Source organism: Acinetobacter sp. 3657, from assembly GCF_031456775.1.
In the GTDB taxonomy this organism is placed as follows: Bacteria; Pseudomonadota; Gammaproteobacteria; order Pseudomonadales; family Moraxellaceae; genus Acinetobacter.
The window spans coordinates 1-115,343 of record NZ_JAVDVH010000006.1; the positions used below are offsets into that span (position 1 = coordinate 1).

Annotated in this window: 106 protein-coding genes, 3 tRNA genes, 1 pseudogene and 1 riboswitch (1 of these 111 running past the window's edge); of the genes and pseudogenes, 64 read left to right on the forward strand and 46 right to left on the reverse strand. The window is 41.3% G+C overall.

The genetic code is table 11. The annotated features are described in order from the left end of the window. Positions 1–2,063, reverse strand: a 2,063-nt coding sequence (gene fadB / locus J2Y37_RS08430; RefSeq protein ID WP_349032534.1) for a fatty acid oxidation complex subunit alpha FadB, incomplete at its 3' end; no start/stop codon positions are given. Between the two features lie 394 nt (positions 2,064–2,457). Between fadB and lpxO the strand changes: the two genes are divergently transcribed. From lpxO to pgsA, 5 genes are all read left to right on the forward strand, one after another. Next, the gene (gene lpxO / locus J2Y37_RS08435; RefSeq protein ID WP_004668333.1) at positions 2,458–3,372 is read left to right on the forward strand and encodes a lipid A hydroxylase LpxO; all 915 of its coding nucleotides are present in this window, start codon (positions 2,458–2,460) and stop codon (positions 3,370–3,372) included. Between the two features lie 184 nt (positions 3,373–3,556). Continuing rightward, positions 3,557–4,420: a hypothetical protein gene (locus J2Y37_RS08440; RefSeq protein ID WP_349032535.1), complete on the forward strand. Its 864-nt coding sequence runs from the start codon at positions 3,557–3,559 to the stop codon at positions 4,418–4,420. Between the two features lie 97 nt (positions 4,421–4,517). Next, the gene (gene uvrC, locus J2Y37_RS08445) at positions 4,518–6,317 is read left to right on the forward strand and encodes an excinuclease ABC subunit UvrC (RefSeq protein ID WP_349032536.1); all 1,800 of its coding nucleotides are present in this window, start codon (positions 4,518–4,520) and stop codon (positions 6,315–6,317) included. 177 nt (positions 6,318–6,494) lie between these two features. Beyond that, entirely contained in the window at positions 6,495–7,292 is a 798-nt protein-coding gene (locus tag J2Y37_RS08450; RefSeq protein ID WP_004668338.1) for a thioesterase family protein, read from the forward strand. 105 nt (positions 7,293–7,397) lie between these two features. Further along, the gene (gene pgsA / locus J2Y37_RS08455) at positions 7,398–7,982 is read left to right on the forward strand and encodes a CDP-diacylglycerol--glycerol-3-phosphate 3-phosphatidyltransferase (RefSeq protein ID WP_004668339.1); all 585 of its coding nucleotides are present in this window, start codon (positions 7,398–7,400) and stop codon (positions 7,980–7,982) included. Between the two features lie 234 nt (positions 7,983–8,216). Here pgsA and J2Y37_RS08460 read toward each other — a convergent pair whose 3' ends face one another. Next, on the reverse strand, positions 8,217–8,984 hold the full coding sequence (locus tag J2Y37_RS08460) for an IclR family transcriptional regulator C-terminal domain-containing protein (protein ID WP_349032537.1): 768 nt from the start codon (positions 8,982–8,984) through the stop codon (positions 8,217–8,219). 429 nt (positions 8,985–9,413) lie between these two features. Here J2Y37_RS08460 and J2Y37_RS08465 point away from each other — a divergent pair, with 429 nt between their 5' ends. The 3 genes from J2Y37_RS08465 to J2Y37_RS08475 all read left to right on the forward strand — a co-directional run bounded on the left by J2Y37_RS08465 (position 9,414) and on the right by J2Y37_RS08475 (position 12,774). Continuing rightward, the gene (locus tag J2Y37_RS08465) at positions 9,414–11,507 is read left to right on the forward strand and encodes an FUSC family protein (RefSeq protein WP_349032538.1); all 2,094 of its coding nucleotides are present in this window, start codon (positions 9,414–9,416) and stop codon (positions 11,505–11,507) included. After that, positions 11,500–11,706, forward strand: a complete 207-nt coding sequence (locus J2Y37_RS08470) for a DUF1656 domain-containing protein (protein WP_004668345.1) — start codon at positions 11,500–11,502, stop codon at positions 11,704–11,706. Before J2Y37_RS08465 ends, J2Y37_RS08470 begins: the two co-directional genes overlap by 8 nt. Before the next feature lie 66 nt (positions 11,707–11,772). Further along, positions 11,773–12,774: an HlyD family secretion protein gene (locus J2Y37_RS08475; protein ID WP_005194760.1), complete on the forward strand. Its 1,002-nt coding sequence runs from the start codon at positions 11,773–11,775 to the stop codon at positions 12,772–12,774. Between the two features lie 287 nt (positions 12,775–13,061). On the opposite strand, the gene ruvX is transcribed toward J2Y37_RS08475, so the two are convergent. The 3 genes from ruvX to recN form a co-directional block, all read right to left on the reverse strand. Further along, positions 13,062–13,505 carry a Holliday junction resolvase RuvX gene (gene ruvX / locus J2Y37_RS08480; protein WP_349032539.1) on the reverse strand — a complete coding sequence of 148 codons (444 nt, stop codon included), beginning with the start codon at positions 13,503–13,505 and terminating at the stop codon, positions 13,062–13,064. After that, a complete protein-coding gene (locus J2Y37_RS08485; protein WP_004668352.1) occupies positions 13,498–14,052 on the reverse strand; it encodes a YqgE/AlgH family protein in 555 nt (184 codons plus the stop codon). Before J2Y37_RS08485 ends, ruvX begins: the two co-directional genes overlap by 8 nt. Positions 14,053–14,167: 115 nt before the next feature. Then, positions 14,168–15,829: a DNA repair protein RecN gene (recN, locus tag J2Y37_RS08490; protein ID WP_004668354.1), complete on the reverse strand. Its 1,662-nt coding sequence runs from the start codon at positions 15,827–15,829 to the stop codon at positions 14,168–14,170. 245 nt (positions 15,830–16,074) lie between these two features. Here recN and J2Y37_RS08495 point away from each other — a divergent pair, with 245 nt between their 5' ends. The 3 genes from J2Y37_RS08495 to J2Y37_RS08505 all read left to right on the forward strand — a co-directional run bounded on the left by J2Y37_RS08495 (position 16,075) and on the right by J2Y37_RS08505 (position 18,390). Further along, entirely contained in the window at positions 16,075–16,401 is a 327-nt protein-coding gene (locus J2Y37_RS08495) for a pyrimidine/purine nucleoside phosphorylase (RefSeq protein WP_004668356.1), read from the forward strand. A 293-nt stretch (positions 16,402–16,694) separates the two neighbouring features. Continuing rightward, positions 16,695–17,441 (forward strand): 23S rRNA (guanosine(2251)-2'-O)-methyltransferase RlmB, encoded by a 747-nt coding sequence (gene rlmB / locus J2Y37_RS08500; RefSeq protein WP_005194769.1) that lies wholly within the window; start codon positions 16,695–16,697, stop codon positions 17,439–17,441. A 37-nt stretch (positions 17,442–17,478) separates the two neighbouring features. Then, the gene (locus tag J2Y37_RS08505; protein WP_349032540.1) at positions 17,479–18,390 is read left to right on the forward strand and encodes a DMT family transporter; all 912 of its coding nucleotides are present in this window, start codon (positions 17,479–17,481) and stop codon (positions 18,388–18,390) included. Here the strand turns inward: J2Y37_RS08505 and coaE are convergent. Genes coaE through pilB form a run of 4 tightly spaced genes read right to left on the reverse strand, consistent with a single transcriptional unit; the run spans position 18,387 to position 22,814 of the window. Further along, positions 18,387–18,992: a dephospho-CoA kinase gene (gene coaE / locus J2Y37_RS08510; protein ID WP_349032541.1), complete on the reverse strand. Its 606-nt coding sequence runs from the start codon at positions 18,990–18,992 to the stop codon at positions 18,387–18,389. The two genes, J2Y37_RS08505 and coaE, sit on opposite strands and share 4 nt — an antisense overlap. Before the next feature lies 1 nt (position 18,993). After that, positions 18,994–19,854 carry an A24 family peptidase gene (locus J2Y37_RS08515; RefSeq protein ID WP_349032542.1) on the reverse strand — a complete coding sequence of 287 codons (861 nt, stop codon included), beginning with the start codon at positions 19,852–19,854 and terminating at the stop codon, positions 18,994–18,996. After that, positions 19,854–21,083: a type II secretion system F family protein gene (locus tag J2Y37_RS08520; RefSeq protein WP_349032629.1), complete on the reverse strand. Its 1,230-nt coding sequence runs from the start codon at positions 21,081–21,083 to the stop codon at positions 19,854–19,856. Before J2Y37_RS08520 ends, J2Y37_RS08515 begins: the two co-directional genes overlap by 1 nt. Before the next feature lie 21 nt (positions 21,084–21,104). After that, complete coding sequence (gene pilB / locus J2Y37_RS08525; RefSeq protein ID WP_349032543.1) at positions 21,105–22,814, reverse strand: type IV-A pilus assembly ATPase PilB; 1,710 nt, start codon at positions 22,812–22,814, stop codon at positions 21,105–21,107. Between the two features lie 429 nt (positions 22,815–23,243). Here pilB and tpiA point away from each other — a divergent pair, with 429 nt between their 5' ends. The 16 genes from tpiA (at position 23,244) to J2Y37_RS08605 (ending at position 34,364) form a co-directional block, all read left to right on the forward strand. After that, the gene (gene tpiA, locus J2Y37_RS08530; RefSeq protein ID WP_004668369.1) at positions 23,244–24,035 is read left to right on the forward strand and encodes a triose-phosphate isomerase; all 792 of its coding nucleotides are present in this window, start codon (positions 23,244–23,246) and stop codon (positions 24,033–24,035) included. Positions 24,036–24,047: 12 nt separating this feature from the next. Next, entirely contained in the window at positions 24,048–24,377 is a 330-nt protein-coding gene (secG, locus tag J2Y37_RS08535; RefSeq protein WP_349032544.1) for a preprotein translocase subunit SecG, read from the forward strand. 57 nt (positions 24,378–24,434) lie between these two features. Beyond that, positions 24,435–24,519: transfer RNA gene (locus tag J2Y37_RS08540), tRNA-Leu, on the forward strand. 43 nt (positions 24,520–24,562) lie between these two features. Continuing rightward, a tRNA-Met gene (locus tag J2Y37_RS08545) sits at positions 24,563–24,639 on the forward strand. An 87-nt stretch (positions 24,640–24,726) separates the two neighbouring features. Beyond that, a tRNA-Met gene (locus tag J2Y37_RS08550) sits at positions 24,727–24,803 on the forward strand. Between the two features lie 207 nt (positions 24,804–25,010). Further along, positions 25,011–25,535, forward strand: a complete 525-nt coding sequence (gene rimP / locus J2Y37_RS08555; protein WP_241323882.1) for a ribosome maturation factor RimP — start codon at positions 25,011–25,013, stop codon at positions 25,533–25,535. A 37-nt stretch (positions 25,536–25,572) separates the two neighbouring features. After that, positions 25,573–27,057, forward strand: coding sequence for a transcription termination factor NusA (gene nusA, locus J2Y37_RS08560; RefSeq protein WP_004668373.1), 1,485 nt, complete (start codon positions 25,573–25,575; stop codon positions 27,055–27,057). A gap of 10 nt (positions 27,058–27,067) precedes the next feature. After that, the gene (gene infB, locus J2Y37_RS08565; RefSeq protein ID WP_004668374.1) at positions 27,068–29,785 is read left to right on the forward strand and encodes a translation initiation factor IF-2; all 2,718 of its coding nucleotides are present in this window, start codon (positions 27,068–27,070) and stop codon (positions 29,783–29,785) included. Further along, on the forward strand, positions 29,785–30,183 hold the full coding sequence (locus J2Y37_RS08570) for a ribosome-binding factor A (RefSeq protein ID WP_004668375.1): 399 nt from the start codon (positions 29,785–29,787) through the stop codon (positions 30,181–30,183). The genes infB and J2Y37_RS08570 overlap by 1 nt, the downstream gene beginning before the upstream one ends. A gap of 219 nt (positions 30,184–30,402) precedes the next feature. Continuing rightward, positions 30,403–31,176 (forward strand): hypothetical protein, encoded by a 774-nt coding sequence (locus tag J2Y37_RS08575; RefSeq protein WP_349032545.1) that lies wholly within the window; start codon positions 30,403–30,405, stop codon positions 31,174–31,176. 134 nt (positions 31,177–31,310) lie between these two features. Beyond that, positions 31,311–31,772, forward strand: coding sequence for a hypothetical protein (locus J2Y37_RS08580; RefSeq protein ID WP_349032546.1), 462 nt, complete (start codon positions 31,311–31,313; stop codon positions 31,770–31,772). Positions 31,773–31,822: 50 nt separating this feature from the next. Next, the gene (locus J2Y37_RS08585; RefSeq protein WP_349032547.1) at positions 31,823–32,245 is read left to right on the forward strand and encodes a hypothetical protein; all 423 of its coding nucleotides are present in this window, start codon (positions 31,823–31,825) and stop codon (positions 32,243–32,245) included. A 50-nt stretch (positions 32,246–32,295) separates the two neighbouring features. Further along, positions 32,296–32,529 carry a hypothetical protein gene (locus tag J2Y37_RS08590; RefSeq protein WP_349032548.1) on the forward strand — a complete coding sequence of 78 codons (234 nt, stop codon included), beginning with the start codon at positions 32,296–32,298 and terminating at the stop codon, positions 32,527–32,529. Between the two features lie 136 nt (positions 32,530–32,665). Further along, positions 32,666–33,073: a hypothetical protein gene (locus J2Y37_RS08595; RefSeq protein WP_349032549.1), complete on the forward strand. Its 408-nt coding sequence runs from the start codon at positions 32,666–32,668 to the stop codon at positions 33,071–33,073. Then, positions 33,054–33,377, forward strand: a complete 324-nt coding sequence (locus J2Y37_RS08600; protein ID WP_349032550.1) for a hypothetical protein — start codon at positions 33,054–33,056, stop codon at positions 33,375–33,377. Before J2Y37_RS08595 ends, J2Y37_RS08600 begins: the two co-directional genes overlap by 20 nt. Positions 33,378–33,431: 54 nt before the next feature. Further along, positions 33,432–34,364 (forward strand): IS5 family transposase, encoded by a 933-nt coding sequence (locus J2Y37_RS08605; protein WP_349032551.1) that lies wholly within the window; start codon positions 33,432–33,434, stop codon positions 34,362–34,364. Between the two features lie 322 nt (positions 34,365–34,686). On the opposite strand, the gene J2Y37_RS08610 is transcribed toward J2Y37_RS08605, so the two are convergent. From J2Y37_RS08610 to J2Y37_RS08690, 17 genes are all read right to left on the reverse strand, one after another. Beyond that, entirely contained in the window at positions 34,687–35,064 is a 378-nt protein-coding gene (locus J2Y37_RS08610; protein ID WP_005194792.1) for a Na+/H+ antiporter subunit G, read from the reverse strand. An 11-nt stretch (positions 35,065–35,075) separates the two neighbouring features. After that, complete coding sequence (locus J2Y37_RS08615; protein ID WP_004668377.1) at positions 35,076–35,351, reverse strand: monovalent cation/H+ antiporter subunit F; 276 nt, start codon at positions 35,349–35,351, stop codon at positions 35,076–35,078. Then, a complete protein-coding gene (locus J2Y37_RS08620) occupies positions 35,348–35,878 on the reverse strand; it encodes a Na+/H+ antiporter subunit E (RefSeq protein ID WP_004668379.1) in 531 nt (176 codons plus the stop codon). Before J2Y37_RS08620 ends, J2Y37_RS08615 begins: the two co-directional genes overlap by 4 nt. Then, positions 35,878–37,689 carry a monovalent cation/H+ antiporter subunit D gene (locus J2Y37_RS08625; RefSeq protein WP_349032552.1) on the reverse strand — a complete coding sequence of 604 codons (1,812 nt, stop codon included), beginning with the start codon at positions 37,687–37,689 and terminating at the stop codon, positions 35,878–35,880. Before J2Y37_RS08625 ends, J2Y37_RS08620 begins: the two co-directional genes overlap by 1 nt. Then, positions 37,689–38,057 (reverse strand): Na+/H+ antiporter subunit C, encoded by a 369-nt coding sequence (locus tag J2Y37_RS08630; RefSeq protein WP_004668383.1) that lies wholly within the window; start codon positions 38,055–38,057, stop codon positions 37,689–37,691. Before J2Y37_RS08630 ends, J2Y37_RS08625 begins: the two co-directional genes overlap by 1 nt. 1 nt (position 38,058) lies before the next feature. Continuing rightward, positions 38,059–40,890 carry a monovalent cation/H+ antiporter subunit A gene (locus J2Y37_RS08635; RefSeq protein WP_349032553.1) on the reverse strand — a complete coding sequence of 944 codons (2,832 nt, stop codon included), beginning with the start codon at positions 40,888–40,890 and terminating at the stop codon, positions 38,059–38,061. A 256-nt stretch (positions 40,891–41,146) separates the two neighbouring features. After that, the gene (locus J2Y37_RS08640) at positions 41,147–42,529 is read right to left on the reverse strand and encodes an AAA family ATPase (RefSeq protein WP_349032554.1); all 1,383 of its coding nucleotides are present in this window, start codon (positions 42,527–42,529) and stop codon (positions 41,147–41,149) included. Positions 42,530–42,553: 24 nt separating this feature from the next. Then, positions 42,554–44,062, reverse strand: coding sequence for a UvrD-helicase domain-containing protein (locus tag J2Y37_RS08645; RefSeq protein ID WP_349032555.1), 1,509 nt, complete (start codon positions 44,060–44,062; stop codon positions 42,554–42,556). A 9-nt stretch (positions 44,063–44,071) separates the two neighbouring features. Next, the gene (gene hisIE, locus J2Y37_RS08650; protein ID WP_349032556.1) at positions 44,072–44,839 is read right to left on the reverse strand and encodes a bifunctional phosphoribosyl-AMP cyclohydrolase/phosphoribosyl-ATP diphosphatase HisIE; all 768 of its coding nucleotides are present in this window, start codon (positions 44,837–44,839) and stop codon (positions 44,072–44,074) included. A 199-nt stretch (positions 44,840–45,038) separates the two neighbouring features. Further along, positions 45,039–46,355, reverse strand: coding sequence for an NAD(P)/FAD-dependent oxidoreductase (locus J2Y37_RS08655; protein WP_349032557.1), 1,317 nt, complete (start codon positions 46,353–46,355; stop codon positions 45,039–45,041). 240 nt (positions 46,356–46,595) lie between these two features. Then, positions 46,596–47,393, reverse strand: a complete 798-nt coding sequence (locus J2Y37_RS08660; protein WP_349032558.1) for an ABC transporter ATP-binding protein — start codon at positions 47,391–47,393, stop codon at positions 46,596–46,598. Positions 47,394–47,407: 14 nt separating this feature from the next. Next, complete coding sequence (locus tag J2Y37_RS08665; protein WP_004668396.1) at positions 47,408–48,316, reverse strand: ABC transporter permease; 909 nt, start codon at positions 48,314–48,316, stop codon at positions 47,408–47,410. A gap of 88 nt (positions 48,317–48,404) precedes the next feature. Further along, a complete protein-coding gene (locus J2Y37_RS08670) occupies positions 48,405–49,784 on the reverse strand; it encodes a CmpA/NrtA family ABC transporter substrate-binding protein (RefSeq protein ID WP_349032559.1) in 1,380 nt (459 codons plus the stop codon). 302 nt (positions 49,785–50,086) lie between these two features. Next, positions 50,087–51,706 (reverse strand): AarF/UbiB family protein, encoded by a 1,620-nt coding sequence (locus tag J2Y37_RS08675; RefSeq protein ID WP_349032560.1) that lies wholly within the window; start codon positions 51,704–51,706, stop codon positions 50,087–50,089. Between the two features lie 12 nt (positions 51,707–51,718). Next, entirely contained in the window at positions 51,719–52,399 is a 681-nt protein-coding gene (locus J2Y37_RS08680) for a hypothetical protein (RefSeq protein ID WP_349032561.1), read from the reverse strand. A gap of 24 nt (positions 52,400–52,423) precedes the next feature. Beyond that, positions 52,424–53,365: a bifunctional demethylmenaquinone methyltransferase/2-methoxy-6-polyprenyl-1,4-benzoquinol methylase UbiE gene (gene ubiE / locus J2Y37_RS08685; protein ID WP_004668404.1), complete on the reverse strand. Its 942-nt coding sequence runs from the start codon at positions 53,363–53,365 to the stop codon at positions 52,424–52,426. Between the two features lie 191 nt (positions 53,366–53,556). Then, positions 53,557–54,264 carry a hypothetical protein gene (locus tag J2Y37_RS08690; RefSeq protein ID WP_212749520.1) on the reverse strand — a complete coding sequence of 236 codons (708 nt, stop codon included), beginning with the start codon at positions 54,262–54,264 and terminating at the stop codon, positions 53,557–53,559. Positions 54,265–54,470: 206 nt separating this feature from the next. On the opposite strand from J2Y37_RS08690, the gene J2Y37_RS08695 reads away from it, so the two are divergent. Continuing rightward, positions 54,471–55,889, forward strand: a complete 1,419-nt coding sequence (locus tag J2Y37_RS08695) for a polyphosphate:AMP phosphotransferase (RefSeq protein ID WP_349032562.1) — start codon at positions 54,471–54,473, stop codon at positions 55,887–55,889. Positions 55,890–55,927: 38 nt separating this feature from the next. Here the strand turns inward: J2Y37_RS08695 and J2Y37_RS08700 are convergent, their stop codons facing one another. Both J2Y37_RS08700 and J2Y37_RS08705 read right to left on the reverse strand, forming a co-directional pair. Then, positions 55,928–57,241, reverse strand: coding sequence for an MFS transporter (locus J2Y37_RS08700; RefSeq protein ID WP_349032563.1), 1,314 nt, complete (start codon positions 57,239–57,241; stop codon positions 55,928–55,930). Between the two features lie 262 nt (positions 57,242–57,503). Then, the gene (locus J2Y37_RS08705) at positions 57,504–58,004 is read right to left on the reverse strand and encodes a hypothetical protein (protein WP_241323337.1); all 501 of its coding nucleotides are present in this window, start codon (positions 58,002–58,004) and stop codon (positions 57,504–57,506) included. Between the two features lie 489 nt (positions 58,005–58,493). On the opposite strand from J2Y37_RS08705, the gene J2Y37_RS08710 reads away from it, so the two are divergent. The 3 genes from J2Y37_RS08710 (at position 58,494) to recD (ending at position 67,724) form a co-directional block, all read left to right on the forward strand. Next, entirely contained in the window at positions 58,494–62,156 is a 3,663-nt protein-coding gene (locus J2Y37_RS08710) for an exodeoxyribonuclease V subunit gamma (RefSeq protein WP_349032564.1), read from the forward strand. A 3-nt stretch (positions 62,157–62,159) separates the two neighbouring features. Next, a complete protein-coding gene (locus J2Y37_RS08715; RefSeq protein WP_349032565.1) occupies positions 62,160–65,873 on the forward strand; it encodes a UvrD-helicase domain-containing protein in 3,714 nt (1,237 codons plus the stop codon). 99 nt (positions 65,874–65,972) lie between these two features. After that, entirely contained in the window at positions 65,973–67,724 is a 1,752-nt protein-coding gene (gene recD / locus J2Y37_RS08720) for an exodeoxyribonuclease V subunit alpha (protein WP_349032566.1), read from the forward strand. Between the two features lie 705 nt (positions 67,725–68,429). Here recD and J2Y37_RS08725 read toward each other — a convergent pair. Continuing rightward, positions 68,430–69,728, reverse strand: coding sequence for a serine hydrolase domain-containing protein (locus J2Y37_RS08725; protein WP_349032567.1), 1,299 nt, complete (start codon positions 69,726–69,728; stop codon positions 68,430–68,432). 237 nt (positions 69,729–69,965) lie between these two features. On the opposite strand from J2Y37_RS08725, the gene rpsO reads away from it, so the two are divergent. Then, positions 69,966–70,235, forward strand: a complete 270-nt coding sequence (rpsO, locus tag J2Y37_RS08730) for a 30S ribosomal protein S15 (protein WP_004668422.1) — start codon at positions 69,966–69,968, stop codon at positions 70,233–70,235. A 253-nt stretch (positions 70,236–70,488) separates the two neighbouring features. Continuing rightward, positions 70,489–72,582 (forward strand): polyribonucleotide nucleotidyltransferase, encoded by a 2,094-nt coding sequence (gene pnp, locus J2Y37_RS08735; protein ID WP_349032568.1) that lies wholly within the window; start codon positions 70,489–70,491, stop codon positions 72,580–72,582. Between the two features lie 44 nt (positions 72,583–72,626). Here the strand turns inward: pnp and J2Y37_RS08740 are convergent, their stop codons facing one another. Together J2Y37_RS08740 and J2Y37_RS08745 are read right to left on the reverse strand one after the other, a co-directional pair. After that, positions 72,627–72,953 carry a chaperone modulator CbpM gene (locus tag J2Y37_RS08740; RefSeq protein WP_349032569.1) on the reverse strand — a complete coding sequence of 109 codons (327 nt, stop codon included), beginning with the start codon at positions 72,951–72,953 and terminating at the stop codon, positions 72,627–72,629. Positions 72,954–72,964: 11 nt separating this feature from the next. Then, a complete protein-coding gene (locus J2Y37_RS08745) occupies positions 72,965–73,915 on the reverse strand; it encodes a DnaJ C-terminal domain-containing protein (protein WP_349032570.1) in 951 nt (316 codons plus the stop codon). A 266-nt stretch (positions 73,916–74,181) separates the two neighbouring features. Between J2Y37_RS08745 and J2Y37_RS08750 the strand changes: the two genes are divergently transcribed. From J2Y37_RS08750 to J2Y37_RS08760, 3 genes are all read left to right on the forward strand, one after another. After that, entirely contained in the window at positions 74,182–74,394 is a 213-nt protein-coding gene (locus J2Y37_RS08750) for a hypothetical protein (RefSeq protein WP_349032571.1), read from the forward strand. Positions 74,395–74,446: 52 nt separating this feature from the next. Next, positions 74,447–74,704, forward strand: coding sequence for an SRPBCC domain-containing protein (locus tag J2Y37_RS08755; RefSeq protein WP_349032572.1), 258 nt, complete (start codon positions 74,447–74,449; stop codon positions 74,702–74,704). Between the two features lie 197 nt (positions 74,705–74,901). Continuing rightward, positions 74,902–75,762: a hypothetical protein gene (locus J2Y37_RS08760; RefSeq protein ID WP_349032573.1), complete on the forward strand. Its 861-nt coding sequence runs from the start codon at positions 74,902–74,904 to the stop codon at positions 75,760–75,762. Between the two features lie 124 nt (positions 75,763–75,886). Here J2Y37_RS08760 and J2Y37_RS08765 read toward each other — a convergent pair whose 3' ends face one another. The 3 genes from J2Y37_RS08765 to J2Y37_RS08775 all read right to left on the reverse strand — a co-directional run bounded on the left by J2Y37_RS08765 (position 75,887) and on the right by J2Y37_RS08775 (position 81,226). Beyond that, the gene (locus J2Y37_RS08765) at positions 75,887–76,759 is read right to left on the reverse strand and encodes an Hsp33 family molecular chaperone HslO (protein ID WP_349032574.1); all 873 of its coding nucleotides are present in this window, start codon (positions 76,757–76,759) and stop codon (positions 75,887–75,889) included. 120 nt (positions 76,760–76,879) lie between these two features. Beyond that, positions 76,880–78,697, reverse strand: a complete 1,818-nt coding sequence (locus J2Y37_RS08770) for a cation:proton antiporter (protein WP_349032575.1) — start codon at positions 78,695–78,697, stop codon at positions 76,880–76,882. Positions 78,698–78,985: 288 nt separating this feature from the next. Further along, positions 78,986–81,226, reverse strand: a complete 2,241-nt coding sequence (locus J2Y37_RS08775; protein WP_349032576.1) for a primosomal protein N' — start codon at positions 81,224–81,226, stop codon at positions 78,986–78,988. Positions 81,227–81,425: 199 nt separating this feature from the next. Here J2Y37_RS08775 and gspF point away from each other — a divergent pair, with 199 nt between their 5' ends. The 3 genes and pseudogenes from gspF to J2Y37_RS08790 all read left to right on the forward strand — a co-directional run bounded on the left by gspF (position 81,426) and on the right by J2Y37_RS08790 (position 83,846). Next, positions 81,426–82,631 (forward strand): type II secretion system inner membrane protein GspF, encoded by a 1,206-nt coding sequence (gspF, locus tag J2Y37_RS08780; protein WP_241323328.1) that lies wholly within the window; start codon positions 81,426–81,428, stop codon positions 82,629–82,631. Between the two features lie 188 nt (positions 82,632–82,819). Then, positions 82,820–83,236: pseudogene (gene gspG / locus J2Y37_RS08785) on the forward strand (type II secretion system major pseudopilin GspG); the annotation flags it as partial. Between the two features lie 265 nt (positions 83,237–83,501). Beyond that, positions 83,502–83,846 (forward strand): hypothetical protein, encoded by a 345-nt coding sequence (locus J2Y37_RS08790; RefSeq protein WP_349032577.1) that lies wholly within the window; start codon positions 83,502–83,504, stop codon positions 83,844–83,846. Positions 83,847–83,898: 52 nt separating this feature from the next. On the opposite strand, the gene lnt is transcribed toward J2Y37_RS08790, so the two are convergent. After that, complete coding sequence (gene lnt, locus J2Y37_RS08795) at positions 83,899–85,458, reverse strand: apolipoprotein N-acyltransferase (RefSeq protein WP_349032578.1); 1,560 nt, start codon at positions 85,456–85,458, stop codon at positions 83,899–83,901. Continuing rightward, positions 85,455–86,294, reverse strand: a complete 840-nt coding sequence (locus J2Y37_RS08800; protein WP_004668435.1) for a CBS domain-containing protein — start codon at positions 86,292–86,294, stop codon at positions 85,455–85,457. The genes lnt and J2Y37_RS08800 overlap by 4 nt, the downstream gene beginning before the upstream one ends. Before the next feature lie 175 nt (positions 86,295–86,469). Here J2Y37_RS08800 and tusA point away from each other — a divergent pair, with 175 nt between their 5' ends. Then, positions 86,470–86,727 carry a sulfurtransferase TusA gene (gene tusA / locus J2Y37_RS08805; protein ID WP_004668436.1) on the forward strand — a complete coding sequence of 86 codons (258 nt, stop codon included), beginning with the start codon at positions 86,470–86,472 and terminating at the stop codon, positions 86,725–86,727. A gap of 54 nt (positions 86,728–86,781) precedes the next feature. Here tusA and J2Y37_RS08810 read toward each other — a convergent pair whose 3' ends face one another. Continuing rightward, positions 86,782–87,396: a DoxX family protein gene (locus tag J2Y37_RS08810; protein ID WP_349032579.1), complete on the reverse strand. Its 615-nt coding sequence runs from the start codon at positions 87,394–87,396 to the stop codon at positions 86,782–86,784. A 164-nt stretch (positions 87,397–87,560) separates the two neighbouring features. On the opposite strand from J2Y37_RS08810, the gene J2Y37_RS08815 reads away from it, so the two are divergent. The 5 genes from J2Y37_RS08815 (at position 87,561) to J2Y37_RS08835 (ending at position 90,366) form a co-directional block, all read left to right on the forward strand. Further along, on the forward strand, positions 87,561–87,869 hold the full coding sequence (locus tag J2Y37_RS08815) for a hypothetical protein (RefSeq protein ID WP_349032580.1): 309 nt from the start codon (positions 87,561–87,563) through the stop codon (positions 87,867–87,869). Between the two features lie 79 nt (positions 87,870–87,948). Further along, a complete protein-coding gene (locus tag J2Y37_RS08820) occupies positions 87,949–88,791 on the forward strand; it encodes a DUF692 domain-containing protein (protein WP_349032581.1) in 843 nt (280 codons plus the stop codon). A gap of 21 nt (positions 88,792–88,812) precedes the next feature. After that, positions 88,813–89,562, forward strand: coding sequence for a putative DNA-binding domain-containing protein (locus J2Y37_RS08825; protein WP_349032582.1), 750 nt, complete (start codon positions 88,813–88,815; stop codon positions 89,560–89,562). 1 nt (position 89,563) lies between these two features. Continuing rightward, positions 89,564–90,181, forward strand: a complete 618-nt coding sequence (locus J2Y37_RS08830; protein ID WP_121929788.1) for an RNA polymerase factor sigma-70 — start codon at positions 89,564–89,566, stop codon at positions 90,179–90,181. After that, on the forward strand, positions 90,175–90,366 hold the full coding sequence (locus tag J2Y37_RS08835) for a zf-HC2 domain-containing protein (protein ID WP_349032583.1): 192 nt from the start codon (positions 90,175–90,177) through the stop codon (positions 90,364–90,366). The genes J2Y37_RS08830 and J2Y37_RS08835 overlap by 7 nt, the downstream gene beginning before the upstream one ends. 39 nt (positions 90,367–90,405) lie before the next feature. Here J2Y37_RS08835 and J2Y37_RS08840 read toward each other — a convergent pair whose 3' ends face one another. Further along, entirely contained in the window at positions 90,406–92,118 is a 1,713-nt protein-coding gene (locus J2Y37_RS08840) for an electron transfer flavoprotein-ubiquinone oxidoreductase (protein WP_004668450.1), read from the reverse strand. A gap of 188 nt (positions 92,119–92,306) precedes the next feature. Between J2Y37_RS08840 and J2Y37_RS08845 the strand changes: the two genes are divergently transcribed. The 5 genes from J2Y37_RS08845 to J2Y37_RS08865 all read left to right on the forward strand — a co-directional run bounded on the left by J2Y37_RS08845 (position 92,307) and on the right by J2Y37_RS08865 (position 96,734). Beyond that, positions 92,307–92,918: a DUF1285 domain-containing protein gene (locus tag J2Y37_RS08845; protein WP_349032584.1), complete on the forward strand. Its 612-nt coding sequence runs from the start codon at positions 92,307–92,309 to the stop codon at positions 92,916–92,918. A 44-nt stretch (positions 92,919–92,962) separates the two neighbouring features. Next, positions 92,963–93,841, forward strand: coding sequence for a glutamate racemase (gene murI, locus J2Y37_RS08850; protein WP_004668454.1), 879 nt, complete (start codon positions 92,963–92,965; stop codon positions 93,839–93,841). 103 nt (positions 93,842–93,944) lie between these two features. Continuing rightward, entirely contained in the window at positions 93,945–94,973 is a 1,029-nt protein-coding gene (locus J2Y37_RS08855) for a DUF4062 domain-containing protein (protein WP_241323320.1), read from the forward strand. Between the two features lie 70 nt (positions 94,974–95,043). Next, positions 95,044–96,060, forward strand: a complete 1,017-nt coding sequence (gene hemH / locus J2Y37_RS08860) for a ferrochelatase (RefSeq protein WP_241323319.1) — start codon at positions 95,044–95,046, stop codon at positions 96,058–96,060. 29 nt (positions 96,061–96,089) lie between these two features. Further along, entirely contained in the window at positions 96,090–96,734 is a 645-nt protein-coding gene (locus tag J2Y37_RS08865; RefSeq protein WP_005194861.1) for an MBL fold metallo-hydrolase, read from the forward strand. A gap of 66 nt (positions 96,735–96,800) precedes the next feature. Here the strand turns inward: J2Y37_RS08865 and J2Y37_RS08870 are convergent, their stop codons facing one another. After that, a complete protein-coding gene (locus tag J2Y37_RS08870; protein ID WP_349032585.1) occupies positions 96,801–98,537 on the reverse strand; it encodes a hypothetical protein in 1,737 nt (578 codons plus the stop codon). A gap of 449 nt (positions 98,538–98,986) precedes the next feature. On the opposite strand from J2Y37_RS08870, the gene pqqA reads away from it, so the two are divergent. From pqqA to J2Y37_RS08900, 6 genes are all read left to right on the forward strand, one after another. Next, positions 98,987–99,061: a pyrroloquinoline quinone precursor peptide PqqA gene (gene pqqA / locus J2Y37_RS08875; protein ID WP_001982218.1), complete on the forward strand. Its 75-nt coding sequence runs from the start codon at positions 98,987–98,989 to the stop codon at positions 99,059–99,061. Positions 99,062–99,136: 75 nt separating this feature from the next. Beyond that, a complete protein-coding gene (pqqB, locus tag J2Y37_RS08880) occupies positions 99,137–100,048 on the forward strand; it encodes a pyrroloquinoline quinone biosynthesis protein PqqB (RefSeq protein ID WP_349032586.1) in 912 nt (303 codons plus the stop codon). 9 nt (positions 100,049–100,057) lie between these two features. Next, complete coding sequence (gene pqqC, locus J2Y37_RS08885; RefSeq protein ID WP_005194867.1) at positions 100,058–100,819, forward strand: pyrroloquinoline-quinone synthase PqqC; 762 nt, start codon at positions 100,058–100,060, stop codon at positions 100,817–100,819. Then, positions 100,812–101,096 (forward strand): pyrroloquinoline quinone biosynthesis peptide chaperone PqqD, encoded by a 285-nt coding sequence (pqqD, locus tag J2Y37_RS08890; protein WP_349032587.1) that lies wholly within the window; start codon positions 100,812–100,814, stop codon positions 101,094–101,096. The genes pqqC and pqqD overlap by 8 nt, the downstream gene beginning before the upstream one ends. Continuing rightward, a complete protein-coding gene (gene pqqE / locus J2Y37_RS08895; protein ID WP_349032588.1) occupies positions 101,093–102,253 on the forward strand; it encodes a pyrroloquinoline quinone biosynthesis protein PqqE in 1,161 nt (386 codons plus the stop codon). The genes pqqD and pqqE overlap by 4 nt, the downstream gene beginning before the upstream one ends. Beyond that, positions 102,253–103,317 carry a dipeptidase gene (locus J2Y37_RS08900; protein ID WP_349032589.1) on the forward strand — a complete coding sequence of 355 codons (1,065 nt, stop codon included), beginning with the start codon at positions 102,253–102,255 and terminating at the stop codon, positions 103,315–103,317. The genes pqqE and J2Y37_RS08900 overlap by 1 nt, the downstream gene beginning before the upstream one ends. 15 nt (positions 103,318–103,332) lie before the next feature. On the opposite strand, the gene J2Y37_RS08905 is transcribed toward J2Y37_RS08900, so the two are convergent. Beyond that, positions 103,333–103,530 carry a DNA gyrase inhibitor YacG gene (locus J2Y37_RS08905; protein ID WP_004668468.1) on the reverse strand — a complete coding sequence of 66 codons (198 nt, stop codon included), beginning with the start codon at positions 103,528–103,530 and terminating at the stop codon, positions 103,333–103,335. Positions 103,531–103,621: 91 nt separating this feature from the next. Here J2Y37_RS08905 and J2Y37_RS08910 point away from each other — a divergent pair, with 91 nt between their 5' ends. The 5 genes from J2Y37_RS08910 (at position 103,622) to J2Y37_RS08930 (ending at position 108,000) form a co-directional block, all read left to right on the forward strand. Beyond that, the gene (locus J2Y37_RS08910) at positions 103,622–104,266 is read left to right on the forward strand and encodes an SAM-dependent methyltransferase (protein ID WP_349032590.1); all 645 of its coding nucleotides are present in this window, start codon (positions 103,622–103,624) and stop codon (positions 104,264–104,266) included. Beyond that, entirely contained in the window at positions 104,259–105,455 is a 1,197-nt protein-coding gene (locus J2Y37_RS08915; RefSeq protein WP_349032591.1) for a TIGR03862 family flavoprotein, read from the forward strand. The genes J2Y37_RS08910 and J2Y37_RS08915 overlap by 8 nt, the downstream gene beginning before the upstream one ends. 125 nt (positions 105,456–105,580) lie before the next feature. Beyond that, positions 105,581–106,843 carry a C4-dicarboxylate transporter DctA gene (dctA, locus tag J2Y37_RS08920; protein WP_241323311.1) on the forward strand — a complete coding sequence of 421 codons (1,263 nt, stop codon included), beginning with the start codon at positions 105,581–105,583 and terminating at the stop codon, positions 106,841–106,843. Positions 106,844–106,971: 128 nt separating this feature from the next. Beyond that, on the forward strand, positions 106,972–107,382 hold the full coding sequence (locus tag J2Y37_RS08925; RefSeq protein WP_349032592.1) for a GFA family protein: 411 nt from the start codon (positions 106,972–106,974) through the stop codon (positions 107,380–107,382). A gap of 15 nt (positions 107,383–107,397) precedes the next feature. Next, complete coding sequence (locus tag J2Y37_RS08930; RefSeq protein WP_349032593.1) at positions 107,398–108,000, forward strand: flavin reductase family protein; 603 nt, start codon at positions 107,398–107,400, stop codon at positions 107,998–108,000. 37 nt (positions 108,001–108,037) lie between these two features. On the opposite strand, the gene J2Y37_RS08935 is transcribed toward J2Y37_RS08930, so the two are convergent. Beyond that, positions 108,038–109,285, reverse strand: coding sequence for a crosslink repair DNA glycosylase YcaQ family protein (locus tag J2Y37_RS08935; protein ID WP_349032594.1), 1,248 nt, complete (start codon positions 109,283–109,285; stop codon positions 108,038–108,040). A 236-nt stretch (positions 109,286–109,521) separates the two neighbouring features. Here J2Y37_RS08935 and J2Y37_RS08940 point away from each other — a divergent pair, with 236 nt between their 5' ends. After that, a complete protein-coding gene (locus J2Y37_RS08940; protein ID WP_005194891.1) occupies positions 109,522–110,187 on the forward strand; it encodes a hypothetical protein in 666 nt (221 codons plus the stop codon). A 49-nt stretch (positions 110,188–110,236) separates the two neighbouring features. Here J2Y37_RS08940 and J2Y37_RS08945 read toward each other — a convergent pair whose 3' ends face one another. Next, entirely contained in the window at positions 110,237–110,569 is a 333-nt protein-coding gene (locus J2Y37_RS08945; protein WP_005194893.1) for a HopJ type III effector protein, read from the reverse strand. A 134-nt stretch (positions 110,570–110,703) separates the two neighbouring features. Next, positions 110,704–110,770: riboswitch (Fluoride riboswitch) on the forward strand. A 128-nt stretch (positions 110,771–110,898) separates the two neighbouring features. Here J2Y37_RS08945 and crcB point away from each other — a divergent pair. Together crcB and J2Y37_RS08955 are read left to right on the forward strand one after the other, a co-directional pair. Continuing rightward, positions 110,899–111,282: a fluoride efflux transporter CrcB gene (gene crcB, locus J2Y37_RS08950; protein WP_349032595.1), complete on the forward strand. Its 384-nt coding sequence runs from the start codon at positions 110,899–110,901 to the stop codon at positions 111,280–111,282. A gap of 15 nt (positions 111,283–111,297) precedes the next feature. Next, positions 111,298–111,627 carry a DUF190 domain-containing protein gene (locus J2Y37_RS08955; RefSeq protein WP_349032596.1) on the forward strand — a complete coding sequence of 110 codons (330 nt, stop codon included), beginning with the start codon at positions 111,298–111,300 and terminating at the stop codon, positions 111,625–111,627. 112 nt (positions 111,628–111,739) lie between these two features. Here J2Y37_RS08955 and J2Y37_RS08960 read toward each other — a convergent pair whose 3' ends face one another. From J2Y37_RS08960 to J2Y37_RS08975, 4 genes are all read right to left on the reverse strand, one after another. After that, positions 111,740–111,994: a type B 50S ribosomal protein L31 gene (locus J2Y37_RS08960; RefSeq protein ID WP_004668481.1), complete on the reverse strand. Its 255-nt coding sequence runs from the start codon at positions 111,992–111,994 to the stop codon at positions 111,740–111,742. Positions 111,995–112,132: 138 nt separating this feature from the next. Next, positions 112,133–113,425, reverse strand: a complete 1,293-nt coding sequence (locus tag J2Y37_RS08965; protein WP_349032597.1) for an AarF/ABC1/UbiB kinase family protein — start codon at positions 113,423–113,425, stop codon at positions 112,133–112,135. Positions 113,426–113,527: 102 nt separating this feature from the next. Beyond that, a complete protein-coding gene (locus J2Y37_RS08970; protein WP_349032598.1) occupies positions 113,528–114,889 on the reverse strand; it encodes an MATE family efflux transporter in 1,362 nt (453 codons plus the stop codon). A 287-nt stretch (positions 114,890–115,176) separates the two neighbouring features. Further along, positions 115,177–115,343 carry the 3' end of a DMT family transporter gene (locus tag J2Y37_RS08975; RefSeq protein WP_349032599.1) on the reverse strand. Its footprint extends 295 nt past the window's final position, so the window shows 167 of its 462 coding nt (coding positions 296–462); its start codon lies off the right edge, out of view; the stop codon is at positions 115,177–115,179.

The following is a 115,343-nucleotide window of genomic DNA, read 5'->3' on the forward strand; positions in this document are numbered from 1 at the left end:
AGCGCAAGGTATTCAGCAACACCTGTTTGGTCGATGTAACGACATGGACCACCACGGAATGGAGGGAAACCTACACCCATAATCATTGCCATATCTGCTTCAGCAGCCGTTGCAACGATGTTGTCTTCTAAGCAACGAACAGTTTCGTTACAGAAAGCAAGCATCATGCGGTCAATGATTTCTTGGTTGTCAAACTCGCGTTTTTCACCCGTAACGAAAGGTGCAATGATTTCGTAAGCTGTTGGATCAACAGTTTTCGCTTTCTTGCCTTTCTTGTCTAACACGTATTTGTAGAAACCAACGTCATTCTTTTGACCAAGACGTTTTGCTTCGTACATCGCTTCGATAGAACCTTTGTAGTCAGGCTTCATACGGTCAGGGAAACCTTCAGCCATGACTTCAGCGCCATGAACACCTGTATCGATACCAACAACGTCGATCAAGTATGCAGGACCCATAGGCCAGCCGAACTTCGCCATTACATTGTCTACTTGTTGGAAATCCGCACCGTCTTTAACAAGAAGGTCGAATGCACCAAAGTAAGGGAACAATACACGGTTTACTAAGAAGCCTGGGCAGTCGTTCACAACGATTGGTGTTTTACCCATTTTCTGAGCAAGAACAACTGTGGTTGCAATCGCTTCGTCAGAAGTCTTTTCACCACGAATAACTTCGACCAGTGGCATCATATGTACTGGGTTGAAGAAGTGCATACCAACGAAGTTTTCAGGACGTTGTAATGCTTTTGCTAAACGTGTAATTGAAATTGTAGAAGTGTTTGATGCAATGATCGTGTTTTCACGAACATTTTTCTCAGTTTCTACCAATACCATTTCTTTTACTTTTGGATTTTCAGTCACCGCTTCGATCACGATATCCACTTCTTTAAACTCATCGTAGCTTAAAGTCGGGCGGATGCGAGCAAGTGTTTCACCCATTTGCGCAGCTTTCATTTTCTTGCGTTCAACTTGCTTGGTCAGTAAGCCATTCGCTTCTTTCATACCAAGTGCAAGTTGTGGGTTACCAATGTCTTTCATGATGATTGGTGTGCCTTTGCTCGCCGCTTGGTAAGCAATACCACCACCCATGATACCAGCACCTAGAACAGCTGCTTGGTTTACTGGGTGAGCACCTTTCTCATATTTTTTCGCAGTTTTCTTCACAACTTGATCGTTGATGAATAAACCGATCAATGCACCTGCTTGTGGTGTGATCGCAGCTTTTGCGAAACCTTGTGCTTCTGCTTTTAATGCATCATCACGTGTTAAGGTTGCACCTGCTTGTAATGAATCAAGCAATAATTTTGGAGCAGGGTATTGCGCAGGGTTTGCTTTCGCAAGTACCGCACCTTTCGCTGTATTGAACGCCATCATTTGTTCAAGTGGGTTCAATTTAATCGCGTCTAATTTTTCTTGACGTTTTATTTTCCAGTCCAAACGACCCGCAATGGCTTGTTTAACCAAGTCAACGGCAGCTTCTTGTAGTTTGTCAGCAGCAACAACCGCATCTACAGCACCATCTTTAAGTGCAGCAGCAGGTTTCTTCGGATTCGCCATTGCCATCCATTCAACGGCATTGTCGATACCGATTAAACGGCTTAAACGTACGCTACCACCAAAACCAGGATAGATACCCAATTTGATTTCTGGTAAGCCGACTTGTGCTTGTTCCGACATGACACGGTAGTCACAGACTAAGCACATTTCAAAACCACCACCTAACGCCATGCCATTAATAGCAACAACTTTAGGGATGTCTAAATCTTCAAAGCTGTTGAAGATTTCGTGTACAGGCATAAGCCAATCAACAATTGCTTGTTCACCTGCGGCGAAGTTGTCGCCAAATTCAGTGATATCTGCACCAACGATAAATGTTGATTTTCCAGAAGTTACAACTAAGCCTTTAATATCGTTATTGGCTTTAACCGCAGCAATCGCTGCTTGGAAGTCTTCAATGGTTGCACGGTTAAATTTATTAACCGACTCACCTTGTAAGTCAAAGCGGAATTCTGCAATTCCGTCCGCAAGCATTTGGACGGTAATGGCATTGCCAGCGTGGATCATGCCTGATCTCCCTTGTTGTGGAGGATTCTGAGTTGATGTCATAAAGCATGTATGCGGTTAGGCACACAAAAAAGCTTCGCTAATCTTACGATAACTATATCTAAAAAGGACATAACAAGTTGTATCAAGGCGTGACGCAGTGGTCATCAATTTGTTGTAACTTTCTAGTGAGACTTTTAAGTCACGAAGAAAAATAAATTTTTAATGATGTTTTTAACTATTTCTCTTTGATTGCTAAAGATAACTCCAAAGCCTTATTTGTCCGCTTTAAACAAAGTAAATTGGTATTCAGTCATATAAATTTGCTAGAATAGCAAGCTTATTTTGAGTGCGATTTTGATATTTGGTTCTCAAACTGGCATTTGGTTTTCAGCTAAAAAGATAGAGTAATCTAATGATTAAGTGGATCATATTAGCGATCTTTATCATTTCGGCGTTCTATGTTCATCGCCGTGGTAAAGTTAGACACTCGTTTTATCGTCAATTTTTTGACCATTCAACGCTATTCGCACCCGTTAACTATTTAATGTACATGTTTTCCAGCGTGCCGAATCAACCCTATATCGACACACAGCATTTCAAGGACTTAAAAGTTCTGGATGAAAACTGGGAAATGATCCGTGATGAAGCGCAAGCGCTTTATGACAAAGGTGGTATTAAAGCATCAAGTACTTATGATGACTTGGGTTTTAATTCATTCTTTAAAACGGGTTGGAAGCGTTTCTATTTGAAATGGTATGACTCTGCACATCCATCAGCATCAGAATTTTGTCCAAAAACAACGGCTTTATTAAAAACACTCCCAAGTATCAAAGCTGCAATGTTTACAGAGCTTGCACCTGATAGCCGTTTGGTTCGCCATCGTGATCCTTATGCAGGTTCATTGCGTTACCATTTAGGTCTGATTACACCGAACGATGATCGTTGTTTCATTGATGTCGATGGTGAGCGTTATTCTTGGCGTGATGGTGAGAGTGTGGTGTTTGATGAAACCTATATTCACTATGCTGAAAATAAAACCGATCAAAACCGTATTATCTTTTTTGCTGACGTAGAGCGCCCATTAAAAACGCGTTTCATGGAAAAGTTTAATCATTGGTTTGGCAAAAGTGTGATGACTGCGGCAAGTTCACCCAATGAAGTGGGCGATCAAACTGGCGGCCTAAATAAAGCATTTGGTTATGTCTATCAAGTCCGTATTAAAGCCAAGGCGTTGAAGAAATCAAATCGTCAGCTTTATTACTTTTTGAAATGGTTCATTATGCTTGGCTTGTTCTTCGTAATTTTTGTTCGACCTTATGTATTTTAAGGTGAGCGATAACCTTTGATTCACTAGCTGTGCTGAACACATAGATTTATATTCTGCCCTGAAGTCTTAACGGATTTTCAGGGTTTTTTTATCCCCACCAGAGCATCACCAGAATCAGTGTCTAGTTGTATCAAATGGTATAAAAGTAGATAATCAATGCGCTTTTGAATGATGAGAATACATAATGAAAAAACAATTATTGATATGTATGAGTGTATTAAGTTTGGTCGCTTGCACAGACGAAAATGATGATATTTACGGTGGCTTAGATTCTAACAATAAAGGCTTTTATAGCTACGATATTGAGGCATCTAATACTTCAAACGGATTAATCAAAAAAGTATATCAAGTCGATAAGGATAAAATTCTTTCTTTAACATATTCGGAAACGCCAAAATTACGGACAGAAGCGTTACGTAACTTTTTAACTAAAGATGAGATATCGACCATACTTCCGCCACAAACTACAGCAGGTGCATATCTGATCGGAACAAAAGCAATTTTTAATGATTCGGTTTTAGAATACGAACCTTATAATTTTGGTCAAAAAGCATCTTTCAAACTCACTTATCAATTACAAAAAATTGATTTGTCGGGGTTAAACGTTTCAGATTATATTGGTTATTTGTTCACTCAAGCTAGAGATACACCCCTAATGAGTGATGCAACCTTGCAAATTATTCAAGCATTACTATTTTCCACTCAAGATAAGTTCCCTTCAGGCGCAACATGTTGGAACAAACAAGTTCAACTCAGTACCCAAAATTATATTGAGTTATATCCAACACAAAGCCTTTCCCATGTTAGTACAAACAGTAATATTCTAAATCAAGGAATTTGGCAAAATGCCGCATGGACGGCTTTCCAACCGAGTACTGAGTTTAAGTTAGCGGATACTCGAATTCGCCATCAATCGCGAGAATATTGGGGCTTTTTTCACAATGAAAGAGAGGTAAATACTGCGCAGCCGAACAATGTATTGGCGTGTGACTTCTTTAATGAATCGGCATTTAAGCAGGTTGATCGATTTTTGGGTCGAGTATTCTAATCATTACCTGAGCAGCACATGGATTTCACCGAGTTAGGCTTGAAATTCGTGTGCATAGACTACATCATCAAAGTAATTCTGCTCATGAAAATCTACTGTGAACTCAAACGCACGTGAACACATTGAAACCATCCTGACTCACATGACCCAATTGCCTGGTGTTTACAAAATGCTCAGCAAAGAGGGTGAGTTACTGTATGTGGGTAAGGCAAAAAATTTAAAAAATCGTGTATCCAGCTATTTTGTTAAAACTATTGAGCATCCTAAAACACAAGCCCTTGTTGCGCGTATTTATGACATTGAAACGCTGATTGTTCGTTCAGAAACAGAAGCTTTATTACTCGAACAAAATCTCATAAAACTGCACCGTCCGCCGTATAATATTATGCTGCGGGATGATAAATCTTATGTTTATATCTTTGTCTCAGCGGATAAGCCCTATCCGCGTATTGCCAGTGGACGTGGCAAAGGCAAACATCAAATTGGTAAGTTTTTTGGACCTTATCCGAGTGCCTATAGTGCTCGAGATACTTTGCTCACCTTACAAAAATTATTTAATGTACGGCAGTGTGAAAATAGCTATTTTGCCCAAAGAAAACGTCCGTGTTTGCAGTATCAAATCAAACGTTGTACTGCACCTTGTGTGGGATTGATTAGCCCTGAAGCTTATAAAGAAGATGTTGATAACTCGATTCGCTTTCTACAAGGCGACACCAAAGAGCTGAATCAAGAGTTGATTGGAAAAATGGAGCAAGCGGCTGAAGCACTTGAGTTTGAAAAGGCAGTGTTCTATCGGGATCGTTTGGGTTTATTGCGTGAGGTTCAGGCACAACAGGCAGTCTTTAAAGTTAAAGGTGAAGCCGACATTTTAGCGATTGCCTATCAAGCGGGCGTAACTTGTGTGCAGATCATGTATGTTCGTAACGGAAGAATGCTTGGAGGAAAAAGTTATTTTCCAGATATGTTGGGAGGTGATTTGGGGCAAATGCTCAGTGATTTTATTGCGAACTTTTATTTTCAGGTAGCAGATGAAGTACCGACTGAGTTGATTGTAAATATTGAGGTGCCAGATCGCCCCCAACTCGAAGAAGCATTACAACAGACCTTTAACAAGAAAGTCCACATCAAGCATAAAGTACGTGAAACACGGGCGGAGTGGCTAGAGTTGGCACAAATGAATGTGCAGCATGCCATTAAAGGTAAGCTCAGTAATTATCTAGAATTGAACGAACGTTTTCATCAGCTTGAGCAAGTGGTGGGGCGTCCGATTGACCGAATTGAATGTTTTGATATTAGCCATACGATGGGTGAAGCACCGATTGCATCCTGTGTGGTCTTTGATCAAGGCGGCGCGAGAAAGCGGGACTATCGTCAGTTTGCGATTCAAGATATTACGGGTGGTGATGACTATGCCGCTATGCGACAAGCATTAATCCGTCGTTATAAGAAAAATATATTGCCTGATTTACTCCTCATCGATGGTGGTAAAGGTCAATTGCATATGGCAATGGAGGTGATGCAAGAGTTAGCACTAGATGCTTTTATGATTGGGGTGTCTAAAGGTGAGGGGCGTAAAGCGGGTTTGGAAACGCTACATTTTACCGATGGCACTAAGCTGCAATTGGCAGAAGATCATAAAGCTTTGCATTTGATTCAACAGGTCCGTGATGAAGCCCATCGTTTTGCGATTACCAAGCATCGAGCGAAGCGTGATAAACGTCGCAGTAGTTCTGTATTGGAGGCGATTCCTGGGCTAGGTCCTAAACGCCGTCGTGATTTACTGACGCATTTTGGTGGGATACAAGGTGTACTGAGGGCATCTGAAAAAGAGCTTATGCTGGTTCAAGGTTTAGGTGAGGTGATGGCACGCACCATTTATAAAATCTTGCATGAGTAGATGATGCTGCACGATCGTGGGATAGGTCGCGTTGAACCGAGTGATCGATTGATCGTGTTATGGTGTCAGCATACTGAATTGACATAATTGTTCTGTAATTCTAGCCAGATCGATCATTCACATTTACGCTAAAAAGTAGAAAGATAACATTTATTCAGAGCGATCAAGGAAATCAATATGTCACTACTCCCGATTTATCAACAGATCGAACAACAAGAATGGATTGATATTCCATCGGGATGGCTACAAGGTCGCACAGTATTTGGTGGTTTAGTTGCAGGCTTAATGATCCAAAAAGCGCTGAGTGTGGTGAATGATGCAGCAAAACAACTCTTAAGTTGTAATGTCACTTTCGTTGGCCCTGTACAACAAGGGCGAGCAAAGCTGAGTGCTGAGATTTTAAGACAAGGAAAATCAGTCACTAGCTTAGAAATACGTTTATGGCAAGATGACGCAGTACAGAGTATTTTAGTTGCAAGTTTTGGTTCACAGCGTGAGTCTCGGATCCACGTGAGTAATTTGCCTCAAGTTCCTGATTATCCGATGGCTGAACAATTGGAAAAAACCTTCTATCTCGAAGGTTTGATGCCAGAATGCTTACAACAATTTGAATTGTGTTGGGCAGAGGGGAGCTACCCAATGGCGGGAAGTAAGGTCCCTGATTTTGGTGGTTGGAGTCGTTTTTCACCTGCTTTACATCCCAATCGTGACATGCAGCTTGCAGATTTGTTTGCTTTAATGGATGTTTGGCCGCCAGGTGTGTTGCCGATGTTTAAGACCCCAGCGCCTGCGAGTTCTTTGACATGGCAGATTACTTATTTAAGTCCAATTGCACATCAAATTCAGGATTGGTTTAAATATAAGGTCGTCACTGAGTTTGCCCATCAAGGGTATTCAACGGAATATGCTTATGTTTGGGATCAACAAAATCAGCTCATTGCCGTGTTAAGACAGACGGTTGCCGTTTTTGCCTAATCGACATTCAACTATATTTCGTATAAAGTTGCTTACAGATGGATACATTCTCGGTACATCCTTTGTGCAATATGCAAATTTGACGCGAACAACATGGCGGTGTTTATGAGTACAGGGCAAATCCTGAACATTCCCAATATCTTAACCTTGGCGCGTATTGCTTTAATACCAGTGTTTTTGGTGATCGCTTATTGGCCACCAGCCATTGGAGCTGAACATCATGGTGGAATGCTTCGCCATATGGTGCTGACAGCAATCTTTGTCGTTGCTGCGCTTACGGATTGGTTCGATGGCTATTTGGCACGGACATTAGATCAGAGTTCAGCTTTCGGACGTTTCCTTGATCCTGTTGCTGATAAACTAATGGTTGCAGCGGCGCTCATTGTCTTAGTGCAATGGCAACCGACCATTTCTATGGCATTTGCTGCCATCGTGATTATTTCTCGTGAAATTACGGTATCTGCTTTGCGTGAGTGGATGGCTGAACTCGGTGCGCGTACCAATGTTGCGGTTTCAACGGTAGGGAAGTATAAGACTGCTTTTCAAATGATTGCGATTAGTGTGTTTCTGTTGAATTGGAAACCACTCGAAATGTGGGCCTATGCTTTGCTTTATGCAGCTGTGATTTTGACATTATGGTCTATGTTTATCTATCTCAAAGCAGCGTGGCCATACTTGAAACAACCTTAAAATAGATATTTGATCGATCCATTCAAAATTTCTAAGCCTTCCAGATGGAGGGCTTTTTATTGACTATATAAAAATAAAGGTAAGAAAAAAGCCCATAGCAAGGATGAGCTTAGTTCTCTGAGGAAACATGCTCTTTTAGGAGAGTATGCTGAAGAACATAATCATAATATGAGAATCCATCTATTTTAGCAACGGCTAAAAATGTAAATATTTTTTATATTCTCAAGTTTGGCTTTATGGATTTTCTGAGAGTGTTGCAAATTTAAGTTCAATTTGTGCGGCATTGTTTTGCAGAATTTCTGTCAATTTTTGAATGTTTAAGAAGTCAAAACGGTTTTTTGATGCCACCAAAGTGAGCGCGATCGGCGCTTCTTTGTTCGAAAATCGAATTGGTACTGACAGACCACAAACAGATGGGTCGATCTCACCTTGTGATAAATAAAAGCCTTGTTTCTTGATTTTTCGCATGTGTTGAGAGAATTCATCTAAGTTTTGTGCGAAACCAACCTGAGCCAGTTCATGACTGAATTGTTGATAGTAGGCTTGAATGCGTTGTTTGCTCAAATGTGCAATCACGATTTTTGGTGATGCACCAATATAAACAGGGCGAGGACAACCACGACCAAATGAGAGTAGCTCTGACTCTTTAAATGTTTCGTGATGTAGGTCGATACAATAATCATGGTTTAGATAAGTGAGCAAACAGCACAGTTCAGTTTTTTCAACGATATCTCGCATAAAAGGAATACTTGTTTGCACCAATGGATCGGTGCTGTGCGAAATATAGTCCAGAACAGCGATTTTAGATCCTAAAGTATAGTCACCTGACGTGCCACTAATGCGTTTCAGCATATCGGTCGCGACTAATTCTTTAAGATAGCGATAGGCAGTAGGTTTGGATAGAGCAAGCTCATCACAAATGATATCGACATTGATAATCGGGCGTGAAACTGAGAATAGATCCAGTACAGTGAGAATCTTACCAAAACTCGAAATTGCCATGATGGGGCATCTACTCCTTAAAAATAACGTGAAAATCAAACTTTTATTGTTTTATAACAGAAAAGTCTGAGTTCGTGTATGGACTTTTAAATCTGATCGAGATGGTTGAATAAACCAATGGTCATGATGAGAAAGAAGATCACTTCTATCGGTATTATTCTAAATTAAAATTAAATATTATCAAATGGTGATAATTTGTATTGACTAATTGGTCGTGTTTTGAAAAAATGGATCACATAATGTCTTATTTGGATATTTTTTGGGTTATAACTCTAAATTTTCCGAATATTGCACATCACTTCCTATCATCAGCTTTACGCTTATCGAACTGATTTGGATCTGTCCAAATCAGTTGAATTCGTCATCACATATATTGGTGTTGTTGAAGGAATATGGGCGAAAAGTCTGGCTCAGAATTGAGACACGTTCATGCTATTTAAACAGTTGTTGGCTTTTAGACCGAGCCGACTGGACATTATTTTTGCCTGCAAAACCTTTGTGGCAGGCATGCTGGCACTGTTTATTTCATTTGAACTCGATTTAATTAATCCAATGTGGTCGATTGGTACGGTATTGATTATTGCCAATCCTTACTCAGGGATGGTGTCGTCAAAATGTGTGTATCGTTTAGTTGGGACGGTAGTTGGGGCAATGATTGCCTTATTGTTAACCCCTCATTTTATTAATACGCCATGGTTATTTACCATTATTTTGTCTTTATGGGTGGGCTTTGCTTTATACGTTTCATTGCTTGATCGTACACCACGTAGTTATGTCTTTATGTTGGCTGGCTATTCAACCGCCATGATTGTGTATAACGCGATTACCTATATTGATGTCTACAATATTTTTGATATTGCATTGGCGCGCGTGTTAGAAATTTCAATCGGTGTGATTGCAACAGCGGTCGTCTCTGCAACGGTTTTACCCGTTCATGTTGGTGCAATGATCAAGCAGCGTGTCAATAAAACCTTAAGTGATCTGGAAAGTACCTTTAGGAATCTAATGAGTGTGCAGACAAGTTCAGACGATGATACGCAAATTCTGTCTGTGATCACGCGTGATGCTTCCGACATTCATGCTTTGGCAGTTCATTTGGCCTATGAAAAAGGTGAGTTGAATGGGATGACCAAGCCTTTGCAGGAAATGTTGCATCAGGTGTCGTTAGTGGTCGCCAATCTGGTGGCACTGTCTCAACGCGTGAAACAGCTTGAAAAAATGCAAATGAGCAATCTAGCACCGCACTTGGATCTGATTCTTCAGCATAGCTTGGCATTTTTAAAACAAGATCGCGTGTTAAAAGCGAGTGATTTACAGGGCTTACCGAGCAGTTTTGAACAGGATTTTGCTGAACTTATGGTTCTGGCAACGTCCGAACAGCAAATTGTCTTGGCGGCATTGAAAATGGATGTGCGTCATTTTATTGCCAATATTTTGGCGGTAAAGCTTATTTGGCAGCAGATCCAGCAAGGCAACAAAGATATTCCTGTCGAAATTACCGCGATTACCACCAAGTACCCAAGTTTACATCGTGATCATGGCATCGCTGTTCGTGGTGGCATTAGTGCGGTATTGATTACTTTTATTGTGACTGGCGCATGGATTCTTTCGGGTTGGAAAGCTGGATTTATGATGGCGCAAATGGGTGCGGTGACGGCGTGTATTTTGACTGCTTTGGATAATCCTGTGCCTGTGTTACGGATTTTTATTTGGGGCAGTATTTTTTCTGCGGGTTTGGTCTTTTTATACGCCTTTGGTATTTTTCCGCATGTCACACATTTTTGGCAACTGGCTTTGGTCCTGTTTCCAATGTTCCTTGTGGCTGTAACCATGATGGCCAATCAAATGCTGATGCCGATTGGTATGGTACTTGGGATCAACACCATGATGGGTTTGAATCTGCATAACCAATATACGATGGATGCGGTTTCTTATTTGGATAGCTCTTTTGCAATGATCTTGGGCGTATTGGTGTCGCTAATTGTGATTGATTTGGTTCGTGCCGTTTCACCTGATACCAGTGCCACACGTATTTTGGCTTTGCATTATCAAGCCATGCGTCAAGCCTTAAGCCTGTCTTATGGTAGTGATTTTAAAATCCATTTACGCAGTATGTTGGATCGCGTGGGTATTTTGAATACCAAGTTGGTGCAAAATCCTGAGATTAAAACAGCGATTCAAAATGCATTGATTGAGAGCAGCTCGATTGTTGATTTGGTGCGGCTACAAGAAATTAGTCAAAAACTACCGCAGCTACCCGCGCTGCAAACTGAGGTCGCAGTATTACAGCAGCAATTAGCTCAGTATTTCCAAGCCCAAGAGAAACAAAGTGCATCGCATCATTTCTCAACATCTATTGTGCAGCAAATCAATCTACTGCATCGCATTGCTCAGCAGATTGAAGATGCTCAATTACAGCAACGGCTGTTGATTTCTCTGAATAATATTTGTGAAAGCATTGGTCATATTCCAACCGATGAAATGGATGTGGCAATGTCAGGCGTAGGTGTGTCACATGGGTGAAATTAATCTTTATGGGATTTATATCCCCATTCTTTTGGTGCAAGCCATCATCGCTTATGTCTTGTTTAAGCTGATTAGTCCATGGGTCGACCGATTGGTCATCAAGGGTTGGATTGCACTGCCGAGTATTTTTAATCTGTGTTTTTACTTGGCATTGTTGCTACTGGTCCATGGGCTATTCGTGTGGCTGTGGGTCTAAGGTTTTTTAATAAACACTCAATTCGAAATTTAATGATTTAAAGAATCAGTGGTAAAGGTAATGAACATGAAGGCATTTGAGGTGCGAAAAGTCATACGTCCTGTGGTATTACTCGTTGCGATCGTGATCGCTGTTTATGCGGTCGTGCATTTATGGAATTACTACAATGCCGCACCGTGGACGAGAGATGGCCGTGTACGGGGTGATGTGATTCAGGTCGCATCAGATGTCAACGGTCTGGTTACAGAGGTTCTGGTACAGGATAACCAGACTGTTAAAAAAGGGCAGGTGCTTTTCAAAATAGATGTCGCACGTCAGGCTTTAGATGTGGAACAAGCAAAATCTGATTTGGCTAAGGCCAAGGCGGGTTTGGCACAAGCTCATGCAAACTTGGCAGGTGCGAAAGCCAGTTTGATCAAAACTGAAGCCAATATGAAGCTGACTGAAAAGAATGCAGCGCGTTATGCCAGCCTCATGGATGGTGCGATTTCAAGGCAAGAGCAGGATCAAGTATTTGCAACTCGTGATCAAGCTGTCGCAGAGCGTGAGCAACTGGTTGCAAGTATTGAGCAGTCCAATGCAGCGATTCAACAGCAACAAGCACTGATAGAAGTCGCACAAAGCAGTTTGCATTTAGCTCAATTAAATTTACATCGTTCAGAAGTGGTTGCACCTGCTGATGGAACTTTATCAAATTTTGATTTGCGTGTCGGAAGCTATGTCAATGTGGGGCAAGCCGTTGCCGCTTTACTTGATCGCCATCAGCTTTATGTGGTGGGTTATTTTGAAGAAACAAAACTCAATCGTATTCATGTTGGTGATCAGGCAACGGTGCAACTCATGGGTGATCGTCAACAGATTAAAGGGCATGTTCAAGGGGTAGCAACGGGAATTGAAGATCGTGAACGCTCAGGCAGTTCTAATTTACTCGCTAACGTGAATCCGACCTTTAGTTGGGTGCGTTTAGCACAACGTGTACCTGTCAAGATCGTGTTAGATGAGCAACCGCAGAATCCACTGGCATTTGTTTCTGGACGCACGGCAACGGTTCGAATTATTGAGAAATAGTGATATGCGGCGTCTTGCTGAGTTCTCATCCAATTTTAGGTTAAACCTGCGGTTCGCCCTACTTTGGTTTCGCCCAAAGTAGGCAAAGGCATTGTCATCCACAAAACCTGTTCTATTTCTTCATTTATATGCTTTTTCGCAGAAACAAAATCTTGTTTATGCCACGCAGGTTGTGGATGACGCTTCCGTGTATCTTATTTTATTCAAGAGTTGTTATCTTGAAGTTGTTTTCTATCGCGGAATAATACTAATGCTGCTCTGTGATAGAAAGTTGAGGGATAGTTTTTTTAAGGTGTAATCCCTGCAGGATCGCGATACCAACTTTGAATCAGCAACGCAGCGGCAAAACTATCTGAGGATAAGCGCCTGGCGCGACCACGTTCTTGATAAAACTCAAGTTCCTCACGTGCTTCTCGGGTAGTCAAACGTTCATCGACCATCCATGTTTCAATGTTGGTTTGATGGCGTAAGCGTCGTGCAAATTTGCGGGCACGTGCAGAAAGTTCTGACTCACTATCATCCATATTCAGTGGCAAACCCACTAAAAATAAATTCGGTTGCCATTCTTTGACCAGTTTCAGTAATTGATTCCAGTCTGGAATGCCATCTTTCATGATGAATAAGGGCAGAGGATTGGCACTTTCAATACGTGATTGACCAATCGCAATCCCCATTTTTTGGGTGCCAAAATCAAATGCCATAATTGATTGTGAAGTTTGGATATCAGGCATGACCAATCTCTGAAGCAAACCATGTACGATCTACCCCAATTTTTTTGTAGGCCGCATCCCAACGATCGTCATAAGGTAAGTTGAAAATCAAATCCATATCTGAGTCACAAATTAGCCAATCGCCTCGAGCCATTTCTTCCTCAAGTTGATTTTTGCTCCAACTCGCATAACCCAATGCGATTTGATAACGACCAACACCTTCATTGTGTGCAATCGCGTCTAAGATATCTTTACTGGTGGTGATACAAACATTTTCACCCACTGCGATGGATGAATGCCAAGTGGGTTGACCAGTATGTAAAACAAAGCCAGCCTCGGGACGCAAAGGTCCACCTTGCAAAACTGCATGTGGCTGTACATTGTCGGCATCGATCTCTAAATCATTGAGTAATTCTTTGATTTGTAGATCAGAAGGGCGATTGATCACAATGCCTTGAGCGCCGTCTTCATCATGGCGAGCAACATATATGACTGTATTTGCAAAGAAGTCATCTGCCATGTCTGGTGGAGCAATTAGACAACGATGAGTTAAATATTGTTTCGTCACCTAGGCGGTTCTCCATCAAAATATTCTGCTAATTTATCTATATAGGTTCTTTTTATCAACATACAAGAGTTGATCGGATTTCGCCAATCATTTTCTGATATTTTGTCAATAGACGCTAGCTCGGTTGAAATTTCAACTGACGTAGTTGTTTCGCGTGTTGTAAGGTGGTTTCGCTAATTTCGACCCCTCCAGACATGCGGGCAAGTTCCAAAATTCGTTGCGCTTCGTCAAGTTCAATGATGGTGCTACTGGCAGGATCAGTTTGTTGCTTTTTCACCAAGAGATGCTGGTCAGATTGTGCCGCAACTTGCGCTTGATGAGTAATACAAAGCAATTGTACGTGTTGCGCCAAATCAGCGAGGAGGCGACCAACCACTTCAGCAGTTCCGCCACTAATCCCGACATCAATTTCATCAAATACCAGCACTTCAGCTTCAGTTTTTTCGGCATTCATGACTTGCATGACCAGCGCAATACGTGAAAGTTCACCACCTGATGCCACACGTGCTAGGGGTTGTGCTGGGATACCTTTATTGGCAGTGAATAGCAGTTGAATAGAACTTAAACCTTCTGCATTTGGTGGCATCAATGGTTCAAACTTAAATTCAAAATAGGCTTCAGGTAAAGCAAGTGGTTTGACTTGTTCGATCAGTTGTTGTGCCAATGGAATGGCTGCAGCACGACGAATTTCATCTAAATGTTGTGCTTTTTGCATAAATTCTTGATATGAAATCTCAACTTGTTCCGCTAAGGTTTCAGGATCTTCAAGATGATGGAGCTGTTCTAGCTCTTGTTGCCAAGCTTCGTATTCCTGCTTTAGTTGTTCAGGTTGGCTACGATGCTTACGAGCAAGGCGATGAAAAATTTCTAAAGTTGCATTGAGCTGTTCCATCCGCTCAGGATCAAAACTTTGTCGGTCAATAAATTGACGCAAACTCGCAGTTGCATCATCTATTTCACTTTGTGCATTCAACAATGAATTATAAATACTGGAGAGTTGTTCACTACGTCCTGCGTGAGATTCCAAACGACGGATGATAGAGGCAACTTCTTGGGTAATATTTTGTTCTGCTTCATCTAGCACATTCAAGCTAAAACCACAGTCTTGCATGATGTGTTCATGATGGCTCAGACGATCAAATTCTTGTTCTGTTTCACGATAATCGGTCTGAATGATATCTTCGAGTTCTTCAAGTTGGGATTCAAGCGTTTGTATTCTTTGAATACGTGTTGCTTGTGCATCTAAAGCGGCTTGATGTTGATGAATGTTTTTTTGCCAAGTCGCATAAGCCTCACGTACAGCCTGTGCTGGCGTTGCAAAGTTGCTATAGCGGTCTAACCAATGTTTGGGATAGGGTGGTTCAAGTAATTGTTGTTGGCTATGCTGGCTATAGAGTTGTACGAGCAAACGCCCAATTTCTTTAAGTTCAGTTAAACTGCTTGGTCGCCCATTAATCCATGCTTTACTTCGGCCTGTCGCAAAAACCACGCGTCTTAAATGAATTTCAGCAGTGTCATCATCCAGTTCATGTTCTTTTAACCAATGTGCTTCGGCACTTTCGGGCTGATAACTAAATACAGCAGTCACATCTGCTTTATCGGCACCATAGCGGACATAATGGGTGTCTGTGCGCTCTCCTAAACAGGCAGATAATGCATCTAACAATAATGATTTACCTGCACCAGTTTCACCAGTAAGTACATTAAAACCTTGTTCAATATCTAAAGCGAGGTGGTCGGCGAGTGCAAAATTAATTAAAGTTAAATGGGTGAGCATAAACGCATCCAATGCACAAAATCTTTTGCTTAAAGATAGAGAAGTTTTATAGTTGCTACAAGCGTTGAATAGATGATTTTGTTGATTTGCCTAGGATATGACAGTTCCCCCTGTGATAAAGTTCTTTGGTGCTTCGAAATTTGCTGCAAAAAGCATGATAAAAATGGATTGATTAGTGACGCAGGCACAATTAAACTACGTCCATCATAACCTAATATAAATGCTGCATTATTTGGAGAGTAGGCATGAGTTCAGTGCAGTTTGATCATGTTACGGTCATTAAAAAGTCAAATGTGTATTTTGGTGGGGCATGTATTAGCCATACAGTACAGTTTGAAGATGGTACCAAAAAGACTTTAGGTGTCCTTTTACCGACTGAACAGCCTTTAGCATTCGAGACACATGTACCAGAGCGTATGGAAATTATTTCTGGTGAATGCCGTGTAAAAATTGCAGATAGCACCGAAAGTGAGTTATTCCGTGCTGGACAGTCTTTTTATGTGCCTGGCAACAGTGTTTTTCATATCGAAGCGGATGAAGTGCTCGATTATGTTTGCCATCTAGAAGGCTAACCTATTACTGTTTAAATCGAGTACACTTATGCTGTAAGGGAATCCTGTAAAGTCATTTTACAGGATTTTTTATTAAATTCCCTTGCGGAGCTATTCGCTCCTCACCTGTAAAGTCATTTTACAGGATTTTTTTATTAAACTCCCTTGCGGAGCTATTCGCTCCTCACCTGTAAAGTCACTTTGCAGGATTTTTATTTTTTATAAATCTCCCAAAAGTTCCTGCTTCAAAGAGAAACTTTTACAACCTAAATCCCCTTTTTTGAAGCGGGCATTTTTAAAGAGGTCGTTCGTTCATGGCAAAATCTGAATATTATTATGGTGTTCACTCTGTGGAGTCATTATTAGAGTTAGAGCCTGAGCGAGTCTTGACCTTGTTTACCCTGAAAGGGCGTGATGACCAACGTCTACAAAAGATTTTACAGCTTGCAGAACCTTTTGGGATTAGTGTGCAACAAGCCAGTCGAGACAGTTTAGAAAAATTGGCGGGTCTGCCTTTTCATCAGGGGGTTGTCGCGGCTGTACGTCCACATCCGACCTTAAATGAACAAGATTTAGATCAACTGATGCAACAGACTCCAAATGCGTTGTTATTGGCACTGGATCAAGTAACTGATCCGCATAACCTTGGTGCCTGTATTCGTACCGCTGCTGCAATGGGGGTTCAAGCGGTGATCGTGCCTCGTGACCGTTCCGCAGGGCTTACACCAACTGCTCGCAAAGTTGCAGCAGGGGGCGCTGAAAAGGTTAAATTTATTCAAGTCACTAATCTTGCACGTACTTTGGCGCATTTAAAAGACACCACACATACGCGCGTTATCGGCACGATGTTAGATGAAAAGGCTTTGCCACTACAGCAGTGTGATTTTAGTGGACCGATTGTGATCGTGATGGGTGCTGAAGATACAGGCTTGCGACCAATTACACAGTCTCAGTGTGATCACACCGTTTATATTCCAATGTCAGGTGATTTACAAAGCTTGAATGTGAGTGTAGCGACGGGAATGGCGTTGTATGAAGCATGTCGTCAGCGAAATGTATAAGCATATGCCTGCGGTATGATGATTCAAGTGCTTTGACATGACGGTTCGAACCCAAGGCTATGTATTTGTCTTCATTACCATGTGTATTTGGGGCGGCTTTACCATTTTTTCTCGCTTAAATGCGCATTGGCATATCAGTGCTTGGGATCTGGTTGCAATGCGCTTTGCGATTGCGTTTACGATTCTCATGCCGATCCTGATTTATAAAAAAGATTTGGCTTTTTTATGGCATCCACGTGCAGTGATATTGGCATTAACAGGAGGTTTAGCCTACTGTTTTACCGTTTATACTGCCTTTCTACATGCACCTGCAGCGCATGCCGCGATTTTTTTAAATGGTTTTATCCCATTATGTACTGCCGTCGCTGCTTATGTATTTTTTAAGCAGACCTTTGATAAGCATACGTGGTTGAGTTTGATCATCATGTTGAGTGCTTTGGCGGTGATGAGCTATTTGATGTTGCATGAGCAGGCTTCGTCATTTGGTCTAGGTGATCTGTTGTTCTTTTTTAGTGCTGTTTGGTGGGGGCTATTCACTGTGTTGTTGAAACAGTGGAAACTGTCCGCATGGCATGCCATGGCGAGTGTGGCAATCTGGTCTGCATTGATTTATTTGCCGATTTATCTTTTATTTATTCCAAAGCATTTTCAAGAAGTCGAAGCTGTACATTTATTGGTACAAGGGTTGTTTCATGGCGTATTGGTCGTGATTGTTGCCACTTTGACTTATATCGCTGCAATTCAGCGTTTAGGTGCATTTAAGACTGGAAGTATTGTCACTTTAGCGCCGTTTATCGCGGCTGTGCTTGCCGTTCCGTTGTTAAATGAACCCTTAAGTGTTGCCGTTGCTTGTGGTTTGGTGGGAATGGCAATCGGGGCATTACAGCCATGGCGGTGGTTCCGCCAAGACAGTTTAAGTAAACAACTTGCTCAGCAAAAAAAAGATTAAAAAAACTGCTCAGCATGTTGTAAATAGCTTAAATGCAAAGGCTTGAGTTGCTTATGCAGATGTTCTAATAAACCATCATTGAGAACAACATCATGGGCGAGTTGTTGTTTTTGAGCTCTAGGCATTTGTGCTGCAATAATTTTTCTAATCTCTGCTGCATTTTGTCCATCGCGTTGGCTGGCACGCTGTAACTGTGTTTGTTCATCTGCATCAATCAGTAAGGTGTGATGAACAAGTTCATGCTGATTGGTTTCAAAGAGTAGTGGTGAAACCAAGATCACATAAGGGCTTTGAGCGTTTTGTAGTTGTTGGATAATCGACTGGCGAATCGCGGGGTGGGTAATTCCTTCTAACGTTTGACGCGCTTCAGGTGATTGGAAAATATGCTCACGCAGAGCACGTCGATTTAGACTACCATCTTCCAATAACACCCAATCTCCAAAAGCATCTTGAATGCTTTTTAATGCGGGTTGACCTTGTTCAACAACTTCTCTTGCCACAATGTCAGCATCAACAACGCAGATACCTTGAGACTCAAACCATTGGGTCGCCGCAGATTTACCACTGCCAATGCCACCTGTAATTCCCAAGATAAATCGCATGTTAACCTCCAAGATAAACTTTCATAATTTGATCACCCCATAAAAAAGCAATCCAACCTGCAATCGCAATATAAGGACCAAATGCAAAGGGCTGATTTTCACCACGCATTTTCAGCAGGATAATCCCTACAATTGCGCCGACGATCGAAGACAGTAACACAATCAACGGCAGTAGCATCGGCCCCATCCAAGCACCTAAGGCTGCGAGTAGTTTAAAGTCTCCATAGCCCATTCCTTCTTTGCCTGTGATGAGTTTAAAGAGATAATAAACAATCCATAGACAGAGGAAACCGATTACATAGCCCCAAATCGCTGAGCTTGCTGTGGTATAAATTGCAAAACTGTTAATTGCCAAACCTAAGGCTGCAAGGGGAAGGGTAAAACGGTCAGGAAGCAGTTGTGTGTCAAAATCAATAAAGGTCAGTGTGATTAAAACCCATGTGAAAATCAATGCAAACAGCATTTGAATGGTTGCACCAAATACAGCCACGACCATCAGTGAACACGCCATTGTGAGGAGTTCAATCAATGGATAGCGGATACTAATTGGATTTTGACAAGCACCACATTTACCACGTAGTACGAGCCAACTGATCACAGGAATATTTTGATACCAGCGTATCGCAGAGTGACATTTTGGGCAGGTCGAGGGTGGTTGACTGAGTGTTAATTTACTTTGATCGATGAGCGGTTGTTCTGGGTGGAGCAGCATCTGACATTCTTGCTGCCATTCCTGTTCCATCATTCGAGGTGTTCGGAAAATAACGACGTTGAGGAAACTACCAATACATAAACTCAATAACCCCACTGCAAGATAGAGTGCAGTTGGGTTTTCGATAAAATAAGAGAAAAATTGTTGCATTAGACCACAGAACCCATTTGGAAGATTGGAAGGTACATTGCAATCACAAGTCCACCGACCAGTACACCTAGAATTGCCATAATGAGTGGTTCCATCATTGCAGTTAAACCATCAACCGCGTTATCGACTTCATTTTCATAGTGGGTTGCAACTTTATCGAGCATACTGTCTAGAGCACCTGATTCTTCGCCGATCGCAACCATTTGAATCGCCATTGAAGGAAAACGATTCGATACCCGCATGGCAAACTGTAATTGTTGTCCAGTTGCGACATCTTCACGGATTTTCATCACCGCATCTTCGTAAACTACGTTGTTGGTTGCACCAGCGGTTGATTCAAGTGCATCAATCAGTGGTACACCTGCTGCAAATGTGGTCGCTAGAGTGCGACTATACCGCGCGATAATGGCTTTATAAACTAAGTCACCAAAAATAGGTAATCTCAGTGCCATTTTGTCCAAGGTATCTCGGAACTTTTTACTGCGTTTTTTGGCTTCGAGAAAGCACGCAATAATTGCACCAATCACAATAATCAGAATAAACCAATATTCTTGCATCCATACCGACATATTCACCACCATTTTGGTAAAGGCAGGTAAGTCAGCACCAAATGAACTAAATAGATCTTGGAAAACAGGCACAACTTTGACCATCAAAATAATCGTCACAATGACCGCAACCACAATCACTGTGGCTGGGTATTTCATGGCTTTTTTGATCTTTTGCTTCAGTAATTCACTTTTTTCTTTATAGATTGCAACACGATCGAGCATGGTTTCTAGCGCACCAGACTGCTCGCCAGATTCAACTAAAGAACAAAATAAATTGTCAAAATATTGTGGGTATTTTCTCAGTGCACCAGCAAAAGTATTACCCCCTTCCACCTCGCTCTTTATGCCCAGCACGACTTCACGCATGGCAGGGTTTTCTAAGCCTTCAGCAACAATTTCAAACCCTTGAACCAATGGTACACCAGCTTTCATCATGGTTGCGAGCTGGCGTGTGAACACCGTGATATCCAGTGTTGTGACTCGTCTTTTCATTAAGCCATCGAGAATGTTCTTACGTTTTTCTCGAATATTCTTAATGGTGACACCCTGTTTACGTAAAGTGACTTTTGCTAAAGCCATATTACGTGCAGGTAATTCCCCTTTAATTTTTGCCCCTTTACGATCTACCCCTTCATAAGCAAAAGTAGGCATCATTTGCGCTTTTTTAGCTGCCATGATTATTAATCCTTTTTATTAATTTTATTCACTTGTGACTCGATTAACTTCTTGTAATGAAGTGATCCCTTGCATGACTTTTTGTAAACCTGAACGCCTTAAATTGTTAAAACCAGCTTGTGCAGAGGCAGCTGCGATTTGTAAAGCATTGCCATCTTCCATAATGATTTTAGAAATTTCAGGGGTCACTTTCATCACTTCATAGATACCGACACGGCCTTTGTAGCCTTCACGACATTCCGAACAACCAACCGGTTGAAATATCTGAAGTTCAGGATTTGCTAAATCTTGTTCAGTGAAGCCTAACTCTAAAAGACTTTGTTTGGGAATATCTATCGCTTGTTTGCACTGTGGACATAAGCGACGTGCTAATCGCTGTGCAATCACAAGATTGACCGAAGTCGCGATATTGAAGGAGGGGACTCCCATATTACGCAAGCGAGTTAAGGTTTCAGGTGCACTGTTGGTATGAAGTGTAGACATCACCATATGACCAGTTTGTGCTGCTTTAATGGCAATTTCAGCAGTTTCTAGGTCACGAATCTCACCAACCATGATGATATCAGGATCTTGACGGAGAAAGGCTTTAAGGGCAGCAGAGAAGGTTAAGCCTGTCTTGGTGTTGACGTTAACCTGATTGATCCCTTCTAAGTTGATCTCAACGGGATCTTCGGCTGTGGATATATTGGTGTCTTCAGTGTTGAGGATATTAATCCCCGTATATAAAGAAACCGTTTTACCTGACCCTGTTGGACCTGTGATCAAGAGCATGCCTTGAGGCTTGTCGAGCGCTTCTAGAAATAATGCTTTTTGTTCTTCTTCATAACCGAGTGCCTCAATGCCTAACATTGCACTGGATGGATCAAGGATACGCAGCACCAATTTTTCACCAAATAGCGTGGGTAATGAGTTGACACGGAAGTCAATCGCTTTGGTTTTGGATAGCTTGAGCTTAATACGACCATCCTGCGGCATCCGTTTTTCAGAGATGTCCATTTGCGACATAACTTTTAAACGTGAAGCAAGTCGAGTGGCGAGTTGCAACGGCGGATTTGCAATTTGACGCAATACGCCATCGACACGATAGCGAACCCGATACATTTTCTCATAAGGCTCAAAGTGTAAGTCGGATGCCCCCATACGAATCGCATCAATGAGTAACTTGTTGATGTATTTTACAATCGGTGCTTCTTCACCTTGAGGGGCTTCATCATCTTGTGTTGATTCAGTGGGTATATCGACATCAAGATCAAAATCTTCATTTTCCCCAAAATCGAAGTTGTCCGTGTCCCCAAATTGTTGCTCAATGAGTTTTTCGAGTTTGCTGTGTTCAACAATAATCGGTTCGATATTGAGTTTGGTGTTAAAACGAATTGCATCGAGTGCATCAATATTGGTTGGATTGCTGGTGGCAACATAGAGGATTTGCCCACGTTGAATCAAAGGCGCAACCCGATGTTTGTGAATCAACTTGCTGTCAGCGAGCTCACGTGGCAACAAAGCCGTATCAAAAACCGCTAAATCAAAGACTGGCTCACCGAATTCTACCGCAATGGTTTCAGCAATGGTAAGTTGAGAAAGACGATGATGTTCAATCAGATGCGCAACAATATCTTGTTGTGCTTTTTTTGCTGTGTCGATTGCTGTTTGCATACCTGATGCAGACATATGACCATCTTCGACCAATCGTCGAATAAACCCCGAAAATTTTGGAGACGTATGTAATCCTGACATCTGTCCGCCTTATGACAATAAATGTTTATAATATGTATCCTAAAAATTATACTTTTGTTATGCAAAAATACCACTAGAGAAAGTGTCGTTTTTGACTTGGTTCACCGATAAAACTTTGAACTAATCGAGTTTTTTATAAATTAATTTTCTTTTATTCGTTCCGTTGCTAAAAGACACACGATTAATTCGATCTAAGTTTGAGCCGTTTTTAGCGATAATGCAATGTGTGTTAGAAAGAGTAGTAACGCCTAAGCAACTTAATTTTAAAATAAATATCAAAACGAACAGAGCGTTCGCAAAGAATTTCTTGTTGAGCCCATGCTGTTTTCAATCTGATTTATATTTAAACAATAGAAAAAAACTCAATTTTATAAAAATCCGTGTAAAATATGCAGCATTTTTGAGAAATTAACATTAGGCAGGCGAAGTATGTCGAATTCGACCATTACCCCTTGGGTTGTTGGTAATTGGAAAATGAATCCAATGCATGCGAATGCTTTCCAATTAATACAAGAATTTAAACAGTTATTAGAGCAAGAAAATATTGCTCCCGAACAATGTCATATCGGTGTGGCACCGACCACAATCGCTTTAACCAGTATTCAGGCTGAGCTAAAAGATGCCGCTAGGACAGTCTATACTGTAGCGCAAGATCTTTCTCGGGTAGCGGGTACAGGTGCGTACACGGGAGAGGTGAGTGCGGAATTACTGAAAGACAGTGGCATTGAGTTTGCGCTGGTTGGTCATTCTGAGCGCCGTGAGTTGTTCGGTGACCATGTCGAAATTTTAAAAGAGAAGTTGCATCATGCATTAAATGCAGGCTTAACTGTGATTTACTGTGTAGGTGAAAGTCTTGATCAGCGCGAGCAAGGTTTGGCTGATCAAGTCGTATTACAGCAAATCTGTGATATTGCTGCTGTGGTCAAAGCTGAACAATGGCAAAATATCGTGATCGCTTATGAGCCAATTTGGGCGATAGGCACAGGTAAAACAGCTTCGCCAGAAGATGCTCAGGCGATGCATGCAAAAATTCGTGAAGGGTTAACGCAAATCACATCATATGGCGCAAACATGGCGATCTTATATGGTGGTAGCGTTAAAGCTGAAAATGCAGTTGAATTGGCTGCATGTCCAGATATCAATGGTGCCTTAGTGGGTGGTGCATCTCTCAATGCACAATCTTTTTACCAAATTGCACAAGCATTTGCACAAAGCAAATAACGAGGAATAGAAATGTATAGTTTTATACTCGTTGTACACATCATTTTAGCAATTTTGATTATTGCTTTGGTTTTAGTACAACAAGGTAAAGGTGCAGAAGCAGGCGCATCGTTTGGTGGTGGTGGTGCTGCAACTGTATTTGGCGCGTCAGGTGCAGGTAACTTCTTGACACGTTTAACTGCAGTTTTTACTGCAATCTTTTTTGTGACCAGTCTAACTTTGGCTGTACTTGCAAAAAAACATACCACAGATGCATATAGTTTAAAAACTGTTCAAACCTCAACGTCTGTACCAGTGACATCGGCTGAAACTTCGCCAAATGCACCAAAAACGACTGAATAAGCTGAATTAATGCTTTCCTTTTTTTGTTTTAGGTACTAGAATTCGTCCCACAAAGCTGCGGTGGTGGTGGAATTGGTAGACACGCTACCTTGAGGTGGTAGTGCCTTCGGGCGTGGGGGTTCAAGTCCCCCCTTCCGCACCAAGCTTAATAACCAGTAAGTTTGGTGTACGCAGTAATTTGTTGATGCGGGATGGAGCAGTCTGGTAGCTCGTCGGGCTCATAACCCGAAGGTCGTTGGTTCAAATCCAGCTCCCGCTACCATTTGATTAAGGTGCAACTTAATCAAGCAATGGTGAAAAAAACTTAGATTGACTTTTTTTCATAATTGTATATAATTTTGCACGTTGATGCGGGATGGAGCAGTCTGGTAGCTCGTCGGGCTCATAACCCGAAGGTCGTTGGTTCAAATCCAGCTCCCGCTACCAAGTTTCTAAAAAGAGGCTCACAATAGGTGGGCCTTTTTGCACAGTGGGCTTTGCTTTTCTGTGTAACATAGGGGCGATTACGCCCTTTTTTATTGGTTGTTTAGCTATCGTGTAGTGTCGATATGAGCCGTATACGGCGCAAGATCAAATCATCGTGTTCACTATACGGTTAAGATTGATTGGCTCGCATGAGAGCGACGAGAGTAAATGAAATTATCAAATAAATCTCAAGCACTGTTTGATCTTATCGCACCAGCTGTGGCTGCTTGTGGTGTAGATCTGTGGGGAATTGAATTCCTACCACAAGGTAAACGTTCTTTATTACGTATTTATATTGACAAAGCGACTGATGACAATGCAGAGCCACTTCTCACCGAAGATGGCGAAGCAGACCAAGGGCGTGGTATTGGTGTTCAAGATTGTGTGCTGGTCACGCAACAAGTGGGCGCAATGCTAGATGTCCATGATCCGATTTCGGGTGAGTATGCTCTAGAAGTTTCTTCACCTGGTTGGGATCGCCCATTCTTTCAGTTGTCACAAATGTCTGGGTATATTGGACAACAAGTCGCTTTACGATTAATTGCTGCTGTCGAAAACCGTCGTAAATTTCAAGCAAAATTACTTTCTGTAGACCTAGAAAATGAAATCATTCAGGTTGAAGTAGAGGGTGGTCAGGTGCTTGAAGTTGATAGTAATAATATTGATAAAGCAAATTTAATCTATCAAGACTAATATTAACTTAATTTTATAAGAAATCGGTAGGTGACTTATGGGCCGCGAAATTCTTACCGTTGCAGAAACGGTTAGTAATGAAAAAGGTGTTAGTCGTGAAGCGATCTTCGAAGCGTTAGAGCAAGCACTTGTTGCCGCGACGAAGAAAAAATTCTACGAAGGCACAAATTCAGAAGAAGCTCAACTTCGTGTTGAGATTGATCGTAAAACTGGTGATTACCGTACTTTCCGTCAATGGACGCTGGTTGCAGATGAAGACCACGAAATGCCAGCATGTCAGGATGCGATTTCTGATGTGGATGCAACAAAGTGGTCAATTGGCGATATCCGCGAGCTTGAAGTTGAATCGATCGAGTTTGGTCGTATTGCTGCGCAAATTGCAAAACAAGTGATTGTGCAAAAGATTCGTGAAGCTGAACGTGCGTTGGTTGCGGATGCGTATGCATCTAAAGTTGGTGAACTGATCTATGGTGAAGTGAAAAAACAAACTAAAGATGGCTTTATCATTGATCTTGGTGACAATGCAGAAGCATATTTGGCGCGTGAAGAAACCATCCATAAAGAAATTTTACGTCCTAAGCAACGTATCAATGCAATCTTGTATAACGTAAACCGTGAAGGTCGTGGTGCACAATTGCTGTTGTCACGTGCTCGTCCTGAAATGCTAATGGCTTTAATGAAAAAAGAAATTCCAGAAATTTCTGAAGAAATCATTGAAATTAAAGCCGCAGCGCGTCAACCAGGTGTACGTGCTAAAATTGCAGTGAAAACTAATGATCATCGTATTGACCCTGTAGGTGCATGTATTGGTATGCGTGGTACGCGTATCCAAGCGGTACAACAAGAGTTAAATGGTGAGCGTATTGATGTTGTGGTGTGGTCTGATGATCCAGCGCAATACATTGCAAGTGCATTAGAACCAGCAGACGTTTCAGGTATCGTACTTGATGAAGATGCACGTAGTGCAGATATCATTTTTGCGACCAGTGACCAGTTGGCACGTGCGATTGGTTCGCAAGGACAGAATGTTCGTTTAGCATCGGAATTAACCGGTTATAAACTCGACATGATGTTGGAAGAAGAGTATCGTGCTCGTCAGCAAAATGAAGCACAACAATATCTTGATATGTTTGTATCACGTCTCGATATTGAAGAAGATTTAGCAATGGCTTTGGTAGAAATGGGCTTCACTTCATTAGAAGAAATTGCTTATGTTCCTGCTGAGACATTTGATGAAATCGAGCTTGATGCAGACTTAGTTGAATTACTACAAAGTCGTGCAAAAGAAGCTGCATTAACGGATGCGTTAAAACAGCAAGAAAATATTCAAGAGCCAAGTGCAGAACTTCTCGGAATGGAAGGTATGACCACTGAGATTGCATATGCATTGGCGGCACGTGGTGTGATTACTGTTGATGATTTGGCAGACCAAGCGACTGATGATATCTCTGATATCGAAGGTTTAGGTCATGACAAAGCGGGTCAACTCATCATGAAAGCACGTGAATCATGGTTTAACTAGGAGATAATAGATGACGGACAAGTCGATTCAAGAGTTAGCGCTCAGCGTAGAACGTCCTGTAGAGAAACTCCTAGAGCAGGTTCGTGATGCAGGTCTACCACAGCGTAAAGCAGATGATATTATTACCACTGAGCAACAAGACACTTTAGTCAATCATTTGAAAAAAGTTCATGGTCAGGAAAGTGGTAACACAGGAAAAATTGCGTTGAAACGTAAAACAACGAGTACTGCTAAAGTTACAAGTACTTCGGGCAAAGCAAAAAGCATTAATGTTGAAGTTCGTAAGAAACAAGTTTTTGCTAAACCGAACCCAGAATTGCTTGCTGCTGAAGCAAAAGCACGCGTAGAAGCGAATGTGAAAGTACGTGCTGAACAAAATGTACGTACTGAAGCAGTGCAAAATGCACGTGATGTTGCAGAGAAAAAAGCCAATGCAACTTTAGAAGCGATGCGTGCAGCGCATACTTCTGATAGCGCAACCCAAGCACCGTCAAAAACGGCTGTTGTGGTGAAAAAACGCAATAGCGATAAGGTGATTAAAGCGCCTCAAGTGGTAAAACCATCAGAGACGGCTGAACAGAAAAAAGCACGTGAAGCACAAACTGCTCAGTTAAAAGCAACTGAAGAAGCAGTGCGTCGTAAGGCGGCTGAAGAAGCTCAGCAACGTACGCTTGAACAAATGCGTAAAATGGCATCAAAATATTCAAATGATGATACCACTACGACTGTTCGTGTGATTGATGATTCGCCTTTAGCAGCGGGCCTTGTTGGTCAGGCTTATGAAGATTCCTTTAACAAGGAAGACCGTGAAATCAAACGTGGTGGTGCAACTGCAAATCCACGTGCTGGTAAGAAAGGCGGTCGCGGCGGTGATGCTCAATCTGAACAAAGTTTCAGCAAGAATCATCACAAGCGTGGTTTAAAAACCAGCCAAGCAAACAAACATGGTTTCGAAAAACCTGTCAAAAAACAAGTTTACGATGTTGAGATTGGCGAGAAAATCGTTGTTGCTGATCTTGCTCAAAAAATGGCTGTTAAAGTTCGTGAAGTTATCAAAACCCTCATGAAAATGGGTGAGTTGGTTACACAGAACCAAGCGATTGAACAAGATACAGCGGTACTTGTAGTTGAAGAAATGGGACACAATCCTGTTCTAGTTTCGGATACTCAAGCAGAAGATAATTTATTGGTTGCAGCTGAAGAAGCACGTGGTGAGCAAACAACTCGTCCTCCAGTCGTTACGATCATGGGTCACGTTGACCATGGTAAAACTTCATTACTGGATCGTATCCGTCGCTCTAAAGTGGCAGCGGGAGAAGCGGGTGGTATTACTCAGCATATCGGTGCTTATCACGTTGAAACTGAGAAAGGGATTATTACTTTCTTAGATACCCCTGGACACGCAGCGTTTACTTCTATGCGTGCACGTGGTGCAAAAGCGACTGATATCGTGGTACTTGTTGTTGCTGCGGATGATGGTGTAATGCCACAAACTGCGGAAGCAATTGACCATGCGCGTGCTGCTGGTACGCCTATTATTGTTGCAATCAACAAAATGGATAAAGAATCAGCAGACGTAGATCGCGTATTGAATGAACTGACCACTAAAGGTATCGTGCCTGAAGAGTGGGGCGGTGATGTACCTATCGCGAAAGTTTCAGCACATTCTGGTGCCGGTATCGATGGGTTACTTGACCTGATCTTGATCCAAGCTGAATTGATGGAACTCAAAGCTTCTGCAGACGGTGCGGCTCAAGGTGTTGTTATTGAAGCACGTGTTGATAAAGGCCGTGGTGCGGTAACGTCGATTCTTGTACAAAACGGTACTTTGAACATCGGTGATTTAGTTCTTGCTGGCTCATCTTATGGTCGTGTACGTGCAATGGTTGATGAAAACGGTAAACGTATTCAGTCAGCAGGTCCTTCGATTCCAGTTGAGATTTTAGGTTTACCTGAAGCGCCAATGGCGGGTGATGAAGTTCTTGTCGTGAATGATGAGAAGAAAGCACGTGAAGTTGCTGATGCTCGTTCTGATCGTGAACGTCATAAACGTTTAGAGCGCGCGAGTGCGATGCGTCTTGAAAACATCATGGCGTCTATGGGCAAAAAAGATGTGCCGTATGTAAATGTCGTACTTAAAACTGACGTACGCGGTACTTTAGAAGCATTGCATGTTGCACTTGATGAGCTTTCAACTGATGAAGTTAAAGTTCGTGTGATCGGTTCTGGTGTCGGTGCAATCACTGAGTCAGATGTTACGCTAGCTGAATCTTCAGAAGCAGTCTTACTTGGTTTCAACGTACGTGCGGACAACACTGCGCGTCAGAAATCTGATCAAGACGGTATCGATATTCGTTACTACAGCATCATTTATCAATTGATTGATGATGTAAAAGCAGCAATGAGCGGTAAGCTTGCACCTGAACATCGTGAAACGATCTTAGGTGTAGCGGAAGTACGTGAAGTCTTCCACTCAAGTAAGTTTGGTGCAGCAGCAGGCTGTATGGTACTTGAAGGTATGTTACACCGTAATAAACCGATTCGCGTATTACGTGACGACGTGGTTGTGTTCCAAGGTGAGCTTGAATCTCTTCGTCGTTATAAAGAAGTGGTTGAAGAGGTTCGCGCAGGTATGGAATGTGGTCTTGCGGTGAAAGGTTATAAAGACATCAAAGTACAAGATAAGATCGAAGTATATGATGTTCAACTGATTAAACGGAGTCTTTAATGGCGGGTAGCCAACGCTTAAAGCGCATGGCGGATTCAGTACAACGTGAGTTGGCTGAGCTGATCCGTCAGGAGCTTAAAGATCCACGTCTGGGTGGTCTAGTGACCATCTCAGCCGTGAAAGTCAGTGCAGATATGGGATATGCTGAAGTTTATGTCACTGTCATGGGGCGTGAACTGGGCGATGATCAAAGTGAAGCTGCAAATAAAGAAACTTTAGATGTGCTGAATAAGGCTTCTGGGTTCTTGCGTCACGAATTGAGTCGTCGTATCAAGACGCGTATCACGCCAAGATTGCGTTTCCATTATGATAAAACCAATGCATATGGAAACTATATGTTTGGTTTGATTGCTGAAGCTGTCAAGGATTTGCCTGAACACGAGCAAGATAAAGAATAAATTAAAAAGCCACCTTCGGGTGGCTTTTTTAGACATGAGGTTTTTAGGATGATGGGTAGATTCTATTTTTTAGAAATTTAAAAATAATTAAAGAGAATGAGTGCTCACTTAAAAGAAATTTTGCTAGCTAAATCAAAAATATATACAGACTGATTTGTATAAAAAAGAAGCAAGTCAGCGTAAAATATTGTAGACGAAAAACTGAAATAAAAATTTAAAATGCATATTCATTTTACCATTGAAGATAACGAAAAGTTGATTGGGGAAGGACCAATTCAAGTGGGTTGGTTTTTAACAGAGGACAGAGCATCCATTCTGTATGAACCACCTTATCGGATGCATTCGCAGTCACAGACCAAACATGCCAAGTCAGCAAGCCGTTGTCCTGCGGTATTGCAGTTGGAAAGTCGTTATTTTGTGGTGAATTGCCCATTTGACTTTCATCTGCGTTTTGCACGAGATGCACAGGGCAAGCCGACCTTGGTCAATGTATTAGGTGATCAATCACCCGTGCGTACCAATAAATTACGAGAGCTGCTCACAATTGTCAATGAGAATGAATGGCGTACGCCTCAAGTCCCAATCTTACAACTGAAACTTCCATATTGCTTTATTGCAGATGAAGTGGTGTACATCACTCAATTGGATGCTTTTGGGCATTACCGCAAGAATCCGCTACCAGGCACAATATTTGGTGGACGTTTTCCGATTCACATTTGGCCACGACCACTAATGTGGGCATTTGAATGGTATGACACTTCAAAGGATTTAATTCTAAAACGGGGTGAACCTTTATTTTACTGTCAGTTTGATGGTTACGATCCATCACGCACGATAAAACTGCTACAGGCTGAGAAAACACCTGAACTTATGCACTATATGGATCAAATTTCAGGTGTGGTGAATTATGTGAATCAAACATTTAGTTTGTTTAATGAAGTAGAAAAAATAAGACCTAAGAATCTACTCAGCAATAAAAAGGATAAGGAATGAGAAAGATTATTAATATATTTGCCTTGGTTCACCGTTGTACTGTGGAATGAGGTAAATATATAAATCCATATTTTAAAGATAAAGAATAAATGAACGAAATTATAAATTTATTATTATTTTAAAGGATATAGTTGATGGAAATAAAAGATTTATTCTCAAAACCACTGAACCATTATGTTATTGCTGGAGTGTTGATCTGGTTTTTGATAAGTGTCGTCGGTGGTTGGATATTTGATTCTATTATGACAAATATCATAGATGAAAATGTAAAAAAAAATAAATTTAAACAGGGGTATATTTGTTTCTATGATTATAGACCAAAGACAGGTAGTAAGTCTAAAGGTTCATATGGTGACCGTGCGTATTTTTATTATTTTTATATAGATGGGAAAAAGAGTCAAAATCGTATGAGACCTTACTTTCCATTTAGGGAGCAGTGGAATGTCTTTATTAAAAATATGGATAGACGACAATGCTATCAAGCAACTTATGTAGAAGCTCAGTTTTTATTCTTTACACAACGTGAAATTTATCAAGTATTTGAAAAAAAAATTCCAAGTTCATATCTAAGTCCATATTTTAAAGGGGAAAATTAAATGGCTAAGATTGGTAGTATTGTATATGTGAGAGTTGAGGAGTAATTAATTTGGCTAATATTTACATGGGGTTGGGAAGTGTTTTTTTTGCTTGCGTTATAGTTTCTATAATTTTGGTTGCTATTTTTGATAAGAAAATTTATTTATTAGGGGTTTTATTTATTATTCCTTCTATTATTTTTTTTTATAAAATGGCAATAATTCAACCTGAAATAGAATATTTAGAAGCAGAAGAAATATGCGGGGTATATGAGGGGAGTTTTCCTTTAGCATCATCTAGAGCTTCAAATGCTAGAGGTTATAGCTTTAATGTAGATAAATATGGGAGTTTTGTTTTTAGTAGCAGAAATAATTATCATGATCTTAATCTAGATGTTTTGTTGGAAGGGAAAAATGTTTGTCTGTTAATGCAACGTAGAAAAGATAAGGAAAATGATTTAAGTTTGGCAAATTTAATTTCAATTAAAAAATAGACTATTTGTATGAAACCAATCAAGTAGAGAGGAAATGTGGGGTATTTGCAATGTATAGCTATTTTGGCGGAGGGGGTAGAGGTGGGAAATCTAAGAGACTGTTGTTTCGTTATAGCTCGGATAATGGAGAATTAGAGTCTGTATTTGCATGGTGTACTTACCAAGACTATCAGGGATGTGATATCCAAAATGATTTAGTTGAAGGTGAAAAAATATGTATTACATATGTGGAGCGCCCACCTAAAGATTATGTTTTTTTATATGAAATACAACGTGTTAAATAATAAATTAAGAGGGAGGAGTCATGGTTAAAAAATTCACAGGTTTTAATACTGATGTACATCAGCCAAGTAACTATTTCAAGGTAATGTTAAGTCTCGGTCAGAATACATGGTTACAGGATATAGTATGAATCGATATATGTTAGCCTTAATTCTTGTAGTGATTTACGCCTTTGCGATGTTGTCATGGGTTTTTATGGACTCAGGTTTTGATGGAATGAAGTGGCTAACGATCTGGTTTTTTAGTAGTACATTATTTTTTGGTTTTTGGTCGGGTCATGTACTTAGTACTACGCCAATAGAAGAGCTTAGAGCAGAAAAGAGAGGATATTTATGGGGGCATATAAAGCTTGGTGTAATTACAGTATTGGTCATGGCAATGGCATTTGGCTTAAATAAAAAAGTGGCAATCTTATTTTTAGATATTGACGCTTATATTTCTGAATTAAAACAAGATCAAGTAATAATGAGGGGAGGATCAAAGTTTAAACCTGTTGGACCAAGGAGTGCAGGGGGGGTGGCCAACAATGGATGTGGTTGGTGGTGATAAAGGGAAAATTCCTACTTGTCATTTAATCTTAAAGGATGATTGTGAATATGGTTATATGATAAATCAAACCTTTGATATTAAATATGCACATGGATTTGGTTATCCTCTTAAGTATTCATCATTAATATTTGAAATAAAATCAAAAAATTATTATCGCGGGGTTAATTATCACATCAACTTATATAAAACCAATCAATATTATGTTTGGTGTTTTTTAATATTTGTTGTTTTAGCATCAATGATCATCGTGTTTTTAATACCCTATTTAATGTTTTTAAATTATAAGGTTAAATATAATTAAGGCTATGTTGCACAAACCTATCTCTCAAGGCTTATTCAGCAATATAATTCCGAGATGAATAAGCCTGCTTCCAAAATATATCGTACAACGAATTGGTCTTCTTACAACCGAGCTTTGATCCATCGAGGAAACCACTCCATTTGGTTTGATCCCAAGACTCAGTGGTATGCGCAAGCAAATGGTAAACAAGGTCGAAATCAAACTTATTCTGACACAGCCATCCAGTGTTGCTTAATGATCAAAGTCTTATTTCGTTTAACTTTACGAATGACCACAGGCTTTGTTCAAAGCCTCATTAAACTCTGTGGATTAGATTGGACGGCACCAGATTATTCCACGCTGTGTAGAAGACAAAAGCATATTGATATTGCAATTAGCTATGAAAAGAATTGCAATGGATTGCATCTACTTGTCGATTCCACAGGTTTGAAGTTTGTAGGTGAAGGCGAATGGAAACGTAAGAAACATCATCCTGAATATCGTCGCCAATGGCGTAAACTGCATATTGGTATAGATGCTAGAACCCTACAAATACGAGCTGTTCAGCTCACAACGAGTAATGTGAGTGATTCGCAAGTCCTGGGTGATTTACTTGATCAAATCCCATTGGATGAGCAGATAGATTCCGTTTATACAGATGGAGCATATGACACAAAACAATGCCGTCAGCTCATTGCAGATCGACAAGCAAATGTAGTGATTCCACCAAGAAAAAATGCAAAGCCTTGGAAAGATATAAAAGTTCATTCGCGAGAGCGAAATGAATTACTTCGAACGATTAAACGTTTCGGCAGGACACTATGGAAAAAATGGTCAGGCTATCATCGGCGAAGTTTGGTTGAAACCAAGATGCACTGCATCAAATTACTAGGCGATAAGCTCAGCGCTAGGAGCTTTCAAAGCCAAGTGAATGAGATTCATGCACGTTTAGCAGTACTCAATAAATTTACGGAATTAGGAAGACCTAACACCCTAGTTGTGCCTTGAATTTGGTAGGACTTGGTGAAATCAGCCTTTAAAAGGTTTGTGTAACAAAGCCTCACTGAAGATCAGATTGATCTGTCGCAAATATTGGATAGTCATGCCAATGACTCGAATTTATCAGATTATATCGAAATTATTTATGACACTGTTGCTAAAACGAATACACTGAGTGTTCGCGGTCAGCCTAATGATGCCTATCAGGATCTATTAATTATGACGAATCAGCGTGAGCAAGTGTATTTACAGGACCTTATTAGTAATCAAGGTGTTATATATTAATAATCTGTTATGCTAAGTTCTATAATCGGAAATAAAAAAGACCAACTTAAAGTTGGTCTTTTTTGTCTTTACGGCTATAACGTTGCCAAGGAAGCGGACGGTTTAAAGCTTCAGGAACTTCACCACTATTTGAACGCAAACGTAAATGAATCGCTGCCTGTGCCATTAAATTTGCAGATACAGGTGCGGTAATAAAGATGAACAGCGTGATCAGTAACTCAGCAAAACCAAAACGCCCTTGTGTCACTCCAAAGATCATTGCTGCGATCAAGAAACTTCCTAACCCTAAAGTACCTGCTTTGGTCGGTGCATGCAGACGCATAAATAAATCAGGTAGACGGATCATACCGATTGATCCAACCAATAGGAAAAAAGCGCCGAACACCAAAAAGAATGAAATGAGGATCTCATAGATCAGTTGCATGATGTATCTCCTTAATCAATCACATGCCCAGTTGTGAAATAACGAGCAAGTGCGACAGTCGAAACAAAACCGAGCATTGCAACCAATAAAGCACCCTCAAAGAAGTTGGTGCTGACCCAATAAATACCTAATACAACGATGAGACAAGTCGCATTGAGAAATAGGGTATCCAAGGCGAGTAGGCGGTCGATCACAGAAGGTCCAATAATCAGGCGAATGAGGCACATGAACATGGAAATGGTAATGGCAATTAAACCGATACCCAGTGCATAAGGTAAAATGGTCATTTTGTGGTGACTCCTTCTGCAATCTTCACATTAAAGACTTGGATTAAAGGCATTTCATAGCGCTTTTTAATCTCTTGGATATCAAGTTCAGTATCATCACAATCCAATGCATGAACCAGAATATCACCACGTTCTTGATCGATTCCTGCTGAAACAGTACCCGGTGTGGTCGTGATGATCATTGCGAGCAGTGTATTGACCTGCTCATGTTCAGTATCTAAAGGGACGCGATACCATTTAGGGCGCAACTGTTGCATCGGACCAAGCACCATTCTCGCCACTCGGAAATTTGAGATCACGATATCCCACAGCACCACAAAAAATAGCTTCATGGCAGCCGTCCAATCAATACGTGGCGTATACGCAATAAAAGGCCGAACCAAAAGCGGAATAATGACTGCCAATAAGAAAGCAAATGTAAGACTTGCTATCTCTACACTATTGGCAAGCATTAACCAACTGAGAAAAACCAAGCAGGATACGAATGGATGTGGAAAACAACGATGAAGCAAAGCGCGTTTTTGCATTAGTGTTCCTCCATTGGCTTGAGCTGGGTTGCATTTGGACGTGTTGGTGCTTCTAATGTCTGCTCAGCGATTTGGCGTTGCTTATATTCAGAAATATGCTCACCTTGTAAAGTGGCTTTTGAAATGATATCTGGAATAAGCAAAGCATTATGATCACTTACTTCACCACCATATTTGGTTTCTGGTAAATAACTTGGATCATAAGGTTGTACGCTGATCGCACGACCTTGAGCATCTATTTTCAAGATCGCTTGATTATACAGAGCATGGTCTTGGATTTGCTGTGCGGTTGCAACGGTATATTGTTGAATAGGGGAGGCGAAAACCACATAAGCCATTAACCCAGCAAGCAGTATATAGATCGCTTTATCATTACGCTTTGGTGCACGCTCAGGCAGGGCTTGATATAAAGTAAAGTTTGCCTCTTTTGGATTTTCTTCAGGTGCGTTCGCACGCCAAAACAGAATAAAACCAACACGAGTAAAGGCGATAATACTCAATAAACTCACGATCAATACGATGGCAATAATCCAACCCTGATAAGGACTTTCTGCTGTTGCTTGTAAAATAAATACTTTACCTAAGAAACCGCTGAATGGAGGTAAACCTGCCATCATCAAGGCAATGGTGAAATAGGTAAATGAAGCCGCTTTTTCCTGCTTCATTTTAGGCGCAACTTTCAAATGATCTTTAAATGTACCGCGTTGTGAAGTGATCCAACCACAAAACAAATAGAATGCTGCTGCAATCAAGGTACTATGGACTAAGTAATATAAACCTGCAGCCCATGCTTGGGTATTGAACATCGCAATGGTGATGAGTAATGTTCCAATAGAAGACAACACCATAAAGCCAACAAAGCGACGTAAACGATCAGCCCCTAAAGCCCCAATCACACCATAAATTGACGTAATTAGACCGATGACCATTAAACAGTTTTTAAATATGTTTTGTGCTAATTCATCATCAAATACCGTGCCGTTCACACGTAAAATGGCATAGATACCGACTTTGGTCATGATGGTGAAGATCGCAGCTACGGGTGTACTGGCAACGGCGTAGGTCTTCGGTAGCCAAAAACCCACAGGTAGCATTGCAGCCTTAATACCGAAAACCACGAATAGCAATAAACCACCTGCAATCGCCAGTTTATGCTGATCGCCATCTAAGGTTGGAACCAGACGACCTACATCCGCCATATTTAAGCTACCAACACTGCCATAAATCATGCCTAAACCGACAAGGAATAGTGCTGAGGCTAGTAAGTTGATGGTGACGTAATGTATACCTAATTGAAAACGTTGACGACCTTGACCATGTAAAAGCAGGACATAAGAAGCCAACAATAAGATTTCAAAGAATACAAATAGGTTAAATAAATCGCCTGTTAAAAATGCGCCTGTGATACCCATCAATAAGAAATGAAACATCACGTGGAAATAGCGACCACGTGTGTCCCAGTTATGACTGGCATACCAAAGCACAGGCACTGCCAGTACGTAGGTCAAGACCAACATAAATGCAGATAAACGATCAAGCACCAATACGATACCAAATGGTGCAGACCATTCAGCCAACTGGTAAACCGTAATTTGACCTGTACTTGCGATCGCTAGATAGCTCACCGCAGTGGCGAGCCCTAAAACGACGGAGAAGAGACTGATCCCACGTCGCCAAGGTTGACGCCAGTCTTGTTTTAAAGCCCCTGCACCGGGATTACCCAATAGTAATAATATAAAACTAGTAAATGCTGGAATTAAAATACTAAGAATTGGAGCATGAGTCTGCCAAAATTGGTAGAAATCAAACATTATGGCTCATCCTCACGTGGGTCATAAGTCAAGGTTGGATCTTCTTTTGAGTCGACATGATCTGTGCCTGACTCATAACGACTGCGCAATGCCAGTTGTACGATAAATGCGGTGGTCGCAAAACCAATTACAATTGCGGTCAGTACCAATGCTTGAGGTAATGGGTCAGACACTCTGGTGGTTTCAGTCAGTACAGCAGGTGCGTTGACTTGGGTTCGTCCCATTGCAAACAAAAACAAGTTCACGGCATAGCCAATCATGACCAGTCCGAGTACCACAGGGAATGTTCTGGCACGTAGAATTAAATAAATGCCTGTCGCAGTCAGTAAACCAATGCCAGAAGCGAGTAAAAATTCAATACTGAGCATATTATTTGTCTCCACTTGGGATTGGTCCCGTCATACCTGAGTGACGTGAGTCACCTAAGACCGAAATCAACAACATGGTTGCACCCACGACGGTGATGTAAACCCCTAAATCAAATGGTAATGCAGAAGCTAAATGCATTTTTCCAATCAGAGGAGGCTCTACATAGATATGCGCACTGGTGAGGAATGGGCGTGCCCAGAACCAAGCGCCAACACCTGTTAAACCTGCAATCATTAGGCCTGAACCAATACAAATTTCGTATAAACGACCCGACTTGGCTTTAATTATTCTTTCAGCTTGATCTTGTCCCAAGGCAATATACTGAATGATCAGCGCCATTGCGGTGACTAGACCTGCGATAAAACCGCCACCTGGATAGTTATGTCCACGTAAGAAGATATAAATACTGATCACTAGCGCGATCGGTAATACCCAAGAAGCAGCGATACGTAACATCAAGGGAGAAGGGTTAAAACGATAGGTTAAGCCTTGGGTCACCGTGGTGCCATGCGTACGCATACCGTCCATCAAGCACAGTGCACCAATGGCAGCAATCCCAAGGACCACGATTTCACCGAAGGTATCAAAGCCACGGAAGTCAACCAGAATGACATTGACCACATTTGAACCACCACCCAACGGGATGGATTGCTGCAAGAAGAACCATGAAATTGAATTATGGTCACGACTCAGGGTTAGCCATGCAATCCAGCCAATCCCTAAGCCGCCTGCAATCGCAAGACTGGCATCGCGCCAACGATGTGGGCGCGATGATTCGTAAGGTGTAAGTTGTGGTAGTAAAGACAAACTCATTAACAATAAAATGGTGGTCACCACATCTACAGTGATTTGCGTTAGCGCCAAATCAGGTGCAGATAAAGCCACGAAGGTCATGGTCACGACTAAACCGACCGCGCCGCTAATCAAGATGGCTTTGATTCGTTCATGATGGAACCAAAGCATCATCCAGCAACCAGAGAACAATGTGAGCCAAAGTACAATGGCAGCCCAAGGTGCATGTGTCAGTTCACGTGTACCTGTGGTTAAACCTTGATTGAAGAGGGGTAAAGCCACCATGACGATGCTAAACAGCACAATTAAAAATAAGTAGTGCTGTAAAGAGCCATTTTCAGTGCGTTGTTTTATTTTGCGACTGATCAGTAATAAGTGTTTAAGGAACAGTTCAAATAAGATTTTGCCCTGAAATTTGCCAAGATGAGGATCGAGATCAATTTTACGGATACGACCATCTTTAGCCAGTGCGAAGTAAAATATTGTACCGCCCACCAAGGCAATCAGACTCATGATCAGCGGTGCGTTAACGCCATGCCATATTGCTAAATGTGTTCCAGCAAAGTCTGGCTGTGCCAAACTGGCACGCGTTACACTGTTGACAAATGTTTCAGCCAATAGCGCTGGGAAAATACCCACCAAAATACATAAGGCTGCAAGAATAATGGCAGGCATACGCATGCCTAAGTGTGGTTCATGCGCATCTTTGTGCGGAACCTGTTTACCCACTTCGCCATCAAAAAATACGCCATGGACTAAGCGGATTGAATAACTCACCGCAAAGATACCGGCTAAAGTCGCCACAATTGCGGAAGCAATCATGACAGGACCAGATAGATTTACCAGCAACTCAGTAAAGAACATTTCTTTAGAGAGGAAACCATTGGTGAGGGGGACACCCGCCATTGAAGCGGCAGTGATCATGGTGAGCGTGGCTGTGAATGGTAATAGTTGCCAAATGCCACTTAGCTTACGTAAATCACGTGTTCCAGTCTCATGGTCAATAATGCCTGCAATCATAAACAATGCGGCTTTAAAGGTTGCATGGTTAATAATATGAAAAATTGCCGCTGCAACTGCAAGCGGAGAACCGATACCGAGTAGGCAAACGATCAAACCTAAATGACTGATGGTCGAATACGCCAACAGCCCTTTGAGATCTTCTTTGAAAATGGCAAAACCTGCGGCCATACACAAGGTAAACAGACCAACAAAAGTCACGATGTTGTGATACAGCGCAGCACCAATAAAGATCGGCGCTAAACGAGCCAGCAAGAAAATCCCTGCTTTAACCATCGTGGCGGAGTGTAGGTAGGCAGACACTGGAGTCGGTGCTGCCATGGCATTCGGAAGCCAGAAGTGAAATGGAAACTGCGCACTTTTGGTAAATGCACCGAGTAAAATCAACAGTAACGTGGGTACGAAAAGTTCATGCTGTTGAATGGTATCTTTCATCAGCACCAGTTGGTCGATCTCGTACGTTCCAGTGATTTGTCCAAGCAGGACAAAACCACCCAGCATCGCAAGACCACCTAAGCCTGTTATGGTGAGCGCCATACGTGCACCGCGTTGCGCCGCATCGTAATTGCTCCAATAACCCACCAGCAGGAAGGATGAAATACTGGTCAGTTCCCAAAATACTAATAATAAAATCAGGTTGTTAGAAAATGAAATCCCGAGCATCGCCGCCATAAACAGCATCAGTAACTGATACAGTTTAGTCAGCGAATTCTTAGGGCTTAGATAATAATAGGCATAAATATAAATGAGGGTACCGATACCGCTAATCAGTAGACCAAATAATAGACCTAAGGCATCAAGGCGGAAACTTAGATTGATTCCAAGTTGTGGTAGCCAATCCCAGCTTTGTTGCAGGGTATTGCCCTGAAGAATAGTTGGTGCCTGAGTTAATAATAAAATAAAACAACTCAGACTGATGCCAATCGCCCCAAGTGCCGTCATGCCACGTGAGATACGTTGCAATTGTGGGATTAGGGTGGTGCCGAGTATGAGCGGTAATAGGATAATAATCGGTAGCACACTGGTATCCATGTCGATGATGTAGGTCGAAAACCTAAAGTGAAATTTATTCAAGACTCACAGGCGCGCAAAGAGAACGCCAAAGCTTTAAATCTTGAAGCCCAATCAAGTTAAGAGAGCAGTAAGTTGTATTGCGCAACTTAGTAATAAAAAGCGGTTTATTTTACTACAAAAACAACAAAAAAGATTGGCTTATTACATGAAAAACACAGATCAAAACCTCAAAAGAGCTGGGTGCTGTTATTCGCTTGGCAGGCTATAAAGCACTTTTTTGTGGGGTATCATCAATTTTAAGTAAGTCTAATAACTCATTTTTTTCTTGTGGACTAAGTTCTTGTATCTGATTGAATAATTCATCAACTCTACGCGTCAAGGTCTCTGACTCAACTAAGTCGGGGCTTTGCAGTTCAGTATCCTCTTCTGTCTGTGAAAGTTCACTATATAGTTCAGACAGTTGTTGTTGTGATTGCTCTAGATTGATTTCAAAAATTTCTTTTGAGTCTAAGCGCAAACATTGATAGTGGAGTGCATGCTCGAGGAGTTCGTCGCGGTTGCCTGTCACGATGATTTGTAGGCGAGGGAAGGCCTGATGTAAGCGCTCAAGAATTTCTGCACACATGACTTGATCGAGTTGCGCATCGATTTGGTCAATCAATAAGACACCTTCGCCCTCTAAACAGGGGTCAAAGCAATGTTGATTGAGTAAGCATAAACGACGACTAATGTCTCCAACCAGCGCGATCCATGTTTTTTGTGATGTGGACAGTTGCTGGAATGGGATCAATTGTTCTTGATAGCGCACGATGAGCTGGAGCTTTGGTACATATTGAATATAAATATCATCCAGTTCGGGGAACACGGTATTCAAGCTTTTTTTCAATGCATACAGATTGGGTGCGGAGAGCTGTTTAGGATGATTGAGCAGTTCTTGTTGTAGTTCTTGCAATATTTCAGATTGGTTTTGTTGATTAAAATCATTGCCCATCAAACGTCTGACGATATGCGCTGAATGGGCATTTTCGACATCACTGATTTCGCGGAACCATTCAAAAAAACGAGTAAAGGTCGTGTAAGGAATCGCGGTTAGGTCATAGGCTGAGTTTTTTTGTAAAATACCAGGCACATTTTTACTTTGTAAGTTGATGTCTTGGACAAAGCGTTCGGCAGGATAATAGGCGATCAGAGGAAGACCAAATAACGGATCTTGGAGAATGGTTTTTTGATACAGACTTACCATTTGGTCGAGTTGTTGTGTTTCAACCTGACTGATTCCGACACCTTGATTATTAAAGGTTTTAAATAACTTCCAGATGCAGCTTTGGGTGTTTTTTTGTTGAGCCGAGCTACTTTCTGTTAAGACATTGTTGAGCTCACTGCTGATACGCACTTGGGTCTGAATTTTGGCTTGTAAGCACCTCAGCATAATATCTTGATCTGAGATGACTACCCCAGCGGTTCTGATATCTTTGTATCGCGCTGAAAACCAAGACAGTGCCTGATAGATATTCTTTATAACCGTGGTTTTACCAGTTGCTTGATCGCCTAGGATCAGGGTGATGGGATGCCGCTCAGGTTGAAACTCAATACGAAGGTCTCGAAACATGCCCACATGTCTAAATTGAACCGATTCAAGTTGCATAAGCTTACCTCGATCATGAGCGCTTTAACCTGCGGTTTTTTGAAGGCTTGGGGGAGCGCATCGTTTTAGTTTTAATTGTTGTATTAAGTCAAAAAGATGATGGATATTTAAACTTACTTTAGCACGAGTGCAGGCCACGTAAAGTAATCTTAATTCTTCATCTGTAATTTTATGTTCAAGTCCATTTATTTTAAATTGGTAATCATCTTCGATATGCACACGATTCCATTCTAGACCTTTGGCTTTATGCGCAGTTGAAATCACATAATCCGCTTGTTCAATAGGGGTGATTTTGGCCAGTGCTCTTTTCAATGGATCTGTACCATGTTCATCAACCAATTTAACTAAAGGTTTGATGTCACTGCCATCATTGGTTTCACAGTACTCATGCACATCGTGCCAAGAGTTAAACCAAGCTAACTCTGGAACATCAACAATACGCTTGCCTTGTTTGAGTAGGCTGGCTGCATCCACAAAACGACTGAGCTTTTGATGATCAGCTTGCAACCCGACTTTATCACCATGCACCAAACCTGCCAGTAACAATTCCATGGCGCGAGCATTGGTCCGACATAGTATTGCATCACGCATTTTGGTATGCGGTTTATTCACTACACTCGATTTGACATGAGGATTACCTAAAAGCGGTACGCTTTCATTCAATGCACCCAATAAACTATTGGCCACATCTGCAATCGCATCACCAAAACGAAAGGAGGTGGTTAAACGACTTTCAGGTAGTGGCATTTGCTGCATGGCATTGATTGCGCCACGCCACGCATAGATTTGTTGGTGTGCATCGCCGACATAAATCACTTGGGTGCTTTTCTGTCGCAACAAAATACCGAGCATCAATGGATCAGCATCTTGTGCTTCGTCGAACAGCACATAATCCGTTGGAATATTGGGTTCTGACAAGGCCCATAATTTGAGATAAATATCATGCCCAATGCCAGCCTGATGATTGGGATCAATCGATTCTAGCCAGCGACGTTCAACCGCAGGATAAATATGTTGCTGTAAGGATTCGATATCATCTTGATGCAGCCAACTTGGTGCTTGTATATGACGTGGTGCAGGGTATTGCGAACTGGTCGAGCAAAAATAACTGACGGTATTGGACACTAAACTGGCAAGCCGACTTGGCATCAATACATATTTTTCATAGCGTCCGCCCATTAAGCGTCGTAAGGTAATGGGTTCTAAACGATATTCTTTGGCGATAAAACTCGGACTTAAACGCGGTAAGCGTAATTTGTCGGTGATGCCACGTGGAACACTGCGAAATGCCAGCGAGTGAAAAGTACGACAATTGACATTGCCATGAAATTTACTCTGCGCCTCAGTGGCAATCGCTTTGTTAAATGCCAAATACATACCACGCCGTTCAGGCATGGCATCACTGATCATTTGTAAGGTTGTGGTTTTACCTGTGCCAGCATAGGCAATCACTTTAAAGGATTGTCCTAAACGAGCATTATCTATGGCAACTGCTTGCTCATAAGTGGCTTTGGGTTTTTCGATATTTGACACAGGTTTGGATTACGCCTCTTTGCTACGGTTTGCTTTTTCGACTAAACCTGATAAACCTTGACGGCGTGCTAACTCATCTAAAACCACTTGTGGATCAAGATCGAAGTAACCAAGCATGACGATACTATGGAACCATAGATCAGCCACTTCATAAATCAGGTCGTGTTTATTTTCCAAAGAAGCATGCACTGCATAATCTTTAGCGGCGATGATCGTTTCGACACTTTCTTCGCCGACTTTTTCTAAAATCTTATTGATGCCTTTTTTATAAAGGCTTGCGATATAAGAGTTATCTGCTTCTGCTTTTTTGCGTTGTTGCATCAAACGACCTAAATAGTCGAGTACATCAACTTGCTCACTTTGAACTTGATCGTGAGTGTCTGTTTTTGCAGATGTGCCGTAAATCGCAGTGGGGTCTTTCAGTTGTGCATCAACGGTTTCCCAGCCTTGTGGTGTCAGCTTACGGTAGAAGCAAGATTCACGACCCGTGTGACAGGCAATACCGCCATGTTGTTCGATTTGTAGAATGATGACATCTGCATCACAATCCAGACGAATTTCATGCACCGTTTGGAAATGACCTGATTCTTCGCCTTTATGCCATAGTTTTTGGCGTGAACGTGAGTAATACACCGCTTGATTTTTTTCTGCGGTCAATTGCAAAGCTTCACGATTCATCCACGCAACCATTAACACTCGACCAGTTTGATGATGTTGTGCAATGGCAGGAACAAGACCATTGGAATCAAATTTAACTTCATCTAACCAGTTTGACATGAGTGAAAATCCATTGAGTGGAGAGCAGCTAGTTTAGCCTGTGTGGCTAGGGTTGGCTATGCTTGTTGGGTAAAAAATCGCTGATGGGGGTATTAAAGATAGTTCGAAATCTCAATCAAATTCTGATCTGGGTCACGTAAATAAATCGATAAAATTTTCCCCATTGCCCAGTCCGTTCTAACTGAACTCCTTTTTGATGTTAGTCATATTCAGGCAACGATTGATTGTTTTGAAGCAATGCATTTTCATTTTGTTGATATGCAGCAATTTGTTGATAGCTCATTTGCTGAAATAAACCCGTTTTTAAACCTGAAATGGTCATCGCCATTTCCTTACGAAAATAGGGAATCTGATACATCCAAGGAAAAGTAAGGTCACGTAAGCTGCCTGCCCACCAATGATTGGATTGATAAAGGGGTGTCAGTAAACGGCTGAGGAACTGATAAAACTGGGTTGAAGAATGACGATGCTGATGATAATGCTGCCACAGCACTGCCCAATCTATTTGTTGATTTTTCTTGGCACTTTGTACAGATTGCGAAAAAGCCCACGCATCTAACAGCGCCATATTGGCACCTTGCCCTAATTGTGGACTCATGGCATGTGCGGCATCACCAATCACCCCAATTCGTCCTTGCCCATATTGCGACATCACCACATCACGGTATTGTGCGGACAACCATTCTGGTTGGATTTGTTCATCATACAAAATATGTTTCAGCCATTCTGCGACATCAGGCCAGCGATCTGACACCTGTTGTAGCCATTGCTGTTTTGCTTGTTCATCTTTTAAAAAGGATTGCAACTGTGGCGTTGGCAGACTCCAAAATACGCTGGAAAGCCGTTGCTGCGGTGCAGAGGGGATTGCACCTGTGGGTAGAACACCCATCATGATTTTTGAGCGATCATAAAACTGATGTAAAATTTCAGGATTCAGTGTCAAGCATTCAGGTACGATGCTCCACGCTGCGCCCCACGGATAAGCTTGATCGACTTTCACCCATTGTTTAGGTCGTAGTTGACTACGTGCACCATTGGCAATCAATACTGCATCAAAACAGTCATCAATATGGTGTTGTTTGGATGAGCCAAATAATCGAACTTCATTTTGTCGTTCTTCAATTCGTTCAATGCTGTGATTCATCCGCCATGTCACTTGATTTGAGTATTCAGCCAGTTTTTGTGTGAGCACATGACAGAGGGTGGCACGATGAATGCCTAGACCATAGAGCTTTGGAGCAGCTTGCTGGTAATGGCTATTGACCAAAAGTCGTTTATTGGGGAGTTGTCCTTCTAAGCCTGTGACTTTCGCTCCAAGCTGTAAGGCATGCTCAAGTACACCGAGATGTTCAAAGACCGCCAAACCAACAGGTTGTAACAGTAAGCCAGCCCCGACAGGTGATAATTCATCGACTTGTTCAAAAATGGTGACCTGATTGCCTTCGCGTGCAAGTAGAATTGCGGTTGCGAGTCCTGCTGTACCTGCACCAATAATTGCAAAATGGGGTATTTTCATATTATTTTTGAATGAATATTGTCCATCATCATGTCCTTTTGTGTAAGAACACAGATATCTCTATATCATTGTTAAGCCATTATATCGTTTAAGCATAATACTTTGTTTTATAGACAAATCAAACTTGACGTTGGTGATCATAGGGGCAAAAGCACCCTGAGAGCGTTTTTGGAAACGCTCTTGCAGGTTTAGCTTTTAAAGGAAGTATCGGACACCGATTCATGGATTGCTCAACAGAGATTAAGCCTCGACATGTTTGTGTTTGTGATGCAAGAATGCCAGCACCTCACCCCGATAATGATTGAATTTTGCATCTTCAGTCAAAGCAAGGCGATCACGAGGGCGAGGCAGATCAACCGTCAAGATTTCACCAATGGTCGCAGCAGGTCCGTTGGTCATCATCACAATACGGTCTGACAACAAGACTGCTTCATCGACATCATGGGTAATCATGATCATGGTGTTATTTAGCTCTGCCTGAATTTGCATTAATGCATCTTGTAGCGTGCTGCGCGTGAGCGAATCTAAAGCACCAAATGGCTCATCGAGTAATAAAACTTTAGGTTTCATTGCCAGTGCACGCCCAATCCCAATCCGTTGTTTCATTCCCCCTGAAATTTCACTCGGTAATTTATCTTTGGCATGCAGCATATTGACTTGGTTCAGATTGTGGATAATCCAGTCATGACGTTCGGCTTTGCTCATTTGTGTTTTAAACACAGAATTGACAGCAAGTTCAATATTTTCATAACAGCTTAGCCACGGGAGTAGTGAGTGGTTCTGAAACACCACTGCACGATCACTACTTGGCGTATTGACTTCTTTGCCATCCAGTAACACCACGCCTTGCGTAGCTTGGTATAGACCTGCAACGATATTTAAAACAGTTGATTTTCCGCAACCAGAATGTCCAATTAATGAAACAAATTCACCTTGATGAATATCGAGATGGATATCCTGTAAAGCGGTAAAAGTTCCACCGCTGTCTTTTTCAAACACCATATCGAGATGTTGTAAAGAAAGATAGGCTGTACTCATATGTCTATTCCTTATTAGCGAGCGGCAAGAGATTTGTCCCAGCTAAAACGGTGTTGTAGCATGAGCATTATTCGATCAAGCGCAAAACCAATCAAACCAATGGTGATGACGGCAACGAAAATTCGTGAAGTTGATAGGCTGCTGCCATTTTGAAATTCATCCCAAACAAACTTACCTAAGCCTGGATTTTGGGCGAGCATTTCAGCCGCAATCAAGACCATCCAACCCACCCCAACAGATAGGCGTAAACCTGTAAATATCATTGGGATAACCGCAGGCAATACAATTTTGGTGAGGTGGGTGTACCAAGAGAGATTCAGTACTTTACTGACATTGATAAAGTCTTGGCTGATTTGTCCTACGCCGACCATGGTGTTAATCAGGGTAGGCCAGATGGTACACATCGCGACGGTAATGGCTGAAATGACAAATGATTTAGATAGCCCCTCGACTGGATTTACATATAAGGACGCGACCAATAAGCTCACGATCGGTAACCATGCCAGTGGGCTAATCGGTTTGAAAATCTGAATAAGTGGATTTAAAGCACGATAAAAATTAGGGCTTAGACCACAGAGCAAACCCACTGGAATGGCAATCATTGAGGAGATCAGGCAGGCGGTTAGCACCGTTTTTAAACTTGTCAGAATTTGATCAAAAAAAGTCGGAGGGCCACTAAATATGGCGGTCGATCCTTCGGGTAAATTGGCATAAAAGCTTTTTGCAGCTTCTCGCTGATTGAAAAACTCAGCCATTAGACCTTTAAAGGCATTAAATACTTCCACAGGGCCGGGTAGGTTGCCAATATTGGTTTGAATCTGTTGCGAAGCACCTTGCCAAACTCCTAAAAATACAAGAATCGCAATCATCGGCAAGATGACACTTAATACAGTGTGACGTGCTTTTGTTGATAGTTTTTTCATGAAAATTCCCCCTATAACATCAATATAATCTTGGCTGGATAAGTGAGCTTTTCAAATCAGGCATCACTTATCCCATGTTCGTAGAGAGTTATTTCAAACCAATTTTAAAGGATGCCAAGAACGCATTGGGTTGATTTGCATCAAAAGTAACACCATCCAAAGCGCTGGTTTCTGGTGCTTTGATATAAGTCGCGGTGCTGAGGTCAGGGAAATCTTCCGCTTTCATTTTGCCTTCAGCGATCAGTTCTTTTGCTGCTTGCGCATAGATTTCTGGTTGATAGGCTTTTTTTGCCATGTCTAAATACCATTGATCTGGCTTGGTTTCAGGGACATGTCCCCAACGACGCATTTGTGTTAACCACCACACTGCATCTGAATAATACGGAATGCCGTATTGACCTTTATAGAAGGTATTGAAATTTGGAACAGGGCGCTTATCACCTGCTTCAAATTCAAAGGTTCCTGTCATACTGTTGGCAATCACAGCTTCATCAGCACCGACATAGTTCGGTCTTGAAATGATTTTGACCGCTTCAGCACGATTGGCATTATTGTCTTGATCTAACCAGTAAGATGCGCGAATTAATGCTTTGACGACTTTTACTGTTGTTGTTGGGTTTTTCTCGGCAAAGTCTTTGGTCATCCCAAACACTTTATCTGCACCGTCTTTCCACATTTGATCAGAGGTGGCTACGGGAACGCCAATTTTTCTAAACACGGCTTGTTGGTTCCACGGTTCACCAACGCAATAGCCCATGGTCGTACCTGCTTCCATGGTGGCAACCATTTGTGGTGGGGGCACGACGGAGAGCATCACATCTGCACCTTTGTTGCCCGAAGTATCATTTGCGTCGTATACGCCCGGATTGACATCACCAGCAGCAAGCCAATAGCGCATCATGTAGTTATGTGTACCCACTGGAAATGTCATGCCCAAATTAAAGGGTTTACCCGCAGCTTTTGATTCATTTGCGGCCACTTTTAATGCTTCAGCACTAATGGGGTGCTTCGGCTTACCATTTTCCATGGTCAGGTTCGGCTTCATTTTCTGCCAGACTGAATTTGATACGGTGATTGCTGCACCATTATAAGAAAGCGTAAATGGGGTAATAATTTCTTTATTTCCAGTAATGCCTGTCATCGAGCCGAGTGGCATGGCTGCGAGCATATGCGCACCGTCTAATTCACCGCCAGCAACACGGTCATAGAGAACTTTCCAATTTGATTGTGCTTCGAGTTGCACATTTAATCCTTCATCTTGGAAATAGCCTTTTTCATGGGCAATTGCTAAAGGCACCATATCGGTGAGTTTAATAAATCCAAGTTTGAGATTGGTTTTTTCAGCCTCGGTTGCTGTGTTTGAAGATGCATTCGTTGCAGTTTCAGGTTTTTTACCACATCCGCTCAGCGATAATACCGCGGCAGTCATACACATCATTAAACATGTTGATTTGACTAAATGTGACATAATCGTTAGACCCCTATTCAGATTGTCTCTTGGCCATCAGCCAGATGATTTATGCTGATCAATATTTTATTTATGCGAGCGAGAGGTGAGAGAGGGGCTGTATAAAGCATACAAAAAGATGACAACGCCCTTCCACCACTCAATCCATATGTAATTTATGGAGCAAGCAGTTTTACGAGCGTCATTGGCCGTGAATTAAAAAATCATCTTTGATTTTTATAATTATGAAGTAGCAACTTGTATGCCAAATAATCAAATGATGAAAATTAATGTTGCAGTGAGGGTGTTGGTAAATATTTAGCTTATTTAACCACCCGCCAAAATGCGAGAAGTCCACTCAGTACGATTAAGACAACTGAGATTAACCACGGGCTAATAATCGCAATGGTGAGCAAAATCAACATACTACTGCCGAACATCCAACTGCGGCGCTGTTGCTGTTGCATTTGTAAGCGCATTTGTTGGATTTCTTTGAGCTGTTTGTCATGCCATGCGGATTGGTTTTTTAAACCATTTAGACTATCAATAAGTAGGCTCGGTAAATCTTGAGCGCCCAATAATAGGTCGGGAATCTGCTGACCAAGCTCTTTCATATTTTTGACTGGATTCATATTGGCTTTGACCCATTCCGTCAGAATCGGTTTGGCCAGCTTCCAGATGTCGAGTTGAGGATAAAGATCTGTACCTAAACCCTCAACGTGAACCAGTGTTTTGAGGAGCAACATCAACTGCGGTGGAATTTCCAAATGGAAACGACGCGCAATGTCCATGACTTGAATCAAAATCCCTGCGAAGTCGAGCTGATCCATTGGTTTAGAGACCATTGGTCCAACGGTGCGGCGCATCTCACGAGACAATGCATCTTGATCGGTACCCGGTGGAATCCAGCCTGCCTGATGCACGATTTGAACCAACTGCATAAAGTTGCTGTTCATCACCGCAAGTAACATTCGCGCAATCGTCATTTGATCATGTTTTGACAACTCCCCCATGATCGCGCAGTCCAACGCGATAAAGCGAGGGTTGTCTGGGTTAATTGTTTCAACAAAGACATTACCTGGATGCATGTCGGCGTGGAAAAAGTTGTCACGGAACACTTGGGTAAAGAAAATGGTTAAGCCTTTTTCTGCCAGATCAGCACGATCCATGCCTAAACGGTCAAAGGTCGCGATATCAGAAATCGGTACGCCTGTGATGCGCTCAGCCACCATCACCTCTTTACTGTCCATATAGACTTCAGGCACATACATCATGCTTGAACCAGTAAAGTAATGGCGCATACGACGGGTGTTGTCAGCTTCAAGACTGAGATCAAGTTCATTTAAAATGATTTGACGGTAATCCTGAATAATTTCAGATAAATGTAGGGCGCGTGCAGCTTCTAAACGATTTTCCAACCAATCCCCGAGCCAAGCGAGGATTTCAAAGTCTTGTAAAATCTGATTACGGATATCAGGACGAGTGACTTTAACCACCACTTCACGACCGTCATGCAGTGCGGCAGTATGTACTTGTGCAATCGATGCCGCCGCAAGTGGTTGTTCATCAAAACGAGAGAACAAGGTGGAAACATCTGCTTTTAATGATTCCTGAATCCGTTGTTTTGCCAGTTGTACATCAAACGGTTTAACCTGATCTTGCAATAACACCAATTGCGATAAAATTTCAGGTGGAATCAGATCACGACGAGTAGAGAGGAGTTGCCCCAACTTAATCGTCAAAGGCCCCATATCTTCTAAGGCTTCTTTGAGCTTGAGCGGATTTTTTTTCTCGCGACTTGACCATGCGGCAGGATGCATTTTGATTACATTTAAGGCATGGCGTGCTTTGGCTGGTAATTCTTCCGCAGGGAACAAGGTGTCAAGGCGGTAGTGTGCTGCTATACGCCAGAGTTCGAGTAACCGTGTAACATGCGGAATCATATAAAATCTTACCTAGTCTTGAGAGGATTGTTTTTGTGGGTTGAAAGAAGCCTGTAATTGCTGAAACTTGGCTTCTAAGCGATCTAACGCTTGATTGAATTGGCGTGTTTCTCGATTGAGGTCGTCCATTTGCCAACGCGGGGCAAATATCCCGCTGTCTTCTTTTAGAGCATCTTCAACAAAGAATAAATGACTTTGCAATGAACGTTTTAACTGTTCTGGCGCACGCTGAATTTTACCGAGTTCATGTGCCAGTTGTGGGCCAATCCAAGGTGATAAATGCGCAGCGAGATCAGGCTCAGCTTGCTGCATAATTCTTTGAATATCTTGTAATAAGTGATAATCGCCTTGTAGTGGGATATTGCCAATTTGATCCATATCACTGAATAACAATTTGACTAACGCCACTACGTTTTCAACATGTAGGGTTGCTGTTGCATCACTAATCTTATTCTGAGAATCAAAAGGTCGTTGTTCAAAGATGGATGGTGCTTGGCTCTGTCCTGTCACCGTCGGTTCCAGTCGAACTTTATTTTCATCAAAAAACACATCAACAGAGAGTTGGGGACTATCGATCACCACTCGCAATAATTGACCTTGTAATTGATTGAGTTGAACGCGTGTAATCGCATCCAAATCAATCACATGATGAATGAGTCGTTCGACTGCACCGAGTGCTAAAATCGACCACATTGCGAATTCCTTAAAATCTGAACCTTACAGTTTGAATCCACGGTGAACAGCCACGATACCACCGGTTAAGTTGTGGTAGTCACAGCTTTGGAAGCCTGCATTTTCCATCATCCCTTTTAAGGTGCGTTGGTCAGGATGCATACGGATCGATTCAGCGAGGTATTTATAACTTTCAGCATCATTCGCGACCAATTTACCCATGATCGGGAGCGCCGTGAATGAATAAAAGTCGTATAGTTTCGAGAAAGGTTCAAATACAGGTTTTGAAAACTCAAGTACCAATAAACGACCGCCTGGCTTAAGGACACGATACATCGCCTGTAAGGCAGCATCTTTATCGGTCACGTTACGTAAACCAAAACTGATCGTGAGTAAATCGAAGCTATTGTCTGCAAATGGCTCTAATGTTTCTGCATTGGCAAGCACAAAATCAACGTTGGTACAGCCCGCATCAATCAGACGATCACGACCCACATTTAACATGGATTCATTGATATCTGAAAGTACCACATGGCCCTGCGGACCTACTTCGCGACTAAACACTTTCGCAAGGTCACCTGTACCGCCTGCGATATCTAATACATGCTGTCCACGACGAACACCAGACATATTAATGGCAAAGCGTTTCCAAAGGCGGTGGATACCGAATGACATGAGGTCATTCATGATGTCGTATTTGCTCGCAACCGAATGAAAGACTTCTGCAACTTTTTGTGCTTTATCATCACTACTTACGGTTTGATAACCGAAGTGAGTCGTCTCACCGACATTTCCTGTATTTGCACCACGCGGTAAGTTGTATTTCGGTACTGAACCCGTCGGTGTTGATGTTAGACCTTGTTGTAATGTTTGTTGCTGACCTTGGGGGGTGCCTTGCGGAAGGGGTGAGCTTAGGAATGGGCTGACTTTGTCTGAACTTGGTTTTTGCTCAACTTCTGGGGTGGGCTGTTGGTTTTCGTTAGACATTGTTTTCTCCTAAACTTTCGTTCTAGCGGCACGAATCAGCATGCATGATGACAGATTTTGTAATTTTTTACAGGCTTTGACATGTAATTGTTATGAATAATATACAGAAACTCATTTTCTCAAAAGGGTTTTTATTTTGAATTATGTTGAGACAAATCTCCCTCTTATGGAAGAGGGAGGGCGTATGTTATTTATACTTGAAATGGAGCAGGATCCCCAGCATGAACTTTATCAATAATTTCACGCTCTTTTTCAGTAAACGCCTGAATAAAAACCGCAGCAGATTTTAAGGGTTTCATTGCAGCAAAACCTTCTTGAATGAATTCGTACATCCCTTCAAATTGATATTTTTTGGCAATGCCTTTGCACATCTTAAAAGCAGCGTACATCATGGTAGAACGCATATATTTGTCTAAGGTTACGCCCAACTCATCGAGGAGTTGTAATTGTTCATAACGCGCTTCACCTTGATCAAGTTTGACCAATGTCTGGCGCATGATTTCATCGGTTATCGGTGTGTCTAAAGGGTAGTCTTGTAAGAGTTGGATTGCGACTTGCTCATCCAAACGTGTTGCAAGTACTGCCAGACTAACTGACTTTGTGCCCGTTTTAATGGCATTTTCAGGAAGTAGACTTTCCGCTTTGTGGGCATATTTCAGTAAGCGTTCGATTTGCTGTGCCATAGCATCAAAATCAGGGCCACCATATAAGCGATTTAAGAAATATTGCGCCATTAACTGATTTTCAGGCTGAGCAAAGAAATCTTGATGCGTTGCCGCAATGCGTGCTTTCATCCATGCTTGTGCATCATGTAGGCGTTGGGCAATCGCTGGATCTTGGTGGTAATTCAAATTTTGATATTGTAATAAAAGATCATCAAATGCAGCGAGTTTTGACATATTCGCACTCAAAGAAAATAAAATCATGAAATCATAGGCTGCATGATACCCAAGAACCATGACAACATAAACGCTAAATGTTTAACAATTGGTCACTACAAAGCTCCATTTATTTTATTCTACAGAAATTGTACATTTGTTTTTTTAAAGTCTATTCCAGTTATGACTATACTCAATTTTAATAAATCATACACTTAGAGCAAAAAATGAGTGAACAACAACCCGTATTTGAATTACGTGATGAAGATGAGCTTTCTTTAGATTTGATTGAGGCACAGTACGCATTAAAACAAAGCCAAGATCAAAAAAATGCAAAAAGTGTGTTAGTGCTGGTCAGTGGTATTGAACTGGCAGGCAAGGGCGAAGCGGTTAAACAGTTAAGAGAGTGGGTCGACCCGCGTTATCTCCGTGTTAAAGCGGATGCGCCGCAACGTATGTCAAATAGCCAAGCATTTTGGCAATCGTATACGCGCTTTATACCTGCTGAAGGTCAAATCGTGGTGATGTTTGGCAATTGGTATAGTGATTTACTTGCAACCGTAATGCAGGATGCCAAGGCTTTGGATGACAAAGCATTTGATCGTTATGTCGAAAAAATGCGGGCATTTGAGCATGATTTACAACAGAACCATGTGCATGTGATTAAAGTTTGGTTTGATCTGTCTTGGAAAGCCTTGCAAAAACGTTTGGATCAAGTAGATCCATCTGAACAGCATTGGCATAAACTGCATGGGTTGGATTGGCGCAATAAAAAGCAATACGAGACTTTGCAAAGCTTCAGTCAACGTTTTACTGAGGATTGGTTTATCATCGATGGCGAAGATGAAAAACGCCGAGATCAATGTTTTGCTCAGTATGTTTTACAGACTTTGCAAGCCTTGCCAGAACATCAAACATCCGCAGCAAAAACATGGCAGCAGGCCGAGATTCCTCAACAATTGATACAACCAGAGCAGCAAGTTTTAGAAAAAGAACGCTATAAAGATGAGTTGAATGAGCTGACCAAAAAAGTTGCTGAAGCATTACGTTGTGATGAACGTAAAGTGATTATTGCGTTTGAGGGAATTGATGCAGCAGGTAAAGGCGGTGCGATTAAGCGGATCGTGAAAAAGTTAGATCCGCGTGAATATGAAATTCATAGCATTGCCGCGCCTGAGCGCTACGAATTGCGCCGTCCTTATCTTTGGCGCTTTTGGAATCGACTCAATGACAGTGGCAAAATCACTATTTTTGATCGGACATGGTATGGCCGTGTGTTGGTGGAGCGTGTTGAAGGATTTGCATGTATACCTGAATGGCAACGTGCTTATGATGAGATCAATCGTTTTGAACAGAACTTAATTGATAGTCAAACCGTCATTGTTAAGATTTGGCTGGCGATTAGCAAAGATGAACAAGCATTACGCTTTAAAGAACGGGAACAGACACCGCATAAACGTTTTAAGATCACAGAAGAAGACTGGCGTAACCGTGAAAAATGGGATGATTATTTAAACGCAGCCGCGGATATGTTTGAACGGACCAGTAGCAAAGATGCCCCGTGGCACATCATTGCGACCAATGATAAATATAGTGCACGTATTGAGGTATTGAAGGCGATATTAAAACAACTGAGCGTAGATTAAGCGCTCAGTTGTTTATTGACCTTGGAAACTTCAGTCGATTAAGTCTGTTGAACCAAACCCGCATCTATTGAAGATGGTTTAGCGGTAACATTTTTATGCTGGCGGAACACAATCAGTGTGGCAATCAGACTAATGATGGCGGCAAACATCAGCCAAAATGCAGGCATACTTTTGCTACCAGTTTCTTGCACGAGATAGGTTGCGATCATGGGGGTTAAGCCACCAAAAACTGAAGTTGCTAAGCTATAGGCGACGGAGAAACCCGCGATACGCACTGAGCTTGGCATCATTTCGGTGAGTGAAACCACCAACGCACCATTGTAGAAACTATAGAGTAGCGATAACCACAACAGTGCCATCAACATATGCGCAAGACTAATGTCATGTGCTAACCAGTTGAGCAACGGATAGGCGCTGATAAAAATCAACACAGTTGTGATGATCAAAAGTGGTTTTCGACCAAACTTATCTGAGAGATGACCACCAATCGGTAATAGAAGAAAGTTGCTGGTACCGACCATGACGGTTGCGATTAAACTTTCGGTACTGCTTAAATGCAGCACTTCCTTGCCGTAGGTCGGTGTATATACCGTAATAAAATAAAACATGGTGGTGGTAGTCGCGACCATGCACATACCCACCAGTACAATTTTCCAGTTTGCAGCGAGTGTCGCCATAATCTGTCGCGTGCTTGGATGCTCTTTACGTGAAGCAAAGGCTTCTGTTTCTTGCAAAGATTTTCGTAACCAGAAAATGAACGGAATAATGGCGCAACCGACAAAAAACGGAATGCGCCATGCCCAAGCATCAACTTGTGCTTTGGTAAATGCTAAGCTGACCAGATAACCCAATGTTGCAGCAAAAATAACAGCGACTTGTTGGCTGGCGGATTGCCAACTGGTAATAAAACCACGGTTATGTGGCTCAGCAATCTCCGATAAATAGACAGACACGCCACCGAGTTCGACACCTGCGGAAAAGCCTTGAGCCAACCGACCAGCGAAAATTAAAACCGTGGCTGCAAATCCAATACTGGCATAACCTGGGGTCAGCGCGATTAGCAAAGAACCTGCGGCCATGATGCTCAACGTGACCATTAAGCCTTTACGTCTTCCAATTCGATCAACGTATGGACCAAGAACCAAAGCACCGATCGGACGCATTAAAAAACTCACTGCGAAGACCAGAAAGGTTTTCATCAGTGCAGCATAGCTACTATCGGAGTGGAAAAAGGTTTGACCTATGGCTTGTGCATAAAGCCCAAAAAGGAAGAAATCATATTGTTCGAGAAAATTCCCGCTGGTGACATTAAAAATTGCACGTATTTTTGACGTTGTTTGTCCGTGTTGCACAACGACTCTCCATCATTCATTTGTCATCGTGTGATGGAGCATAAAAATACAATCTTGATCTAAACTTAAAAAATTAAGTGAATATTAACGCTTCTGTTGTTTTTATGTAGTGCAGTGTTTCCCTGCGAGACGAGTCATCTTACAGGGAACAAAAGACCTCTTCCATCATAATTCACACCCACTGTGTAGTTCTCTCACTGGGAGAAACAAAAGGGATTGATGAAAGAGGTCTAAATCAATATTGTAATGCGGAGAAATTTATTTAGTTAAGTGTAAGGCTTTTTTGTTGAATACGTTTGGCTAGGTTATAGCAGTCTTCGATATGCAGTTCGGTGATTTTTTTCATCATAAAATACCCTAAACTTGCTGCAATAATTTGTCCGCCTAGAGGAATAAATTTGGTCACTTGTTTGGTGGCGATTTTGGCAAAGAAACCATTAAAGGATTTTTTCATGGCAGTGCGTGCGACAAGGAATCCTGAAAACTCAAAACCACGTTTACGTAATTCATTCCAATGGATTTTTTTAGTTTCTGGGTCATAGACGCTGATATGTTCAGGTGCTAGACCAAAGCGAGAGTTAATATCTGGAATGACTTGGGTCAGCATGCTCAAGTCAACCACAACATCAAAAAATGGAATGGGTATAATCGCTGCACCTGCCGAATAATAAGCGGTTTTTTTTGTACGTTCTAAGCATTCTTTACGGATTTGTTCCAAATTTAAACTTGGGTCAATAAAGTCAGGCGTTTTTTCAATTTTCATAAAGTGATACCTAAGTCTATCCTTTGAATATGGGATTTTTTGGGGTGTATGTATAAATAGTCAACAATACTTTATTCAACCTTATTCAATAACAGTTTTCAAAACAATTTTTATATTTCATTGTTTGATTAACGTGACATAGTTCTACAAGCTTGTATAGTAGGGTTTGTTGGCATTTCAGCCATGCCTTGCGTTATTGACTAAAACAACTCAAACAAGGCATGAAACGCAGGCAATGGCGAAACCCTTGTCAAGGTTCATAACGAAGTTTGAGGCGGTTTTAGTTATAACCCTGCGGGACAGGGATATTTTTTACGCTACTACGTTATGCCTTATTCATTTAGAATGGCTAAATCTCATAAGTCATGCCTTGTATCGTATAAAAATATCCTCTGTCGCAAGCATCTGTGAAATATCAACAAACCCTAACGATTATGTACGATTTTGTGCATGTGAAATGGTGCTTTTTTGATGAGGTTGTATTAACGCATGGCGATTCATGTTATTCAAAGTCAACGCCTTGAAGTATTATTGCAAGGCGTGATGGCATCCATCACTCAACCAAGCGCCACGCCATTTCAAGTGTTTAAAACGCAACACTTTATCGTCCCTAGTCCTGCTCAAGAACAATGGTTAACGCAGAAAATCGCAGAGCAACAGGGCATGACTGCAAATTATCAATTCCATCAAAGAATCCGTGGTTTCCAATGGTATGCCTACCAACAAGTTCTCGATGATAAAGAGAAGGTGCGTAAAGCCAATATTCCGCGCTTGATTTTAAAATGGCGAATACATCAAGCTTTGCAACCCTTTATTCAAGCAGATCAAATCAGCTTGGCGGTGGAACATCCTCTCTATTCAATCGTACAGCGTATCTATGACAGTGCCGATCAGTTGCAACAAGGCACAGAAAAACAGCTTAAAAAGCAAAGTATGTTGTATTGGGTAGCCGAACAGGTTTCACAGTTATTTAATAACTATATGATTTACCGTGGTTATTGCCAGCGCGATTGTCAACAAAATTGTACTTGTTCGAGTAATTGGTTGTCGACTTGGGGACAAAATCAAACGCTCGATATTGAAAATTTGATTTCTCACTCAGATCAGCAAATTTCGGCTTTTACGCTCAATCAGACCCAGCAATTAGAAGCATGGCAACGTTGGTTATGGCACAACTATTTTCATGCTGACTTTTTGGAAATGCAAAGTATTGATGCTGATTTCTGGAAACTTCTGGACAATCAGCAGACAAGATCACAGGCTTTGGCTCAACTTCCGAATCAGGTCATCGTTTTCACGCTTTTAGATCTTCCACCTAGCCAATTACAGTTCCTACGTCGTTTAGGGCAATACCTTGAAGTCTTGATTTTGTACTATAACCCGTCACAGGAATATTGGGCGGATAGTGTCGATCCACTTTGGAAGCAGCGCTATGATCTCGGAGTAAAAGAACGTTTCATTGTGAAGAATCCAAAAGCGACGGATGCGCAAATTGCCGCGTTTTTTGAAAGCTTTAGCTTGGGTTTTAATGCCTTAAATCGCGAATCTCGTCATCCTTTATTGACTCGTTTAGGCAAACAGGCGCGAGATCATTTTTCGCTATTATCGCAACTGGCGACAGGGGAAGAGGGCAATTGGGTTGATGCATTTGAAGATTACTTTCCAGATAGCTTACTTGGTCAAATCCAGTCGGATATTTTCTATTTGGCTGAACCTATAGCTCAACAATATGAATTAGCACCTGATGATGAATCGATCCAATTTCATGTCTGTCATTCCAGTTTGCGACAGCTTGAAGTATTAAAAGATCAGTTGGCGCATTGGTTATCTCAAGCGGACACCATGCCTCGTCGTCCAAGTGATGTGCTGATTTTGACCCCAAACCTAGCAGAGCTTGAGCCTTTAATTCGTAGTGTTTTTCCTGCTGTTCCCAATGAGCATGATGTATTTTTACCGATCAAAATAGCAGGGGTCGCACAGTTAGATGCGTTGAATGCATGGCGGGCGGTGTTAGGTCGTTTGCAGTTGACCCAAGGGCGGTTTACGCAGGATGAGTTTGCCGACTGGTTGAATCTAGCGGCAACACAACAACGTTATGGTCTAGATTATAGTCAAGTGCAACGGATGTTAGCGTTGCTCAGTGATGCTGGTTTCAAACGTGGTTTGGACGCGGAACATTTAAAACAGAGTCTCACTGAGGCTGATCAAGACTATCGTTATAGTTTTAAATTTGCTTTAGACCGTTTGGCTTTAGGGATTGCTGTGCCTGCACATGTGATGGTGCAACAGACCTTGAGTTATGCGTTGGTACAGCCGAGTGACTTTGAGTTAATTGGTATTTTGATTCAGATTTATCAAGACTTCGCTGCTCGACGAGACTGGTTAACGGTGCATAATCAAGGTCAGCGTTTGCCTGTGGAAACATGGCTAACACGGATCAAGGCAGATGTTCAGGAGTTTGAACAGGCCGATGTGACGGCTTTAAAAGCCGTCCGAGAAATCGTGCAAAAGCAAGAGCGTATGCTGACCTTGGCCAGTTATTATGACGATGCCGAAACCCAGTTGCGTCAAATTTCATTGCCACTGCCTTATATCATTGAAGAAATACAACGCACTTTAGAAAGTCAATCGGCACAAGTTGAGCCGACTGGACAGATTACTTTTAGCCAGATCGGACAGATTCGCCCGATTCCTTATCGCTTAATTGTGTTGTTGAATTTAGATACAGGAAAATTCCCAAATCGGGACAGCCATATTCCATTTGATTTGATGGATGCATTACGCCAACAGTTAGGTGATCGTTCCCGTTTGGAAGATGATCAAGGTGCATTTTTGGATGCAGTGTTGTTGGCGCAAGAGCAATTATGGCTATTCTATAATGGCTTTGATATTAATGATGGCGAAGTCAGAGAGCCTTCGAGTGTGTTGCAAGGTTTTCGAGATCATTTGGCTTTGATTGTGAAAGCCCCTCTCTCTAAATCTCTCCCAGATGGAGAGACTTCCTTTGATTCTTTTGGGGAGGGCTATGAAAAACTCCAGATCCCTGCTCAGCTTTACCCGCTTTATTATCTGCATCGCTTACAACCTTTTGATCCACTGGGTTTTATCGCGGAGCGTCCTGTTCGTTATCAAGACCAGTGGTTTAAAGTGGCTTCACACATTCAACAAGTCAAAGGTGAGCGACAGGCATGGGCGAATACCCCTTATCCAGTTGAAAACAATGAAATGACGATTTTGGATAGCCGACAATGGATTCAGGATGTGACTTTTCCAGCGCGACTGTATTTAAAAACTTTGGGCGTGGAAAACCTCAGTGCAACAGAATTAGTTGATCAAAGTGAACCTTTGTTATTAGATGGTTTAGGCAAATATGCGATTCGACATTTTCTCCAGCAGCAAGATGTTCCGCAGCACAACCAAATGCTATCCCCCAGTATTTTGCAAGATCAACTCCCTGTGGGAAAAGTGCAGCAAAGTGCATGGCAACAAAGTTGTTTAGAGCAACAACGATTGCTTGAGCGATTGCAGCAATATGCCCCAACGCCAACAGAAACCACACAACGTGTTTGGCGCATCTCGAAACAACTCCAGATGAGCTGTATTAGCCCTAAACAAATGACGCAGGATTGGGTCAGTTTGGATGCATCCAGTGCGCGCGCAAAACGTCTGGCCAAAGTTTGGTTGGAATATTTACTTTGGTTGACGATATTGAATCATGACTCGACAACTGAGAAACGCCGTATCGTGGTGTTTAGTGATCAAACCGTGATTTGTGAGGGATTAAGTTCTCAGCAAGCGCAGCAGTATTTACACGCATGGTTACAGCTTTGGCAAACTGCCCAGCAGCAGCCTATCGTTTTACCTGCGGCACTGATTTTAAAACCACTTGAAAAAGCCAAACATCTGGAATGGACTGAACAGAATGACCAACATCATTTAACGGAAGACAGTCAAAAACAAGTATTGAAAGATTGGAACGATACGGGTGATTTTTCTGGTTTTGATATGAGCCAAAATGAAGCTTGTAAACTGCATCGAGATTGGCAATTTATTCTACAAGAACAAGATGCAGCCGCACTATTACAATATGCCTGTAATCATTATAGCTATGCGCTGTATCAACCAATTTTTGAATATTTACGGGTGGAGTAAGACATGCATTCAAAATATCCTGTGTCTTATCAACCGATTGGTGATATTCAATTCGAAGGTCTGCATCTGATTGAAGCTTCGGCAGGTACAGGGAAAACCTATACCTTATCAAGCTTGATGGTTCGGATTTTATTAGAAAAATATCTGCCCAATCAGGTGATTGCGACGACATTTACCCGTGCTGCTGCCGCAGAACTCAAAAGCCGCATTCGTGCACGTTTGGTTGAGATTCATCAATATTTAGAACCCTTACGCACGCGATTAGATGCCGATATTTACAAACTTGCAGCGCAAGAATCCGATCCGCTTAAACAGCATATTTTACAAACATTTGCACCGCGTATTGCCTATGCTTGTGAGCGTTTAAAACTTGTCATTGATCAGTTGGATGAATTATTCGTTGGTACATTGGATAGTTTTAGCCAAAAGCTGTTAAGAGAATTTGCTTTTGAAAGTGGCAAGATTGAACGTGCGCAGATTACCGAAGATGCGAAAAGTTATACCCGCCAGTTGATTCATGATGTGTTACGAGAATGGATTCAATCACAGCCTCAACAGGTGATTGATGCCTTGTATAGCGTGGGCGGACTGAAAAGTGTCGATCATTTTGTTGGGATGGTGGAAAGCTCGCTGAATTTTAGCTCAGCTCAGTTTAAGTTGCCTGAAATGCCCGAAATTGAGCTGGCGCAGCTACAACAATGGCAACAACAAGCACAGCAAATTGAACTTAGTACTTTGGCTGAATATTTTAATTTAGACGGCGCTTATTATTCTCATATTAATGGCACGTCTTTCCGTAACAATGCTTTTAATAAATTATTTTGCGAAGCGTTACCACAGCTATTAAAAGCCCTCTCGGATACCGAGAATGTACAAGTGTTTGATGCCTATTTTGCCGATGCACGAGAGGCTGTATTTAAGTTTTTAGATAAGCTCGACCACCAGAAGATTTTTAAAAAATGCCCTGCGGAGATTGCAGAGGGTTTTTACCAACATCCGACCATTTTACAACTTCAAAAACTTTGCCAATCGCTACAGCAAACACAGCAGCAGTTCGAACAGTTGCAGGTTTATTTAAAAGCCTATTTGTGTCTCGAAGTGAAGAAGCGTTTACCCCAAGTATTGCAGCAAAAAGGTGAAACTACTTTTGCTCAGCAAATCAAAACCCTATCAGAAGCCTTAAAAGGTGAGCAAGGTCAACGTTTTGCGGTGTTTGTACAGGCACGTTACCCGTTGATTTTGGTGGATGAATTTCAGGATACCAACCAAGATCAAGATGATATGTTGGCCAGTATCTGGCGGCATCCACAGCGCTATCAAAAAGGTTGCATGATTATGGTCGGAGACCGTAAGCAAGCGATTTATGGTTTCCGTGGTGGCGATATGCTGACTTTCCTGAATGCCTACCAAGATATTATGGCAAAGCAGGGGCGTGAGTATAAATTGATTCATAACCACCGTTCGGTCAAAGAATTAGTCGAGGTGGTGGATGTATTGTTTCAGCGACACATGGATTTTGGTGAGCAGGTACTTTATGACCCAATTCAGGCAGGTTCACGTCCTCATCCTGCTCTGATTGAAAATGAGCACATCAATCCTGCACCTTTACGTTGGTTACAGCTTCAGGATGGCAATGAACAAGCAACCCAAGTGGCTTGGAAAATTCAGAGCTTACTCAATCAAGCCCATTTGCAGCAATTGTACTTAGAAGGTGATGGTCGAAAATCCATTTGTGAAGATGATATTGCGGTGCTTTCACGTAGCCACCGTCAATTGGATGAAGTGCAATATGTATTGCAGCGCTTGGGCATTCGGGTCAATCGACCATCAAAACGCAGTGTTTTTGATTCAGCGATTGCGCAGGATGTGGGAGCGTTGCTAACCACTTTGCTTCATCCTTATGATGAAGCAAAGTTAAAACGCGCTTTATTGAGCCGTTTATTTGGTTTTGATCTCACTCGATTATTGGTACTTGAACAAAGTGTGGAAGGACTGAGCCATTATATTCAGCAGTTCGATGAGATCCGTGAAATGTGGTCGAATCAAGGTTTTTTATCTGCATGGCAACGCTGCTTAAATCAGTTTGGTATCTGGCAGCAATTGGTGGCAACTCAAAGCAAAGATAATGAACGCGCTGTGGTGAATTTGCGTCATCTTAGCGATATTTTGAGTCAGCACAGTGAACATGTGCAAGGTATACAGAACCTGTATCACTGGTATTTAAAACAACTGCATTCACCCAGCGATCGCGAGTGGGAATTGGAGCAAAAGCTTTCTAGCGAAGCGGGTGTACAGTTGATGACTATTCATCAATCCAAAGGTTTGGAATTTAAAATCGTCTTCTTACTCGGAGCGAACAAAGCATTTTCTGAAATGCAGAAGACTTTAAATTTCTCAACGACTGAAATTCAAGTACCCGAGACTGGACAGACACGCACCCAGCGTGTGGTGGCGATCGCCGATAAAAACTTCTTACAACAAATTGAATTGGATCAACATCAGCAACGTGCGCAAGCTGAACAAAATCGTTTATGGTATGTGGCGCTGACGCGAGCCAGTCATCGTGTTTATGCGGTATTTGAGCCTGAAAAGGGCGATAAAAATAAACGTTCAGGTTTGGCGTTTTGGAAGAATCAAGGTGAAAGCTTCCAATATCCTTATAGTGCCGATGAGCGCTTGATCTTAGATCGTCCACAAGCGTTGCAGACTCAGCAAGCCCAACAGGAAATCATTGTATCTGCACAGCCTTTACCCGAGCAGCGTTTTTATGCTCGGGCTAAAACCAGCTTTAGTTATTTGGCACAGCATCTCAAACACAAAGCCAATCGTGTTGATCGGCTTGCCAATGCGGATCAAGCTTTTGAACAAGCCGAGGATGAATTAAATCTACAACTTACGACGAACGCAGTAAGCGCTGAGCCGATTGCTTGGATTAAACAATATTTTCCGAAAGGGACGTTGGCAGGGAATTTCCTGCATGAAATCTTTGAACAGATTGATTTTCAACATCCTGAAACATGGAAAGAAGAAATTCGCCGTCGTTTTAAAAATACTTATCAAAGCTTATGGTTAGATTTACTGAGTCAATATCAACAACATTTTCCAGAACAGGACAATGCCGAACAACAATTATATCAATGGATGGCTGTGTGGTTACGTGAAGTATTGGCAACACCTCTGAATCAAGGCTTTCAATTAAAACAATTGACGACAGGGCAATATCTTTCAGAATGCCCATTCTATTTGGCCTTGTCTGATCGTGTCCTTGCTATGCAGCGAGTGCAACAACTATTTGAAGAATACGACATTCACATGCCTGAGTTGCTTGAAGCCAAATCAGCGAGGTACCTCAATGGTTCGATTGACTTGGTGTATTTTGATGGGCAGCGTTACCATATTGCCGATTATAAAAGTAATTACTTAGGCAGTGATCAGGTGGATTATCAAGCGATTCAGATTGCTGAAAGTATGTCGCTGTCGAGCTATTGGCTACAAGCGGCATTATATTTGGTGGCATTGCATCGTTATTTGCAGGTGAAATTGCAGAACTACGATATGCAGCAGCATTTAGGCGGTGCGTCGTATCTGTATTTACGGGGTATGAACGGACAAGCACAGCAGGGCTATTTCTACTGGAAACCTGAGGACGAATTTATCCTACGTTTAGATGCAATTCTTGGGTATTTTACTGAAGATAAATCTGGAAAAATGGTGTAGATAAAGTGAATGATTTTAAATTAAACAAAAACTTATTTTGTGGATAAGTCTGTTTATAAACTTGTGGACAAGCGTGTGGGTAAGTTTGAGGATAACTCTGTGGACAAACAAATCAGTAATCAGTCGGAAGCTTTACCTTGGCTCAATACGTGGAGTCGTTATCTCTCACAAGCCCCATTTTCTCAATCTGCACAAGCAGTTAGCGCCTCAGTTATCTTGCAACAACTGGTTGAAGCGAGCTTGCAAGGCGACAGTTGTATTGAAACAGATTCAACACAGCTTGAAGCTTTGGGTGATTTGGCTGTAAGCAGCGAAATCGCAGCGATTCAAGTTGCCCCATGCGTCTATGATCAGCAGGGCTTGGCATTATACCGATATTGGAACTTAGAACAACGCCTCGCTGATCAGATTTGTCGATTAAAGCGACAAACGACTCAGGCAATGGATATTTCCAGCTATCAACTCCTATTGAATGATGAATATCAACAAGCGGCGTTGAAAATGGTAATGCAACAATGGCTCAGCATTATTACTGGTGGGCCAGGTACAGGTAAGACCTATACCTTGGCTAGAATTATTGCGGCGCTCAATCAGATAATTCCTGATATTCGTATTGCCATGGCTGCACCGACAGGTAAAGCGGCGCAACGGATGCAAGAGGCACTGCAAAACTCATTTAATGACCCCAAACTGCTTGAATCAGGTTTGGTCACCGATGAATTACGTCATCAAAACACGCAGACACTGCATCGTTTACTCGGTCTAGGGCATCAGCAGATTCCTCGCTTTCACGCCAAACAACCTTTGCCATATGATGTCATCGTGGTCGATGAAGCATCGATGCTGGATCTCAATCTCGCTACTTTATTGTTTGAAGCAGTGCCTGATTCATGTCGGATTATTTTATTGGGTGATGCCAATCAATTGGCTTCGGTCGATGTCGGTTCAGTTTTGGCAGATTTACAACAAGTTGAAGCCTTGACCGAAAATCGAGTACAACTGAAAAATAGTCGCCGTTTCTCTGATGAAGCCAAAATTGGACAGTTGGCACGGTTTATCCAAGCACAGCAAGATCAAATAGAACATCACGCTGTACTGCCCAAACTTGAATCGGAAATAGTAGTGCCTTCAAGCTTGCAAGCCATTGCACTGTCAGAGGGCATGCCAGACCTGATTCAACTGGAATATTTGCCACAACAACCTGATTTTGAGGTTGAACCGTATCAACAAAAATTGATGTATGGTTTTCAGGGCTATGTGGATGCGTTAAAAAATTATCTACAAGCGATTGACCCTGAAGATGAAATAGAACGAGTCATTCAGTCTTTTGATGATTATCGGATTTTAGCCGCGGTACGCCATGGCGCTTTGGGTATAGAACAACTGAATCGTTATGCAGAACAATGGTTGAATCAACAACTTAAACAGATTGCAATCGGGGATTGGTACGTGGGTCGTCCTGTGATGATGACGTATAACGACTACCAACTTGGGATTTCCAATGGCGATATTGGAATTTGCTTTAAACACCGTAGCCAATCGCAGCAATTTGAGGTATTTTTTCCGAGTTTAAATAAATGGATTGCTGCACATCGGTTGCCTCGAAATATGCAAACGGCTTTCGCTCTGACTATTCATAAATCACAAGGTTCTGAGTTTAGTCATACGGCAGTGGTACTTGATCAAGCAGCGGAAAAACTGCTGAGCCAAGAGTTGATTTATACGGCGATTACTCGTGCTAAAAAAGTGGTGACACTTTTGGCCGATCCAAATGCGTTATTACAAGCACTTACAATTCGAACGGTTCGTCGTAGTGGTTTAGTACAAAAGATCAATTTGGGTGGATTGTGAACTTATACTTCAAAGTTCACAACTTTGTAAGAAAATGCTTACAAGGATTCAAGCAATTGGCGCTAGAGCTATCTGTGTGTTTTTGAGATTATGGACACACAAAGAGCCTAGTAGGGAAAACTAGGTAAATCGCAAAAATATAATAATAACGTCGTGATGACAGCGAACTTACAGTGAAGTAAGTGATAAAAGAGGAAACTTACAGCCGCTAAGCCTTGTAGTTTTGGGAGAGACTACAGGGCTTTTTTATTTTTACAAATAAAAGCCTAAAAATAGTGACCTTTAATATTGGTTGATTTCAAAGCGTGAACATTCACACTTTGATGGATTTTGCTGTTTAAGTGAAACAGAATCGACCCGTTTGATACTTCAATAAATCGTTTTGTTCCCCCACTTCATTGTTAGACAGTTATTTTTAATTATTAAGTTAATTGTTATACAGAATCGTACGTTTTAACTTACAAGGAGATAAGAGAAATGCTATTTTTCTCCACAATTGGTTGTGACAGAATGATCAGTATAAAGAGAAGAAAATTCTTTTCAGTTATATAAGAAAAATGATGTGTGAATCTCATTCAGAGGGTTTGAATGATCGTAAATAAAAAGATAAATAACAAAAATAAATGAAAATGAAAACAATAAAAATTAAGCGCAAAGCCCAAGCTAAAACTTGGGCTTTTTTGTATGGATTTGAATGTTAAACCGCTACACCAAATCATTTTCCGTACGATCAGTTGCAAACAATGAGCGACGTTGATTTTTTGGGATTTTTGGACAATTGGTTGAGATTTGATAGAGGGTTTTTGCCAGAGCAGGTAAATGTGTTCCGACGACAGATTTCCCAGTCGTTAAAAGCGAGACACTGATATCACGCTCAGGATCAGCCCAGCATAAAATGTTAGAGAAACCGATATGTCCAAAGGCTTGTCCAGTCATCGGGCCAAATAAGCCAATTGGGTTACTGCCGAGCATAGGACCTAAAGCATAACGCATCGGTGCAAGTAAGGTGCGATCTAAACTGATCCCTGATGTTGGTAGCGTCGAACGAAAAACCGTTTTGGCACTCATAATTTGTTTGCCCTGATATTCACCACCACTCAACAACATTTCAAAGAAACGACCTGCTTGTTCAGCACTGGTATAGATATTTCCTGCGGGGCAAATCGTATCCATAAACCGAGTATCGTTGGTGACATCAACTGCAAGCTGCAAACCACCGCCCAATACACGATGTAGATAATGATCTGTGCCCAAGCTTGGATGAATGCCTGTTGCGTAGTTGAGCGCGGCATCGGCACGATATTCAGGTTTTAGACCATAGTTAAAGTAGTCCAAGCCCATCGGTTTTTCTATATTTTCTGCCAAAAACTCACGAACGCTTTGACCTGTCACCCTCTGTACAATTTCACCTAAAATGTAGCCAGCGGTGACGGCGTGATAGGCCAGATGCGTGCCTGAAGGGGATACCGGTTTGGCTGCACACAGCAGCTTTAAGATTTCTTCTTGATTAAACAGCAGTTCTGGTGTGACTTCACTGTCAATACGAGGAATGCCGCCGCGGTGGGAGAGTAAATGAAAAAGGGTCGCACGACGTTTCCCATTTACGCCATATTCAGGAATATAGTAGCTAATCGGATCAAGTAAATTTAGATCACCGCGTTCATCTAACATATGGATCAGCATGGCGGTGACCATTTTAGATGCTGAAAATAAGCAAACAGGTGTATCAGGTGTCCCGACTTTGGCATCGGCGGCTAAGCCATCAGGCGAGTTGCCTTGAGCATGACCAATACTACGGTTAATTAGAATCTGTCCTTTTCGACGTAGACACAAGGTAATCAGTGGATAGTTACCTGTTTTGTACAAGTGTTCGACACTGTTCCAAATTTTTCCAATCTGAGCATCGGTCATTCCCCCGAGTTCAGCAGCAACTTCATCTTTAGAGCGAATGACTTGATTTAAATCATGGGGTACATAACAGGTATTGGTTGATAAAATTTTCACGATTCCCTCGCATTTTTTCGTTTTTCTTTCATTTCTGTCATAAATTGAAAACAGAACTCAGCTAGTGTGCATCTTTTTATACGGGCTGTCAGCTGCCGAAATGCCCGTGTCGTTAAAACATTTTTGCAATATAGTCAGAGATCACTTAAAATAGCCAACTTGCTGTAGTGATGCACGGCAGTCAGTTCTTAGAACTGATCAATATCATTTATTTTTTAAGCATCTCGGAGAAATCGAATGGCTTTAACAAACGCAGATCGCGCAGAGATCATCGCTAAATTTGCTCGTGCTGAAAACGACACTGGTTCACCAGAAGTACAAGTTGCTTTATTGTCTGCTCAAATCAATGATTTACAGAGCCACTTTAAAGAACACAAACACGACCACCATAGTCGTCGTGGTTTGATTCGTATGGTTAACCAACGTCGTAAACTTCTTGACTATTTAAATGGTAAAGATCACGGTCGTTATGTTGCTTTGATCGGCGAACTAGGTTTACGTCGTTAATTCGATTTGGCTTTGTTTTCGGTATTTCGCATGTCACAGTGCTTTATCGCTGAGAAGAAAGTTTCACCTAATCTATCTTAGGTGATTTTATAGAAGGGGCGCATGTTCGCTCCTTCTTTGTGTTTAACTTTTTTAAAAATCTTTGGTCTAGTGCGATGGCTTCTAAGCTTTGTCATTTATCTACACAGCAGTTGTAGTCTGAATGCCAAACCTTAGGGGTCTCACTAGAATTAAAACTAGGAAATTAAAATACATGTCAATGTTTAATATCATTCGTAAAGAATTCCAATTTGGTCAACATCAAGTTGTTTTAGAAACGGGTCGTGTTGCGCGTCAAGCGAATACTGTTGTTGTAACGATGGGTGGTGTCACTGTACTTGTGGCTGTCGTTGCTCAACCTAAAGCAAAAGCAGGGCAAGACTTCTTCCCACTTACTGTTAACTATCAAGAAAAACAATATGCTGCGGGTCGTATCCCAGGTGGTTATGGCAAACGTGAAGGTCGTCAGTCTGAAGCTGAAACTTTAATTTCACGCCTCATTGACCGTCCAATCCGTCCATTGTTCCCAGAAGGTTTCTATAACGAAATCCAAGTAACAGCAACGGTTATTTCTTCTGACAAAACGATGGATGCCGATATTGCTGCAATGCTTGGTACTTCAGCTGCAATGTCAATTGCATCTGTTCCATTCCGTGGTCCAATCGCTGGTGCACGTGTTGGTTTGATCAACGGTGAATACGTTCTTAACCCGAACCATGAGCAGTTAAAAGAAAGCGATCTTGACCTTGTGGTTGCTGGTACAGAATCAGCAGTATTGATGGTTGAATCTGAAGCGAAAGAACTTTCAGAAGACCAAATGCTCGGTGCTGTACTTTTTGGTCATGACGAAATGCAAATCGCGATTCAAGCGATTAAAGAATTTGCTGCTGCTGCGGGTGCTGTTGAATCGACTTGGGTTGCGCCAACTAAAAACGAAGCGCTGCTTGAGCAATTAAAAGCAGCGTTTGAAGCGAAAATCTCTGAAGCGTATACCATTGCGGTGAAACAAGACCGTTATGCAGCACTTGATGCACTTTATGCAGAAGCAGTTGCACAGTTCGTTCCTGAAAATGACGAAACTGGTATTGCTGACGAAGTAAACGAATTATTTGAAGAGCTTAAATACCGTACCGTACGTGACAATATCTTGTCTGGTAAACCACGTATTGATGGTCGTGATACTGAAACAGTTCGTGGTATCGACGTTCAAGTGGGTGTATTAGGTCGTGCGCACGGTTCTGCATTATTCACACGTGGTGAAACGCAAGCTTTAGTGACAACGACTTTAGGTAATACACGTGATGCGTTGATGGTCGATACACTTGCGGGTACTAAAACTGACAACTTCATGTTGCACTATAACTTCCCTGCATACTCTGTAGGCGAGACAGGTCGTGAATCAGGTCCTAAACGTCGTGAAATCGGTCATGGTCGCTTAGCGCGTCGTGGTGTTCAGGCTGTTCTTCCTGCGGCAGATCGCTTCCCGTACGTGATTCGTATCGTATCTGATATCACTGAATCGAATGGTTCATCTTCAATGGCTTCTGTATGTGGTGCTTCATTGTCACTTATGGATGCAGGTGTTCCATTGAAAGCGCCAGTTGCAGGTATCGCAATGGGTCTAGTGAAAGAAGGTGAGCGTTTTGCAGTTCTTTCTGACATCTTAGGTGATGAAGATCACTTAGGTGACATGGACTTTAAAGTTGCTGGTTCTGCCAATGGTATTACTGCACTTCAAATGGACATCAAGATTGAAGGCATCACTGAAGAAATCATGGAAGCTGCACTTAACCAAGCATTTGCTGGTCGTATGCACATCCTGAATGAAATGAACAAAGTGATTTCACGTGCACGTCCTGAAATTAATGCACATGCACCGACATTTGAAGTGATCACCATTAATCCAGACAAAATCCGTGATGTGATTGGTAAAGGTGGCGCAACAATTCGTGCTATTACTGAAGAAACCAAAGCTGCGATTGATATCGAAGATAATGGTACAGTTCGCGTATTTGGTGAAACTAAAGCGGCTGCTAAAGCTGCGATTGCAAAAATCCAAGCGCTTACTGCTGAAGTTGAACCAGGTAAAATCTATGATGGTAAAGTGATTCGTATCGTTGAATTCGGTGCGTTTGTAAACATCATGCCAGGTACAGATGGTTTACTTCACATTTCACAAATCTCGAATGAGCGTATTGCGAATGTGTCTGATGTCTTGAAAGAAGGCCAAGAACTTAAAGTTCAGGTTGCTGATGTAGACAATCGTGGTCGTATCAAATTGACCATGAAAGATATTGAACAAGCGTAATCACGCTGAGCAATACAAAAAAGTCCGCTAAATGCGGACTTTTTTTAATGAAAATGTTTTAACTGTTTACGCAGTTGCTGTACTTCATCAATCAAATCCAGCATAACCGCAACTGCCGATAAACTCGCGTCAAAGTCGCGTTGTAAACGATAAGCACGACGTGCGCGAGCCACATCTTCACCAATAAATTGATAGCTTTGCGGATCAATTTGAACTTGCAAAATATCATAATCAATCAGTTTGAGTACCCATTCTGTACTTTGACCACAAGTTTCAGCAAAGCGTTCAAGGTCTAGTGCCATTTGTTCATCAATGATTTCAATTTGGCAGTGACCATCATATTGGATTTCTTTGTATTGAATCGTTGTCATGATCTTACTCCTTATCTTGCACGAGGTTGGAAAGAGGAGAAAGCATCAGCAAATTGCTGATAGGCTTGTTGCTCTTGTTCACTATGTGCTGGTGGTAAAACGATGTTAATGATCAGATAAAGATGTCCTGCGATTTTGTTTGGAATGCCTTTATCTTTTAAACGTAATTGTTGCCCATTTTTTGCATTTTTAGGTAAATTGACATTAAGTTGTCCTGCGGGTGTATTCACCCCAATACTTTGTCCTAAACCAGCTTCCCAAGGACTGACATCAATGGTTTGGTATACATCTGCACCTTCTACACGGATGCGATCGGTATCATTGTATTGAATTTCGATATAAAGATCACCGTTTTCACCGCCGTTGATACCGCTTTGTCCTTGACCATTTAAGCGGATCTGTTGACCTTCTTTCATTCCTTTTGGAATTTTAACCTCTAAGGTCTTACGCTGTATTTCAGGTTCACCATAGGCATTATAGGTTGGTATTTGCAAACTAATTTGTTGAGTTGAACCTTGATAGGCGACAGATAAATCGACTTGAATGCTGGCATGTTGATCTTCACCGCGATAGCTACGTTGTTGGCGCTGCGAACGTTGTTGTCCACCACCAAATCCAGAACCGAAGCGACCAAATAAATCTTCAAAACCACTAAAGTTGGTATTGTCTCCCGAACTTTGACGATGAAATTGTGAACTATCAAATCCACTGCCTTGATTGTTATTTTGACCAAAACCTGCAAAGCCTTGTGGGTGATCTAACATCTGATCATATTCAGCTTTTTTTTCGGCATTACTTAAGGTGTCATAAGCGACATTGATCGTTTGCATTTTGGCTTCAGCATCCGCCTCTTTGCTGACGTCAGGATGATATTTCCGCGCCAGTTTGCGATAGGCTTTTTTGATTTCATCTGCTGAGGCATCGCGTGCAACACCTAGTTCTTCGTAATAATTCTTTGCCATAGTCTGATGAATATAGTTATACGATTTCTTTCATTATGAAACGAATCAATAAGATTTCAATGGGCTGGATTGTATAAGACTTGTTTTTGGTGACAGGAACAGGTTGCTAGATATTAGAAATAGAAATGAAATAAATTTATGGTAGCGTTTATTGGTATTTTGACTATGTGTTGTATTTTTTTAAGTTTTGAGTTGTAGCACTATCCTAAAAGTATCTCCGAATGATTTAAATCCGATTTATTTGAGTGTGTTAAGGAATCCTGCACATGTTAGTACGTATCCTCAGTGGCATCTTAATTATTTTGCTTATTATGGTTGTGGGTTACTTTTTGATAGGCGATGGAAAAAAGCAGATGCATAAAGAGATCAATACGGAAATTATCATCAACGGTTCTTCGGAAGAAGTCTGGAATACCTTAATGGATTTTGAAGCCTATCCAGAGTGGAATCCTTTTATCATTAACATTGAAAGGCAATAATGAGATTGGTCATGCGCTTAAGGTGGTATTGCAGAGTCCAGATGAGAGCATCATGAAATTTGAACCGAAAGTGGTTGAAAATAAGCAATTCTCAATATTTGCATGGAAAGGGAAATTGCTGGTCAACGGACTTTTTGATGGTATTCATCGTTTTGAATTGGTTGAAGTTGCAGAAAATAAGACACTATTGAAGCATAGTGAAGTTTTTAGTGGGTTGCTTGTGATGTTTGTTGACAAGGAGTTGAAGAAAACAGAGCAGAATTTTCATATAATGAATGAAAGTTTAAAGCAACGAGTTGAAAATAAGTAAATAGATTTATACTTTAATAGTAGTAAAATAATAGCTCCATAGATAGTATAATGAGGGAAAACTATAAGAATAATAAGTATTCTCTAAAATGGTGTATTTAAAGCGACAACTTGTGTCACTGTGATCAGATGATGTGGTTTACTTTATTTACTCAATGAATATAAATTATATTTAAGTTTATTATTGAGTGTTTGGTTGTGGGAAATCTGTTTAAAATAATTAATGCCTATTATAATGCATTTGAATCATATAGTAGCGTTGTTTATTGGAAGAATGCAAAAATCTGGACTTTTGTTTTACTTGCTATCATATTCTTGTACTCATTTTATTGGTATACACGGCTTGAAGCATTTCCATATTTTCCTGATTTAGGGCAAACAATTAGGCTAATTATATGTATTGTTTTTGAGGTTATATTGCTTTTTAATTTATTCCTCATCATGCAGCAGCGGGATAAAATAATAATAAAAGATATGCAAGAGATATTGGATACTAAGGAACAGAGTCTAAGTAAATTGAAAAAGATTTGGTTGCTGAAATTCTTGGATGTTAGCCCTGTTAACTATGTAGAAATTGCTGAAAAGATTGATAAATTAATCAATTTAAAAGAAAGAAATCAGTCTGTTTTTGTATTTGGATCAAAACAAGCGATGAATATCCTTTTTCAGCCAGAGTCTAAAAATCGTACATTGGCAATGTTTATGGGAGGATGTGCTGTTGTGATGAGCTTGTGTATTGCGGCAGGTTCAGATATTAATGATGTGTTTGATTTTTATAAAGGTGCTTCGATAGAGAAAATTGCTTTACTTGATTTTTTACTTGCGTTTTATATTGTAATCGCAACGTTAATATTAAAGTATTTATGTCTGATGATTTTTGAAATGGTTGGACTTTTCTTCGATAAAATAGATAAAAATAGAGTTGTGAGTAGAAAACGAGCTAGAATCTTCATTAATGAGTTGCTCATGTTCTATGATTTACCAAAGGGGAGATTTAGAGTTAAATCTAGTAAAGATCAAAAGAATGATGAAAGAAGTGAGCTGTACAATAAGAACTAGCGAATCATGGTGAAAAGTGTTGGTAGGTTATAAAATTGAATGAAAGATTAGGAATATAAGTTTGTTCAGTTAATGTAACTAAAAAGAGTCTTTATATTGACTAATAAAGACTCTTAAAAAGAGGTTAACTCAAATGTTCACCAAACAAACCTAAAGCTTCTTCAGCGGTAAACTCGTAACGTGTGTTACAGCATTGGCAATCCATTTGAATTGGGTTTTGGATTTCAAGGGATTCATGTACTGCCGCTACACCAATTTGAATCAAAGCATTGGCACAACGCTCTCTAGAACAGGTACAACCAAATTTTAATTGCTCAGCCTCGGGCAAACGCACTTCTTCCTCATTATACAAACGATAAAGAATTTCATTGGCTGAAAGATCAGTGAGTTCTTCTGGCTTTAAGGTTTCAGTCAGCAGGGTTAAACGTGGCCATAAATCGTCATCAACGAATTCTTGTTCCTCTTCATTACGCGGAAGCAGTTGAATCAATAAACCACCTGAACGTTGACTATTGGTCGCTAGGACAATATGGGTTGGGATTTGTGCGGATAAATCATAGTATTGTATTAAACAACCTGCCAAAGTCGGTTTATCGAGTGGAACAATACCTTGATAGCGTTCGCCATGTTCAGGTTCAATATTGATGAACAAAATTGGATTGGTCAATGATGCAAGCACAGTGCGACTATCTGTACCTTCGGCGAAGCGTGGATCTTCTTCATAATCAGCCAAAGCACGCACTTCACCTAAATGGTTACATTCCGCCATTGCCCATTTAAATGTGCCATTTGCTTGAATTTGTAAGCTAATACGCCCTTGGATTTTCATGGTGCTTGCAAGTAAAGCTGTTGCACTTAACATTTCACCCAATAAGCTTTGTACCGCAGGCATATACTCACGTTTCGCCAAAATGGTTTGCAGTGCTTCTTCTAAATGAACTATTTCACCGCGGATAGGACTATCTTCAATAAAAAAGCGTTGGCGTAAATCAGACATATTTTTCTCCAGCACCCCGTATTGGGGAAACAAAGCAATGCTTTGCCTTGAAAAGCGCTTAGGGCTTTTATAAAAAGGTGAATGGTTATGCAGTCAATAATGGTGTCTGTTTGCTAAAACTCAAGATGTTTCATGCGGTGAATTTGCATCACTTTGTTTAGTTTGTTCATCCGGCACACGATCTTGGGCGATGATTTTTGTATTTTCAAACAAGTATTCCAGTTCCGCAATTGCATTTGGATAAGCACCAATCAAATCATATTCAGCATGTGACCAATGCTGTTGCTCAAGCAGTTGCTGATCTTGTTGTTTAAATTGTTCAATCTGTGATTGTGCTTCTTCGTTGGAAAGACCTGTTTCAATTAACGCTCGTTGTGCCATATTCAATGATGATGCATAGGTTTCACGCCAAATATGTTGAATACCTAAACCATTTAGTAGATGGGTGTGGTGACGATCTCGGGCACGAACCATGATATTCAAGTCTGGATAATTCAAACGCAGATAACGCGCTAGATTCATACTGTCTTCCACATCATCAATGGCAAGGATTAGTAATTTACAATGCTCAATGCCAGCCGCACGTAAGTTTTCAACTTGGCTTACATCGGCATCAATGAAACGATGCCCGTATTTTTGCACAAAATCAGCATCTGGTTGGTTACTGTCAATGATACTGAATTGCTTGCCTTGCGCATGTAAAGCTCGAGCGACCACTTGCCCGAAACGACCAAAACCGACAATCAAAATTGGATGTTGGGGCACATCCTGCGTTGGAATAGCTGTTTTTTTCAGCATCATCGGCAATATTTTAGCGTTGAATAACCAATACAATAATGGCGTGAGTAGCATTGAACCAAAAACAATCAACATGGTCGATTCAAGTATATTAGAGGCTAATACATTTTCACTTTCAGCAATTTTTAGCAGGATAAATGACAGCTCTCCACTTTGGGCCAACGTCACTGCAAGCAGAGTACTTAACTTGGCATGACGATGTTGGTAATAGCTGATAGCAGCAACTACGCCTGCTTTAATGATCACTAAAACAAGAATAGATGCGAGGATCAATAACGGTGATTGCAATAGGGGACTAAGTGAAAGCCCCAAGCCGATTGCAAGGAAAAACAGTCCAATTGCCGCATCTTTAAAAGGGTGAATAATGCGTTCAACTTCTGCTTTAAATTCGGTTTCTGCGAGTAATAATCCTGCGAGAAATGCGCCAATCAACACATGAATGTTGAGAATATCCATGATTAAAATAACTGCGACAACCACCAATAAACTCAGTATTGGAATGAGCTCAAGACTATGATAACGAGCCAAGAAGCGAAATGAAGGACGAACCAAATAACGACTGGCTAGGAATAAGCCTGAAACAGTGGCAATGATCGCAGCAAAATAAGCAATGCCGTGTTGAGTGGTTGCGGTATCTTCTAATAAGGGGAAAAGTGCAATTAAAATAATCGCAATGAAAACTTGAAATTGTAGGGTATTCGAGGCTGACTGCCCAAATGTACTATTGAGTTGTTGTTTTTGATGCAGTAATTGCTGAATTAAAGTGACTGAAGAAAAAGCCAAGGCAATACCGAGAATAATACTGCTGAGAAGATTTTGTAACAACAGAAAGCAGATACTCACCAAAATGATGCTGATAACGCTGAGTGGAAAACCACTATTTTTTAAAATGCTGCGGCGTTGTATCCAGAGGTGTCGAGGACGAAAAGCGAAACCAATAAAGAACATCAGCATGATCATGCCTAAATCGGTCAATTGGCGAATCAGTTGTGTATCGGTGATCAGTGCGAACACACTTGAGCCAAGCAAAAGCCCTGCAATGAGATAACCCAAAACAGTGCTTGCGGCATAGCGTTTTGCAATTGGAACAAAAATTAAAGTCGCAGCCAGTAAAAAAATGATCGGGAGTAATAAAGACATTAAGCAACCTACATCGGATTTAACTTGTTTCTAATTTTTTAATTCATGGATGATTATGACGGAGTCTTGCAGAGATCTCATCCAATTTTAGGACAAACCTTCGGTTCGACCTACTTTTCTTTCGGGAAAAGTAGGCAAAACCATTTGTCATCCACAAAACCTGTTTACTTCTTTCAGCGATCCAATATATCGCGGAAACAATATATTAAATGAACCATGCAGGTTGTGAATGACATCTTCGAGTCTCATATTTCATGTGAGATTTTATGTCTGACATATTAAGTAGGGTTAACTAAACTCTTGTGGATCTACGTCAATCGACAGCCTGAGTTGGTGTTGACGAGGTAAATGTACCACTTGTTGCCACCATTGGCGCAGATAAAAATGCAATTTTGCCCGATCAGCAGACAAAATCACCATGTGGGCACGGAAACGGCCTGCTTTGCGCTCCATCGGTGCTGGGATCGGTCCCCATATATCGACTAAATCAGCAGCCATCGCTCTGAGTTGTTGCGCGATTTCAGCTAAGAATTGTTGGCTATATGCTCGATCTTTGGATTCCACACGAACCAACACCGTATAACGATAAGGGGGCAGCATAGCGATCTTGCGTTCTGCCAACATTTGTTTCGCGACAGTCCGATAGTCATGCTTAATCAAAGTGGTGAGCATTGGATGATCTGGGCGCAGGCTTTGTAAATAAACACTACCTTTATGTTCTCCACGACCTGCACGTCCTGCAACTTGCACAATCAATTGTGCGGTACGTTCAGGCGCACGTAGATCAACACTGAGCAAACCTGCATCAATATCTAAAATCGCCACCAGCGTCACATGAGGGAAATGATGGCCTTTGGCCAGCATTTGTGTACCCAACAAAATATTAGGTTTGTTCTGCTGAATACGATCATAAATTTTTTGCCAGCTTCCGACACGACTGGTACTGTCACGATCAACTCGAATGACCTCGTGATGAGGGAAAAGCTCTTGTAAGTGTTCTTCAAGTTTTGCCGTGCCCGCACCAATGGTTTTGAGCGTTTTCTTTTGGCAAGCAGGGCAATCATCGGGTAGTCGATGAATCGTACCGCAATGATGACAATGCAAATAATGATAAGGCTGAGAGTGCAGGGTAAAGTGAGCATCACAATGTGGGCAATTGGCTTGCCAACCACAACTTTCACACATCAGAATCGGCGCATAACCTCGACGGTTAAGAAAGATCAGCACTTGTTCTTTACGTTCTAAAGTCAGTTTGATCTGTTCTATTAAGTTTTGGCTGATGCCATGTTTTTTCTTGGCAATTTTTAAATCAATCACATGCATTTTCGGGAGTACAGCGACACCAGCACGTTGATTGAGTTCAAGCAGATGCAGTTTTCCAGATTCCACCAGATGATAACTATCAATACTTGGTGTGGCAGAACCTAGAATCACAGGGCAGCCTTGCAAATGCCCTCGATATAAGGCGACATCGCGGGCATGATAGCGAAAGCCTTCTTGCTGTTTGTATGAGAGATCATGCTCTTCATCTAAGATGATTAAGCCGAGATGAGGAAGTGGTGTATAAATCGCTGAGCGAGTGCCGATGATGATTGAGGCTTTGCCTGCTTGTGCATGTTGCCATGCTTGCAAGCGTTTCGAATCATTTAAACCAGAGTGCATCAATGCCACATCACAATGAAAGCGTGATTTAAAGCGAGCAACCGTTTGCGGAGTCAAACCAATCTCAGGCACCAGTACCAATACTTGTTTGCCTTGTTTTAATACCTCATACATCACCTGCAAATACACTTCGGTTTTACCGCTACCAGTTAAGCCATCGAGTAAAAAGGCTTGGTAATGCTGTTGTGCTTTCAGTATCTGTTGAATGGCTTTTTTCTGATCTTCATTCGGGGGGAGAGGTACTTGTGCCAATTGTACCGGTATTGGGGTGAAATCATGCGGCTCAAGACGACACTCAATCAGCCCCTTTTTTTCTAATGCTTTCAGTGTTGCTGATTCTACACCGCTTAAATTCAAAATATTTTCAGTGGTGCCTTGCGGATGTAGTTTTAATACTTGGTAAGCATCATATTGTTTTTGAGAGCGTTTTAATAAAGCATCAGGGTGGTCGTGCGGCACGATACTCCACTGATGAAATAGAATATCTAAAGCACGTCCTTGTCTCAATAATGTGGGCAAAGCACTTTGCATGACTTCGCCAATGGGGAATTGATAATATTGCGCTGACCATGTCACCAAAGTTAAAACTTGCTGATCTATAATGGCCTGCTGATCAAGGAGTTCAGTGATGGCTTTAAGCTTGAATTGTCCTGTAAATGGCTCGTTAGGATCAACTTTTTCAGTAATAATGCCAACAAGGTTTTGTCGACCAAAAGAAATTGCAACGCGTGCGCCTACCTGTGCCTGTGCATATTGCTCGGCACTGACTGTGTAGTCAAAGATGTCATATACAAATACAGGTATAGCGACTCGAATACGGTAAAGAATAGCGTTAGAATTTTCAGTAGGCATATCGGCTTTATTCATGTGTTAAATGGTACGATCTCATACCTTGTTTGGATCATTTTAGCTGATAAAGCAAGACATGAATGAAATATCGATCAGCCCTGTGCTACAGTGCTATGCATAAGGTCAATCGACCTAAGATGAATTACGATACTTTGGCTTCTCATCCCTTACAAGGACGCAGCTTAACAACAACATTTTGGACAATTAGAACAGAACCATGCCAGCTTATCAATTTACTGCTATTGATGCTTCTGGAAAGCAACACAAAGGTGTGCTTGAGGGAGATTCCGCACGTCAAATTCGTCAACAGTTACGAGATAAAGCATGGACGCCGATTGCGGTTGAAACCGTTGAACAAAAAGATAAACAGCAACAGCACGCATGGTTTAAAAAAGGCTTTAGTGCTTATGATTTAGCCTTAATGACCCGTCAGCTTTCGGTGTTGGTTGCTGCAGGTATTCCACTTGAAGAAGGATTACGTGCGGTCAGTAAACAAAGCGAAAAATCGCATGTGCAAAACTTACTGTCATCCGTGCGCTCAAAAGTCATGGAAGGTCATTCGCTGGCACAAGCGATGCAACAATCAGGACGATTCCCCGAACTTTATATCGCAACTGTAGCAGCAGGTGAGCGCTCAGGGCATTTAGATCTGATTTTAGATCAGCTTTCTGATTACACTGAAAATCGTTTTGCCATGCAAAAGAAAATTCAGGGCGCGATGATCTATCCGATTATTCTGATGCTGATGTCATTTGCGATCGTTATGGGGCTGATGACCTATGTGGTTCCTGAAATTGTGAAGACTTTTGAGCAGAGTAAAGAAGCATTGCCATGGATTACGGTGTTGTTGATGAAAGCCAGTGCATTCATCAAGCAAACATGGATTGGGATATTGCTGTTGGCTTTTATTGTCATTGTATTATTCACACGCTTTTTACGAACCACCGCAGGGCACTATGCATTTGACCGATTAACGCTCAGATTGCCATTATTCGGTAAACTTTCACGTGGTATAAATGCGGCACGATTTGCCAGCACTTTGTCCATTCTGACTCGATCAGGCGTACCTTTGGTAGAAGCACTTCGCATTGGTGCAGAAGTGAGCAATAACTGGGTGGTACGTGATGCGATTCAAGTCGCAATGGAACGTGTAACAGAAGGTGGTAATTTGGCAACGCAGTTAGAGCGATGCGGTTATTTTCCACCAATGATGGTACAAATGATCCGAAGTGGTGAAGCATCAGGTGAATTGGATCGCATGTTAGACCGTGCATCTACGATGCAGGATCGCGAGGTCACCACATTTATATCAACGATGTTGGCGTTGCTTGAACCTTTGATGCTGGTTTTTATGGCGGCGATTGTCTTGGTGATTGTCATTGCGGTTATGTTGCCAATTATTAATATGAATAATATGATCTAGGAAATTTGATGTTTGAGATGAAAATGAATAATTTAATGAATAAACACAATGTTGAAAATAGTTTGAATCCTGATACTCGCAGCACAGCTTCTCGTCTTGCGGCATCGTGTAACGCTGAGCAGAAACTTAATTCTGCTACTCGAAGCACAGCTTATCGTCTTGCGACCCGACCGAGCGTTGCTCGGTTTTCTCGGGTCTCAGGCTTCACCCTCATTGAAGTAATGGTGGTGATTGTAATTTTAGGTGTTTTAGCGGCACTGATCGTACCCAATGTGATGGGGCGTGGTGAAAAAGCCAAAGTCGATACCACCAGTATTACTTTAAAAGGTGTGGCTGGCGCATTAGATCAATATAAATTAGATAATGGTCGTTACCCATCAATGCAGGATGGTGGTTTAGATGCACTGGTCAATCAACCAGCATCTGCAAAAAACTGGTTACCGGGTGGTTATGTTAAAGGTGGTTATCCGAAAGATAGTTGGGAAAATGATTTGCAATATGTGATGCCTGGCCGTGAAGGTCGTTCATTTGATTTATATTCGTTTGGTGCGGATGGTAAAGAAGGTGGTGAAGGTAATGACGCAGATATTTATTATCAGCCATAATTTTTAACTCAAGATATCACTTCATTCAATCACTAAATAAATCAAGAGTGAAGTGATAATGTTTCTTGATTCTAAAATATAATCTAAATATTTGAAATGTAAAAATATAATAAAATACTGATTATTTGATAGTTATAATAAGAACTATTCCCATATTTAATCGTTACAAGAAAAAGAAATTATGCGTAAAAATAGTCTTTTCCTTTAGTTCAAAGCTTTGCATAATAAATCTAAATCATAAATATGATATATGGGGAGGTCGCAGATGAAAGCTTTTTTTGTGTTGGATGAACTGAATCAGTTTCATTGGGCCATGCTTAAATCTGTGTTGCTCATTTTAAGCTTGTTGCCGATTAGTCAAGCTGCATTAAATCTATGGCAAACAACAGAAGGCAGTAGCCAAATCATGATTGGCTTTTTTGCACTAAGTATGTTGAGTGCTTGGTTTGTACTTTGCTTTTTAAGTGCTTTGAAAACCAGTGTTTGGGATAATAAAGCATTCCTTTCTAATTATGAGCAGCTTTTGTTTAAAGCCTATCGTTATATTCCGATGTTATTTCTATCCAGTTTAGTCGCGTATTTAAGTGTGCAATTATCACTGGTATTTTGATTTTTATTGATTCAAAAAAAAGAGCGTTTTATTTTAAAACGCTCTTTTTATTTTATCGCCGTGACTTAAACGAAACATCGACCTTGCGAGGACGATAGAACCAACCCATTATCAGTAAAAGAACTGAAAAGATCAGGATCGGGTAATCACTTAAACGACTATATAGCGTTTGCCCTTGCATGGCGGGTAAATCGCCACGTAGCACAAACTCTTGATCGACTGGCGCTTGCTTCACAATATGACCATGATGGTCAATAAACGCAGTAACACCTGTATTGGTGGCACGGATAAACCAACGACCATTTTCTTTGGCGCGCATTTGTACCATTTGCAAATGTTGCCAAGGTCCTGCTGTACCGGTAAACCACGCATCATTAGAAACGGTAATTAAAAAGTCACTATTCAATGCATTGCGGCGAGTCAGGTTGGGATAGGCGACTTCGTAGCAAATCGCCGCAGCTAAAGCATGTCCTTTCACCGTTAAGGGTTTTTGATTCGCTTCACCCCGAGAAAAACCAGCCATACTGACATCATTTTGCATGGCGGGTAGTACCCATTTCAGCAGTCCTGATAAAGGAATATATTCACCAAATGGAACTAAACGTTGTTTCTTATATAAACCAGAAGAGTCGCTACCAGATGCCATAATGCTGTTGTAGTACTGAGGTTCACCAACTTGCTGTGATTTAGGTATATCCCAATATGGAATCCCTGTGACCCATGCACTACCTGATGCTTGGGCTTGGGTATCCATTGCCGCTAAGAATTCAGGAATATCTGTCTGAAATAGCGGAATTGAAGACTCAGGCCAAACAATCAGGTCACGACCCCATTCTTTACGCGTTAGCGTTGCATAAATTTCGAGGGTCTTGATCTGGTATTCAGTTAACCATTTAAGATCTTGTGGAATATTACCTTGAAGCAATGAAACACTGAGCGGTTTAGCGGCTTTAGGTTGTACGAATTGAATATATCCGACAGCCCATGCACCTAAAACCAATAATGCCGATGGAATCACCCAAAACCAACGTCGACTTAAAATCTCGACCAAGGCACAGGCAAGTACAATCACCACGAATGAAACAGCATAAACACCAAACAATGGTGCATAGCCATCTAAGAGTCGTTCAGTAAAGGCATAGCCTGCAAATAACCATGGAAAACCAGTAAATATCCACGTTTTTGCCCATTCAAACAAAACCCAAATTGGCGCAAAAGTCAGGGGTGTTTCTGGGAAAAAAAGACGATATAGCCATGTCTGTAGGGCGGTAAATAATCCCATCAACAACGCCATAACGACGATCATCAGCACACTTAGAATCGCACTGGTATCGCCATAGACGTGAATCGAAGTGTAGAGCCAAAATGCCCCAACAAACCATAAACCGAATCCATAGGCCCAGCCTAAAACGAAAGCTTGTTTAGGACTACGTTGACGTAACACCGCATATAGCAATGCGGGTGACAAAATTGCCAACCACCAAAAATAATAAGGTGCAAGAGCCAAACTAAAGATTGCACCCGAAATGAGTGCAATCAATAGTGGAACGATAAAGGGGAGCTGTTTTTGCGGTTGAGAAGGATTTAACAGCTTTTCAAAATATGTTCTCATGAACGGACAGCTCGAATCAGATGAATAGTGCGTGCATCTGCTTCAATAATGGTAAATTGCCAGTCGTCAAGCTCAATGGTTTGACCTTGTAAATCACTGACTAAACCGATTTCTTGTAGCAGCAGGCCGCCCATAGTTTCAACTTCATCATCAGAAAAATCAGCATTTAAAATTGTGTTGAAATGTTCAATTGGTGTAAGCGCCTGAACGATCCATGTATTGGCTGTGGTTGGGTCATTGTCTGGCACGATATATAAAGCTTCTTCATCTGCAATATCATGCTCGTCTTCGATTTCACCAACAATTTCTTCAAGAATATCTTCAAGCGTCACTAAACCAGACGTTGAACCATACTCATCAATCACAATTGCAATATGAGTTTGTGTGTTTTTGAGCATACGCAACACTTGGTCGGTACGCGCACTTTCAGGAACAAAGACTGGCTGGCGCATTAAGGCGCGAATATCCACTTTAACATTGCGATCAGTTAAAAAAGGTAAAAGGTCTTTTGCGAGTAGAACACCGACAACATTGTCAGTTTGATCTGCTGAAAATACAGGAAAACGCGAATGTGCTGAATCAATCAGGACATCTAAGATATCAAGTAATTGGTCATCCTCTTGTAAGCTAATCATCGCTGTACGTGGGGTCATGACTTCTCGAATCTTTGTTGCTGGCAGATCAAGAACACCCTCAAGCATAGCAACAGTATCTGGCTCTAAAAAGCGACGTGAGTCTTGGACTAACTTGAGTAATTCATCGCGGGTTTCTGGTGCAGTACCTAACCATTTTCTTAGGCCGCGCATACCCCACGACGGACTGGATTCCTCGATCATGATCTTTCCTAAAGACTCTCTATATCAATTAGATGATTTTCATCATACCGAAGAAAAAGCAGATATGCATCAATAAAACGATGCAAGAAACGTACAGTTTTTTCAAAACTTGTAGATGATTTCTAAATCGTCCCTTTATGTTAAAATATGAAAATTCGAATATTTGAGTTTTATGATGTCTGAACAATCAAACCTAGCTACTGTTCAACTCAATACGAGAGGGTTACGTTGCCCCGAGCCAGTGATGATGTTACATCAGGCGATCCGTAGAGCAAAGTCAGGCGACATCGTTGAAGTGTTTGCAACGGACCCTTCCACATCATGGGATATCCCTAAGTTTTGTATGCATTTGGGACATGAGTTATTGCTCAAAGAAGAAAGTCTAGATGAGCATAGCAACACTGAATATCGTTATTTGGTGCAGAAAGGTTGATTGATCAGTATGGCTTGGCATAACCAAGCCATACAATCCTTTTGTGTCATTCTCTTACTTTCTAAATTTATTCATATATCGAGATAGCCAATAATCGGAACTAAAATACCGACCTCCGCCAAGAATAATCAAAGCCAACAACATAATCAAATAAGTTGCAGCAAATTCGATTCCATTATTTAAGATTACGAATGAACCGCTCGACGTCAGCCAATCATAATTTCCATAGTTTTGTAAAATCTCACGTGCTTTTTCTAATTTTTCTGAAGATGCGATGACTTGTGCATTTGCAAAAGGAGCATTTGCATCTGCAATGGCTTGCCAGCCATTGGGAAGATGTACCGTTAATATCGCAACGATCATGGTGATGATCAGTGGAATACTCACTAAACGAGTAAAAAGCCCAAGTGCTAATAATACTGCGCCACCAAGTTCAGCCGAAGTTGCAAGTCCTGCCATTAGGGTAGGAAAGGGCAAATCCAATCCCCAGTCAGGATTGCCGAACCACGCTACAGTATCATTAAAATGCATGAGCTTATTTTGCCCAGCCATCCAGAAAATAGGAACGAGATAGATTCTTAGCGCGAGTGCAGCAATTCCATCAAGGTGTCTAAAATATTGTAGGCTTTGTTGATACCAGTGCAATACTGAGTTAATTAAGTACTTCATGAGAATTTCACACCAAATAGCATTCAATGATTGTTAGTCGGTTGAAGAGTTAATTTATTACAATAATTTTTTTAGTTTTAACTGTAATAAATGGATTGGTCGCTCGTCTAATGATATGTACCGTAGTACAAACTTAAAAAATTGACTCAAAAAGGAACTTCAAAATGAATAAATTAAACTCAATGACTTCAGTTGCTGCATTGGTCGCACTTTCGATGGTTGGCGCAACAGCGAATGTTTCAGCAGCATCGACTACCACTGAAACGCATGTGACTAAAGTAGCCGATGCAAAATGTGGTGAAGCAAAATGTGGCGCTGATAAGGCAAAAAAACAACATAAAACGACTGAGGCAAAATGCGGCGCTGATAAAAAAACCGCTGAAGCAAAGTGTGGAGCAAAACATAAGGCAACAGATGCTAAATGTGGTGCTGATAAAAAAGCATCTGATGGCAAATGCGGTGCTGCCAAATAGTTTGCTCAAGAATCAACAAGCTAACGAGTGATGCAAATCGATTTAATCTTGATTTGCATCATTCAATAAGGAATATTCCATGGTGGCTTTAACGGGTGTGGGTTTAGGTTTAAGGCGTGATTTTGTTGATACCTTTTTACAGGCGAATCAATATCCTGATTTTATAGAAGTCGCACCTGAGAACTGGATGAACTTTGGCGGTCGACATGCAAAGCTACTCCAACAATGTACAGAAAAAGCACCCTTGATTTGTCATGGTCTGTCTTTATCGATTGGCGGCCCACATCCACTCAATATCGAATTTATTCAACAGATAAAAACATTTTTAAAACGCTATCAGGTAACTACTTATTCAGAGCACTTAAGCTATACCAATGATGGGGGTTATTTATATGATTTATTACCGATCCCGATGACTGAAGACGCAGTACGCTATGTATCAGCACGTATTCTTCGTGTTCAAGATATCCTTGGGCAAAAGTTAGTGCTTGAAAATGTCTCAACTTATCTCATGCCGCATGCTGAAATGAGTGAAGCAGAGTTTGTTGCTGAAGTCATTAAACAGTCAGATTGTGAATTACTTTTAGATGTAAACAATGTCTACGTTAACAGCATTAATCATCAGAGCAATCCTTATGAATTTATCAAAAAGATGCCCCGAGATCGCATCCGTTATTTGCATATTGCTGGTCATGAGCAAGTGAGTGATGACTTATTAATTGATACACATGGGGCAGAGATTGGTGATCCCGTTTGGAAGCTATTGGCATTTACTTATCAACAATACGGTGTGAAACCGACATTATTAGAACGTGATTTTAATATTCCGACATGGCAAGAATTACAAGATGAGCTTGCCATGATTCAAAGCATACAAAAACAATTTTTACTTACGTCGTCATTGTCTAAAACATCATGCTGAACAGGATCATGAGGATATAAGATGAATAAGAAACTCCAGTCTTTCCAAGAGACCCAACACGCATTTTGTAATTGGATACGCGATCCCAAACAACCGATACCTCAATCTTTTGAAACTGAGCGTATGCGTGTCTATCGAGAATTATTATTTAATAATGTAAGTTCTTTTGTCGACTTAGTTTATCCGGTTGCGCGATCAATATTGCCAAAAGAAACGTGGCAATGTCTTTTAGACGAATTTTTTCAAAAATCTATAAATCAATCACCTTTCTATAATGAGATTTCACTACAATTTAGAGAGTATTTAAGCGAACAGCAGCATCCAGTTTTACAGAATTATCCTTGGCTCGCTGAATTACTACAATATGAATGGCTAGAGCTTTATTTAGATACTTTAGACATCTCAGAGAAGCAATGTGTTCAAGCACCTGTATGGCAATTTAAAACTCAAGTTTGGGTTTTAGTATATCAATATCCAGTTTATCGATGGGCACTCAATCAAACTGATCTTGAGCAAGATCCAAGTGCAATCATGGTATGGCGAAATCAAAATGATCAGGTTTGTGTCGAAGCGCTTTCACCATTATTTGCTTTTTTAATTGAAAAACTACATCAACAGCCTTTATCTGAGCTTGAGCTTTGCGAGCTTATAAGTGCAACACTCCCTGATTTGTCATCACATGAAATTCTTTTACAAGTTAATACTTTATCCGATTTATTAACTCAGTTGGAGTTGATTGATATGCCCAAAAACTCGATAACCGAGGATTGAAATGTCTCTAGCCTCAGTTGAAAATGTTGATCTGAATCAGCAATTAAAAAATACAGAATATTTAACTGATCTTAGACAGCAAATGATGAAATTTGCAGTTTTACAACTCGCATCATTTCATCAAGCTGAGGATGTGGTTCAAGAAGCTTTGCTGAGCGCCTTGCAGCATGTTGCATCTTTTTCTGGCCGTGCTGCTTTTAAAACTTGGGTATTTGCGATTTTAAAAAATAAGATTGTTGATTTAATTCGGCAAAAGACTCGCCTCGTTACAATGAGTGAGTTATTCAATGATGATGAAAGTGAGCTAAGTGTCGATGCATTATTTGACGCTGCTGGGCACTGGCACAAATCCGAAAGACCTCAAGCATGGCAAAGTCCTGAGGAAATGATGGAGCAGCATGATTTTTGGGTTGTTCTTGATGCCTGTTTAAATCATTTGCCTGCGAAGTATGCGCAAGTATTTATGTTGAGAGAGATGATTGAACTGAGTTCTGATGAAATATGCGCAAAGCTAGGACTCAGTACTTCTCATCTTAATGTTTTGATGTACCGTAGTCGAGCAAGGTTACGTGAGTGTTTGGAAAATAAATGGTTACTCAAGGAGGATTGCTCATGTTGACTTGTCGACAAGCGACGCAATTACTTTCTGAACAGCAGGATAGGCAATTGGTATTTAAAGAGCAAAGTGCTTTGCAGTTCCATGTAATGATGTGCCGTTCATGTCGTCGTTTTGGAAAGCAAATGAAAATATTAAGCCTACTTACTAAAGAATTTAAAAAAGTTGATGAAGTGAAAAATGATTAGACAATAAAAAGCCTCAACGTATTGAGGCTTTTATTGTACTTACATATTCGGATAGTTTGGACCACCGCCACCCTCAGGTGTTACCCAAGTAATGTTCTGTGATGGGTCTTTGATATCACACGTCTTACAGTGAACACAGTTCGCAGCGTTAATTTGGAAACGCTTAGAACCATCATCATTTTCCATGACTTCATACACACCAGCAGGGCAGTAACGCTGTGCAGGCTCATCCCACTTCGGCAAGTTAACCTGAATTGGTGTTTCAGGATTGGTCAACTTTAAGTGAGCAGGTTGGTTTTCTTCATGTACTGTATTCGATACAAATACAGATGATAAACGGTCAAAAGTAAGCTTGCCATCTGGTTTTGGATAGTTCGGTTTGAACGTTGTAGCATCTACTGTTTTTAGTGTTGCATAATCTTGTTTTAAGTCATGCAAGGTAAATGGCACTTTAAAGATATTTTGGTCGATAAAGTTAAATGCACCACCCACCCATGTCCCAAACTTATGCATCGCAGGACCGAAGTTACGCGCTTTATATAACTCTTCTTTTAACCAAGAATTGTCATATTTTTCAGTATAAGCGGTGAGTTCTTTGGCAAAGTGATCGTCGCCTTCAGTTACACGTGCAATCGCAAGATCACCACCTTTAGCAACACCCGCAGCAATCGCTTCAAATACTGCCTCACCACACAACATACCTGACTTCATGGCAGTGTGTGAGCCCTTGATTTTCGAGAAATTCAAGAAACCAGCATCATCACCAATCAAGCAGCCGCCAGGGAAAGTCAATTTAGGTAGAGAGTTAAAGCCGCCTTTGACTACAGCACGTGCGCCGTAAGAAATACGTTTACCGCCCTCTAAGTACTGTTTGATGACTGGATGAGTTTTCCAACGCTGCATTTCCATAAACGGATACATGTGTGGATTTTCATAAGAAAGATCGACAATCATACCCAAGGTCACTTGGTTGTTTTCAGCGTGATATAACCACCAACCGCCAGCAGAGCCAGTTTCAGACAATGGCCAGCCAGCACCGTGCATCACTAAACCTTCTTTATGTTTAGCTGGATCGATTTCCCAAAGTTCTTTGATCCCGATGCCATAATGCTGTGGGTCAACATCACGATCCAGTGCAAAACCTGCAATCAGGCGTTTGCCTAGATGACCGCGGCAACCTTCAGCAAACAAAGTGTATTTGGCATGTAATTCATAGCCTGGTGTGAAGTTATGCGTTGGCTCACCATTTTTGCCAATGCCCATATCACCAGTTTGAATGCCTTTTACCGTACCATCTTCGTGGTAAAGGATTTCAGATGCAGCAAAACCAGGGAAGATTGATACTTCTAATTCTTCAGCTTTTTGACCTAACCAACGCACCACATTGCCGAGAGAAATAACATAGTTCCCTTCGTTATGCATTGATTTAGGAACCATCCAATACGGCATCTTTTGTGATTTAGTATCAGACAATAAGAAATAAGTTTCGTCGCCAGTCACTGGAACGTTCAGCGGCGCGCCTTCTTCTTTCCAATTTGGGAACAATTCATTCATGGCACGTGGTTCAAGTACAGCACCAGAAAGGATATGCGCACCTACTTCAGAGCCTTTTTCAACAACACAAACAGAAAGGTCAGGTAGGTTGTTTTCAATCGCTAATTGACGAATTTTAATCGCAGCAGATAAACCCGCAGGCCCTGCACCTACGATCACTACGTCAAACTCCATCGCTTCACGTTCGATGTGTTCCATGTAGGACTCCTCATATTTTTAGGGGTGGCAACCGTAATATTGTGATTCGGTGCTGCCATGAGTGTTCTGAATTGCCAAACACAAAAAGAATCTATTGTGCTTGCAAACGTTTGGGATAGTATAGTTTTAAACCTTGATCTCGCCAATTGGCTGAGCGGTCATATTTTCTCGTCAGCAAGGCATAAACTATGATAAATGAAAATGATTCTTCACAGAATACAGGAAAAATCGTGTTTCCTGATGATAAAAACTTAATGAACATTGCACAATACTTAAAAGATGTACAGCAAAGTCACAAAAGGTCAATTCCACCTTTAGACCAATGGCATCCAAAGCATTGTGGCAAAATGGATTTGAAGATAAAAGCCAATGGTGAATGGTGGCACGAAGGTCAATTGATCAAGCGACAAGCATTACTTGATCTGTTTAGTAAAGTGTTGTGGAAAGAAGATGGAAAATTTTATCTCAAAACACCCGCAGAACAGATTGAAATCGAGGTTGAAGATGAGCCTTTATTGATTAATCAGGCCGATCAGATTGAGATCGAAGGCAAGACGTATTTGCAGCTCACAACGACCAACCAAGATGTGGTGATTGTGGATCAACAACATCCTATTTTTATGCGTGAATATGAGGGAGAGCTACGCCCTTATGTACACGTGCGCTTTGGGATGAATGCCTTGATTCAGCGGCAGAGTTTTTATCATCTGATTAACTACGGTAACTTGTCTGAAAATGCGCAAGGTGAGGCAGTTTTAACATTAAAAAGTGGTGATTTGGTCTTGCATTTAAGCACCTGAGGTTTAAGCTTAAAAGAGCGAATAAACAAGTACCAATGATTTGTATGACTGCCGTTCAAGCGATGCCGCTTTTATTAGACCCTATGCCTCATGCATGCTCAGATGCACCGATTGGGATTTTTGATTCAGGGGTCGGTGGACTGTCGATTGCGCAAGAGATTGCTCAGCATTTACCAAATGAACGGATCCTTTATTATGCTGATACCAAGCATGTGCCTTATGGCGCTCGTTCAGATCAGGAGATTCGTCAACTCACAGCGCAAGCGATCGAGTGGTTATACCGCCAAGGTTGTAAGGTTGCAGTGGTGGCCTGTAATACGGCTTCAGCATTTAGTTTAGATTATTTGCGTGATCATTATGGCGAGCGCTTCCCGATAATCGGTTTGGTTCCTGCATTGAAACCTGCGGTGATCCAAACGCAGACCAAGGTGGTTGCTGTGTTGGCGACACCTGCTACGTTTCGTGGACAACTGATTAAAGATGTGATGTCTCATTTTGCTGAACCCGCAGGCGTGAAAGTGTTAACCGTGACCAGTTTAGAACTCGTGCCTTTTGTTGAGGCTGGGCAGCAATTGAGCGAAGCATGCTTGTCAGTACTACAGCAAGTTTTGCAACCTGTGATTGATCAAGATGCTGATTTTTTGGTGTTGGGTTGTACTCATTATCCATTTTTAAAAGAGGCGATTCGTCAGGTTTTTGATGAAAAGTTAAAATTAATTGATTCAGGGCAAGCAGTTGCGAGACAAACTGCATATATTTTGATAAAAAATAGGTTATTATCTGACAAAATGCGTCATAGTTTTGCACGTATTGAATGTTTTGTCAGTGGTAACAATGCTGTCGTATTAGAACCCGTACTACAGCGTCTTATACCAAAACAAATAACATGGACGATTCAAAATTTGGATGTTGTGAGCACATGAAAGTGCCAAATCGAACCATATTTTATATTTTATCGGGGTTATCTTTTAACAAAAATCAAGATTAGAACTTGATATTATTGATAAGTGAATTGGGGCTTAGCCTATGCAAGATACTCGTTATCAAGTCTTTATTTCGACATCTGGTCATGAAATGCAGCCAGAACGAGCGGTTTTAGCCCAGACTTTGGTTGGTATGGGTTTTTTCTCATGGGGGTTAGAACAGCGAACACCGCTTAGTACCTCGATTGCTCGTCGTCAGATTGATGACTGTGATTATGTGGTGATTTTATTGGGAAGTCAGTACGGTGAGCAGTCAGTTTCAGGTGTGGGCTATATGCATCTGGAATATATTTATGCCATGACCAAACAAAAACCGATTGTTGTATTTATGCATGAAGAGCCTGAATTTAGGGAGGCGCAATTGCATGATCATAAAGCTGAATTAAAAGAAAAATTTAAAGAGTTTAGAAAGCAGCTGCAACACGAAGTTGATCAAGTGTTTTGTTATCGTACTTTAAGAGATTTGGAACTTGCAGTACGTTCGGCTATGCCGCAAATGTTAGAGCGTTATCCTGTGGTTGGCTGGGTTCGTCCTCAAAATACCCAAGTGTTACGTGATGAAATTGATACTTTACGCGCTAAAGTCAAACAACTTGAAACAGAGCTTGGTAGTCGAGAAGCAGATCCACTGACCAGTGTACCGAAAGTTTCGATGTATGAATTATATGCATTTGAGTATCGGATGCATGCTTATCAAGATGGTAACTTCAAAGAAGTGAGACCACACCGAAAAATGACATGGGCGCAGTTGTTAAATGTGCTGGGAACTGCGTTTGTAATCCCAACGCCAGAAGAATATTTTTCGAAACGCATGAACGAGTATTTAAATGAAACAGGCTTGGATGATGCACGAAAAGAAATGCCAAGAGCGCATGCGGTGTCACGCGCTCAACTGAATATTCGAGCGTTGCACGAGATCAAGTTACAAATGCGCCAAAATGAATGGATTATTCCGACAGGGCGAGATGATCGCCAGCGTATGCTTTGGCAATTGACCACAAAAGGGCAAAAACTTTTAGAAAGTAATGTATTGGATAGTAATCGGGTTTTTCAGTTTAAGACAATGCATTAATCCAATTTATAAAAAGGCGCGAAAACTGCTAAAGTAATTGAATAAACTCAATGAAAAGCGGATGCGATCTATGTCAGCGACACCAAAACCTAAAGTGACTGTGGTTCTGGCAAATTTAGGTACGCCAGATGAACCTACTGCGCCAGCAGTACGTCGTTTCTTAAAGCAGTTTTTATCTGATACGCGTGTGATTGAGATTCCTAAAGCACTTTGGTGGATTATTCTACGATTATTTGTGCTGACTTTTCGTCCTAAGCGTGTGGCCGAAGCTTATGCATCGGTTTGGTCAAAAGATTCCCCGATGCGAGAAATTGTGCTTGAACAAGCACAATTGATTAAACAACGTTTAGAAGATGAAAATCATCATTTTGATCTGAATGTTGTTCCTGCCATGACCTATGGTCAGCCAAGTATTTATAACGTTCTAGCACAACTTGAACAAGATCCGCAGGAGCATGTAATTTTATTGCCTTTGTTTCCGCAATACTCAGCCACATCAACCGCGCCGTTGTTTGATGCGTTTGCTAAATGGATACCTAAGCAACGTCATTTACCGGGCATCACCCTTATTAAAGATTATTATCAGCACCCTTTATTTATTCAAGCATTGGCAGACAGTGTGACGAACTACCAGCTTCAACATGGTAAGCCTGAGAAATTACTCATGTCTTTTCATGGCATTCCGCAACCGTATGCTGACAAAGGTGATCCTTATGCAGATCGTTGCCGAGTCACAGCACGTTTAGTAGCTGAAGCCTTGCATTTAAATGAGGATGAATGGGCGATTAGCTTTCAGTCACGTTTCGGTAAACAAGAATGGGTCAAACCCTATACCGACACGCTGCTTGAGCAGTGGGGTGAGCAAAAAGTTAAATCAGTTCAGGTCTTGAGTCCTGCCTTTTCAGCGGACTGTTTAGAAACGCTGGAAGAGCTTGCAATGCAAAACAAAGAAATTTTCCAGCATGCTGGAGGCGGAGAATATGCTTATATTGCGGCACTCAATACTGATCAGGCACATATAGATTTGCTTGCCAGTCTGGTTCAGGCTAATCTTGACGCACTCACCCATACCTTAGCCCATCGTTAAGTCGATGCTTTACTCTGCCAGAGGTTGTTATGCTGCAAGTCAAAATCGTCCCTGTTACTGCATTTGCTCAAAATTGTTCTATCCTTTGGGATAGTGAGAGCAAAGAAGCGGTTTTGATCGACGCAGGTGGGGATGCTGCCGTTCTCAAAAAAGAAGTTGAGGATTTAGGCTTAAAGGTGAAAGCTTTGTGGTTAACCCATGGACATTTAGATCATGCGGGTGCAGTCGGGGAGCTTGCTGAAACATGGAAAATTCCTGTGATCGGTCCGCATAAAGAAGATCAGTTTTGGTTGGATATGATTCAGGAAGTTTCGGCTCGTTATGGCTTTCCCATTCCGCAACCTGTCAAAGTCGATCAATGGTTAGAGGGTGGAGAGGTACTAAAACTGGGTGAGGATGAATTTGAAGTTCGTTTTGCACCGGGTCATACGCCGGGTCATGTGATGTTCTACAATGCACAGCATGGTTTACTTTGGACAGGTGATGTTCTGTTTAAAGGTTCAATTGGACGTACCGACTTTCCAAAAGGCAATCATCAGCAATTGTTGGATTCAATTCAACGTGAGTGCTTTAGTTTGCCTGATGAAACTCAGTTTATTTCAGGTCATGGTCCGATCAGCACCATTGGCTACGAAAAACAATTTAATCCATTTGTTGCCAGTAAAGCGGGTTAAGCCGTTGAAATATGCTTCTGTATAGCAGCTATACAGAAGCATATTTCCATCATTTCGGTGAGCAAATCAAATCGTTTCAAGCCATTTCTGATTGGCTAGGCTCATATCAAAATTCAAACTATTACAAATACTTTGCAAATCAAAAGAGGCTTTGTCTTCTGGAATTTGGATCAGAATAGGTAAACGGGTAATGCCATTATCGCCTGTTGGAAAGGCATAGTGTCGCTCTTTATGATTCACAGAGATCAGTGATTCAAACTCTAGATAAACAATTAAAGACGGAAAGCGTCGTTGCATACGAATGATTTCCTGATGTGCATTTTTCTTAATTTGAGACGTTTTTTCTTTGAGCTTGAGGATATTGTCCTTTATTTTTTGTGGTTTGTTGAATAGCTTGTTTAAGAAGCTAACACTTTGCTTTAACTGACGTTGGTTTTCTTTTAGTTCTGAAAAAGCATCCTTGTATTCTTGTAAAGAGTGCGTACTAATATCTTTGAGCATATTGGTCGGTTCGAGTGCCTCTGCATGATGCTTTTTCCATTCATCGTAAGAAAATACCGTGAAAATATCGGCATGTCGTTTGTGCAGCAGCGTTGCATAAGATTTGAGTCGAGCGACAAAAAGGTGGACGTGTTTATTGCAGATGATCGAAGGTTGTGATTGGAACGCAATAAAATGGCGGATAATCTCATCCAGCGTTTGTTTCATACTGATATATAAATAATGACATTCGTCTGTGTGATGAACAGCGTGCTTTAGCGCATCTGCAATCGGCTCAAGAATATTACGACATAATTTTTGCTCAAAATCGATCAACCGTTGTTCTACCAGTTTTTCAATAAAAATACCTTTTGGGTTGAGTGGTTCCATCAAAAAGGGCAGCAGCACTTTGTCTGTATACAGTTCGATATTACGAACAATATCGGACACATAGTGATTGACTTGTTTATCGATGGTAATGATATGGTTGATCTGCCAGAGGAACTGCTGTTGCTGTGAGCTATCGTCGATTTGATCGAGAAGCAGGATTGCGGCATTCACATAGATATTTTCACAGGCTTCAAATTGCTCTTCTTGTAAAAATCGTCGAATCGAAAAGGTATTTACAATACCTTCGGTGCTTGGTGCAAGTGCGAATATATATTTAGAGGTTTTGACGATATCCAGTTGTTTGGTTTTTTGTTGCTTATACAGGACGTATTTAAGGAGATGGTTTTTTTCTTCTCTTAATTGATGTGAGCGAATAATATTAAACGTGTATTTTAAAAGCTGTTGTTTTAAAAACACCTCTGTAATAAATGTCTTGATAATATCGTTATTAATACCTCGATGGTTGTTTGGAAGCGCGATATGTTCTTTGGCGAGGATCATTTGTGCAGCGACATAGATAAACTCCTTTAGAATCTGATTTTTCTGTGCTTGCAAATCAAAATCATCTTCCGTGTCGATGTTATTGATCTGACTTAGGATATTCTCAAGATAGTCTGAGATTTCGTAAATATCATGGTACTGTCGGAGTCTTTCTAAAGAATCAATGATCTTGTTGAGCAACATTTTAATATACGGATAGTGAATTTTTTCGCTCAGCACATTGAGGTCAGGCTTTGTCAGTGATGAGAAGGTATTGTCTTTTCTATTCCAGTGGATTTTCTTGTGTTGCAGGATGTGTTGGCAAATGTTCTCACGATCTTGCGGAGAAATGTCGGAAAATAAAGCTTGTAATGAGCGCTGCCAATCTTGATCTAAGTGGGGATCAATTTGTGTTGCCAAAACTTTAAGCTGATAGGGGATATTATTATTCATTTACACATCCTGTTAAATTTTAATATTTTTTATAAACTACTGGGCCGATATCAAACAATGCGATTGGATCAGCATGATGTACACGTTTTTGGGCTTAAACCCTATTTGTTTATCTATGCAACATTGGATTAAGATTTGCACAGCATCATGAAAAAGTAAATTACTGTGATGTAATTCACATATTTTAAAAGTGTAAGTTTTTATTGCTTAATTTCTTTTAATTTATCTTTTTGATTTTTCTATTTATTCTTTGATATGAGCTGAATGCGTGGTGGATTGCGCTGTGATGAATACTAAAATTTGAACAAAAATCACAATTATCGAACAATATCTTCGTACAAGCTTGTCTACAAAGCGGCTATTTTTATTTAGAATGATTTTTTGAATACTTCATTTAAATTGAATCAAGTGTTTAATTTCACAAGATGAATCTCATTGGAGACGATTTCATGCAATGGACTAAACCAGCTTTTACTGATTTACGTATCGGTTTCGAAGTGACTATGTATTTCGAAGCGCGTTAATCACCTTCATTCGAATATTTCATAAGCCCTAGTCATGTTCTAGGGCTTATCTTTTTCTAATAAGATATTAATTTTATGCATATTTATGTTTTAGGTTCGGCAGCTGGAGGCGGCTTCCCTCAGTGGAATTGTAATTGTCCCAACTGTCATGGCGTTCGTACAGGTACGATTTCCGCCAAAGCGCGTACTCAGTCTTCGATTGCGATTTCTGAAAATGGCACAGATTGGATTTTGCTGAATGCATCGCCCGATATCCGCCAGCAATTGTTTGATTTCAAAGCTGCACAGCCCGCGCGTCAGTTACGCGATACAGGGATTCGCAGCGTCATTTTAATGGATAGCCAACTCGACCACACCACAGGCTTACTCACCTTACGTGAAGGTTGCCCAATGGATGTTTGGTGTACCGAGATGGTCTACCAAGATTTGAGCAGTGGTTTTCCTGTTTTTAATATGCTGAAACACTGGAATGGTGGACTGCAATATCACCAGATTGATCCGAAACAGGCCTTTAAAATTGATGGTTTTGAGCAGCTCGAGTTTTTGCCTTTCATTATCCAAAGTGCCGCGCCGCCATACTCACCTCATCGCCATGATCCGCATGAAGGCGATAATATTGCCTTGATCATTAAAGACCATAAAACGCAAAAGCAATTGTTTTATGCACCAGGGCTTGGAAAAATTGATGAGTCGATTATGCAGATTATGCGTGATTCAGACTGCGTCATGATTGACGGCACACTCTGGACCGATGATGAAATGCAGCAAACAGGTGTTGGTGTTAAAACGGGTCGTGAAATGGGACATCTCTATATCAGTGGTGAAGGTGGTTCGTTGTCTTATTTGAATCAGCTTGAGCGACCTAAAAAAGTGCTGATCCATATTAATAATACCAATCCAATTTTAAATGAAGACTCTGCTCAATGTGCTGAACTGAAAGCGCATGGGGTAGAGGTTGCCTATGACGGCATGCAGATTGAACTCTAAGGTGAATATATGACACAAACACCTGAAGCATTCAGTACAGAACAATTTAGACAAGCCATTCTGGATAAGGGGCAGTATTACCATATTTATCATCCTTTTCATGTGATGATGTATGAGGGCAAAGCAACCCAGCAACAAATTCAGGCATGGGTGGCAAACCGCTATTATTATCAAATCAATATCCCACTCAAAGATGCCGCCATTATGGCAAATTGCCCTGATCAGCGCGTTCGTCAGGAGTGGATTCAACGCATGCTTGATCAGGATGGTGAATATCCTGATGGTGGCGGTCGTGAAGCATGGTTACGTTTGGCGGAAGCCGTTGGTCTGAGTCGTGAGCAAGTGATTTCAGAAGAATTGGTTTTGCCGGGTGTGCGTTTTGCCGTTGATGCTTATGTCAATTTCGCGCGCCGTGCCACATGGCGTGAAGCTGCCAGTAGTTCTCTAACCGAATTGTTTGCACCACAAATTCATCAGTCTCGTCTTGATTCGTGGCCACAGCATTACCCGTGGATTGATGATCAAGGATATGAATACTTTCGTTCTCGTTTAAGTCAGGCGCGTCGAGATGTTGAGCATGGGATGAGTATTACGCTGGATTCATTTACCACATATGAACAACAACAACGCATGTTAGAAATATTACAGTTTAAACTGGATATTTTATGGAGCATTTTAGATGCGTTGACACTGGCTCATGTTCACCATCAAGCGCCGTATCATCCTGTGACCACAGAACGCGTATGGCATAAGGGGTTATTTCGTGAATAAAGCAGCATTGGATTTAAAGCTGATCCCTACTTGGCGACAAGGTTATCGTTTTCAGTTTGAACCTGCTCAAAATGGTTTTGTGATTTTGTATCCAGAAGGCATGATCAAACTGAATGAAAGTGCAGGGGCAATTGGTCAGTATATTGATGGGCAGAACAATGTCTCTGCGATTATTGCCGAATTAAAACAACAGTTTGGTGATGTAGCTGATATTGAGCAAGATGTGGTTGATTATATGTTAGTTGCTCAGCAGCAACATTGGATTGATTTACGATGACCGAAGGTGTCGGTTTGCCTTTATGGTTGTTAGCGGAGCTGACCTATCGTTGTCCGTTGCAATGCCCATATTGTTCAAACCCTTTGGATTATGCACAGCATAAGCATGAACTGACCACACAAGAGTGGTTCGACGTGTTTGATCAAGCACGTCAGATGGGCGCGGTACAACTGGGATTTTCTGGTGGCGAGCCGTTGGTGCGTCAGGATTTGGAACAATTGGTTGCACACGCACATCAACAAGGCTTTTATACCAACCTGATTACCTCTGGTATGGGGCTGACTGAACAACGAATTGCGGGTCTGAAACAGGCAGGTCTTGATCATATTCAAGTCAGCTTTCAAGCCAGTGATGCGGTGGTCAATGATGCCTTGGCAGGTTCCAAACATGCTTTTGATCAGAAGTATCAGATGTGCCGACTGATCAAGCAGTATGATTATCCGATGGTCCTGAATTTTGTGATCCATCGGCATAATATTGATCAAATTGAACAGATTATCGAACTTTGTCTTGAGCTTAATGCCGATACTGTTGAGTTAGCGATTTGTCAGTTTTATGGCTGGGCATTCTTAAATCGACAAGGTTTATTACCGACTCAAGAACAACTGATTCGTGCAGAACGAATCACCAATCAATATCGTGAAAAATTACGCCAGCAAAATCATCCGTGTAAGTTGATTTTTGTGGTGCCCGATTATTATGAAGAGCGTCCCAAAGCCTGTATGAATGGCTGGGGGAAAATTTTCTTTACCGTTGCACCTGATGGCGTTGCGCTTCCGTGTCATGCAGCGCGACAACTGCCGATTGCGTTCCCCAATGTTCGTGAGCACAGCCTGTCCGAAATTTGGTATGAATCGACTGGTTTTAATCATTTTCGGGGTGATGCTTGGATGCCTGAAAGTTGCCGAAGTTGCCCAGATAAAGCGCGCGATTTTGGTGGATGTCGCTGTCAGGCCTATATGTTGACGGGGGATGCTGCCAATGCAGATCCCGTCTGTGGTAAATCTGCCTATCATCCGTTGCTTGAACAAGCACGTTTGGAAAGTCATCAAGATTCATCGCTAGAAGGAATGCTATTTCGCAACAGTAAAAACTCCAAACGATTTATAGCTCGACAGCTTATTCCTGTTCAAAATATTCTAGATGAATCATTGTGATGGCAGCGATCAGCATAAATCACGGCAACATGCCCATTTTTGATGGTCATAATGATGCGCTGACACGGCTATGGCTCAGTGATGACCCTGATCCCGTGCATGCTTTTATTCATCAGCGGTTAGCAGGACATCTTGATTTAAAACGTTGTCAACAAGCAGGTTTTGTTGGCGGTATGTTTGCAATTTTCCTACCGCCATACGCCTATGTAAAACAACATCATCCGAATAAATTATTTGACCCACATGCGACTGATTTTAGCCAGCAGCAGATTGAGCAGATTTGTTTAGAACAACTGAACTTAGCTCAACAGTTAGTGCAACGCTCTCATGACATTCAAATTTGTACATCGGTTGAGGGGATTCAGCGTTGTCGTGCGCAGCAAAAGTTAGCGATGGTACTGCATATGGAAGGTGCGGAATCTTTACAGCACAATCCAGATTTGCTTGATGTGTTTTATCAGGCAGGGCTACGCAGCATTGGGCCACTGTGGAATAGACCGAGTCGGTTTGGTCATGGCTTGAATGCAAAGTTCCCACATTCACCTGACACGGGCGCAGGACTTACGGTGGAGGGCAAAGCTTTTCTACAGCGTTGTGCTGATCGAAAAGTCGTTGTGGATGTGTCTCACATGAATGAACGTGCCTTTTGGGATAGCGTCGATATTTTACAGCAGCCGATAGTAGCAACGCATTCCAACGCCCATGCTTTATGTCCGCAGGCACGAAATTTGACCGATGCACAATTGAAAGCCATCCGTGATAGTCAAGGAATGGTGGGCGTCAATTTTGATGTAGCATTTTTACGTGCGGATGGGCAGCGTAACGCCGATACACCGATTGATGTGATTTTAGATCATCTGGACTATATGATGGATCGGCTTGGTGAAGAGTATATTGGTTTTGGTTCAGACTTCGATGGCGCATTGATCAGTACAGAACTTGAAGATGTCACAGGTATCTCCAAGCTGATTGAGCGAATGCAGCAGCGTCATTATTCAAGTGAATTGATTGAAAAACTGTGCTGGCGTAACTGGCTTGATGCGCTGAATCGAATTTGGCTTTAGCGAGCGAGGCGAAGATTAATCTTCATACTCATCTTCACCACGTTTTACATCAGCTTGAGGCGACTCTTGGGTTGGGATTTTATATTCATCGCTTGCCCAAGCACCTAAATCAATCATTTTACAGCGTTCAGAGCAGAAAGGACGGAATGCATTGCCTTCCCAAGTGCTAGCTTCTCCACAACGCGGGCAGGGAAAGGTACGAGGTGTAGACATAGAAAATTCCTAAGAGGTGAAACAAATAGATTAGGCAAAAGTAAAGTCAGTTGATAGACTTATGCCGATTTATAGATAGTTTGATGGGATTATGTCGATTCGTCAATTTCAAGCACAACGCATGCAAGCACCACGTGATTTTATCACAATTCCAAACACCCCGATCTGTGTCGAAATAGGTGCGGGAAAAGGCAAACATGCGCTGTTATTTACTGCCCAAAATCCACAAACAGCATTGTATGCGATTGAACGGACCAAAGAAAAATTTGTGGCCATGCAAAAACAGCATCAGCTTGAGCCTCGTGACCACTTACATCCTATTCATGCTGATGCATTGCCTTGGGTGGTACATGCTTTGTTTCCTGCTCAGGTGGAACAATTTTTCATTCTTTATCCAAACCCAGAACCGCATAACCCAGCACAGCGTTGGTTGAATATGCCGTTCTTTGAGTTTTTACTGTCACGTCTTCAGCCAAATGGCTCAATTACCTTGGCGAGTAATATTCCTGAATATATTGATGAAGCAGAGCAGCAGTTAATTGACGTGTGGAAGCTACCATATCAGAAACAAAAAATTGCAGCGGATTCTGCGCGAACACATTTTGAAATCAAATATTTAGAACGTGGTGAGCTTTGCCAGCAATTGATTATCACTAAACCTGAAGCTTATACCACTCGCTTTGATGATTTTGCACCTTTACAAGGACAAAACGCGCAAGAGAAACGTGATGCCTAAGCGGGTTGCAATTATTGGCGCAGGACCAGCAGGCTTAATGGCGGCTGAAGTTCTCAGTCAATATGGTTATGAAATCGAAGTATTTGAACAAAAACCTTCTGCTGCGCGAAAGTTTCTCATGGCCGGCAAAACGGGCTTGAACATCTCACATGCTGAGCCGATGACGCACTTTTTACAGCGTTATGATCATGCCGAATGGTTAGCGCCTTGGGTCAAACAATGGGATGCAAAGTGGATTCAAGACTGGATGCAAGGCTTGGGTATTGAATCCTATATCGGTAGTTCAGGTCGGGTGTTTCCTGTAGAAATGAAAGCAGCACCCTTGCTTCGGGCTTGGTTAAAACGATTGATGGTGGATGGCGTCAAATTTCACTATCGACATCGTTGTGTTGGTTTATCCAATAATCAATTGACCATCGAAAATCAAAGTCAACGTTTTACAGCAGCTTATGATGCGATTGTATTGGCCTGTGGAGCGGTGTCATGGTCGCAACTGGGTAGCGATGGTCTATGGCAGCAATGGTTGTCGAATGATGAGATAGAGCCTTTCCAAGCCAGCAATGCTGGTGTATTAAAAGCATGGTCGCCATTTATGCAGGATTGTTTTGGGCAGCCACTTAAGCGCGTGGATGCGTGGGTAGAGTCAGCGAAGAAGACACACGGTGATATCGTAATCACGCACTATGGTTTTGAAAGTGGTGTGATTTATAAACTGGGTCGTGATTTAAGGAGAAAAATTTCTCAGAATCAAGAATTAGCACTTTATTTCGATTTGCTGCCCGATGTAAGTCTTGAACAATTAGAAAAGAAACTACAAGCAAATAAAAAACAGTCACTCACCAATATTTGGCGTAAAGCAGGTTTGGATCAAGTCAAAATCAATCTCCTTCGTGAAGTGGTTGAAAAAAGCCTATGGTCAGATGCAACACAGATGGCACAGCAGATTAAACATCTCAGCATTACTCTTGATGGATTCCGTCCAATAGAGGAGGCGATTAGCTGTGCAGGTGGAGTCAAACAAGCGGTGCTGTCGCCACAACTACAATTGCAATCAAATCCGTATGTGTTCTGCTGTGGTGAAATGCTGGATTGGGATGCACCAACAGGTGGCTATTTACTGACGGCGTGTTTTGCAACTGGGCGTGCCGCGGGCGAAGGTGTGCATCATCTTGTGAGCAGACCCATTTAAGATGATGTTTTGCAAAGCATTGCTTAAATTTTGTGTATTTTTCATGTTCTAAATATTCTTTATTTTCGGGTGTTGGCGGGTTTTTTGCACTGTTGAGATTTATCATTTTGGTTGATGAATTTACGATGTGGCAAAAGCTTAAATCCAGTTTATTTCTTCAGGTGGTTCTGGCATTAATTCTTGGGATTATTGTTGGTATCAGCTTTCACGATTTCTCTTTAGCATTGAAGCCTTTAGGCGATGGCTTTATTTCTCTAATCAAAATGTTGATCGCACCGATTGTTTTCTGTGTGGTGGTGCTCGGTCTATATGGTGCCAATGACATCAAGAAAATGGGAAAGGTCGGTGCAAAAACGATTTTATATTTTGAGATTGTGACCAGTATTGCGCTGGTGTTGGGCATCGTCATTGCTTATGTATTTAAACCTGGTGTCGGGATGAATATCGATATCAGTAAACTCGACGGAAAGGATCTCAGTGTTTATACCGAACGAGCACATACGATGGGTACAGGATCTGATTTTCTTCTACACATTATTCCAAAAACCTTTGTTGATGCATTTGCCAGTGGTGACATTTTACAAGTTTTACTGATTGCGATTTTGTTTGGTATTGCACTCTTGTTGATCCCAAAACATTTGGGTGATTTGGTCTGTCAGGCACTTGAAGCATTTTCTGAAGTATTCTTTAAAATGATGGGCTTGATCATACGGCTAGCACCAATTGGGGTGTTGGGTTCAGTGGCATATACCACCGCAAAGTTTGGTGTCGATTCACTGCTTCAACTCGGTTATCTGGTGTTGTTGTTTTATGTGACTTGTATTTTATTTGTGCTAATTATCTTAGGTGGGATTCTTAAGTTGGCAGGGTTAAATATTTTTAAATTCCTGAATTATTTTAAAGAAGAGTTATCCATCGTATTGGGTACCGCATCTTCTGATTCTGTTCTGCCACAGATCATGAAAAAACTGAGAAATCTAGGAATCAAGGATTCCACAGTTGGCTTGGTCATTCCAACGGGTTACTCGTTTAATTTAGACGGATTTTCTATTTATTTAACACTGGGTGTGATTTTTATCGCTCAGGCCTGCAATATTGATCTATCCATGCACGATCTTCTGGCAATTTTACTGGTGTCATTGGTGACCTCAAAAGGTGCACATGGTATTCCTGGCTCTGCATTGGTTATTCTGGCAGCCACTTTGTCGGTCATTCCGAGTCTTCCAACCATAGGTTTAGTGTTGTTATTATCCGTGGATTGGTTCATCGGGATTGTACGTGCTTGTACCAATCTGATCGGGAACTGTGTGGCTACAGTCGCAATCGCACATTGGGAAAAGGATATTGATCATGCACGCGCACGGGCAGTATTGGATCAAAAGGTTTAGCTGGCGCTTTATTTCGAGAAGAATAGTTTGAGTAAATTGAAAAGTCTCATCTAAATGCTATTCACGATTTGCATGGTGTGCTGATCTCGCCTATATTTTTACGTGAAAATTCATTTAAGGAATAAGAAATGTCTCAGACTACACCTGTATATCATGGTCGTTGTTTATGTGATGGGATTCATTATGAGATTCACGGTGAAATTGGCGAGATCATCCAATGTCATTGTCAACGTTGCCGTAAAGCCAATGGAACCGCTTTTGCGACCAATGCACCGATTAACAGTGCAGATTTTAAAATTATACAAGGCGAGAATTTAATTAAAAAGTTTGCAACAGCAGGTGTTTACCGTTGGTTTTGTGGAGAATGTGGTTCGCCATTGATTAGTTCGCGTGATGCACAGCCAGAGCTTTACCGCCTAAGAATCGGTACCTTAGATACGCCTTTACAGCAAAAACCGAGTATGCACATCTTCACTGCATCCAAAGCCGAGTGGGACTGCATAGCCGATGATTTACCACAATATGCTGAACGTCCTTAAACGAAGTATCTGATTATGATTTTTGAGACATCGAAATTAGAGGCAAATGAAATCTATAGATTATTGGTGGGCGGAATTACCCCTCGACCGATTGCGTGGATAAGCACTGTATCTGCTGATGGGGTTGCCAATATAGCACCCTATTCTTTCTTTAATGTAGCAAGTTGCAATCCTCCTATTCTTTGGTATTCGCAAGTAAATCCAAGAACTGGCAATGATAAAGATACCTTGAGAAATTTAATCGACACCAAAGCGTGTGTGGTACATATCGTCAATGCTCAGTTACTTGAAAAGATGAATTTGACCTGTGCTTCACTTCCACCGGAACAAAGTGAATTTGATTTTGCTGAGATTGAGTCCTGTCCAAGCCATCAAATGCCGCCTTTGTCGGTCAAAGATTCTATGATTCGATATGAGTGTCATCTAAGAGAAGTGATTCAATTGAGTACGTTGCCATCGGGTGGAACAGTCGCCTTGCTTGATGTGAAATCCATATATGTGGATGATCGCTTATGGGATGGCAAAATGATTGATCAACAGCAACTCGACAGTGTCGGGAAAATGGGTGGTGATTTTTATAGTTTGACCACTGAATTGCGAGAACTCAAACGACCATAACAGAGTAGATAGAATAGGAGGAGACGCCTCCTATTTCTTATTTTGTTGTTAAGGTTTCATTTTCAAACTGAATGTTATCCCAGCCATTTTTAATAAACTCATGAATCGTACTTGATAATTCAATTGGGCTAATACGTGATATATAAATTGATTGGCAGTGATTAAAAAGTACAAAACGATGTAGTGTTTTTAGAAATGGTGTTAGCCACAATGCGATATCAATTTCTGTATTTTCAATATGCAGATGAATTAACTCAAACTGAGCGCTTTTACGGTGAGCTTTACAATCCACCCGACCAATAAAAACATCACTAAATAAAATAGGCAAACAAAAATATCCATATCTTCTTTTTGCTTGCGGCGTGTAACATTCAAGACGAAAATCAAAGTCAAAGCAGGTTTTTACGCGTTCACGATGAATGATTGAGTTGTCAAAAGGTGAGAGTAAGCAAAGGTTACTATGATCCGTGTTATAGGTTTTTTCAAGTAAATCAGTGCGCACATAGATCGTTTGTATTTCATCTACTTCGAACTTTTGGATGATTTTATCCTCAAGCATTTGACTTAGAATTTTTTCAACATTTTGACGTAATATTTGTCCCTTTTTTAAATGTGTTATTTGCTTGATGGTGGTAAAGCCATACGCTCTAAGATAAGTCTTGACCAGATATTCAGCGTATTCTAATGCTGTTGGTGGTGTTGTATTGATCGTACTGGGTAGCACCTTTTCACTCAGATCATAAACTTTTTCTATGCCATTTCTGGCACAAATCATGAGATCCCCTTGCATAAAAAGCTGCTCAAGCGCGATTTTCGTTGGTTTCCAATTCCACCAACTGCTATTACTTTTACTTAAGCTTTCAAAATCTCTGGCTTTTTGCGGTCCCTCAATACGGATTTTGTCGTACACATTGTGCATGACTTGAGGATCCGCTTTAAAATAACGAGATTCACCATTTTTAATGCTTAGCATTTGCGGTAAAGCATAGCGAAAATCTTGCATGGGCAAATACGACGCAGCATGAAACCAGTATTCAAATATTTGACGTTCTGCGACTAATTGCTCAAGCAGTTGTGGCTGATAATCTGGAATTCGTGTCCAAAAAGTATGATGATGTGCCCGAGAAACCACCGATAAAGTATCAATCTGCACATAGCCAAGCTGCTGTAAGGTCGCAAGAACAGCCAATTTTCCTGAGCCAAAAGGTTTTTTGTGATTCAGACCTTGCGCTTCTAATGTAATTAGTCGTAGTTTTTTTAATAGATCAGCTTGGTTAATCGTCATGATTTCCCTCAGGTATTTTTTATTCAAACATTTGTTATTTCGCTGAATATTACATTTCTAAATTTCACACCTTCAAGAATCATTCAGTCGAAATTGAAAAGTATTTCACGATGAGATGTGCGGTCGGTAAAGGCGTGCATTATTTTATCAAGTGATAAAATGAAACTTCTTTTTCTGCGCGGCATTGGCTATTATTAGAACATAAAATATTTTAAATCAATTTATTAAGAGTATTTATGAATACTGAATTATCTTTAGAGAAACAAGAGCAAAAAGAAATTTTACCATTTTCGCCCAAAAACTTATGGATGCTGTTCTTCCAACCCAAGACGTTTTTTTCTCTGCCGGCAAGCTATCATCATCGCAGTATTATGATCGCTGCCTATTTAATAGGTGTGTTTTCTGTCATGGATCGAGTCGATCAAAAGTTGCTTCAAGCAGAATTTGGAAATCGTACATCGTTAATGCTTGATATTACAGATGCTTGGTGGAGTTATTGGTTACTCGTTTTAGGGCTGGGAACGATCTCTGCTGTAATTGTTTGGTTGATACACGGTTGGTGGTATAAAAAGCGTTTACAGTTTTCAGGCGCCAAAGACGCAGACCCACAACTGGCCCGACATATTTGGGCTTTACAATCTTTGGTCACAGCTTTGCCTGTTATTATTGTCACAATATTACAGACATTGATGTATAGCAGTTATCTTGATGCGTATCAAAACTCATCAATTTTGAACTTGGTGGTCATTCCCTTTATATTTTGGTCATGTTGGGTGAGCTATCGAGCTGCAACCTCAGTGTTTAATACTAACGGATGGGCGAAGTTTTGGTTTCTGGCATTCCCGATCACGTTTTATGTGCTAGCAATGGGGCTTTTGACCGCTTTAATGGCAAATGCATGATCGGTATAGGATAGCAAGCAGGAAGGGAAACCTTCCTGTCTTTTCAATATCAACGGGCAGTTAGCGCCTCACCCTCAAATTTCACACCATCCCAACCATTTTGCATAAATTGACGAATGTTTTGGTGATCCGTTCCTTCTGGTGTCGCAAGCACAGAAGCGTAATGCTCAGCAAATAAACTTAAGGTTTCTTCAGCATTTAAGCCTTCAATTTTAGCAAAAGAAAAAACTTTGGCACTGCCTTGATTTTCCGTTGCAGCATTAAATTGTACGCCATTTTGAAAAGCAGTTGGAGTGTGTTGATAGCGTGCTTCAATAAATGCCAACACATCTGCAAACTTGGCAGAACCTGCTTTTAATTGCGCTAATAATGTTTGAGCCATTTTAAAATTCCATGTGTATAAAATGAATGCGAGCATCATAACATGAGGAAACTGTGGATAACTGAATGCTTATGCACAGTTTCATTGCAACTCAAAAAGATCGGTTGAGTTGTCTAAAAATTATGTTATTTTAGAAAAATAAAGGAGATGGTATTCCTCCTGTAACAAACCGCCGTTGTGGCTAATGATGCCTACGTGACCCTAAACAGGGGACGTAGCTGTGTGCGTGCTCTGTTTTAATTGAAGAGTTCGCCGATGAAAAGCTTCCAGAAGAATATTGATCAATCCATGCAGAATACTTTTTCTTCTCCAAGTTTAATTTTGGAGTCATGATGTATTATTCCTTAATTTCAATTGCAATGGGTTCTGTGCTCGGTGCATGGTTGCGTTGGTTTATTGGTTTAAAACTCAATCCCATCTTTCCCAATATTCCTTTGGGTACGGTCACCGTTAATTTTGTTGGTGGCTTTATTATTGGCTTTGCGATTTCATATTTTTCTCAAAGCTCTTTGAGTCCCAACTATAAACTGTTTGTGATTACAGGATTCTGCGGCGCACTTACCACCTTCTCGACATTTTCAGCTGAGATCATTGCTTTGTTGCAAAGTGGCAAATTGGAATATGCGGCACTTACGATTCTAATTCATGTTTTGGGTTCATTGTTGTTTACGATTTTGGGCATGAGTTTACATCAATGGCTAAGTACGGCTTAGTTTTGGAGTGATGAAATGAATGGATTTTTAATTACTTTTTATACTGCTCAGAATCGACAATATGCAGGTCAATCAATTGTAGAATGGTTGTTGGCGATCGCAAAACAGATGAATCTACGTGGTGCAACGGTGATAAATGCCAGTCAAGGTTTAGACCATCGTGGGCAGCTTCATTCAGCTGGATTTTTTGAGTTAGCAGATCAGCCTGTACAGATTCAATTTGCAGTCACGGCTGAACAGGCAACTGAACTATTAAATTATCTCAGTGATAAACACGTCGCTTTGTTCTATGTCAAAACACCGATTGAGTTCGGTTTTATTGGGCAAGCGTCACTCGACGTTTAACCAATAGATGTCAGAGATAAAATTTAGACATAAAAAAAGAAGTCTAAGCGGAGGAGATAATAGCCTTAGACTTCGAATTCTTTTACTTTAATCGTTTAACCTTAAAATTAGATTAAGACTTACGATTAAAACGTGCAAAGCGTTTGTTAAAGCTTGCAACACGACCTTCATTGCTTGCTTGACGTACTTCACCTGTATAGAACGGATGCGATGCACTTGAAATATCTAAGGTTACATATGGGTAAACTTGACCTTGATATTCTTTAGTTTGTTTCGTTTGAAGTGTGCTACCAATCAAAAAGTAGGCATCGGCATTGGTGTCATGAAAAAGCACTTGTTGATAAGCAGGATGAATATCTTTACGCATTTGAAATACTCCTATTGTTTATAGAAATGTTATAACATAACAATATATGGAGTCAATCTAATCTATTTCAAGTTATAGTTTCAATTGGAGCGAAACGTAAAAAGTCCTTTATTCATGCTTCGAAAAAAACTATGTTTATTAACTTGGTACTAACTCTTCAAACAGATCATTCAGGTTGTCATGCACTTTAAGGTGAATTAAGTTCCAGTAGTGTCCTGAAATGGTTCGATTGACCATTAAAGTATCTGGAGAGGGCTTAAATACATCCCAATATTTCAATGACTTTTTCACCAGACGCATACCATCATGGTGAGATGAATTTTCTGCAAAATCATAATGTGTGCTTAATGGACGTAATAGAATTTCGATCCATTGTACATATAGCTCACTTGGGAATTTTTGCTTTTCAGCAATCGAGTTTAATTCAACCAACAAATCTTCGACTTGGTCAATATCTTCGTTGCGGGCGGCGTTTACCAATGCTTTAAAATGCTGAATGATCTCAGGAGATAGGGTTTTAACACTGCCATAATCGTAAATGATGACAGTTCCATCTTCACGAAAGGCAAAGTTCCCCGGATGAGGATCACAATGGAAACGTTTTAAGAAAAACATTTCTTGTCCTAAAGCACGAATTAAGCGACGACCGATTTGATTGCGTGTGTCAACCGACCAAGTGCTTGCAGTTTCAATGGATTCACCTTGTTCTAAACTTAAGGTCAGCACTCGGCGAGAAGAATATTCTTTAAAAACGCTTGGAATGATGACTTGATCATCCAGACTTTCATGGAAAGTTCGAAACACCTCTAGATTTTGTGCTTCAATTTCATAATTCAGTTCAGCAGAGAGGCTGTCTTGGATTTCTTGAAACAATTGATCTTGCAGCTTTTTATCTATTTTTAAAACACCCATCAGGCGTAAGGCTAAACGGACTTGTTTTAAATCACTTTCGCAGGCTTGGTCGACACCAGGATATTGCACTTTGACCACAACAGCTTGCCCATTTGGCAGCACTGCTCGATGCACTTGACCGATTGAGGCTGCTGCAAATGGTTCTGACTCAAAAGAGCTAAAGATATCTTTTAGAGGTTTTCCGAGTTCTTTTTCGACTTGTTGTTGTATCGCAGCAAAGGGCATGGCAGGAGCTTGACGTTGTAGTTTTGCGATTGCCTTAGCCACTTCAGGTGGAAAAATATCTTTATATTGCGAAGCGATTTGTCCAACTTTCATGACCGCGCCTTTCATTTCTCCAAGTGTATCGGCAATTTGTAGACCGACTTCTTGGAAAAATTGACTGCGAGCAGCATTTTTTTGTTCTTCATCTGCGGTGAGATTCCGAATCGAATTGGCAACACTTTTGCTGGCAATACTTGCGGTCATGCCAGCCAGTTTGAAAAAACGTTTACTGGGAGAGCTTGCATGTTTTGCCATATTACTTGACCTCATACGATCCAGTTTTAAAGTGATCCTTTGATCATAGGCGACAAAACTTAAATTGCCTATAACAAAATGTTAAGTGATGTAAGTAGTCGCCTATAGGTTGACGCTTACTGTTTCCGTCAGTCGTTTATTATTTAAATATAAACGTCCAATCAAGAATACACAGGCAATACTTAAGCCAATAATCAGTCCTAGCCAAACCCCTGCCACGCCCCAAGCGGTATAACGAGCCAAATATAAGCCGATAGGGAACGCAATCACCCAGTACGCCATTAAGGTAATCCACATCGGTGCTTGCGTGTCTTGCATACCACGTAAACAACCTGCTGCACTGACTTGCCATGCATCCATCAACTGATAAGCCATTGCAAACCAAAGTAAATACATCGCGACAGGAAACACATCTAAATCAGTGGTATAGACTGCTACGATATACGGTCGTGCAATCGCGATCAGGATCATAGTACATGCTGCAAAAAAGGTCGCACTCATCAGTCCAATTTTTTGAACTTGGCGCATGGCTTGCCAATTTTTCTCACCATAATACATCCCGACGCGAATGGTTAATGCGATCGCCAAGGACAATGGAATCATAAATAGGACTGAGGTGACTGAGATTGCAATCTGATGCGCTGCAATCGCATTTTCCCCTAAGGGACTTAATACCAGTGCGCCTGTACTAAAAATACTGACTTCAAAGAAAATAGCCAAACCAATCGGTAAGCCTAAGACTAAAATCCGTTTTGTCCATGCTGGATCAATTTTTTCCCATTTTGTAAAGATTGGAACGTGTTGGTAGGCTTTGGCTTTGGAAATATAAAGGGCTAAACTGATCAGCATCAACCACTGTAAAATCGCAGTAGCAAAGCCGCAGCCAGCACTACCTAACGCTGGAATTGGACCCAAGCCGTACATAAAGATTAGATTCAATGGAATCAGCGCCACCAGTGCAACTAAGCTGATCACCGTGACAGGGCGGGGATGACCCAATGCTTCTGAATAACTCCGTAGCGCGGCATACATCATCACCGCAGGCATACCAAAACCAATCGCATGTAAAAATAAACTGGCTTTCGGTATTAAGCTTTCAGGTACCCCAAATACTGGTAATAACCACGGCAGCGTTTGCATAATTAACAGGGCAATTGTACCCAAAATAGCGGCAACCCATAACGACTGACGGGCAATGGTCGGGATCTTTTCAGGCGTTTTAGCACCTCTTGCTTCTGCGACAAGCGGAGTCGTTGCAATCATGATACCTGCAAATAGCAGCATAACGGGCATCCACAAACCGACACCCACTGCAATGGCGGCAAGGTCAGCGGCAGATAAATGCCCCGCCATAATGGTATCAATGAGGCCAAAGCCTGCCTGAGCAAACTGTGTCATTAAGATGGGTAACATTAAATGAAACAGATGTTTAAGTTCAAACCGTGCGCTGGTGATGTGGGACACTAAAAATACTCTTAAGGAATAAGGGCTTATTGGTATTTCAGCCATGCATTGCGTTATTGGCTAAAACGACATAAACGAGGCATGAAACGTAGGCAATGGCGGCTCCCTTGTCAAGTTTCATAACGAAGTTTAGAGAGGTTTTAGCCATAACCCTTCGGGACAGGGAGATTTTTTGCCGTTACTACGTTATGTTTATCTCATTTAGAATGACTAAATTTCGTTAAACATGCCTTGTACCATCTAAAAAATCTCCTCTGTCGCAAGCATCTGTGAAATATCAATAGGCCCTAGCGCTGTAACGTGAGTAAAACACCAATAAAAATCACGATACTGCCAAGGAGACGTTGCCAATTGATCGGCGTTTTATCTGTACCTAACCAACCAAAATGGTCTAATAACATTGAAATAACCATTTGTCCGAAGATGACCAGACCTGAAAAGGTGAGAAATCCGA

Coding starts and splice junctions, on each gene's coding strand:
- J2Y37_RS08855 (WP_241323320.1), top strand. CDS start 93,945: ATGCAAGATACTCGTTATCAAGTCTTTATTTCGACATCTGGTCATGAA.
- J2Y37_RS08655 (WP_349032557.1), bottom strand. CDS start 46,355: ATGAAAATACCCCATTTTGCAATTATTGGTGCAGGTACAGCAGGACTC.
- pqqB (WP_349032586.1), top strand. CDS start 99,137: ATGCATATTTATGTTTTAGGTTCGGCAGCTGGAGGCGGCTTCCCTCAG.
- J2Y37_RS08470 (WP_004668345.1), top strand. CDS start 11,500: ATGGGTGAAATTAATCTTTATGGGATTTATATCCCCATTCTTTTGGTG.
- pqqE (WP_349032588.1), top strand. CDS start 101,093: ATGACCGAAGGTGTCGGTTTGCCTTTATGGTTGTTAGCGGAGCTGACC.
- J2Y37_RS08630 (WP_004668383.1), bottom strand. CDS start 38,057: ATGCTCAGTATTGAATTTTTACTCGCTTCTGGCATTGGTTTACTGACT.
- pgsA (WP_004668339.1), top strand. CDS start 7,398: ATGAGTACAGGGCAAATCCTGAACATTCCCAATATCTTAACCTTGGCG.
- J2Y37_RS08870 (WP_349032585.1), bottom strand. CDS start 98,537: ATGAATAATAATATCCCCTATCAGCTTAAAGTTTTGGCAACACAAATT.
- tusA (WP_004668436.1), top strand. CDS start 86,470: ATGTCTGAACAATCAAACCTAGCTACTGTTCAACTCAATACGAGAGGG.
- J2Y37_RS08900 (WP_349032589.1), top strand. CDS start 102,253: ATGGCAGCGATCAGCATAAATCACGGCAACATGCCCATTTTTGATGGT.
- J2Y37_RS08465 (WP_349032538.1), top strand. CDS start 9,414: ATGCTATTTAAACAGTTGTTGGCTTTTAGACCGAGCCGACTGGACATT.
- J2Y37_RS08615 (WP_004668377.1), bottom strand. CDS start 35,351: ATGACCATTTTACCTTATGCACTGGGTATCGGTTTAATTGCCATTACC.
- J2Y37_RS08835 (WP_349032583.1), top strand. CDS start 90,175: ATGTTGACTTGTCGACAAGCGACGCAATTACTTTCTGAACAGCAGGAT.
- J2Y37_RS08925 (WP_349032592.1), top strand. CDS start 106,972: ATGTCTCAGACTACACCTGTATATCATGGTCGTTGTTTATGTGATGGG.
- J2Y37_RS08740 (WP_349032569.1), bottom strand. CDS start 72,953: ATGACAACGATTCAATACAAAGAAATCCAATATGATGGTCACTGCCAA.
- J2Y37_RS08440 (WP_349032535.1), top strand. CDS start 3,557: ATGAAAAAACAATTATTGATATGTATGAGTGTATTAAGTTTGGTCGCT.
- ubiE (WP_004668404.1), bottom strand. CDS start 53,365: ATGTCTAACGAAAACCAACAGCCCACCCCAGAAGTTGAGCAAAAACCA.
- J2Y37_RS08940 (WP_005194891.1), top strand. CDS start 109,522: ATGAATACTGAATTATCTTTAGAGAAACAAGAGCAAAAAGAAATTTTA.
- coaE (WP_349032541.1), bottom strand. CDS start 18,992: ATGCGATTTATCTTGGGAATTACAGGTGGCATTGGCAGTGGTAAATCT.
- rlmB (WP_005194769.1), top strand. CDS start 16,695: ATGGCAAAATCTGAATATTATTATGGTGTTCACTCTGTGGAGTCATTA.
- J2Y37_RS08840 (WP_004668450.1), bottom strand. CDS start 92,118: ATGGAACACATCGAACGTGAAGCGATGGAGTTTGACGTAGTGATCGTA.
- J2Y37_RS08815 (WP_349032580.1), top strand. CDS start 87,561: ATGAATAAATTAAACTCAATGACTTCAGTTGCTGCATTGGTCGCACTT.
- rimP (WP_241323882.1), top strand. CDS start 25,011: ATGAAATTATCAAATAAATCTCAAGCACTGTTTGATCTTATCGCACCA.
- J2Y37_RS08775 (WP_349032576.1), bottom strand. CDS start 81,226: ATGAATAAAGCCGATATGCCTACTGAAAATTCTAACGCTATTCTTTAC.
- hemH (WP_241323319.1), top strand. CDS start 95,044: ATGTCAGCGACACCAAAACCTAAAGTGACTGTGGTTCTGGCAAATTTA.
- J2Y37_RS08955 (WP_349032596.1), top strand. CDS start 111,298: ATGAATGGATTTTTAATTACTTTTTATACTGCTCAGAATCGACAATAT.
- J2Y37_RS08800 (WP_004668435.1), bottom strand. CDS start 86,294: ATGATCGAGGAATCCAGTCCGTCGTGGGGTATGCGCGGCCTAAGAAAA.
- dctA (WP_241323311.1), top strand. CDS start 105,581: ATGTGGCAAAAGCTTAAATCCAGTTTATTTCTTCAGGTGGTTCTGGCA.
- J2Y37_RS08820 (WP_349032581.1), top strand. CDS start 87,949: ATGGTGGCTTTAACGGGTGTGGGTTTAGGTTTAAGGCGTGATTTTGTT.
- J2Y37_RS08845 (WP_349032584.1), top strand. CDS start 92,307: ATGATAAATGAAAATGATTCTTCACAGAATACAGGAAAAATCGTGTTT.
- tpiA (WP_004668369.1), top strand. CDS start 23,244: ATGTCGAATTCGACCATTACCCCTTGGGTTGTTGGTAATTGGAAAATG.
- J2Y37_RS08790 (WP_349032577.1), top strand. CDS start 83,502: ATGAAAGCTTTTTTTGTGTTGGATGAACTGAATCAGTTTCATTGGGCC.
- J2Y37_RS08505 (WP_349032540.1), top strand. CDS start 17,479: ATGACGGTTCGAACCCAAGGCTATGTATTTGTCTTCATTACCATGTGT.
- J2Y37_RS08620 (WP_004668379.1), bottom strand. CDS start 35,878: ATGCAAAAACGCGCTTTGCTTCATCGTTGTTTTCCACATCCATTCGTA.
- J2Y37_RS08590 (WP_349032548.1), top strand. CDS start 32,296: ATGTATAGCTATTTTGGCGGAGGGGGTAGAGGTGGGAAATCTAAGAGA.
- J2Y37_RS08515 (WP_349032542.1), bottom strand. CDS start 19,854: ATGCAACAATTTTTCTCTTATTTTATCGAAAACCCAACTGCACTCTAT.
- J2Y37_RS08745 (WP_349032570.1), bottom strand. CDS start 73,915: ATGGCAAAGAATTATTACGAAGAACTAGGTGTTGCACGCGATGCCTCA.
- pnp (WP_349032568.1), top strand. CDS start 70,489: ATGTCAATGTTTAATATCATTCGTAAAGAATTCCAATTTGGTCAACAT.
- gspF (WP_241323328.1), top strand. CDS start 81,426: ATGCCAGCTTATCAATTTACTGCTATTGATGCTTCTGGAAAGCAACAC.
- lpxO (WP_004668333.1), top strand. CDS start 2,458: ATGATTAAGTGGATCATATTAGCGATCTTTATCATTTCGGCGTTCTAT.
- J2Y37_RS08965 (WP_349032597.1), bottom strand. CDS start 113,425: ATGGCAAAACATGCAAGCTCTCCCAGTAAACGTTTTTTCAAACTGGCT.
- J2Y37_RS08715 (WP_349032565.1), top strand. CDS start 62,160: ATGCATTCAAAATATCCTGTGTCTTATCAACCGATTGGTGATATTCAA.
- secG (WP_349032544.1), top strand. CDS start 24,048: ATGTATAGTTTTATACTCGTTGTACACATCATTTTAGCAATTTTGATT.
- J2Y37_RS08570 (WP_004668375.1), top strand. CDS start 29,785: ATGGCGGGTAGCCAACGCTTAAAGCGCATGGCGGATTCAGTACAACGT.
- J2Y37_RS08705 (WP_241323337.1), bottom strand. CDS start 58,004: ATGAAAATTGAAAAAACGCCTGACTTTATTGACCCAAGTTTAAATTTG.
- J2Y37_RS08710 (WP_349032564.1), top strand. CDS start 58,494: ATGGCGATTCATGTTATTCAAAGTCAACGCCTTGAAGTATTATTGCAA.
- J2Y37_RS08915 (WP_349032591.1), top strand. CDS start 104,259: ATGCCTAAGCGGGTTGCAATTATTGGCGCAGGACCAGCAGGCTTAATG.
- J2Y37_RS08670 (WP_349032559.1), bottom strand. CDS start 49,784: ATGTCACATTTAGTCAAATCAACATGTTTAATGATGTGTATGACTGCC.
- J2Y37_RS08910 (WP_349032590.1), top strand. CDS start 103,622: ATGTCGATTCGTCAATTTCAAGCACAACGCATGCAAGCACCACGTGAT.
- J2Y37_RS08750 (WP_349032571.1), top strand. CDS start 74,182: ATGTTAGTACGTATCCTCAGTGGCATCTTAATTATTTTGCTTATTATG.
- J2Y37_RS08945 (WP_005194893.1), bottom strand. CDS start 110,569: ATGGCTCAAACATTATTAGCGCAATTAAAAGCAGGTTCTGCCAAGTTT.
- J2Y37_RS08450 (WP_004668338.1), top strand. CDS start 6,495: ATGTCACTACTCCCGATTTATCAACAGATCGAACAACAAGAATGGATT.
- J2Y37_RS08830 (WP_121929788.1), top strand. CDS start 89,564: ATGTCTCTAGCCTCAGTTGAAAATGTTGATCTGAATCAGCAATTAAAA.
- nusA (WP_004668373.1), top strand. CDS start 25,573: ATGGGCCGCGAAATTCTTACCGTTGCAGAAACGGTTAGTAATGAAAAA.
- J2Y37_RS08865 (WP_005194861.1), top strand. CDS start 96,090: ATGCTGCAAGTCAAAATCGTCCCTGTTACTGCATTTGCTCAAAATTGT.
- J2Y37_RS08905 (WP_004668468.1), bottom strand. CDS start 103,530: ATGTCTACACCTCGTACCTTTCCCTGCCCGCGTTGTGGAGAAGCTAGC.
- J2Y37_RS08580 (WP_349032546.1), top strand. CDS start 31,311: ATGGAAATAAAAGATTTATTCTCAAAACCACTGAACCATTATGTTATT.
- J2Y37_RS08625 (WP_349032552.1), bottom strand. CDS start 37,689: ATGTTTGATTTCTACCAATTTTGGCAGACTCATGCTCCAATTCTTAGT.
- murI (WP_004668454.1), top strand. CDS start 92,963: ATGACTGCCGTTCAAGCGATGCCGCTTTTATTAGACCCTATGCCTCAT.
- J2Y37_RS08600 (WP_349032550.1), top strand. CDS start 33,054: ATGGATGTGGTTGGTGGTGATAAAGGGAAAATTCCTACTTGTCATTTA.
- lnt (WP_349032578.1), bottom strand. CDS start 85,458: ATGAGAACATATTTTGAAAAGCTGTTAAATCCTTCTCAACCGCAAAAA.
- J2Y37_RS08810 (WP_349032579.1), bottom strand. CDS start 87,396: ATGAAGTACTTAATTAACTCAGTATTGCACTGGTATCAACAAAGCCTA.
- J2Y37_RS08475 (WP_005194760.1), top strand. CDS start 11,773: ATGAAGGCATTTGAGGTGCGAAAAGTCATACGTCCTGTGGTATTACTC.
- rpsO (WP_004668422.1), top strand. CDS start 69,966: ATGGCTTTAACAAACGCAGATCGCGCAGAGATCATCGCTAAATTTGCT.
- J2Y37_RS08755 (WP_349032572.1), top strand. CDS start 74,447: ATGAAATTTGAACCGAAAGTGGTTGAAAATAAGCAATTCTCAATATTT.
- pqqC (WP_005194867.1), top strand. CDS start 100,058: ATGACACAAACACCTGAAGCATTCAGTACAGAACAATTTAGACAAGCC.
- J2Y37_RS08930 (WP_349032593.1), top strand. CDS start 107,398: ATGATTTTTGAGACATCGAAATTAGAGGCAAATGAAATCTATAGATTA.
- J2Y37_RS08595 (WP_349032549.1), top strand. CDS start 32,666: ATGTTAGCCTTAATTCTTGTAGTGATTTACGCCTTTGCGATGTTGTCA.
- J2Y37_RS08665 (WP_004668396.1), bottom strand. CDS start 48,316: ATGAAAAAACTATCAACAAAAGCACGTCACACTGTATTAAGTGTCATC.
- J2Y37_RS08640 (WP_349032554.1), bottom strand. CDS start 42,529: ATGCAACTTGAATCGGTTCAATTTAGACATGTGGGCATGTTTCGAGAC.
- crcB (WP_349032595.1), top strand. CDS start 110,899: ATGATGTATTATTCCTTAATTTCAATTGCAATGGGTTCTGTGCTCGGT.
- J2Y37_RS08935 (WP_349032594.1), bottom strand. CDS start 109,285: ATGACGATTAACCAAGCTGATCTATTAAAAAAACTACGACTAATTACA.
- J2Y37_RS08960 (WP_004668481.1), bottom strand. CDS start 111,994: ATGCGTAAAGATATTCATCCTGCTTATCAACAAGTGCTTTTTCATGAC.
- J2Y37_RS08825 (WP_349032582.1), top strand. CDS start 88,813: ATGAATAAGAAACTCCAGTCTTTCCAAGAGACCCAACACGCATTTTGT.
- J2Y37_RS08460 (WP_349032537.1), bottom strand. CDS start 8,984: ATGGCAATTTCGAGTTTTGGTAAGATTCTCACTGTACTGGATCTATTC.
- J2Y37_RS08765 (WP_349032574.1), bottom strand. CDS start 76,759: ATGTCTGATTTACGCCAACGCTTTTTTATTGAAGATAGTCCTATCCGC.
- pilB (WP_349032543.1), bottom strand. CDS start 22,814: ATGTCAGGATTACATACGTCTCCAAAATTTTCGGGGTTTATTCGACGA.
- J2Y37_RS08660 (WP_349032558.1), bottom strand. CDS start 47,393: ATGAGTACAGCCTATCTTTCTTTACAACATCTCGATATGGTGTTTGAA.
- J2Y37_RS08605 (WP_349032551.1), top strand. CDS start 33,432: ATGAATAAGCCTGCTTCCAAAATATATCGTACAACGAATTGGTCTTCT.
- recN (WP_004668354.1), bottom strand. CDS start 15,829: ATGCTCACCCATTTAACTTTAATTAATTTTGCACTCGCCGACCACCTC.
- J2Y37_RS08610 (WP_005194792.1), bottom strand. CDS start 35,064: ATGCAACTGATCTATGAGATCCTCATTTCATTCTTTTTGGTGTTCGGC.
- ruvX (WP_349032539.1), bottom strand. CDS start 13,505: ATGCCTGATATCCAAACTTCACAATCAATTATGGCATTTGATTTTGGC.
- infB (WP_004668374.1), top strand. CDS start 27,068: ATGACGGACAAGTCGATTCAAGAGTTAGCGCTCAGCGTAGAACGTCCT.
- J2Y37_RS08680 (WP_349032561.1), bottom strand. CDS start 52,399: ATGTGGTCGATTTTAGCACTCGGTGCAGTCGAACGACTCATTCATCAT.
- J2Y37_RS08675 (WP_349032560.1), bottom strand. CDS start 51,706: ATGATTCCGCATGTTACACGGTTACTCGAACTCTGGCGTATAGCAGCA.
- J2Y37_RS08575 (WP_349032545.1), top strand. CDS start 30,403: ATGCATATTCATTTTACCATTGAAGATAACGAAAAGTTGATTGGGGAA.
- hisIE (WP_349032556.1), bottom strand. CDS start 44,839: ATGTCAAACTGGTTAGATGAAGTTAAATTTGATTCCAATGGTCTTGTT.
- J2Y37_RS08690 (WP_212749520.1), bottom strand. CDS start 54,264: ATGTCAAAACTCGCTGCATTTGATGATCTTTTATTACAATATCAAAAT.
- J2Y37_RS08495 (WP_004668356.1), top strand. CDS start 16,075: ATGAGTTCAGTGCAGTTTGATCATGTTACGGTCATTAAAAAGTCAAAT.
- J2Y37_RS08770 (WP_349032575.1), bottom strand. CDS start 78,697: ATGTCTTTATTACTCCCGATCATTTTTTTACTGGCTGCGACTTTAATT.
- J2Y37_RS08695 (WP_349032562.1), top strand. CDS start 54,471: ATGAGTGAACAACAACCCGTATTTGAATTACGTGATGAAGATGAGCTT.